The sequence below is a fragment of the Aquimarina sediminis genome (assembly GCF_002895435.1).
GTDB classification, from domain to species: domain Bacteria; phylum Bacteroidota; class Bacteroidia; order Flavobacteriales; family Flavobacteriaceae; genus Aquimarina; species Aquimarina sediminis.
Map to the genome: position 1 here is coordinate 230,685 of NZ_POYJ01000005.1, position 104,547 is coordinate 335,231.

The 104,547-nt window shown below is 33.3% G+C and carries 77 protein-coding genes, 2 tRNA genes and 1 pseudogene; 59 read left to right on the forward strand and 21 right to left on the reverse strand.

Annotated features, from left to right (window positions below; translation table 11 throughout):
- Positions 1 to 141: 141 nt before the first annotated feature.
- The 4 genes from C1X07_RS13570 to C1X07_RS13585 all read left to right on the forward strand — a co-directional run bounded on the left by C1X07_RS13570 (position 142) and on the right by C1X07_RS13585 (position 6,366).
- Entirely contained in the window at positions 142 to 2,946 is a 2,805-nt protein-coding gene (locus C1X07_RS13570; RefSeq protein ID WP_103070568.1) for a bifunctional aconitate hydratase 2/2-methylisocitrate dehydratase, read from the forward strand.
- An 879-nt stretch (positions 2,947 to 3,825) separates the two neighbouring features.
- Complete coding sequence (locus C1X07_RS13575) at positions 3,826 to 5,247, forward strand: hypothetical protein (RefSeq protein WP_103070569.1); 1,422 nt, start codon at positions 3,826 to 3,828, stop codon at positions 5,245 to 5,247.
- A 52-nt stretch (positions 5,248 to 5,299) separates the two neighbouring features.
- Positions 5,300 to 5,878: a hypothetical protein gene (locus tag C1X07_RS13580; RefSeq protein WP_103070570.1), complete on the forward strand. Its 579-nt coding sequence runs from the start codon at positions 5,300 to 5,302 to the stop codon at positions 5,876 to 5,878.
- Positions 5,875 to 6,366, forward strand: a complete 492-nt coding sequence (locus C1X07_RS13585) for a hypothetical protein (protein ID WP_103070571.1) — start codon at positions 5,875 to 5,877, stop codon at positions 6,364 to 6,366. The genes C1X07_RS13580 and C1X07_RS13585 overlap by 4 nt, the downstream gene beginning before the upstream one ends.
- A gap of 92 nt (positions 6,367 to 6,458) precedes the next feature.
- Here C1X07_RS13585 and C1X07_RS13590 read toward each other — a convergent pair.
- Positions 6,459 to 6,543, reverse strand: a tRNA-Ser gene (locus C1X07_RS13590).
- A gap of 174 nt (positions 6,544 to 6,717) precedes the next feature.
- On the opposite strand from C1X07_RS13590, the gene C1X07_RS13595 reads away from it, so the two are divergent.
- Positions 6,718 to 7,776 (forward strand): M28 family metallopeptidase, encoded by a 1,059-nt coding sequence (locus C1X07_RS13595; RefSeq protein ID WP_103070572.1) that lies wholly within the window; start codon positions 6,718 to 6,720, stop codon positions 7,774 to 7,776.
- Between the two features lie 332 nt (positions 7,777 to 8,108).
- On the opposite strand, the gene C1X07_RS13600 is transcribed toward C1X07_RS13595, so the two are convergent.
- The 4 genes from C1X07_RS13600 to C1X07_RS13615 all read right to left on the reverse strand — a co-directional run bounded on the left by C1X07_RS13600 (position 8,109) and on the right by C1X07_RS13615 (position 12,483).
- Positions 8,109 to 8,185 (reverse strand) — tRNA-His (locus tag C1X07_RS13600).
- Positions 8,186 to 8,244: 59 nt separating this feature from the next.
- Positions 8,245 to 8,961 carry a bacillithiol biosynthesis deacetylase BshB1 gene (gene bshB1, locus C1X07_RS13605; protein WP_103070573.1) on the reverse strand — a complete coding sequence of 239 codons (717 nt, stop codon included), beginning with the start codon at positions 8,959 to 8,961 and terminating at the stop codon, positions 8,245 to 8,247.
- A gap of 3 nt (positions 8,962 to 8,964) precedes the next feature.
- On the reverse strand, positions 8,965 to 10,134 hold the full coding sequence (locus tag C1X07_RS13610) for a trans-sulfuration enzyme family protein (RefSeq protein WP_103070574.1): 1,170 nt from the start codon (positions 10,132 to 10,134) through the stop codon (positions 8,965 to 8,967).
- Between the two features lie 114 nt (positions 10,135 to 10,248).
- A complete protein-coding gene (locus tag C1X07_RS13615; RefSeq protein WP_103070575.1) occupies positions 10,249 to 12,483 on the reverse strand; it encodes a tetratricopeptide repeat-containing hybrid sensor histidine kinase/response regulator in 2,235 nt (744 codons plus the stop codon).
- A 275-nt stretch (positions 12,484 to 12,758) separates the two neighbouring features.
- Between C1X07_RS13615 and C1X07_RS13620 the strand changes: the two genes are divergently transcribed.
- The 9 genes from C1X07_RS13620 to ribB all read left to right on the forward strand — a co-directional run bounded on the left by C1X07_RS13620 (position 12,759) and on the right by ribB (position 20,993).
- Positions 12,759 to 13,397: a peroxiredoxin gene (locus C1X07_RS13620; RefSeq protein ID WP_103070576.1), complete on the forward strand. Its 639-nt coding sequence runs from the start codon at positions 12,759 to 12,761 to the stop codon at positions 13,395 to 13,397.
- 73 nt (positions 13,398 to 13,470) lie between these two features.
- Positions 13,471 to 13,785 carry a thioredoxin family protein gene (locus C1X07_RS13625; RefSeq protein WP_103070577.1) on the forward strand — a complete coding sequence of 105 codons (315 nt, stop codon included), beginning with the start codon at positions 13,471 to 13,473 and terminating at the stop codon, positions 13,783 to 13,785.
- Positions 13,766 to 14,023 carry a DUF6952 family protein gene (locus C1X07_RS13630; protein ID WP_024771126.1) on the forward strand — a complete coding sequence of 86 codons (258 nt, stop codon included), beginning with the start codon at positions 13,766 to 13,768 and terminating at the stop codon, positions 14,021 to 14,023. Before C1X07_RS13625 ends, C1X07_RS13630 begins: the two co-directional genes overlap by 20 nt.
- 112 nt (positions 14,024 to 14,135) lie before the next feature.
- Entirely contained in the window at positions 14,136 to 14,636 is a 501-nt protein-coding gene (gene tpx / locus C1X07_RS13635; protein WP_103070578.1) for a thiol peroxidase, read from the forward strand.
- Between the two features lie 6 nt (positions 14,637 to 14,642).
- Complete coding sequence (locus tag C1X07_RS13640; protein WP_103070579.1) at positions 14,643 to 15,011, forward strand: diacylglycerol kinase; 369 nt, start codon at positions 14,643 to 14,645, stop codon at positions 15,009 to 15,011.
- 67 nt (positions 15,012 to 15,078) lie between these two features.
- Positions 15,079 to 17,550 (forward strand): FtsK/SpoIIIE family DNA translocase, encoded by a 2,472-nt coding sequence (locus C1X07_RS13645; protein WP_103070580.1) that lies wholly within the window; start codon positions 15,079 to 15,081, stop codon positions 17,548 to 17,550.
- Positions 17,551 to 17,609: 59 nt separating this feature from the next.
- Positions 17,610 to 18,245: a LolA family protein gene (locus tag C1X07_RS13650; protein WP_103070581.1), complete on the forward strand. Its 636-nt coding sequence runs from the start codon at positions 17,610 to 17,612 to the stop codon at positions 18,243 to 18,245.
- A gap of 176 nt (positions 18,246 to 18,421) precedes the next feature.
- Positions 18,422 to 19,795, forward strand: a complete 1,374-nt coding sequence (locus C1X07_RS13655) for an LptF/LptG family permease (protein ID WP_241507258.1) — start codon at positions 18,422 to 18,424, stop codon at positions 19,793 to 19,795.
- A 46-nt stretch (positions 19,796 to 19,841) separates the two neighbouring features.
- Positions 19,842 to 20,993, forward strand: a complete 1,152-nt coding sequence (gene ribB / locus C1X07_RS13660) for a 3,4-dihydroxy-2-butanone-4-phosphate synthase (RefSeq protein ID WP_103070583.1) — start codon at positions 19,842 to 19,844, stop codon at positions 20,991 to 20,993.
- Positions 20,994 to 21,008: 15 nt separating this feature from the next.
- On the opposite strand, the gene C1X07_RS13665 is transcribed toward ribB, so the two are convergent.
- Positions 21,009 to 22,220 carry a DegT/DnrJ/EryC1/StrS family aminotransferase gene (locus C1X07_RS13665; RefSeq protein WP_103070584.1) on the reverse strand — a complete coding sequence of 404 codons (1,212 nt, stop codon included), beginning with the start codon at positions 22,218 to 22,220 and terminating at the stop codon, positions 21,009 to 21,011.
- 143 nt (positions 22,221 to 22,363) lie between these two features.
- Positions 22,364 to 22,993: an NAD(P)H-dependent oxidoreductase gene (locus C1X07_RS13670; protein WP_103070585.1), complete on the reverse strand. Its 630-nt coding sequence runs from the start codon at positions 22,991 to 22,993 to the stop codon at positions 22,364 to 22,366.
- Positions 22,994 to 23,079: 86 nt separating this feature from the next.
- Between C1X07_RS13670 and C1X07_RS13675 the strand changes: the two genes are divergently transcribed.
- Positions 23,080 to 23,472 carry an acyl-CoA thioesterase gene (locus tag C1X07_RS13675; RefSeq protein WP_103070586.1) on the forward strand — a complete coding sequence of 131 codons (393 nt, stop codon included), beginning with the start codon at positions 23,080 to 23,082 and terminating at the stop codon, positions 23,470 to 23,472.
- Between the two features lie 21 nt (positions 23,473 to 23,493).
- On the opposite strand, the gene C1X07_RS13680 is transcribed toward C1X07_RS13675, so the two are convergent.
- Complete coding sequence (locus C1X07_RS13680; RefSeq protein ID WP_103070587.1) at positions 23,494 to 23,964, reverse strand: Lrp/AsnC family transcriptional regulator; 471 nt, start codon at positions 23,962 to 23,964, stop codon at positions 23,494 to 23,496.
- A gap of 115 nt (positions 23,965 to 24,079) precedes the next feature.
- On the opposite strand from C1X07_RS13680, the gene C1X07_RS13685 reads away from it, so the two are divergent.
- From C1X07_RS13685 to C1X07_RS13700, 4 genes are read left to right on the forward strand one after another with little or no spacing between them, the layout of a single operon-like run.
- On the forward strand, positions 24,080 to 25,090 hold the full coding sequence (locus C1X07_RS13685; RefSeq protein WP_103070588.1) for a homoserine dehydrogenase: 1,011 nt from the start codon (positions 24,080 to 24,082) through the stop codon (positions 25,088 to 25,090).
- A gap of 3 nt (positions 25,091 to 25,093) precedes the next feature.
- Positions 25,094 to 26,536: an aldehyde dehydrogenase family protein gene (locus C1X07_RS13690; RefSeq protein ID WP_103070589.1), complete on the forward strand. Its 1,443-nt coding sequence runs from the start codon at positions 25,094 to 25,096 to the stop codon at positions 26,534 to 26,536.
- 13 nt (positions 26,537 to 26,549) lie between these two features.
- The gene (locus tag C1X07_RS13695) at positions 26,550 to 28,367 is read left to right on the forward strand and encodes an aminotransferase class I/II-fold pyridoxal phosphate-dependent enzyme (protein WP_206604241.1); all 1,818 of its coding nucleotides are present in this window, start codon (positions 26,550 to 26,552) and stop codon (positions 28,365 to 28,367) included.
- Positions 28,368 to 28,396: 29 nt separating this feature from the next.
- Positions 28,397 to 28,954, forward strand: coding sequence for an OsmC family protein (locus C1X07_RS13700; protein WP_103070590.1), 558 nt, complete (start codon positions 28,397 to 28,399; stop codon positions 28,952 to 28,954).
- Positions 28,955 to 29,312: 358 nt separating this feature from the next.
- Here the strand turns inward: C1X07_RS13700 and C1X07_RS13705 are convergent, their stop codons facing one another.
- Together C1X07_RS13705 and nhaC are read right to left on the reverse strand one after the other, a co-directional pair.
- Positions 29,313 to 30,560, reverse strand: coding sequence for a S8 family serine peptidase (locus C1X07_RS13705; protein ID WP_103070591.1), 1,248 nt, complete (start codon positions 30,558 to 30,560; stop codon positions 29,313 to 29,315).
- 299 nt (positions 30,561 to 30,859) lie between these two features.
- A complete protein-coding gene (gene nhaC, locus C1X07_RS13710; RefSeq protein ID WP_103070592.1) occupies positions 30,860 to 32,344 on the reverse strand; it encodes a Na+/H+ antiporter NhaC in 1,485 nt (494 codons plus the stop codon).
- Between the two features lie 673 nt (positions 32,345 to 33,017).
- On the opposite strand from nhaC, the gene C1X07_RS13715 reads away from it, so the two are divergent.
- Positions 33,018 to 33,650, forward strand: coding sequence for a CPBP family intramembrane glutamic endopeptidase (locus C1X07_RS13715; protein WP_103070593.1), 633 nt, complete (start codon positions 33,018 to 33,020; stop codon positions 33,648 to 33,650).
- On the opposite strand, the gene C1X07_RS13720 is transcribed toward C1X07_RS13715, so the two are convergent.
- From C1X07_RS13720 to C1X07_RS13730, 3 genes are read right to left on the reverse strand one after another with little or no spacing between them, the layout of a single operon-like run.
- On the reverse strand, positions 33,627 to 34,223 hold the full coding sequence (locus tag C1X07_RS13720; RefSeq protein WP_103070594.1) for a non-canonical purine NTP diphosphatase: 597 nt from the start codon (positions 34,221 to 34,223) through the stop codon (positions 33,627 to 33,629). The genes C1X07_RS13715 and C1X07_RS13720 overlap by 24 nt on opposite strands.
- 6 nt (positions 34,224 to 34,229) lie before the next feature.
- Positions 34,230 to 34,754 (reverse strand): KdsC family phosphatase, encoded by a 525-nt coding sequence (locus tag C1X07_RS13725; protein WP_103070595.1) that lies wholly within the window; start codon positions 34,752 to 34,754, stop codon positions 34,230 to 34,232.
- A complete protein-coding gene (locus tag C1X07_RS13730) occupies positions 34,738 to 35,502 on the reverse strand; it encodes a Rossmann-like and DUF2520 domain-containing protein (protein WP_103070596.1) in 765 nt (254 codons plus the stop codon). Before C1X07_RS13730 ends, C1X07_RS13725 begins: the two co-directional genes overlap by 17 nt.
- Before the next feature lie 236 nt (positions 35,503 to 35,738).
- Between C1X07_RS13730 and C1X07_RS13735 the strand changes: the two genes are divergently transcribed.
- The 10 genes from C1X07_RS13735 (at position 35,739) to C1X07_RS13780 (ending at position 45,576) form a co-directional block, all read left to right on the forward strand.
- On the forward strand, positions 35,739 to 37,067 hold the full coding sequence (locus C1X07_RS13735; RefSeq protein WP_206604242.1) for a hypothetical protein: 1,329 nt from the start codon (positions 35,739 to 35,741) through the stop codon (positions 37,065 to 37,067).
- Between the two features lie 147 nt (positions 37,068 to 37,214).
- On the forward strand, positions 37,215 to 40,391 hold the full coding sequence (ccsA, locus tag C1X07_RS13740) for a cytochrome c biogenesis protein CcsA (RefSeq protein WP_103070597.1): 3,177 nt from the start codon (positions 37,215 to 37,217) through the stop codon (positions 40,389 to 40,391).
- A gap of 255 nt (positions 40,392 to 40,646) precedes the next feature.
- Positions 40,647 to 41,354 carry an HAD family hydrolase gene (locus C1X07_RS13745; RefSeq protein WP_103070598.1) on the forward strand — a complete coding sequence of 236 codons (708 nt, stop codon included), beginning with the start codon at positions 40,647 to 40,649 and terminating at the stop codon, positions 41,352 to 41,354.
- 72 nt (positions 41,355 to 41,426) lie between these two features.
- On the forward strand, positions 41,427 to 41,990 hold the full coding sequence (locus C1X07_RS13750) for a Crp/Fnr family transcriptional regulator (protein ID WP_103070599.1): 564 nt from the start codon (positions 41,427 to 41,429) through the stop codon (positions 41,988 to 41,990).
- 121 nt (positions 41,991 to 42,111) lie between these two features.
- On the forward strand, positions 42,112 to 42,306 hold the full coding sequence (locus C1X07_RS13755) for a tautomerase family protein (protein ID WP_103070600.1): 195 nt from the start codon (positions 42,112 to 42,114) through the stop codon (positions 42,304 to 42,306).
- A gap of 5 nt (positions 42,307 to 42,311) precedes the next feature.
- A complete protein-coding gene (locus C1X07_RS13760; protein WP_103070601.1) occupies positions 42,312 to 43,055 on the forward strand; it encodes an SDR family NAD(P)-dependent oxidoreductase in 744 nt (247 codons plus the stop codon).
- 11 nt (positions 43,056 to 43,066) lie between these two features.
- A complete protein-coding gene (locus C1X07_RS13765; protein ID WP_103070602.1) occupies positions 43,067 to 43,435 on the forward strand; it encodes a nuclear transport factor 2 family protein in 369 nt (122 codons plus the stop codon).
- Positions 43,436 to 43,604: 169 nt separating this feature from the next.
- Positions 43,605 to 43,892 carry a DUF1330 domain-containing protein gene (locus C1X07_RS13770; protein WP_103070603.1) on the forward strand — a complete coding sequence of 96 codons (288 nt, stop codon included), beginning with the start codon at positions 43,605 to 43,607 and terminating at the stop codon, positions 43,890 to 43,892.
- Between the two features lie 36 nt (positions 43,893 to 43,928).
- On the forward strand, positions 43,929 to 44,525 hold the full coding sequence (locus C1X07_RS13775) for a hypothetical protein (RefSeq protein WP_103070604.1): 597 nt from the start codon (positions 43,929 to 43,931) through the stop codon (positions 44,523 to 44,525).
- 472 nt (positions 44,526 to 44,997) lie between these two features.
- Positions 44,998 to 45,576: a uracil-DNA glycosylase family protein gene (locus tag C1X07_RS13780; protein ID WP_103070605.1), complete on the forward strand. Its 579-nt coding sequence runs from the start codon at positions 44,998 to 45,000 to the stop codon at positions 45,574 to 45,576.
- Positions 45,577 to 45,585: 9 nt separating this feature from the next.
- Here the strand turns inward: C1X07_RS13780 and C1X07_RS13785 are convergent, their stop codons facing one another.
- The 5 genes from C1X07_RS13785 to C1X07_RS13805 form a co-directional block, all read right to left on the reverse strand.
- Positions 45,586 to 46,542, reverse strand: coding sequence for a DUF6630 family protein (locus C1X07_RS13785; protein ID WP_103070606.1), 957 nt, complete (start codon positions 46,540 to 46,542; stop codon positions 45,586 to 45,588).
- Between the two features lie 55 nt (positions 46,543 to 46,597).
- Positions 46,598 to 47,095, reverse strand: coding sequence for a YdeI/OmpD-associated family protein (locus C1X07_RS13790; RefSeq protein ID WP_103070607.1), 498 nt, complete (start codon positions 47,093 to 47,095; stop codon positions 46,598 to 46,600).
- A 253-nt stretch (positions 47,096 to 47,348) separates the two neighbouring features.
- Positions 47,349 to 48,179: an endonuclease/exonuclease/phosphatase family protein gene (locus tag C1X07_RS13795; RefSeq protein WP_241507259.1), complete on the reverse strand. Its 831-nt coding sequence runs from the start codon at positions 48,177 to 48,179 to the stop codon at positions 47,349 to 47,351.
- Between the two features lie 107 nt (positions 48,180 to 48,286).
- Complete coding sequence (locus tag C1X07_RS13800) at positions 48,287 to 48,994, reverse strand: LytR/AlgR family response regulator transcription factor (RefSeq protein WP_103070608.1); 708 nt, start codon at positions 48,992 to 48,994, stop codon at positions 48,287 to 48,289.
- Positions 48,994 to 50,073, reverse strand: coding sequence for a sensor histidine kinase (locus C1X07_RS13805; RefSeq protein ID WP_103070609.1), 1,080 nt, complete (start codon positions 50,071 to 50,073; stop codon positions 48,994 to 48,996). The genes C1X07_RS13800 and C1X07_RS13805 overlap by 1 nt, the downstream gene beginning before the upstream one ends.
- Positions 50,074 to 50,214: 141 nt before the next feature.
- On the opposite strand from C1X07_RS13805, the gene C1X07_RS13810 reads away from it, so the two are divergent.
- From C1X07_RS13810 to C1X07_RS13945, 28 genes are all read left to right on the forward strand, one after another.
- Positions 50,215 to 52,485 carry a GH92 family glycosyl hydrolase gene (locus C1X07_RS13810; protein ID WP_103070610.1) on the forward strand — a complete coding sequence of 757 codons (2,271 nt, stop codon included), beginning with the start codon at positions 50,215 to 50,217 and terminating at the stop codon, positions 52,483 to 52,485.
- Between the two features lie 16 nt (positions 52,486 to 52,501).
- Positions 52,502 to 54,322, forward strand: coding sequence for a sodium:solute symporter family protein (locus tag C1X07_RS13815; RefSeq protein ID WP_103070611.1), 1,821 nt, complete (start codon positions 52,502 to 52,504; stop codon positions 54,320 to 54,322).
- Positions 54,323 to 54,491: 169 nt separating this feature from the next.
- The gene (locus tag C1X07_RS13820; protein ID WP_103070612.1) at positions 54,492 to 56,588 is read left to right on the forward strand and encodes a discoidin domain-containing protein; all 2,097 of its coding nucleotides are present in this window, start codon (positions 54,492 to 54,494) and stop codon (positions 56,586 to 56,588) included.
- Positions 56,589 to 56,664: 76 nt separating this feature from the next.
- A complete protein-coding gene (locus tag C1X07_RS13825; RefSeq protein ID WP_103070613.1) occupies positions 56,665 to 57,633 on the forward strand; it encodes a glycoside hydrolase family 130 protein in 969 nt (322 codons plus the stop codon).
- A gap of 28 nt (positions 57,634 to 57,661) precedes the next feature.
- Positions 57,662 to 58,741, forward strand: coding sequence for a carbohydrate-binding family 9-like protein (locus C1X07_RS13830; protein ID WP_103070614.1), 1,080 nt, complete (start codon positions 57,662 to 57,664; stop codon positions 58,739 to 58,741).
- Entirely contained in the window at positions 58,713 to 59,867 is a 1,155-nt protein-coding gene (locus tag C1X07_RS13835; protein WP_241507260.1) for a hypothetical protein, read from the forward strand. Before C1X07_RS13830 ends, C1X07_RS13835 begins: the two co-directional genes overlap by 29 nt.
- A gap of 58 nt (positions 59,868 to 59,925) precedes the next feature.
- Complete coding sequence (locus C1X07_RS13840) at positions 59,926 to 62,184, forward strand: GH92 family glycosyl hydrolase (protein ID WP_103070615.1); 2,259 nt, start codon at positions 59,926 to 59,928, stop codon at positions 62,182 to 62,184.
- A 31-nt stretch (positions 62,185 to 62,215) separates the two neighbouring features.
- Positions 62,216 to 63,202, forward strand: a complete 987-nt coding sequence (locus tag C1X07_RS13845; protein ID WP_103070651.1) for an isoaspartyl peptidase/L-asparaginase family protein — start codon at positions 62,216 to 62,218, stop codon at positions 63,200 to 63,202.
- A 119-nt stretch (positions 63,203 to 63,321) separates the two neighbouring features.
- Positions 63,322 to 65,643: a beta-N-acetylhexosaminidase gene (locus tag C1X07_RS13850; protein WP_103070616.1), complete on the forward strand. Its 2,322-nt coding sequence runs from the start codon at positions 63,322 to 63,324 to the stop codon at positions 65,641 to 65,643.
- Positions 65,644 to 65,649: 6 nt separating this feature from the next.
- A complete protein-coding gene (locus C1X07_RS13855; protein ID WP_103070617.1) occupies positions 65,650 to 67,005 on the forward strand; it encodes an alpha-L-fucosidase in 1,356 nt (451 codons plus the stop codon).
- 50 nt (positions 67,006 to 67,055) lie between these two features.
- Positions 67,056 to 69,386, forward strand: a complete 2,331-nt coding sequence (locus C1X07_RS13860; RefSeq protein ID WP_103070652.1) for a GH92 family glycosyl hydrolase — start codon at positions 67,056 to 67,058, stop codon at positions 69,384 to 69,386.
- A 15-nt stretch (positions 69,387 to 69,401) separates the two neighbouring features.
- A complete protein-coding gene (locus C1X07_RS13865; protein WP_103070618.1) occupies positions 69,402 to 71,732 on the forward strand; it encodes a GH92 family glycosyl hydrolase in 2,331 nt (776 codons plus the stop codon).
- A 185-nt stretch (positions 71,733 to 71,917) separates the two neighbouring features.
- Entirely contained in the window at positions 71,918 to 74,149 is a 2,232-nt protein-coding gene (locus C1X07_RS13870; RefSeq protein WP_103070619.1) for a DUF4838 domain-containing protein, read from the forward strand.
- Between the two features lie 12 nt (positions 74,150 to 74,161).
- Entirely contained in the window at positions 74,162 to 75,646 is a 1,485-nt protein-coding gene (locus C1X07_RS13875) for an alpha-L-fucosidase (RefSeq protein ID WP_103070620.1), read from the forward strand.
- Positions 75,647 to 75,787: 141 nt separating this feature from the next.
- Positions 75,788 to 77,641, forward strand: a complete 1,854-nt coding sequence (locus C1X07_RS13880) for a sulfatase-like hydrolase/transferase (RefSeq protein WP_103070621.1) — start codon at positions 75,788 to 75,790, stop codon at positions 77,639 to 77,641.
- Positions 77,642 to 77,714: 73 nt separating this feature from the next.
- Positions 77,715 to 79,238, forward strand: coding sequence for a sulfatase family protein (locus C1X07_RS13885; RefSeq protein WP_262494916.1), 1,524 nt, complete (start codon positions 77,715 to 77,717; stop codon positions 79,236 to 79,238).
- A gap of 141 nt (positions 79,239 to 79,379) precedes the next feature.
- Positions 79,380 to 80,351 carry a type I phosphomannose isomerase catalytic subunit gene (locus C1X07_RS13890; RefSeq protein ID WP_103070623.1) on the forward strand — a complete coding sequence of 324 codons (972 nt, stop codon included), beginning with the start codon at positions 79,380 to 79,382 and terminating at the stop codon, positions 80,349 to 80,351.
- A 168-nt stretch (positions 80,352 to 80,519) separates the two neighbouring features.
- Entirely contained in the window at positions 80,520 to 83,645 is a 3,126-nt protein-coding gene (locus C1X07_RS13895) for a SusC/RagA family TonB-linked outer membrane protein (protein ID WP_103070624.1), read from the forward strand.
- A gap of 10 nt (positions 83,646 to 83,655) precedes the next feature.
- Positions 83,656 to 85,143 carry a SusD/RagB family nutrient-binding outer membrane lipoprotein gene (locus tag C1X07_RS13900; RefSeq protein WP_103070625.1) on the forward strand — a complete coding sequence of 496 codons (1,488 nt, stop codon included), beginning with the start codon at positions 83,656 to 83,658 and terminating at the stop codon, positions 85,141 to 85,143.
- Positions 85,144 to 85,243: 100 nt separating this feature from the next.
- On the forward strand, positions 85,244 to 88,600 hold the full coding sequence (locus C1X07_RS13905) for a VCBS repeat-containing protein (RefSeq protein WP_103070626.1): 3,357 nt from the start codon (positions 85,244 to 85,246) through the stop codon (positions 88,598 to 88,600).
- Positions 88,601 to 88,620: 20 nt separating this feature from the next.
- On the forward strand, positions 88,621 to 90,057 hold the full coding sequence (locus C1X07_RS13910; protein WP_103070627.1) for a sugar MFS transporter: 1,437 nt from the start codon (positions 88,621 to 88,623) through the stop codon (positions 90,055 to 90,057).
- Positions 90,058 to 90,068: 11 nt separating this feature from the next.
- Positions 90,069 to 90,968, forward strand: a complete 900-nt coding sequence (locus C1X07_RS13915) for an ROK family protein (protein WP_103070628.1) — start codon at positions 90,069 to 90,071, stop codon at positions 90,966 to 90,968.
- Between the two features lie 292 nt (positions 90,969 to 91,260).
- Entirely contained in the window at positions 91,261 to 93,207 is a 1,947-nt protein-coding gene (gene nagB / locus C1X07_RS13920; protein ID WP_103070629.1) for a glucosamine-6-phosphate deaminase, read from the forward strand.
- 142 nt (positions 93,208 to 93,349) lie between these two features.
- Complete coding sequence (locus C1X07_RS13925; protein ID WP_103070653.1) at positions 93,350 to 95,377, forward strand: glycoside hydrolase family 97 protein; 2,028 nt, start codon at positions 93,350 to 93,352, stop codon at positions 95,375 to 95,377.
- A gap of 12 nt (positions 95,378 to 95,389) precedes the next feature.
- Complete coding sequence (locus C1X07_RS13930; protein ID WP_103070630.1) at positions 95,390 to 97,429, forward strand: glycoside hydrolase family 65 protein; 2,040 nt, start codon at positions 95,390 to 95,392, stop codon at positions 97,427 to 97,429.
- 374 nt (positions 97,430 to 97,803) lie between these two features.
- Positions 97,804 to 98,022, forward strand: coding sequence for a hypothetical protein (locus C1X07_RS13935; protein ID WP_103070631.1), 219 nt, complete (start codon positions 97,804 to 97,806; stop codon positions 98,020 to 98,022).
- Between the two features lie 210 nt (positions 98,023 to 98,232).
- The gene (locus tag C1X07_RS13940) at positions 98,233 to 99,339 is read left to right on the forward strand and encodes a WG repeat-containing protein (RefSeq protein WP_103070632.1); all 1,107 of its coding nucleotides are present in this window, start codon (positions 98,233 to 98,235) and stop codon (positions 99,337 to 99,339) included.
- Positions 99,340 to 100,279: 940 nt separating this feature from the next.
- Entirely contained in the window at positions 100,280 to 101,959 is a 1,680-nt protein-coding gene (locus tag C1X07_RS13945; RefSeq protein ID WP_103070633.1) for a histidine kinase dimerization/phospho-acceptor domain-containing protein, read from the forward strand.
- Positions 101,960 to 102,139: 180 nt separating this feature from the next.
- On the opposite strand, the gene C1X07_RS13950 is transcribed toward C1X07_RS13945, so the two are convergent.
- Positions 102,140 to 102,733: a hypothetical protein gene (locus tag C1X07_RS13950; RefSeq protein WP_103070634.1), complete on the reverse strand. Its 594-nt coding sequence runs from the start codon at positions 102,731 to 102,733 to the stop codon at positions 102,140 to 102,142.
- A 183-nt stretch (positions 102,734 to 102,916) separates the two neighbouring features.
- Here C1X07_RS13950 and C1X07_RS13955 point away from each other — a divergent pair, with 183 nt between their 5' ends.
- Entirely contained in the window at positions 102,917 to 103,783 is an 867-nt protein-coding gene (locus C1X07_RS13955; protein WP_103070635.1) for a winged helix-turn-helix domain-containing protein, read from the forward strand.
- Positions 103,784 to 103,826: 43 nt separating this feature from the next.
- Here C1X07_RS13955 and C1X07_RS13960 read toward each other — a convergent pair whose 3' ends face one another.
- Together C1X07_RS13960 and C1X07_RS25510 are read right to left on the reverse strand one after the other, a co-directional pair.
- Positions 103,827 to 104,351, reverse strand: coding sequence for a GNAT family N-acetyltransferase (locus tag C1X07_RS13960; RefSeq protein ID WP_103070636.1), 525 nt, complete (start codon positions 104,349 to 104,351; stop codon positions 103,827 to 103,829).
- Between the two features lie 91 nt (positions 104,352 to 104,442).
- Positions 104,443 to 104,547, reverse strand: a pseudogene (locus C1X07_RS25510) (IS982 family transposase); the annotation flags it as partial.

Genomic DNA, 104,547 nt, shown 5'->3' on the forward strand with positions numbered 1-104,547 from the left:
CTTTAATTAAGTTAGAATAGGAGATACTGCTATAAATTAAGAGAATTGTTTATTTTTGTTTTCTAGAGGGAACCTAGAAGGCTCTCTTTTGTTTTTTAAGAGAATTAAGAAATCTCCCTTTTACGTTAAAGAAAAAAATTTATGAGTAGATATAGTGAATACATTAAAGAAATTGAAGAAAGAAAAGGTGAAGGACTTCATCCAAAACCTATTGACGGTTCAGAATTGTTAAGCGAGATCATTGAGCAAATCAAAGACGTGGATAATAAAGATCGATCAGATTCTATTCATTTTTTCATTTATAATGTATTACCTGGAACTACAAGTGCTGCTGGTGTAAAAGCTAAATTTTTAAAAGAAATTATTCTTGGCAAAGCTATAGTAGAAGAAATATCTCCTTCATTTGCTTTTGAACAATTGTCACATATGAAAGGAGGTCCTTCTATTGATGTGCTTCTTGATCTTGCACTGGGCGATGATAAAGCCATTGCTAAAGATGCTGCCAAGGTTTTGAAAACACAAGTTTTCCTGTATGAAGCAGATATGGAACGTTTGGAAGTAGCTTATAAAAAAGGCAGTGAAATTGCCAAAGATATTATTGAAAGTTATGCCAAAGCAGAATTTTTTACTAAACTACCAGAGGTAGATGAAGAAATTAAAGTAGTTACTTTTATTGCTGGTGTAGGTGATGTTTCTACTGATTTGCTTTCGCCTGGTAGTGATGCTCACTCCAGATCTGATCGTGAGCTACACGGTAAATGTTTGTTTGAACATAATGAAGATCGACAAAAAGAGCTCTTAGCTTTACAAAAAGAACATCCTGATAAGACAGTTATGTTAATTGCAGAGAAAGGAACGATGGGAGTAGGTTCCTCGAGGATGTCGGGTGTAAATAATGTAGCACTTTGGGTCGGTAAACAGGCAAGTCCGTATATACCTTTTATTAATATAGCTCCAGTGGTTGCAGGTACCAATGGTATATCACCAATTTTTCTTACTACCGTTGGGGTGACAGGAGGTATTGGTTTAGACCTCAAAAACTGGGTGAAGAAATATGATGCTGATGGTAATCTTATAGTAGATGAAGAAGGAGAAGCTGTTCTTGAAGAAGCATACTCGGTCGAAACGGGTACAGTATTCACTATCAATACCAAAACAAAGAAGCTTTATAATGGTGATAAAGAATTGATTAATATTTCTTCTGCACTTACTCCTCAGAAAATGGAGTTTATGAGGGCTGGAGGATCTTATGCTATAGTATTTGGTAAAAAACTTCAGACATTTGCCGCAAAAACTCTAAATATAGATACTCCGCCAGTATTTGCGCCATCTAAAGAAGTTTCTCATGAGGGGCAAGGGCTTACAGCAGTGGAGAAAATATTTAATAAAAATGCGGTTGGAACTTCAGGAGCTACCTTACATGCAGGTTCCTATGTGCGGGTTGAGGTAAATATCGTAGGTTCTCAGGATACTACAGGACTTATGACTTCTCAAGAATTAGAAATGATGGCGGCTACTGTGATTTCACCTATAGTAGACGGTGGCTATCAGTCGGGTTGTCACACAGCCTCGGTATGGGATTATAAATCTCAGCAAAACATACCAAAGCTGATGAAGTTTATGAATGACTTTGGGCTTATTACTGCTCGTCATCCTGAACATAAATATCATCCAATGACCGATGTAATACATAAGGTACTTAATGATATTACTATTGATGATTGGGCTATTATTATCGGAGGTGATTCTCATACAAGAATGTCCAAAGGTGTTGCTTTTGGAGCAGATTCGGGAACAGTGGCACTAGCATTAGCTACAGGTGAAGCATCTATGCCTATTCCAGAATCAGTAAAAGTGACTTTTAAAGGAGAAATGAAAGATTATATGGATTTTCGTGATGTTGTCCATGCTACACAATCTCAGATGCTTAAGGAGTTTGGTGGAGAAAATGTATTCCAAGGTAGAATTATTGAAGTTCATATTGGAACACTACCTTCTGATCAAGCTTTTACTTTCACAGACTGGACAGCAGAAATGAAAGCAAAAGCTTCTATCTGTATTTCTCAAGATGATACCTTAATAGAATCTCTTGAGATAGCAAAAGGTAGAATTCAGATTATGATTGATAAAGGGATGGACAACGAGAAGCAGGTGCTTCAAGGATTAATTGATAAAGCCAATAAAAGAATCGATCAGATTAGATCTGGAGAAAAACCTGCATTAACACCAGATGATAATGCCGAATATTATGCAGAATTTGTAGTTGACTTGGATATCATTGATGAGCCTATGATCGCTGATCCTGATGTGCATAATGAAGATGTATCCAAGCGATATACTCATGATACTATTAGAGAGCTTACTTACTATGAAGGTAAGAAAAAGGTAGATTTGGGATTTGTTGGTTCTTGTATGGTTCATAAGGGTGACATCAAAATAGTGTCTAAGATGCTTAAGAACCTAGAAGAAAAATATGGCAAGGTTGAGTTTGGAGCTCCCTTGGTAGTGACAGCTCCTACCTATAATATTATTGATGAACTCAAGGAAGAAGGGGATTGGGAAATGCTTCAGAAGTATTCTGGTTTTGAGTTTGATGATTCGGCTCCTAAAGATACTGCTCGTACAGAATATGACAACATTCTGTATTTAGAGAGACCTGGGTGTAACCTATGTATGGGTAACCAAGAAAAGGCTGAAAAGGGAGATACTGTAATGGCAACTTCTACACGTCTATTTCAAGGTCGTGTTGTGGCAGATACTGATCGTAAGAAAGGGGAGTCGTTATTAGCTTCTACACCAGTTGTGGTTCTGTCTGCAGTTCTAGGAAGAACACCTACAATTGAAGAGTATAGAGTAGCGGTGAAAGGCATCAAATTAACTCAATTTGCTCCTCCGCTAAAGAAATTAACTTCTAACCAAGCGTCATCACATAAAATTTCCTATTAGTTTTTTGTCAGTTGATTGGGTGTGAGTTATGAATTAGAATTATTAGGTTTCAGTTGTTTGTTAGAATTTGAGTACTAAAATACAACAGTTATCTATCTAAACAAGGTTAATCTCAATAGTCTAATTGAAGAAATTGAGATTATGTAGTTAGAAAAGAATGACTGAAACCGATTGCTCTAAGAGATATCATTTTTATAGCTTTTTCATAATCAGAATCATCTTTTGTGTAAATCTTTAAGTGATTGTTTTTGATGTGATTATAGGTATTCCTTGTGCGATGATAAGTATTTTTGAAGGTCATAATATTGGCATGCAAAATCTCGATACAGTATTCTGTATAGAGATTTTGAGTTTCATTTCTGCAAAGAGCATATTGAGAAACAATACATCTATCTAATTAGGAATAATACAGAGTAAAACACGTTTGCTTTTTTTTTTTTTTTTTGATTCATTCAAGGTGATGGTTTCAAGCACTTTGAATTCATAAGGAGTGAACATTAACTCTGATAGACTTTTTATGTTTTTCACTAAACCTATTACTATTATTGTGCTAACTTTTTTGTAGGGGAATTAAGAGCATTTAGATGGCTATACTGATGTGTTATTCACTTTGTTTTTTATGTCAATTTAATCTAATAGCGGTGAAATTTAGTTAATTCTTTGTAAATTAGTTAATTGTGTTGTTTTTATTGGTGCAATAGCGTGAAATATTTTTGTGTCCACATTTCATTTAACTTTATTAAAGAACGATCTGGTTATCAAGAGAAGCGTGTATTTTTTAAGAATGAGGAGTATAGCTTATAAGGTAAACGAATATGATTGTTTATGGATATTAAGCAAAGAGTTTGATGAAAATTTAACAAGCTAAACCAAAAAAACATGAAAAAAGTTAAAAGTTTGATGGGTATGATAATATTGGCTTTACTGATAATCACATCCTGCAAAAAATCTAAAAAGCAAGAGGTAATCCAAGAACAGAAGGTTGAAACCTATGCAGAAAAACAAACCAATGATCCGTGTTTAGCAGGTTCTGTCTGGTTTACGATTGATTCTACAACCGGAAAGAGAAAGACACCTGCACCAAAAGAAGATAGTACCAGTGTTTTTGGGAATAATAGTACTGTGTCCAATTGCGATTTTCATCAATGGTCTTGGCAAAAATTTCTTTGGCTGACTAATGATGTGGATGGGCGACCTTTATTTATGGAAAATTTGATCCAGGTGGATAATCAAACTGTACCTGTATCTAGTAAAGATAAAAAAATAGTGCTTTCTTCGTCAGATATTCGTCAAGCTACAAACGATATCCTTAGAACAAATAAAGCATTTAGTACAAATGATACTAGTTATGATGTTTATTATTCGATTCATGTTGATAGCACTTTGTATAAAAGTATTCATAAGTACGCTCCAATGGATGAAAGTGAATATGCGGACGTAACATTCCCAATAGGAGCTTTAGAATTAAAAGTTGCATGGGTTGATGTAAGTGCGATTGCAGATACTAGTTCATACTTTGTGACAGACGCTATTGTCGAAGAAAAGGACACCCAAATTGCCTTGTTAGGAATGCATGTTGTAGGTATTGTGTATAATCATCCAGAATTTATTTGGGCTACTTTCGAACATGATGATTTGGCTCCTTATTACGATTGGAAGGCTACTACAACATCAGATATACCGGTTACTTCAAAAACAAACAAATTATTATTTGATAAAGATGCAACAGGTACTATTTTAAACCTTGCAAGTACTGGAGATGTTCATGAAGACCCAAATGCTTTTGCTGTTAATCGATATGGAGTTCCACGTCAAGCAGGAGATGTTTTTATAGAAACTAGTCAAGAAGAACCAGAGAATTATGAGAACATTGATTCTATTAATATTGATGTTCAATCTAAGCTAACAGATATATGGAAAAATTATTTTTATAATGGCTCTATTTGGGTTGATACCGAAGGTTACAGTTATCCAGTAGAACAAGCACAGTTATTAGTAAAATTAGGAAGTACATTGCACGATGTATCTCCTGGGAAATTGGTGAAAGGTTCAACCGGAGCATACAATATTACTATGGAAACGTATGAACAATTAGGGTTTAAGCCACCTGAAGCAATTCTTGATCAGAATGTAGCCAATATAGGGAATTGTTTCCTTTGCCATTCAGCCGGGAAATCAACATTAAGTATTAGCCATATTTTTAACGGAGCTGTTACCAAGGCAAAACAAGGATTTACTCCTAAACAGACAAAACAAAAGCATCTTGATGAAATACAGGTATTCATAAAAAACATGAAATAAGATAAGGCGGTGTTTGAGGTTTTTATTTTGAAAATATACTTATATAAACAATATGTGGTATATAAAGAATATCAAAAGAGATAAGAGGATAATTATTGGAGTAATCAGTGTGATGATTCTGTGTTCGTGTGTTTTTACAAAGAACGGGCTTTTTTCGAGATACAAGAAAAGAAACATTAATCTGACTTCAATTTCTGGTCAAGTTAAAATTGGATATGAAACTGAAAAAGCGATAATCTATTTTGGTAAACAAGATGTTATTTCTTTTACAGAAAGATTACTCATGAATAAAAAATTAGATCCTAGGTTTGATAGGGATATAATTAACGATTTGAAGAATAACCTTGACACTTTAAGAAAAGTAAAAAATGATTTTATAGTTCAACATTGGATGAGTAAACAAAGGGTTTTTAACTTACATGACTATGATTTTGCTGGGTTTATAGATCAATGGGTGTTCAAAGACTTAATTTTAAAGGGCAATTCAGAGGTGATAAATAAAACTTCTAATGAAACCGAGGAAAAGGTTTTTTATCATTACATACGGGACAAACTAGGAAATGAAGAGTGTTATTATTCCTTCAAGAGTGGAGTAGAGTTTCATACACAAGTAATTGCGCTAGGAGAATGAGAAATTACATTCATATTAGAGCTATTACCCGAAATCATACGCCCATAAAACTATTTAATAATCAGATTACTAACTGCAAAATATTCAGAATTTTGTTTCTGGTATTATCATTTAGTATCTCACCTGAAATATTCAGTCAAACTAAATCATTCAATATTCTTAGAGGGATTATCAAAGAAAATGGACATTTGGCAGTAGGAATCTCTATGAATATAGCGGGAACATTAATCCAAACTACATCACAAATAAATGGGGACTTTCAAATCAAAAAAGAAATAGACAAAGATTTGGAATTAATAATAAATCCCTGTTGTACTGACTTCTGCCCATCAAGAATAAAGGTAGAGAAAAATGTGTTTTTTATAGAAATTAATTGTGTGTGCAAAACCTCTCGCCGACACCGTAAATCAAAAGTTATTGTAATAAAGCTATATAAGGACAAAGAAAAAATCAAACAGCGTAAATATAGATATACAGTTTGTAAATAAGAAAAGTTAGTATCAACAAGTTGTTATAGTGCAATTTTTATTCCCTTAAAAAAGAAAACCTCTTGAAGAATCAAGAGGTTTCAAAAATAAAGCGGAGAAAGAGGGATTCGAACCCCCGGAGGTGTGACCCTCAACAGTTTTCAAGACTGCCGCATTCGACCACTCTGCCATTTCTCCAGTGTTTAGTCTCATCAGGTATTCCCTGAATGCGGGTGCAAATATAAAACCTTTTTTCAATCTAAAAAGAAAAAAATGAAAAATATTTTAGACTTATTTTCTTTAGAAAGGTTTTCCTGTAATCATATGGGATGAATTGAGTATATTGTGCATCCTTAAAAATTGTATAATTTCATGAAAAATACCTTACTACTCGTTAGTTCATTTATTATTTGTTGTTGTGGGACTTCACAAAATTCTACAACAAATCAGCCTAAATTAGATTCAAAAGCCAGTGAGAAAACAGAATCTGTTGCCGTTACTTATGCAGAGAGCATCACAGCCCAAGAGTTAAAAGATTATCTATATACTTTTGCAGGAGATGATTTTGAGGGGCGTGATACTGGAGAACCTGGTCAAAAGAAAGCCGCAGAGTATTTAAAAAAACAATACAAAAGAATGGGGATTCCTTCTCCCTTGGGAGAGGATGATTATTATCAGGAAATACCAGAAAGTTATTTTAGAGGAGGGATTAAGTCATCAGAAAACGTATTAGCTTATATTGAAGGTACAGAGAAACCAGATGAAATTGTTGTGATTTCTGCACATTATGACCATGTTGGAGTGGATAATAAAGGAAATGTTTATAACGGTGCCGATGATGATGGTTCGGGTACAGTAAGTATGCTAGAGATTGCCGAGGCATTTACAAAAGCAAAGAAAGATGGAGTAGGTCCTAAAAGGTCTATCTTGTTTTTACATGTTACGGGCGAAGAAAAAGGCTTGTATGGATCTAGATTTTATACAGAGAATCCCGTTTTTCCGCTAGAGAATACAGTAACAGACCTAAATATCGATATGATAGGAAGAATTGATAAAAACCATCAAGAAGAGGATAAAAGTAACTATGTATATTTGATAGGAGCAGATAGGTTAAGTACAGAATTGCATGATATTAGTGAAAAGGTGAATGCAAAGCATACCAAATTGGATTTGGATTATACCTATAACGAAAAGAATGATCCAAACCGATTTTATTTTAGAAGTGACCATTACAATTTTGCTAAGCATAATATTCCGATTATATTTTATTTTAATGGGGTGCATGAAGATTATCATAAACCAACAGATACACCTGATAAGATTGAATATGAATTGATGGCTAAAAGAGCACAATTGGTGTTCTATACAGCTTGGGAAGTTGCTAATAAATTAGAAAGGCTTGTTGTTGATGGTGTTAAAGAAGGAGAGTAACTCTTTTGTAACTGTGTCGGTTTATCTAAATTAGACTAAATTTTTTAATAACTTATATTAAGTCCATAAAGCTAGTTTTATGGACTTTTTTTTAATACATGGATAATAGGATTTAGCGAGTTTTTTTTGGGTGTTAGAAAGCTTTAAAAAGGTATATAGCTGGTTTACTTTAGATCAAGACTTAATCTTTATAGGTGACTTTGCGAAACATTTTTAAAATAGCCGCTTAAAGCATTTTATATACAAGTTGAATTCATAATATATTTACTTTTTAAGAGTGGGACACGTATAAAAACAAAAAAGCCCTTATTTCTAAGGGCTTTTTAGAATTTTGGGGTGGAAGACGGGATTCGAACCCGCGACCCTTGGTACCACAAACCAATGCTCTAACCAGCTGAGCTACAACCACCATTTTAATTCGGGTGCAAAAATAAGGCATTTATACCTTTCTACAAACTTTTTTTTCAATTAAATTAAATTAAAAATGGAATCGACTGCTACATAGCGTTCTACAGTAAAGCCTTCGGCATAGGGTACACCAATTATTCTACCTAAATCTGCAGCACGATACTTTATGCTATCCGAAAAATTTTTACTAGAGATAGGGGTAGAAGGTTCTGTACTATTGGCATCATAGAACTGTGAAGCATATGCCATTACACTTTCCATCTTTTTATCAATATGGGAGCTGATATCTACTACAAAATCAGGTTCTATATTTACCCATTGAATATAGTGATAGACATGCTTAGGTCTCCATGGTTCCTGAATCTCTCCATCAACATAGGTTTCAATTTTTCTTAAGCCTGATAGAAAACAGGAATCACTAGCTAGTTTACTACCTTTGCCATGGTCTATATGTCGATCGGTAATCGCATTACAGAGCACTACTTCAGGTCTGTACTTTCTTAATACTTTAATGATCTCTAATTGATGTTCTTGATCATTTATAAAAAAGCCATCTTTAAAGCCAAGATTTTCTCTAATCGAAATACCCAAAATGTCTGCAGCTTTTTTTGCTTCCTGGTCTCTAATCTCTGGAGTTCCTCTAGTTCCAAGTTCTCCTCGGGTAAGGTCAAGGATTCCTACTTTTTTTCCGTTACTTATTTCTTTAGCGATGGTGCCAGAGCAACTTAATTCTATATCATCTGGATGAGCTCCTACAGCTAGAATGTCTAACTTCATATATTAATGTTCTAATTCTGGAATTTTGATTTTTTCTATGGCTTGAAGAATATCTTGCATAAGATCTTCTTTCTCTTCTATACCCACACTAAATCGTATTAAACTGTCTTTTATACCTTGTAATTCTCGTTCTTCTGGTGTAAGTAAGGCGTGAGATGTTAACGAAGGAGTAAGCATTGTACTTTCTACTCCGGCAAGACTCATAGAGTTTTTTATTAATTGTAATTCTTTCTGAAATTTACTCGCATCCAATCCTTCTCTAAGTTCAAAGGATAGCATACCGCCATAACCTTTCATTTGTTCTTTTGCTAGTTCATGATCAGGATGAGATTTTAGACCGGGGTAGTATACGGTAGAAATATCCTCATGTTTTTCTAGCCACTTGGCAAGTTTTCTGGCATTCTTATTTTGTTGTTTTACTCTAATTCCGAGAGTTTTAATACTTCTTTCGAGCATCCATACTGTAAAATCGCTTAAACTACCTCCTAGGTTCTTGGCTACCTGAAAAATTTGATCAATATTTTTTTCGGAAGCGATTACTGCTCCAGCAAGAATGTCACTATGTCCTCCAAGATATTTGGTGGCAGAGTGCAAAACAATGTCTATTCCTAGAGATATAGGGTTTTGATTTACAGGAGAAGCAAAAGTATTATCTATCATAGTAGTAATACCTTTTTCTTTTGCTAGTGCAGCAACGGCTCTAATATCTGTGATTGTGAGTAGTGGATTTGATGGAGTTTCTATATAGATTACTTTGGTATTGGGTTTAATCTTTTGTTCAAAACTTTCTTTGGTAGGAGAATCTACAAAAGAATATTCTATACCGTGTTTATCAAACTCTTCATTAACCAAATTGATTGTTCCTCCATAAAGTAAGCGCTGTAGAATAATATGATCTCCTTTTTGTAAAAAAGAGAACAAAGTAGTGCTTATGGCTGCCATACCACTGCCAAAAATCAAGGAAGCTTCTCCTTTTTCGAGCTTTGCAATCTTTTTGCTTAATGCTTCTTGATTTGGGGTATTAAAGTATCTGGGGTAGCGTTTTATATCCACACCTTCAAAAGCATAAGAAGTAGCCATGTATATTGGTGATATCGCTCCTTTAAACTGTTCATCTTTTATTTCACCAAGATGAGTACAGATGGTATTAAAACCCATGTTTTTTGTATCCATAATAAATGTGGGTAAATCTTAAAGTTTAGCCTCTAAATTAAGATATTCCAGATAAACCAAATAAGATTTAACAATTAAATAAAAGGATAGAATAGATTTTTTTTACTAAACGATCTAGATCATTTTTACTTTTGAGATATTTCTCATAATCGTTTGGAAGAATTGTTGCGTGTCATAAGGTTTGATTATAACATCATTCATACCTACGGATAGAGCTTGGTTTCTTATTTCCCCTTCTTCAACAGCTGTTAAGGCTATAATTGGGATACTAGGGTTAAAAGTTCTGATTACTTTAGTCGCTTCAAGACCATTCATTTCAGGCATATTGATATCCATTAATACTAAATCAAACTTTTCGTTTTTGATCATTTCTATGGCATCCATACCGTTATTCGCTATGCTACAAGTATATCCCTTTTTCTTAAGAATATTTTGAGTAACGATTTGATTTATTTTATTATCGTCGACAATAAGAACATTAAAATTGCTCGTGCCAATACTTACATTTTCTCCGGTTTTTAACGAAATCTCCCGTTCTTTAATTGCTTTTTCGTAAGAAAGATCAAAATAAAACTCTGAGCCTTTATTTTCTTTACTTCGAATATAAATTTCACTATCATGTAAATGAATCAACTTTTTAACAATTGCTAATCCAAGACCAGTACCTTCATACTCTTGATTTTCATTTTTTACCTGCGCAAAATTATCAAAGATAATCTGTTGCTTGCTTTTGGGGATTCCTATACCATCATCTCTTACAATAAAGCGTAAGACATAGCTGTCGTCTTTGGTGTCAATGCATTGAACGTTAACCCAGATGTTTCCGTCCTTGGTGAACTTGAGTGCATTACCAATTAGATTTATTAATATTTGTGAAAGCCTTACCGAGTCACCTAGTAAGGTAGTATTTATCTTTTTATCGATATTTATATGAACAGAATTATTGTTGCTTTTCTGTTTGGTATGAAGAGAATTAACAATTCCTTCTATTAGCGTCTTTATATCAAAAGATACTTTTTCTAATTTAACTTCGTTCGTTTCTATTTTGCTTAATTGTAGTACATCATTAATTAATGCCAATAGGTAATCCCCAGAAAACTTTAAAGACTCTAAGTATTCATTCGTTTTCTTTTTATCAGGATCTTCCATTAATAATGATGTAAGTCCTATTACTCCATACAATGGAGTTCTAAGTTCGTGACTTACAGTTGAAATAAATTGAGATTTTAATGTAGATACCTGTTCCGCAGTTTCCTTAGCACTAATCAATTCTTTGTTTTTGTCAATTAAATCATTGTTAAGCCTCTTCTTTTGGATATTATTTTTATACGAGCTAATTAAGAAGGCCAAAGAAATAAGTATTAAGATAACGCCTAGAATGATACTAATTCTCCATTTTAGAACTTCAGATTCACTTTCCTTTTTTTCTGATTCAGCCTTTTTTGCTCTCTTTTCTAAAATATCAACTTCGTATTTAATATTTTCACGACGTAATTCTTTTAATTTCTTATAGTCTTTAGCTTTTAAAATATTTTGAAATTGTCTTTTCTGATAATTATATGCTTTTTGAAAATCATCTTGCTTGCGGTATAGTTCAGACTTGGTTTCATATGAAGACGCTAATTCTTCGTAATATGTAGAAATAAGCTCATCATTGTTTTCTTTGTTTTTTGTTTCACCAAGTGCATACGATATTGCTTTATCTGTATATTCTTCGGCTTTTTCAAATCTACGAACACTTAGGAAATACTTTCCTAAAAGCCCATTTAATTTAGTTTTGACAAGGTTTGAAGATTTTTCATGAATTAGTTTTCTTGCAGGTGCCAAATATTCATAAGAACTATCAAAATCATTTCTAGAAATATAGTATTGCCCCAGATTTAATAAAGGTCTTATCATTCTGGAAGTGTCCTTAAGCTTTATAGCATACTCATAGGATTTTTTGTAATACCCAACACCTTTTTTTCGAGTTAGATTGTGTTTAGTATAAACTCGGGCAAGGTTATTATAGAGGTCTGTTTCTAAAACCTTACTATTCGAACTTTGGGCATATACCAAAGCTCTTCTATAATTACTTCTCGCTTTGTTGTCATCTTCACTAGTTTCGTAGTTTTTTGCTATAATATTATAGATGTAACCGAGACTTTTGTCATCGTTGTTATACTGCGCATTTTGAAGCGCTGCTTTGGCTATTTCTAATGATTGCTCGTACTTGTATTCTTCCTGTAACTTTTCAGCTTTTTCAATGTAACTTTGAATACTGTCTGAAATTAAAGAAGATTGAGATTGTACAACTTGAGTAAAACCTATTAAAAATAAGATGATTATATGTTGAATATAGTTTTTCAACGCTCAATATTTCTTGAATGTTTTCATGGACGAAAATACAAAAATAGATTAAACACATTGCAATTCACCGTAAAAAAAGTGCTATTTATCCATAATTTTTGTAGGTAATAAGGTGTTTTTGTAGGAATTTGTTGATTTTATAAGAAAAGAGGCAATGATTAGAAAAAACTATTTAGATATAAATAATTAAAATTATGTAGCAGTAATTGTTCTCGAAGTAGGCGTATATTTGTGCTCGAAATAATTAATCAATTATAAATTTTAAAAATTAAAATATGGCTTTTGTAGGCAAAAAATTTCCAAATCTAGATGTTGATGCAATGAACGATATGGGTGATACTTTTAAACTAAATGTTTTAGAAGAAGCCAAAAATAAAAACAAAAAAGTATTACTTTTTTGGTATCCTAAAGACTTTACTTTTGTTTGTCCAACAGAGTTACACGCTTTTCAAGAAGCATTAGGGGAATTCGAAAAAAGAAATACTATTGTAATTGGCGCTTCTTGTGATACTGCAGAGGTTCATTTTGCATGGTTAAATACTTCTAAAGATAATGGGGGAATTGAAGGAGTAACTTACCCAATTCTTGCCGATTCTAATCGTAATCTTTCTAGTACTTTAGGAATTCTTGATATTGTTAATGAAACATTTAATGAAGAAACTGGAGTAGTAACGGTAGAAGGAGATAATGTAACATATAGAGCAACATACCTTATCGATGAAGAAGGTACTGTTTTTCATGAAGGTATAAACCATATGCCGGTAGGTAGAAATGTAGCAGAGTTTTTGAGATTGATCGATGCTTATGCTCACGTACAGAAAAATGGAGAAGTATGCCCAGCAAATTGGGAAGAAGGAAAAGAAGCTATGAATGCCGATAGAGAAGGAGTAGCTTCTTATTTAGCAGCACACTAATAAATAGTTTTAATGAAATTTCTCCAGAGTAATTTCTTTGGAGAAATTTTATCATAATTTTAATTTAGATATTATGTTACAAGAATTGGCAGAAGATAATCTTTCAGGTCTTATACAAGACAATGATACTGTGGTAGTTCAATATTCTGCTTCCTGGTGTGGAAACTGTAGAATTATGAAGCCAAAGTTCAAAAAACTAGCCTCACAAAATGATAATACAGTATTTGTAATTGTAGATGCAGAAAAATATCCAGAATCAAGAAAACTGGCTACGGTAGATAACCTGCCTACGTTTGCTACTTTTAAAAGCGGGTCTTTTGTGAATCAGGTTCAAACTAATAAATTTGATGTACTTAAAGAGTTAGTAGATGAAGTTACCAGTAATTAAACACCTTACAGGTTTTATAGAAGAAAATGATGAAGACTTTATTGTCGAAACCATCGAAACTTTAGAGGCTTTAACAGAGGTGCCATCATTAAAAGATGAAGAATTAGATGTTATAGGAGAGCTAATTTCTAATATGTATGGGGCTTTAGAGGTCGATAAAATGATTAAAGAGGGTACTCCAAAAAAAGAAGCTTTAAACAGTTTTATGAAAAGAGTACTAGGGTCAATAGATACTTGAAAATAAAAAAACCTTCTAAAAACAAAGAAGGTTTTTTTATTTTCAAAATCTTTATGAGAATTATAATATAATCTTATTAATTTTAGAGCACAAAAAATAACAATCATTTATTATGGCTTCAATAACATTAAAAGGAAACGAAATTCATACTAACGGGAGTTTACCAGAAGTAGGACAAAATGCTCCGGATTTTGAATTGGTAAACACCGATTTATCTACAACAAAATTATCGGATTACAAAGGGACAAGAGTTGTGTTAAATGTTTTTCCTTCTGTAGATACAGGAATCTGTGCTGCTTCAGTAAGAGCATTTAATAAGGAAGCGAGCAGTTTATCTAACACCAAAGTTTTATGTATCTCTCATGATCTACCATTTGCCCAAGACCGTTTTTGTGGAGCAGAAGGATTAGAAAATGTAGTTAATCATTCTGATTTTAGAACAGGAGATTTCGGTAAAGATTATGGATTAGAGATTGTAGATGGACCACTACAAGGGTTGCATTCTAGAGCTGTCATTGTTCTTGATGAGGAAGGAACAATAATGTATACCGAACAAGTTCCGGAAATTGTACAAGAACCAGATTATTCTGCAGCACTTAAAACATTATCCTAAAATATAATGGGTAGCGCATCAAAATTTTTTATTGGCAGGCTACGAGGTTGCGGCTATGCTTTTAAAGGGGCTTTGTTATTGATAAAAACAGAGCCCAGTATACAAGTACAACTTGGAATTGCTATTCTAATGACAATTCTAGGCTTCTATTTTAATATTACTACGGTTGAATGGATTTTGCAGATTTTTGCTATTGGGTTGGTAATGAGTATAGAAGGCTTGAATACAACAATAGAAGCAATAGCAGATTTTATACATCCTGATTTTCATAATAAAATTGGTGTGATAAAAGATATAGCGGCGGGAGCAGTATTTATAGCTGCGATTACTGCTATAATTATAGGGTTACTTATTTATATACCTTATTTCTTTTAGAAAATTTTTTAGCCATTTTTACGTTCCAATATAGATATTTGTATTTTTGCGATAAGACACCCAAAAAATGGCCAAAAAAAAGGTAAGTACAAAAAGGAAAACAACAGCAAAACCTAAAACATCATTAAAAGAAAAATTTACACTGTCAAGACAACAAAAAGTTGTTTTTGGTTGTTTTTTATTCTTTTTGGGTATAGGGCTGTTTTTTGCTTTTATCTCATTTTTCTTCAACTGGAAAATTGATCAAAGTGAAGTATCTCAGTTTTATAATAGAACATCATCTCCAAAAAACTGGTTGAGTAAATTTGGTGCGACAGTAAGCCATTTCTTTATTTTTAAAGGATTTGGAATATCAGCCCTGTTTATTCCTGTATTAACATCTTTAACAGGTGTATACATGTTTTTTGATTTAAACAAAAAAAGATTAGTGGGGTTTTGGTTTTGGGGAATATTAGTGATGCTGTGGGTATGTGTTGTTTTAGGATTTGTAGAAAAAGAAGGTGGATTGCTAGCAGGTGTAGTTGGATATGAAATCAATGATTTTTTAAGAGATTATATAGGCTTTATAGGTACCGTTTTGGTTCTTGCTTTCTTTGCAATTGTTTATATAGTGGTACGTTTAAGGTATACTCCAGAGAAAATATCTGATTCTTTTAAAAGTACTAACAATGTTAAAGTAAAGGAGAATAAAGTTACCTCAGAGACCAATAGGAGTCCTGCAATGTCAGACTCTATATTTGATAGCTCTGAGTCTTCTGTCAAAGAAAATATAAAAGTAAACACCACAGGTATTAATAAACCAGAAGAGAAAAAAGATATTCTTAAAAAAGATAATACTATAGGTGAGATTACATTAACTCCTACCATCAATGATGGGTATAATGAAGCAAAAAATGAGAAAATAGACACTTCAGAAAAAATAGTTATAAAATCCGAAGATGATCCCGAGGATATTGCAATGGAGGTTGAGGCAACTGTTGAAGAAGAAGAAGTCGAAAATTTAAGCGCCAAACTTGTAAAAGATTTTGGAGAATTTGATCCTAAACTAGAATTAGGTAATTATAAATTTCCGGCAATTAGCCTTCTAAAAGATTATACCGCTCAGACAAAAGGAATTACTATTGATCAAGGGGAATTAGAAGAAAATAAAAATCGTATTGTAGAGACTCTCAAGAACTATAAAATTGAAATCGCTCAAATAAAAGCTACGGTAGGTCCTACGGTTACACTCTACGAAATCGTTCCCGAAGCAGGAATACGTATTTCAAAGATTAAAAACCTAGAAGATGATATTGCGTTGTCATTGGCGGCCTTGGGGATTCGTATTATTGCCCCTATACCAGGAAAAGGAACAATAGGGATAGAAGTGCCTAATAAGAATGCAACAATTGTTTCTATGAGATCTGCGATTGCATCGTCTAAATTTCAGAATGCAGAGATGGAGCTACCTTTATCGCTAGGTAAAACTATTTCTAACGAAACTTTTGTAGTTGATCTTGCAAAAATGCCGCACCTTCTTATGGCGGGAGCTACTGGTCAAGGAAAATCGGTTGGACTTAATGCTATATTAACTTCTTTGTTGTATAAGAAACATCCCGCAGAAGTAAAATTTGTTCTGGTGGATCCCAAAAAAGTTGAGCTTACTCTATTTAATAAAATCGAACGACATTATTTGGCTAAATTACCAGATACAGAAGAAGCGATAATTACAGATAATACGAAGGTAATAAATACCTTAAATTCTTTGTGTATTGAGATGGATACTCGTTATGATCTACTTAAGCTTGCGATGGTCAGAAATATAAAAGAGTATAATGCAAAATTTAAGGCTAGAAAGCTAAATCCAGAGAATGGACATAAGTTCTTACCGTATATAGTTTTAGTGGTTGATGAGTTTGCGGATCTTATTATGACCGCTGGTAAAGAGGTAGAAACACCCATTGCAAGATTAGCGCAATTAGCTCGTGCTATTGGGATACATTTAATTATAGCCACACAAAGACCATCTGTAAATGTAATTACGGGTATGATCAAAGCTAATTTCCCCGCCAGGATCGCATTTAGAGTAACCTCTAAAATAGATTCTCGTACGATTTTGGATTCTGGGGGAGCAGATCAATTAATAGGTAGAGGAGATATGTTGTATACTCAAGGAAACGATGTGGTAAGGATACAATGTGCTTTTGTTGATACTCCCGAAGTCGAAAGAATCACAGAATATATTGGTGGTCAAAAAGCATATCCAGATGCACATTTATTGCCAGAATATATCGGCGAAGAAAGTGGCACAAGTCTTGATATAGATAAAAAAGATAGAGATAAGCTTTTTGCAGAAGCTGCAGAAGTAATTGTAACGGCACAGCAAGGATCAGCATCTTTATTGCAAAGAAAATTGAAACTAGGATATAATCGGGCTGGTAGATTAATAGATCAGTTAGAAGCAGCAGGAGTTGTAGGTCCTTTTGAAGGTAGTAAAGCAAGACAGGTTTTGGTACCTGATTTAGTTTCACTCAAGCAACTATTAGATAGTGAGTTGTAAACTGTCTTATGATAATGATAATTAATAAATTAAGTAATTAAAGAAGAAATAATATTAAGATGATAAAAAGAATAATACTTCTACTATTTGTACTATGTGTAACTACTATACAGGCGCAAAGTGCAAAAGGGCTTTTGGATGAAGTTTCTACAAAGGTTAAAAACTATAATAACATTGCAATAAGCTTTAAGTACGCTATTAATAATCCAGCAGAGAGTGTTTCTCAGGAAACCAGAGGAGATGTAACATTAAAAGGAAATAAATATGTCCTTAATTTAATGGGTACAGAACGAATGTATGATGGTAAAAAATTACACGTCATTATCCCTGAAGATGAGGAAATTAATATTTCTACTCAAAATGAAGGTGATGATGAAGGAATTACTCCTTCAAAAATGCTAACTTTTTATGAAGAAGGGTACTCCTATAAAATGGATATTGTTCAGAATGTAAAAGGAAGGAAAATTCAATATGTGAAATTGACTCCAATTGATTCTAAAAGTGATTTGAAAGAAATATTACTTGGTATTGATAAGCAAACAAAACATATTTACAAACTGATTCAGAAACAGAATAATGGTACTAATATTACTATTACAGTGAATAGTTTTAAGACAAACCAACCGCTTTCTGAAACCTTGTTTGTATTTGACAAGTCAAAATATGAAAATTACTACATCAATCGTCTAGATTGATTATAAAAGTTAAAATATTTCAAAATTTGAATAAAGAACGTGTGTAATTTTACACTCGTTCTTTAGTTTTTAATTAATACTTTTGATTACTAGAAAATAGACAACGTGTGAAGATTCTTGATAGATATATATTAACAACTTTTGTAAAAACATTTTTTCCGCTTTTTATAATAATAATGTTTATCCTTTTATTACAAACAATCTGGTTATTTATTTCAGAATTAGCAGGGAAGGATCTAGATTTTTCAGTAATCCTAAAGTTTCTAACTTTTGCAACGCCCAGGTTAATACCTATGGTTTTGCCTTTAACGATTTTGCTAACTTCAATAATGATTTTTGGAAACTTTGCCGAAAACTATGAATTTGCAGCTATGAAATCTTCCGGAATATCATTGCAAAGAGCAATGAGAACTCTTGCGGTTTTTATTTTTTTCGTAGGTATCGGAGCATTTTTATTTTCAAATACAGTGATTCCATCATCAGAAAAACGCTTTATTAATCTTCGCAAAAATATAGTTAAGGTAAAACCAGCTATGGTTATTACTCCAAATCAGTTTAACGATCTGGGAGATATAAATATCAAAGTAGCTGAAAAGTACGGAGATAATGATGAGTTTCTTAGGGATATTATCATTCACAAAAAGGGAGCTAGACCTGGTAATTTCACTGTTATTAAAGCTATTGACGGGAAATTAGAGGGGAATGTTAATTCTGATTTGGTTACCTTAATTCTCAATGACGGTAATTATTATGATGAAATCCAACAGAAATCTCCTAAAAAAAGAAAAAAACTACCCTTTGCCAAAACACATTTTGAGAAATATGTTCTTAATATAGATTTATCATCTTTGGATAATGTAGATATGGATGCCCAACAGTATAGCAGAGGATATAATATGCTTAATGTTAACGGACTCAAGGATGAGATAGATACATTGTCTAATCAAGTTAATGATGATATGAAAAACATGAGGTTTGAGATAGATAGAAGAATAGGGTTTGAAGGGTTAAATAAAAATATAAAGATAGATACTATCCAGAAAATAGGTAAGGACTCTTTGGTGGTTACCGAGTACTTTGATTTGGCAAAAAAAGTACAAATTTATCAAATCGCCTCTTCTAATGTAGATGCGGTAATAAGAAAACTAACGACAACAGAAAAAAATCTAACCTTTAAGAAAAGAGCTCTTAATAAGTATGAGATGTCGTTACATGATAAGTACGCTTTAGGAATCTCCTGTATTTTATTATTTTTTGTTGGAGCACCGTTAGGAGCAATCATACGCAAAGGTGGCTTAGGTTTACCAATAGTTATCGGCGTAGTATTGTTTTTGACATATCATTTTATAGGTATTTTTGCGAAAAATGGGGCAGAAGAAGGAGGGATTCCTCCATTTGTCGGATCATGGCTTTCTACAGCTATCATATTCCCATTGAGTATATTTTTAACCTATAGAGCAACTACAGACCAAGGGATCTTTAATTTGGATTCATTTATTCAACCTTTGAAGAAATTATTTGTAAAACGATCTTCTAAATCTAAAAAATAGATTTCTTTTTAAATATCTTTGCCAGTAACAATTTAAGCGTATAATTATGTCACAAATTACCCAATCTAAAAATAAAATCAAACTGAATACCATTCAGGAAGCCATTGAAGATATTCGGCAAGGAAAGGTAATTATTGTGGTGGATGATGAAGATCGTGAAAACGAAGGAGATTTTATTGCGGCTGCAGAGAAGGTAACTCCAGAAATGATTAATTTTATGGCTACTCATGGTCGAGGATTAATTTGCGCGCCGCTTACAATTGATCGTTGTGAGGAGCTAAACTTGGATATGATGGTTCAAAACAATACAGTTTTGCATGAAACCCAGTTTACCGTTTCTGTAGATTTAATTGGTCACGGGTGTACGACAGGAATATCTGTTCATGATAGAGCCAAAACTATAAAGGCTTTGGTTCAGGAAGATACCAAACCTCATGATTTAGGACGACCAGGACATATTTTTCCGCTTAGAGCAAAAAATGGAGGAGTGTTAAGACGAACTGGGCATACAGAGGCTGCTGTTGACCTAGCAAGGCTTGCAGGATTAAAACCAGCTGGTATTTTGGTGGAGATATTAAATGAAGATGGTACAATGGCACGTTTACCTCAATTAGTAGAGGTAGCAAAGAAATTTGATCTTAAGTTGATTTCAATAGAAGATTTGGTAGCTTATCGTATGCAACACGATTCTCTAATCGAGAAAAAAGAAGATTTTGATATTGCTACCCGTTTTGGAAATTATAGGCTTAGAGCATATAAACAAACTACAAATAATCAGATCCATATTGCCTTGACTTTAGGTACCTGGAACGAAAATGAGCCCGTACTAACCAGAATTAACTCCACATTATTTAACAATGATATTTTAGGTACTTTGACTAATAATGCGGATAAGCGTTTGGATGCTATGTTTAAACGTATTAATACAGAAGGTAAAGGAGCCATAATCTTTGTTAATCAAGAGAGCCAATCTCTTAATCTTTTGGGGCGTTTGAGTGCGTTAAAAGAGATCCAAAAAGGAAAAGAAGTTGTAAAAGCACCTAAGATTATCATGGACACCAAGGATTTTGGTATTGGTGCCCAGATTTTGCATGATATTAATATCCATAAATTACGACTAGTTTCTAACTCAGAGCAACAAAAACGTGTTGGAATGATCGGATACGGGCTAGAAATTGTCGAATATGTTAGATATTAATAATCAATAGCTTTTTTATAGCACACTTTTACTTTTTGTTAAGACACTTTTGATTGCTTCAACCATTTTTGAAGCTCTTTCAGTTACCTCTTCTTCAGTCCAATTAAGTTTGATTAGACAAGAGATAGTACGACCCATCCATACATCACTAGGATCAAAAGATCTATTGTTTTGTTGGAGACCTGTTTGTATTTCTTGTGAAAGTTTACTTAAGGATTTCTGTGCTATCAGATGATCCCATTTTTTGTAATAATGCCAATTGTTATCATACCAATAAAAGCAAGCATCTACACCATGGGCTCCCAAAGCCTTATGCGTATTTCGGGCTAAATCCTCAGTAGGCAAGAATATAGATAAGAAAGCATAACTTTCTATTCCTGTATCTGGTACTTTTCTAAAAGTAACTTCAGGAATATTAGACAAAGCATTGCGAAGAATAGAGTAATTTTTTTCTTGAATTGCTAGTACATCATCTAGTTTTCTTAACTGCGCAATTCCAACTGCAGCATGTAGCTCTGATAATCTATAATTATATCCTAAAAAAGGATGTGTTTCTGCTCCACGATCTGACCCAATATGGTCATGCCCGTGATCTTGGTATTTGTGAGCACGATCAGCATAGATCTCAGAATTAGTAATTATTCCTCCACCTTCACCACAAGTAACAGTCTTTACATAATCAAAAGAAAAACAGCCAAGGTCACCATAGCTTCCTAGTGGTTTTCCTGCATAGGTAGCTCCAATAGCCTGGCAAGCATCCTCTAATAAAACAAGATTATGTGTATCACAGATGTTTTTTAATGCACTTAGGTCAGCCATTGATCCACACATATGTACAGGCATAACTGCTTTTGTTTTGTCCGTAATACATTCTTTAACAGCTCTGGGATCTAAAGTAAGAGTGTCATCGATATCACATAAAATCGGAATAGCACCAACAGATAATATAGCTTCAAAACTAGCTACAAAAGTAAATGTAGGCATAATTACTTCATCTCCAGATCCAATGCCAGCAGAGGCTAAAGCAACTGTTAAGGCAGCTGTACCGCTAGATACCACTTGTGCATACTTGGATTGCATTCTATCTGCCAAATCTCTCTCTAATTCTAATGCTTTGTGATGACCTTTTCTCATAGGATCAAATCCATAACGCATTAAAACTCCATTGTCCAAAACATCTTGAACTTCTTTTTGTTCTTCGGCTCCAAATAACTCAAATCCTGGCATAACTATAGTGTTAGGTTAGTAATCTTCTTAGGCAAAAATACCGAAAAGAGTTCTGACTTTATAACCGATGATTTAGAATTTTTAAGAATATTTTGATGCTCGGTAGGCTTCACAGAGCTTACTATGTTTTATTAGTTTAAAATTTAGATTGTTATAATGGTATCAGAAATAGAACGTCTTACCTTTTTGAACTCAGAAAACATATCGTCATTAGCTCTGTAACCAACAGGAAGTACCAAAATTGATTTTAATCCTAAATCACTAAGCTTAAGGATTTCATCATATTTTTCAGGAATAAATCCTTCCATAGGACAAGCGTCTATTTCTTCAATTGCACAGACAGTCAGTAGATTACCCATAGCTAAATATGCTTGTTTGGCAGCCCAGTTGGATACTTCTTCAGATGATTTATTGGAGAAAGAATTGACAAGTTGTTCTTTAAAAGGATTCAATATTTCTTCGGGAGTATTTCTTGTGGTTTTTATATTATCAAAGTGTTTTTCAATATAATCTTCTCCTATTGTCATTTCAGTACAGAAGACCAAGACATGGGAGGCATCTGCAACTTGTTGTTGATTCCAGGAATGTTGGGTAAGTTCATTTTGTAATTTTTTGTCTTTTATGACAATTAGCTTTAGAGGTTGCAAACCATAGGAAGTTGCCGTAAGATTAAATGCTTCTGTGAGTGTATTTATTTTTTCTTTCGGAAGTATTTTTTCAGAGTCAAACTTTTTAGTGGCATATCGCCAACGTAAACTTTCTATAATATCCATTGATTTCTTTTATTTGTGACAAAGATAATACGATAACATTTACCTTTGACAGGTAAAAAGATAAGAAAAAACTATACTACGATTGTATGAATACTATAGAGGAATTAATTAAAAAATCAGAAACCAAGATATTTAAGGCTGTATTTCCAAATACAACAAATCATTATGGCACCTTGTTTGGAGGAACTGCCCTGCAACTTATGGATGAAGTTTCCTTTATATGCGCAACCCGTTTTAGTAGAAAAAAAGTAGTAACGATTTCTACGGATAAAATTGATTTTGGGAAACCTATACCCGAGGGTACAATAATTGAACTTATAGCAAAAGTTACTGAGGTCGGAAGAACTAGTTGTATTGTAAAAGTAGATATCTATAAGGAAGATATGTATTGCGATGATCGAGAAATTGCAGTCTCAGGGCATTTTAAATTTGTAGCGATTGATAATGATAAAAATCCAATTCCTATAGTTGACCAATAGTACTTTTTGGGCTAACTGTTTTTAACTTCCAGATTCAAAAATAGAAAGATTGCATACGCATTCATCATAAAAAATCATAGCCGTTTCTATATGGTCTATGTAACTAAAGTTTGCTAATTTATCAAGAATAAAAGATCTAAGATCATCAGAATCTTTTACTCCAATGTGAATCATAAAGTCAGTATCTCCTGCCATATGATAAAACTTAATAACTCCCTTAAGGGTTCGTATTCTTTTGATAAAAGAATTTATAATTTCTCTTTCATGTTTTTTTAAACGTACAGCTACTATTACTTGTACATTGATTCCTAGTTTTTTTAAATTAAGATCAGCATTAAAAGCTTTAAAAAACCCTTCTCTAGTTAATCTTTTTAATCGTTCATGACAAGTAGAGGGGGCAATATCTAGCTCTGCAGCTACCTCTTTATTTGAAAGCCGAGCATTATTTTGTAATAAGTTCAAAATCTGAATATCCTTCTGGTCTAACTTCATATTTACTATCTATTTAGAATTTATTTCGTTTTTACTAAAATTTAATATGAATATAATTCATATAATTTGTGAATATAGTGAATTTTGTTCGTGAACTATAAAATTAAATTCAAAAATGAATATAGGTATAATAGGGCTAGGTACCGTAAGTAGAGGTTTTTTGGAAATTCTGGAACAAAAAACTGATTGGATTACTCAAAAATTTGGAAGTGATATCAAGGTCGTAGCTGTCAAAGATATTGCAAGAGGAAACATATATAATCCCCAGGGGATAAATATTAGTGAACTTTTAGATAAACTAAATAATGGGGAAAAGATAAGTGATACTTCATTAAATGAAGGAGACACTCTTTCTGAAATAGATAGTATAGACCTTATTGTAGAGGCAACATATAGTGATTATGTAACAGGAGATCCTGCATATACTTTTGTCAAAGATGCTCTTACAAAGCGTAAACATGTGGTTACTACAAATAAAGGACCGGTTGCATTGCATTATACAGAGCTAAATAAGTTAGCAAATGATAATCAGGTGATGCTACGATATGAAGGCACTGTATTAAGTGGTACTCCTACATTTTCATTAATTGAAGAATGCCTTGCCGGAGATGATATCGTAAGTATACGAGGAATTCTTAATGGTACAAGTAATTATATACTATCAAAAATGTCTCAGGGAGACTCTTTTGAAAACGCGTTAGGAGTTGCTCAGGAAAAAGGATATGCAGAAGCAGACCCTACTAATGATGTTAAGGGATATGATGCAAGAGGAAAAGTAGCTATACTGTCTCATAAAGTTTTTGGTGTTGATCTGGGATTAGATAACATACCTACTGAAGGTATAGATACTATTTCTAAAGAACAGCTTGATACTGCAAAAAAAGAAGGGAAAAATATTCGCCTTGTAGGTAGCTTAACAAAAACTGGAAAAGCTATAGAAGCAAGAGTACGGCCAGAAGCTTTGGATAACAAAGATGCACTATCAAATATTGGAGGTGTTACTAATGCAATAGAAGTCTCTACGGCATATTTAGGAAAACTTATGGTTACAGGACCAGGAGCTGGTAAGCTTGAAACTGGTTACTCTGTATTCTCAGATGTATTGTATATAATTAAAAATAGTTGAGGTATGATAAGCACTTTAGATAAGATTGATACCATGAAAATGTTGATTGGAGAAAATTGGGTAGAAAGCTCAACAAAATTATCGGTATTAAATCCATATTCAGGAAAAGAGGTGTATGCCGTTTCTTGTGCTGATGCAGATCATGTACAGAAGGCTTTAAAATCAGCAGAGTTAGGAAAAGAGATTTCAAGAAATCTATCACCTTATGATAGAAGTGAAATTATTGCCAGAGTAGTCGTTTTCTTAAAAGAAAGGAAAGAAGAATTTACTCAAATTATAGTAAACGAAGGAGTTAAAACCAAAGTTGAAGCTGCCAAAGAAGTAGACAGATGTATCAATACATTAACTCTTTGTAGTGAAGAGGCTAAAAGACTTATGGGAGAAACTGTGCCTTTTAGCGCATTTGCCGGAGCCGCTTCGAGAACAGGATATTATGTACACGACCCAATAGGTATTATTACTGCAATTATACCGTTTAATGATCCTCTTAATTTGGTGGCTCATAAATTAGGACCTGCAATAGCCTCGGGTAATGCAGTTATACTTAAACCGTCAGACTTCACTCCAATTTCTGCAATAAAACTAGGTGAGTTGTTTCTAGAGGCGGGTTTACCTTATCATATTCTAAATATCATAACCGGACCGGTAAGTAATTTTGGAAATGCATTAATTACAGACTCGCGTGTTAACATGGTAAGTTTTACAGGGGGGACAAAATCCGGAGAGGCAATCATAAAAGCTGCTGGAATTAAAAAGGTAGTAATGGAACTTGGTTCGAGCTCTCCGGTAATAGTCATGGATGATGTTGATATAGATACCGTTGCAGAAAACTGCATAGGAGGTATGATATGGGCAGCAGGTCAAAACTGTGTAGGTGTAAAACGTATGTATGTTCATGATGCGATCTATGATAGGTTCAAAGAAAAAGTAGTTACTCTTGCTAAATCAGTACAACTAGGAGATCCTGGTGATGCTACAACAGATATGGGACCTATTATTACTCAAGAGGCAATTAATGTTATAAAGAACTCTATTTCTGATTTAAAAAAATCTGGTTACCAGGTTTTATGTGGAGGAAAACAGGTAGGTAACGCTTTTGAAGCAACACTCATAGAAGGGAGCCATGACCACCCATTAAATGGCAAACAAGAAATCTTTGGACCTGTAGCAACAATTTCCAGGATTAGCTCATTAGAAGAAGGTATTAAAGCGAGTAATGATTCTCCTTACGGATTACATGCAGGAATTTTTACAAATTCGATTGAAGCAGCATTCAAGGCAGTTAACCAATTGCAGTGTGGTGGAGTTATGGTTAATGATTCTTCTGATTACCGAATTGATATGATGCCTTTTGGAGGAATTAAACAAAGTGGTATTGGGCGGGAGGGCGTAAAATCTGCTATGCGGGAAATGACCACAACTAAAATTGCATGTTTTAATCTTTAAATAAATAATAGATATGAATAGTATTGAAAACGTAGAGACATTATCGGATGAAGCCATAACAAAAAATGGAAACATGGATATGGCTAAGGTGTTATCACCTAGGAGAAAATCTACAGCAAGCACAACTATAGAAGAATTGGCGATCGAGCAGTTAGAACATTTTCAAATAGATGTTGATAGCGCCTATGGAGAAGCCCTGAAAGGTGCCGCTATGGATATTTACCATGCACAATCAGATATTTCTAAATTACAGGAAATAACCAATAATACAATTGCAAAATTAGATCAGGGAGAAAAAGTAGCGTACTTTAATGCTAAACGTTTTTTATCCTTTCAGATAGCAAAAGTATTAGAAACATTACAAAACCCGCTAAGTAAAACTTATCAGTCTTTAGGGCAATCAGACGAATCTTTACAAGCCAAAGGACCTCACCCTTTGTTTAATAATATTGCAGCCTTGTTTTCTGCAACTCCAGTAATCGCACGTACTTCTACATACGATTACTCTTGTACAGAATGGGTTGATGATGCTTTTAATGGCAAGGAATCAATACACCATATATACTCTAGATTGTTGAACCCTACCTCTATGGCCCTGGCTACTCATATGGTGCATATAGAAGCAGGTAAATATGCAGATGAGTATACTGCATGGAATTTTAATAGCGGTATGGCGGCTGTGGATGCGTTATTAAGTAATGTATTAAACCATGGAGATGTTCTTATACTTTCTAGAAATATCTACGGAGGAGTTTATCAGTTAATCGAAGATTATTTTGCTAAAAAGAATAAGTTTGCGATTAATGTGGTTTGGTTTGATGGATATGCTATTGAAGATTTTAAGCCAGTATTAGAAAAAGCAAAAGAGGATTATAAGGATATTCTTTCTTCTGGTAACAAATTGCATGTCTATATGGAATCCCCTTGTAACCCACACGGTTATATGCTGGATGTACCCGCTATTTGTAAAGTTTCTAAGCAAAATGGAGCAACAGTAATGTTGGATGGTACTGTGTCTACACCATTTTTAATAAAGCCTTTACAACATGAAGATGAAGAATGTAGACCAGATTTCTTATTTCATAGCTATACCAAAGATATTACCGGATCAGGTAATGCAATAGCAGGAGGTGTTATCGGTAAAAATAATCTAATGTTCTTGCCAAAAGGAGACGAGGTAGATGGGATAAAATGGGATGAAACTTTATTCTGGAACGTATACTACATTAAAGGTGCTTTCTTAGATTCTGATACTGCATTCGAGGTGTTGTCGGGTATGAAAACATTAAGCATGAGAATGGTTCAAAAATGTGTAAACACTTTGGTGCTCGCTAAGTTTTTCGACTCTAACCCAGGTATTACAGTACACTGTAACGCACTAGAAAACAATCATAATCATGGTATTATGAAGAAAATTAGTAAGTATCAATTAGCTTCGCCTTTATTCACTATTGATTTTGAAAAAGCAAAAGTATCGGATAAGTCATTTAAAATGTTCTTTGATACGTTAGCCCCTGCATTTGGTCTTCAGGTAAGTTTAGGGCAGATTAATACTACACTTTTGTGCCCCGCATTTACATCTCATTCTGAGTTAGGTAAGGATGCACTTCTAGAAGCAGGTATCCATAAAACAACAATGAGAGTATCAGTAGGTAATGAAAATCCAAAAGAATTAATACAACACTTTATGCAATCTGTAAAACTAATGATAGATCCTGAAAAACCAGGATTCTCTAGTTCTTTCTTATCCCGAAGCGAAGTAGATAAATTATATGCAGATACATATATGGAAGTACAGCAACAATTAGTAGATCACGGATACTTAAATTAAATACATTAACAATTAAAACTTTAAAAATTATGATTAACGGAATTAATTTAGAGGCTTTAGGGAAGTATAAAAATTCAGTTGAACAGAATCCTAAGAATGGAATGTATTCTGGAGGTATTAAAGCGACCTGGTTAGGAGGAACAAAAGTTGGGGTTGAAACCAATGCATTACAACTTGGAGATGAAAAGATACCTCATAGCTTTTCTTTTATTATTGATGAGCCAGAACAACTATTAGGAGCGCATTCTTCTCCAACACCCCAGGACTATTTGTTGGGTGGACTTTCGGGCTGTATGATGGTAACTTTTGTAGCTATGGCTTCAATAAAAGGAATCGAATTAGAACGAGTTTCTTTAGAGATAAAATCAACTTTAGATTTACAAGGGTTTTTGGGGATAAATGAAACTTCTCCTGTAGGATACGATGCAATAGAATATTGTTTTACTGTTGAAGGGAATGGTACAGAACAGGATTTTGAAGAAATTGCGGATCAGGTTATCCAATTTTCACCAAATTATGCTACTGTATCAAAAAAAGTAAAAATGATTTCTAGCCTGGTAGTTAACCCTACAATGGTAAAAAATTAGTTAGTTTAGTTTGGATTTACCCGTTTTTGGTGGCAAATAAGGAAGGGCTGTATGAAATTTTCATGCAGCCTTTTAATATGGAAACCTAAGTACTTGATAAAAAATCTATTGTGCTATTAATGAGTAGATTCTGTTCTTCGACGAAGTGATAAATCGGCTCACCTCTATATCATATAAATTTTTGTTGTGTACAAAATATAGAATAGTAAATTGAAAAGATAAATTTATCATATGCTGTAAGTAATGAAGAGAAAAGGCTGTTTAAAACTTTAAACAGCCTTTTACAGAATACACAAACAAACAAGTTTGCTTATTTACAATTAACTAATTTCTCAAATAAAAATGTCACTAGAGTTTTTTATTTTTTTGCAACTCCTATTGGAGCAGAATATCCTCCTTTACTAACAGTACCATCAGTAAAAATCTTACCAGTTCCATTAACAAGTAATATACCTGCCAAATGAGGAGAAGCCATTGAAGTACCAGATTTTTGGGCAAATTCATTACCACCTATACCACAAGACCAGATCCCTGTTCCCGGAGCCCATGCATGTACATTATCTCCATAGCTAGAACCACCTGCAGCAGTATCTGTATTGGTCATGTTTCCAACTACCCAACATCCTTTGATATATGCTCTTTGTGGTGAGTAATATTGTACATCATCATTATTATTACCTGCAGCCATGGCTCCAAATGTTGTTTTTGCTAAGTTTCTGAAAGCAGTTTCGTAAGCCACACTAATTGTTCTATTACTAAACCCTATGCTATAGTTCCATACATCACCATAACTAGCATTATTAGCAACATAATTGATTCCTGCAATGATTTGTGCTTGTGTTCCTGATCCACCATCACTTAATACTTTTACTGCTACAATTGTAGCTCCTGGGGCAACTCCAACAACACCATCTCCATTGTGCATCGCACCAATAGTTCCTGCCACATGAGTACCATGACCATTTCTGTCTCCCCAATTGTTATCTACAAAAGTAGTGCTACGATTATAATCGATGTTAAGATCAGGATGAGCATATACACCACTATCCAGAACCCATGCCGTTTTTCCGGTAGAGTAGGTGTATCCTCCAACTCTTACAACCCCCCAGTCTACATAATCTCCTCCGGTTTCATAATAACCAGTGGTAGCCGCAGCTTTATTAGAGTCGTTTCCTGTTGTAACGGTAGGCATTACTCCTTGCTCTACAGTAACGTCTAACTTCTCAATGTAATTTGGTTCTACAGCAAGAATGTTAGGATCTTTTTTAAGTAGCTCTACTTCTTTTGTAGAAATACCATCAACGTTAAATCCCTGTATCGCAGTTTCGTAAACAAATTTCATTTTATCCGAAGAAATTTTGTATTTGGATAAAATACCAGATGCTTTTTGGGTTACTTTTTGTTTGTTCTTTTTTAACTTTTCATCCTCTTTAAAAACAATAATATAGCTATTAGGAACGGCTTGTGCAGCACTAATATCTGTAGAAGGAATTTCTGTTGATAGTTCTTCAGAAACTTTTTCTTTAGAACAAGAATTTAAAAAAGTTGCCATTCCAAGAATGATTAGAACCATTTTAATACGAATAGTTTTTTGAATTGTTTTCATAATATTAAGTTTATGTTAAGATTTCAAAAATCTATAAAGACATATGTTTAACAAATCGTATTCTTAGTTTTTTTGTTAAAAACTGAAAACTATTCTATAAAAGAGGGTTTTTTGATGCGATATTCGAATTTTATTAGGTCTAAATGAGCTAAGGTTATGATGTGTAATGTGTTGTTTACTAAGTTTTTATTGTTTTCTATTTCGAATTTATTCTGAGTGAACATGCTTTATGAAACATATGGAAATAAAAAAAACACATTGAGAACAATGTGCTTTTTTTATATGTTGTTTGATAGTTGTTAGCTTTTGGCTAACTGTTTTATTTTTATTCTGAAAGCAGCAAAAAGTAACGTCATAAACGGGCTTAACCAGTTGAAAACAGCAAAAAAGAAATAATCAGCAACAGGCACGCCTAGTACACCACTTTGATATGCGCCACAGGTGTTCCATGGCACTAAAACAGAGGTTACTGTTCCAGAATCTTCAAGCGTACGACTTAGGTTTTCTGGTGCCAGCCCTTTGTCTTTAAAAGCTTTGGCATACATTCTTCCTGGTACCACAATAGCTAGATACTGATCTGAAGCCGTTACATTTAATGCAAGACAGCTTATAACTGTACTGGCAAAAAGCCCAAAAACAGAATCAAACAAATTCAATAAAGCACTACTTATTCTCGATAAAGCACCTATGGCATCCATAACACCGCCAAAAACCATTGCACATACAATTAGCCAGATTGTTTTAAGCATTCCAGACATACCTCCAGCAGAGAATAAATCATTAAGTTCTGTACTTGTAGTTTCTACTGCGGTATCAACCGTCATAGCTTTCATAACTCCTATATATGCAGAATTAAAATTAAGTTCTTTACTTCCTGCAATTTGCATTAGAATTTCAGGTTGCGCAATAATAGCAGCAATCGCACCAAATAAGGTTCCTGCTAATAAAGCAATTAGAGGAGGAGTCTTTTTTACAATTAGCCCAATGACCAGTACAGGAACGATAAACAGCCAAGGAGAGATGTTAAAAGCACTATCAATGGCATTTAATTGTTCGCTAATCTCTGGTGTTCCCGATGTATCAATCGAGAAACCTACTATAATAAAAAATATTAGCGTAACTGTTATCGTTGGTACAGTGGTGTAAGTCATATATTTAATATGATCAAACAAATCACCACCAGCCATCGCAGGAGCAAGATTTGTGGTATCCGATAAAGGAGACATTTTATCCCCAAAATATGCACCTGATATTACTGCACCAGCGGTCATTCCTAATGAAATCCCAAGAGTGTCACCAATTCCTATCAGTGCAATACCTACTGTAGCCGAAGTAGTCCACGAACTACCTGTAGCGATTGATATAATTGCACAGATAATTACACATGCAGCTAAGAATATCGTAGGATTAAGAATCTGTAAACCATAATATATCATTGTTGGGATAATACCGCTAACCAACCATGTTCCTGCAAGAGAACCTACCATTAACAATATAAGCAGGGCTCCAGTAGTAGATTTTACGTTTTTAGCTACTTCTTCCATCATTCGTTTGTATGATACTTTATTAAAAAAGCCAACAATAGCGGCAACCGCAGCGCCTAGAAGTAAAATAAATTGATTACTACCGCTTAATGCGTCATCACCAAAAGCATACGTAACGTTATAAAACAACATCCCAACCAGAACCAAAATAGGTATCAGTGCTTCCCAAATGTTTAATTCTTTATTTTCAATAATTTCTTCTTTTTGGGGGGTAGTAGGTGTGATGTTTTGACTTTGCATATGCTGAATTCGAAATTTAATGGATGTAATGTTACGATATTAATAAAAATTATGCAATGTCTCGATTGAGTTTAATTGTTTTTAGGAAAAAATTGAAGAGGTAGAGGTTAAAACCGTATACTGGTTACGCTTTTAATCGTATTTATTTGCATTTAGTCGATAATTTGTTTTTTCTTTTTTGTTAATGTTATCATAATTTCTGCAAAAGGTCATACTTTCGAAGTGTCAAGCAAAGTAAGAGAAAAATTGTAATTGTTAATACAACTTTTTTTGTCCCATTTGAAAATAATTACCCCGAAATTACCCCTATTTATCAACCTAATTACATTCATAAGCCTCAAACCCCAGAGGCTTTTTGATTTTTTTAAAATGTAAAAGAATCACTTAATGCACTTTATCGATTATTTTGGTTTTTAATCGATATTTATGTTTTTTTGGTATCTTATTTTTGTAATATTTTTGGAAGAACTATATACTTTTATAGTATAGAAATAAAATAATATAAATACTAAAAATATTGATTAGCCCCTTGAATTAAATTAGCGTTTTACCCAGAATTTATTTCGCCCTAAACTTGATAAGCCTCACTCCCTAGAGGCTTTTTTTGTGTTAAGAAAGTTTTTAATAACATTTATTTCATTTTTTATACAGAAATTAGTCAAAAACTATTTTGATGCAGACTAATTTGTATAAAGGTTTTGAATTATTCTTACTTTTTATTGTACTTCCGGTAAGTTTCTTATTGGATTCTCATTTTCTTTTTAAAGTTGTACCCACTGCTATAGGTTTCATATATATATTAGTTTTTTTAAAACGAAAAGGTCTTTTAAAGCTTAGACTTCCTAATAAAGAACATTGGAGTCCTTTTTGGAGGGAGATCGTAATAAAACTTGCCATTATAATGATGATAACTGGATTATATGTCTTCTTGATTGCTCCAGATAAGTTGTTTTTGGTTATGCTAAAAAGACCAGAATTATGGGGTATCATACTTTTGGTATATACATTTTTATCAGTTTGGCCACAGGAGATTATTTATAGAGCCTTCTTTTTTGAACGATACAAAGGGTTAGTGTCCAATAAGTGGTTGTTTATTTTTATTAATGCAATACTATTTTCTTTAGCACATCTTTTTTTGGGTAGCTTTTTGGTACAGTTGTTAACTTTTGTAGGAGGTTTATTATTTGCCTATACCTATCAAAAGACAAAGTCAACCATTTTAGTTTCAATAGAGCATGCCATTTATGGCAACTGGTTGTTTACAGTTGGAATGGGAGAGATGTTAGCTTTTCCTGGGGTTGAATGATTCGTTAGAAAAATCTTCAATTAATTGTTGTATAGCTTTTCCACGATGACCTATCTTGTTTTTTTCTGATAAAGGAAGCTCTGCAAATGTTTCGGTATACCCACTGGGTAAAAAAATGGGATCATATCCAAAACCTCCTTCGCCTCTTTTTTTTGTGGTAATCTTACCAGAACATATTCCTGTAAATGTTTTTAACTCATCGTCCAAAATTAAAGCAATAACAGTTTTAAATTGTGCATTGCGATTTTCTTTATCCTTTAGCTCCATTAACAACTTCTCCATGTTAGCATTGGCATTTTTTTCTTTTCCTGCATATCTGGCAGAATATACACCAGGAGCGTTGTCCAAGGCTTCAACTTCAAGACCAGTGTCATCAGCAAAACAATCATATCCATAATGATCTTTGATATATCTAGCTTTTTGTTCGGCATTGCCTTCAATGGAAGGAGAGGTTTCGGGAATATCTTCGGTACATCCGATATCAGCAAGAGATATCAATTGGATATGTTGTGGCATCAAAGCCTGAACTTCTTTTAACTTGTTCGGATTGTTGGTAGCAAATACTAGTTTCATTAATTATTATGCTTTTGCATCAAAATTTGAGATCCATTTTCCTTGAACTTTTAGAACCTGTTCTATAACATCTCTTACACATCCTTTACCACCTTTCTTAAACGATACATATTTAGAGACTTCTTTGATTTCGGCTACAGCATCCTGAGGGCAGGTAGGTAGCCCAATCATTTCCATTACTGGCAAATCAGGTATATCATCCCCCATATATAAAACATTCTCAGTTTTTAAATTACGTGCATTAAGGTATTCATTTAATTGCTCTGTTTTATGATGTGCCCCAAGATATATGTCGGTTATTCCTAATCCTTTTAGTCGTTGACGAACCCCTTCATTTTTACCACCAGAGATAATACATACATTATAGCCTTGATCAACCGCAGCTTTGAGTGCATAACCATCCTTAATATTCATTGTTCTCAATAATTGACCATCTGTATTTATAATAACGGTTCCATCAGTTAATACACCGTCGACATCAAAAATAAAAGTGGTGATGTGGTGTAGGTATTCTTTATAACTTTTTTCCATATTTAGATTGTATTGCTTTGGTAAGGGTTAGGTAAATTTCTTGTTGCAAAGGATTCGTTACTATTTTCGAATGCCTTTTTATGGTTTCACTGTCATTACGTATTGCCGGACCTGTTTGCGCAAGATCAGGGTTTATTTTAGTGGCTTTTTCAGCCGTTTCTAGAATCAAAGGATGTAAAATCTCAAAAGGAATCTTATGCTCTTTACAGATATCATTTCCTACAGAAAATAGATAGTTCGTAAAATTATTTACAAATACAGCCGAAACATGTAGTATATTTCGTTGTTCTGATGATATATCGTATGTTTTTTCCGAAAGTGTAGATGCTAGGTTTTTTAAAATTTTTAAATCTGATGTATTTACTGCTTCCAAACAAAAAGGAACTTTGCTAAAGTCTACACTTTTGTCTTTACTAAACGTTTGTAAAGGATAAAACACCCCTTTTCGGTGAGCATTATCGATAGTGTCCATAGGAACACTTCCAGACGTATGAACGACTAGTCTATTCCTAAAAGGTAATAAAGCAGAAACTTCACTAATAGCGTCATCGCTTACTGCCAGAATATAAATATCAGCTTCTTTAATAGAACTCAGATCTTTTATAATGGTATTCTCTTTTTGATCAGAGGACAACTGCAAGCCTTTACGATTATAGCACTGAACTACTTCTGCCGATTTATTGTTACAAAAGGCAGTATATAAATGTTTGGCTACATTTCCGGCGCCAAGAATTACAATTTTGATCATTTGGCAAAAATAAGGAAGTTCCCTTAAATAGTAGAATAATACATTTTTTTTGTTGACCCTCATTGAGTACAAAAACATAAATGAGAATAAAGAACATAAATGAGTAAAGTTTAAAAAAACATAAAATCTTGTAACCTTTTTTTGATGTTTTTATCTAAAGCTTATTAATGCTTTGATATGAATTAATATCCAAGAGATTGATTTTAATTTTTTTTAAAACCACAAAAAATAATGTTATGAAACTAAGAAAAGCACAATTTATTCTTGTATTAGCTTGTTTGAGTTTGCTCTTTACACAATGTAAAGATGATGATTTGATACCCATACCGACAGAGTTAATTATACCTCCTGCAATCGAACTAGATCTGGATCCCGATCTGGTTAATCAAGGAAAAGACGTTTTTAGACACGATACTTTTGGGAGTGAGGCACAATGGACAGATTTGCTAGAACTTGATATGGCTATTCTCGGAGAAGTAAATGGTGGGTTTGGACCAGGTTTATCCCCTTCAACAGCCTTAACTATTGGACTAAAAGTGGATGCAGAGGTGTTACCACAAGCTGTTGTTGATGGAATTTCTGACGGTAGCATTGATCTGGATGATCCTATGACAACAGTCGCGCTATTAAATTTGGATGCGGTAGTAGGAGTAAAAGGAAGTTTTGATGAGGATGAAAACTTAAAATCTGTTGGAATTACGTGTGCATTATGCCATTCTACTGTAGATAATTCTTTTACCTCAGGAATCGGAAGCAGAAAAGATGGTTGGGCAAATACAGATATCAACGTAGGAGCTATTTTGGGATTTGTTAAAAATACACCACTAGCAGATATTTTAGGAGTTGATGTAGAAACTTTTAATAGTGTTGTTAATGCATGGGGACCAGGAAGATTTGCACCAACTTTACTTATGGATGGAAAAGTAACAAAACCAAATGGAGAGCTGGCAACTTTGGTCATACCACCAGCCTATGGATTACAAGGAATAACTCATGAAACCTATACAGGTTGGGGAGAAGTATCCTATTGGAACAGGTTTATAGGTGTTCTGGTTATGGGGGGACAAGGAAATTTCTCAGATGAACGATTAAACGATCCAGAAAAATTTCCTCTAGCAGTAGAAAGAGGTCTTTTTAATGTTAGTGCCCCTGTAGATATGGTAGATTCAAAACTAGAAAGCTTGAAAGAATACCAACTGTCATTATTGGCGCCAGTTCCGGATTCGGATAGTTATGACAAAAATTCGGCAATCAGAGGTAAAATACTATTCGATGGCAAGGCAAATTGTGTTTCATGTCACTCAGGTGCAGCATTTGCAGATAATGTACTTCATACACCCGAGGAGATAGGAATTGATGACTTCGAAGCCAATAGATCACCGACAGAAATGTATAGAACTCCACCATTAAGAGGAGCATTTGTAAAAACTGAAGCAAATGGTTTTTTTCATGATGGGCGATTTGCGACACTCCATGATGTTGTAATCCATTATAATGATCATTTTGGGCTAAAACTTACTAGTGCAGAACAAGATGATTTGGTAGAATACTTGAAAGCATTATGATGATCAAAGAACTTTTTTATTAAAAAAATCAACGAGGGTCATCTAATATCCTTATACTTCTGTTAAAACCTTTAAATCAGTGGGAGATCATGATACATTATCTTGCTAAAAACATTAAATTTGCCGAGCAAAAAAAGAAAGGTTACTATGCAGGATAAGCTAGCGAGTATTTTGTTCTCCACACGGTTAATGGCAGTTTTATTTATTGTTTTTGCGTTCGCTATGGGAATAGGAACGTTTATAGAAGATGCCCATGGCACTACAGCTGCCAGAATATGGGTCTATAACACGTGGTGGTTCGAGACTATAATGGTGTTTTTTGTCATAAATTTTTGCGGAAACATTGTACGATATAGACTCTATAAAAAAGAAAAGTGGGCTACATTATTGCTTCATTTGTCTTTTATTCTGATAATAGTTGGGGCTTTTCTAACCCGTTATATTAGTTATGAAGGGGTTATGCCAATACGAGAAGGAGAGACTACGGCAAAATTTCTTTCTGAAAAAACATATCTCACAGTTTTCTTAGATGGTGAAATAAATGGAGAGCCTCGCCGCCGTATTATCTCTGAACCATTAGAGTTGGCCGAAGTAACAGGTAATGATTTTACAATTGATACTGATTATAACAAGCAACCCGTTAGTATTACATATAAAAACTATATCCAAGGTGCAAAAATGGGATTGGTTGAGACAGTAGATGGAGAGAATTATTTAAAAATTGTAGAGGCTGGAGATGGTAACCGTCATGATCATTTTCTTAAAGAAGGTGAAGTTTCTAATATCCATAATATATTAATTGCTTTTAATGTACCCACTAAAGGAGCAATAAACATTACTTATAAAAATGATGATTATTTTATAGAGTCTCCTTTCGAAGGCTCATTTATGAGAATGGCTGATCAAATGCAAGGTTTGGTTTTTAAAGATAGTCTTCAGCCATTAATGCTTAGATCATTGTACCAAACTGCGGGAATGCAATTTGTAATTCCTGAGCCTGTTGTAAAAGGGAAATATGATGTAGTTCCGATAGAAGTTAAGGATAAAGGGCAAGAAGATGCTTTAATTATTGATGTCGCAACGAATGGAGAAAGCAAAGAAGTTAAATTATTAGGAGGAAAAGGTCGTATTAACGATATGACTAAAATCTCTTTAGGAGATTTGGATATGTATTTTAGTTATGGATCCAAACAAATGGAACTTCCTTTTGCACTAAAACTTAATGATTTTATTGCAGAAAAGTTCCCTGGTACCCAGAATGTCTATAAGTCTTTTAAGAGTAAAGTAGATATTGTAGAGGATAATACCTCTCGCCCGTATGATATATATATGAATCATGTTTTGGACCATAGGGGATATCGGTTTTTTCAGGCATCTTTTGACCCAGATGAAAAAGGAACTGTATTATCAGTAAACCATGATCGATGGGGTACTTTGCTTACATATACAGGATATATATTATTATATATTGGATTAATGTTAATTCTGTTTACCAAAGGATCACGTTTTAAAGAAATAGAAGATAAATTAAGTAAGGTAAAGAAAAAGAAAAGTGCACTAACAGTATTTTTGGCGTTGTTTATCTCTACTTTTTCTTTTGCACAAGATCAACCTTCTGGTCATTCAGAACATTTACTGACATTACCGGGAAAAGCGCAATTAGATTCTGTTATTCAGGCAAATGTTGTCCCTAAAGAGCATGCTGCTAATTTTGGAAGTATAGTCATTCAAGATGAGCGAGGACGAATGAAACCTGTTAATACATTTTCTTCTGAATTATTACGTAAGCTTAGTAAAAAAGAAACGTATGAAGGGTTAAATGCTGATCAGGTATTTGTGTCTATGGTAGAAAATCCATTTATATGGTATAGTGTACCTATTATCGAGATTCAGAGAGAGAATGATAGTATACGTAAAATATTGGGAGTCCCAAAAACAGAAAGAAGAGTATCCCTGATAGATCTTGTAGAAGCCGACGGAACATATAAACTGGCACCATACTTAGAAAAAGCCAGTAGTACTAACACCCCTAGTAGTTTTGAAAAAGATTTTCTTAAAACGCATGAAAAATTCTATTTGCTCAATCAAGCTTTGGGAGGTGGGATCTTAAGAGTTTTTCCTGTTCCTGGAGATGAAGGAAACAAATGGGTTTCGGTTCCAGAATTAAATGAGCATAAGTTTAGTGGTATGGATTCTGTGTATACAAGACAGATTATTCCGATTTATCGCCAATCATTACAAGAAGCAAGAAAAACAGGAGATTATAGTAAGCCAAATCAATACATAGAAAGCATTAGAAGCTTTCAGAAAAAATTTGGAAGCGAAGTATTGCCGACTGATAAAAAAATAAAAGCCGAGATAGCACTTAATAAGTATGATATCTTTAGAACATTATATAGATACTATGGACTTATAGGGCTTTTGATGATGGTTTTTGTAATTGCCAGAATTTTTAAGGAATCTAGAGTTATCAGAGGGCTTATTAATGGAGCGATAGGGCTTGTTATTGTATTATTTATATTACATACAGCAGGATTAATTATTAGATGGTATGTTTCTGGGCATGCACCGTGGAGTGATGCATACGAGTCTATGATTTATGTAGCATGGATGACTCTGGCAATAGGTTTAGCTTTTGGTAAGAGAAGTAATCTTACTATTGCGGCAACCACATTTGTTGCCGCTATTATTTTATTTTTTGCACATCAAAACTGGACAGATCCGGCAATTGCCAACCTGCAACCGGTATTGGACTCGTATTGGGTATTGATTCATGTTTCTATTATTGTTGGTAGTTATGGACCATTTTTTGTGGGAGCTATTTTAGGAATCCTCGCACTTCTGTTAATGATTTTGACCAACAGTTCTAATAAGAAACGAATGGATCTCAACATTAAAGAAATTACGATAATTAATGAAATGTCATTGACTATTGGGTTGGTAATGCTTACCATAGGTAACTTCTTAGGAGGAATGTGGGCAAATGAAAGCTGGGGACGATATTGGGGATGGGATCCTAAAGAAACCTGGGCCTTGATCAGCATAATGGTATACGCCTTTGTAATTCATATGAGATTAGTTCCGGGATTAAGAGGGAGATGGTTTTTTAATCTGATGTCTATTTTTGCAGTACTCTCGATTATGATGACCTATTTTGGAGTGAATTTTTACTTAAAAGGATTGCATTCTTATGCCAGTGGAGACAGAGCGGTTACCCCTGTAGAAGCGTACTACTTTATAGTTTTCTGGGCGATTTTAGGAGGATTATCCTATTGGAGGTATCAAGTACACTATAAGAAAAAAGGAGTGGCTAAAACGAAATAGAGGTTATGGGGATGCTTTCTTTGCTGCTTTTGCGATCGTAGTGTTTATGGCTAGTTTACTCATTTAGGAAAATTTTCTAATGTTCTCTAGAGGATTTTAGAAGATTAGACTTGTGTATTCTTATAATATATATGTTTAATCCAAGAGGTAATATGTTTCTAGAACCTTGAATGAATTATTAAAGTAAGATACAACAAACCTATCAGGTATTATGACTTACATAGTAATAGAAAAGGGAGACCAAAACCAATTGTTATGAATATAGATGCAATTCTCTGGGATTATGATGGTACCTTAGTTAATTCAGTCCCCAAAAATATAAACATTACTAAGCAAATTCTTTCAAAAGTAGCTCCAAGATTAACAGGAGACAATTTGCCGGAGTATCTAAAAATGGAAGAATCATATCACATAGCAAATCATAAAGCTAGAAATTGGCAGGACTTGTATATAAATTATTATGGAATGTCTGAAACCGAAATGCTCGAAGCCGGAGCAATGTGGTCAACATATCAACTTCAAGACAAAACCCCAGTCAAGCTGTTTTCCGAAATTAAACAAACGGTAAATCAAATAGATGTACCCCAAGGAATTTGTTCTCAAAATTCTTCTGAAAACATTAGTCGTGTTTTAGAACAAAATAGTATCATTCATAAATTTCAATCTGTTGTGGGCTATGATGACATTCCTGATAATGCCCAAAAACCAATTCCATTTGGAGGAATAAAATGTTTGGAACAATTGTTTAGAAACGCAGAAGGAAAAACTATTTTTTATATTGGAGACCATGAAGGAGACGTAGAATTTGCAAGAAATATAGAGAAAGAATTATATCGAAAAAGCAGAGTAATTGCAATAACTGCAAAATATAGTGGAGCAGAGCCAAAACTCTGGAGTTATAAGCCAGACTATGAGATCGAATGTCCTGCTGACTTACTCAAAATAATAAGAAAATACAGCTAATCTATCGTTTTTTATTTACTAAATTAGTCACAGACCAAACATAAGAAACAATGCTTTTATAAACAGTTTAAGGTGAAGCACCCGTTAAGACAACATATTGAAGAAATAATTGAGCTAACCGATAAAGAATTCGATTTTGTATTAAGTTATTTCAAGTCAATTAAGAAGCGCAAACACCAATATGTATTACAAGAAGGAGAAATCGCCGATAAAGAATATTGGGTGATAAAAGGTTGTTTAAAAAGCTATTTTTTTGATGAAAAGGGTAAAGAACATATCCTTCAATTTGCAATGGAAAACTGGTGGATTACCGATTATGAATCTTTTGTGAAACAGACCAAATCCAAAACTTTTATCGATTGCATTGAGGATAGTGAACTACTCTACATATCTTTTGAAGATAGAGATAAACTTACTGCTACCATGCATAAAATGGAACGTTTTTGGGCTAAAAAAAGTAAAATTGGACGGATTGCACTTCAAAACAGAATTTTATCATTACTCAAAAACTCTACCAAAGAACAATATAATTTACTTCTAGACCAGTATCCAAAATTGTTTCAACGAGTACCTAAAAAAATGATTGCTGCCTACTTGGGTGTTTCCAGAGAAACACTTAGTAGGTTAAACTCGTAACCATATTTCTATACCTATTACTTAATTGTGATCTAGATCACTTCAAAAAGGTGATATACCTCCTGTGTAAATCGCTCTTCTCGAGGCAACTTTGTGATATCATAAATTTAATAAAAAAGTTATGCCATACATTAACATTAAAGTTACTGATGAACAAGTAACACAAGATCAAAAAAGACAATTAATTGAAGGAGCCACCCTACTAGTCGTCGATGTTTTAAACAAAGATCCGAGAACTACTCACATAGTGATTGACGAAGTACCAATTCATAATTGGGGAGTAAATGGGAAACAATATTTAGGAACTAAAAAATAAGAAAAATGAAAAACAAAACCGTAATTGTTACAGGGGCCTCTACAGGAATAGGCAAAGAGATTACCAAACATTTTATCGCGCAGGGTAGTAATGTAGTAATGAACTCCTCAAATGAAAAGAACTTAAAAAAAGCTTATAAAGAATTAGGATCCCCTTCGAATGTAGTCTACTTAGTCGGTGATATTAGCAAACAAAAAACAGGGCAAGAGCTGGTTTCTATAGCTCTCAAAAAATTTGACACTGTAGATGTTTTAATCAATAATGCTGGTGTATTTTCTCCAAAACCCTTTTTGGACGTTGAAGAAAAAGATCTAGACTTATATTGGAATGTTAACCTAAAAGGAACATATTTCATATCTCAAGCAGTTATTCCCGAAATGATAAAGCAACAAAGTGGCTCTATAATAAATATAGGGACTGTTTTGGTAGATCATGCCATAGGTGGGTTTCCGGCAACCGCGCCACTAACCAGTAAAGGAGCAATTCATACATTAACGAGACAATTAGCCACAGAATTTGGGAAAAACAATATCAAAGTGAATACCATTGCTCCAGGAATAATAAGAAGCCCATTACAAGAAAAAATCGGAATCAAGGATGCTGATAGTTTAGCAGGATTGCATTTACTAAATAGAATTGGAGAAGCCAAAGAAATTGCTGAAGCAGCATATTACTTAGCAACTTCAGATTTTGTAACAGGAGAAACTATTAATGTTGCTGGTGGACATACCGTAGGGCATACAATTTAAAAAAACAGAATATGTACAAAGAAGATATAGAAGAAATCCAAAATTTGATTACCAATTATTTTGAAGGTATTTTTCTGGGACAAGTAGATAAACTGGGATCATGTTTTCATGAAAATGTATATATCTATGGAGATATCAAAGGTGTAGGTTATATAAAAAGTATAAAAGATTATCTTGAAGGAGTTGGTAATAGAAAAAGCCCCAATGATCTAAAAGAATACTTTAAAATGAAAATTATTGGAATCGATATCATGGGTAAAATAGCAATGACAAAATTGCATGTCCCCATGCTTGGGTACAATTATTATGACTATTTATCATTAACCAAAATTAATGATGATTGGAAAATCGTAAATAAGATATTTACTCATGTAGTCTAAATAGTAGTTTTACAATAAAATAGCGACCGAGAAATGAAATCTTTGTCGCTATTTTATTGTAATTAAGTGTTTTGGAGAAGATGGGGCTCTTGCAAAGTTACAAAACCACCTATTATAAGTATTTTTGTGTTACCTGTAATTTATGAAAATAACATAAAAAGAGATTTCTATGGGAATTATAAATATTTCAACCGCAATAGTTAAAGATGAAACCTTGTTTCGGGAATATATAAATAAAGCAGCTCAATTAATGAAAGAACAAGAAGTCGAAGTTGTCTGTAGAGGAAAATATGTCGAAACAATGAGAGGCTCTAATCTAGAAAAACATATTGTGGCGGTTTTTAGATACAAAGACAAAAAAGCTTTAGAATATTTTTATAATTGCGAATCATACAAAAAAATAATATCGCTCAGAGATAAAGCTTGTGAAATGACGATACAGATTTACTCCGAATGATAGTCTCAATTAGGAAACCTACTAAATATAACATATGTGAATTATAACAATAGTTTCAAAACAAATTATAATAAAATAACCAAGATATTGGAATCAGAGGGGGTAAACCCAAGGATTGAACCACAATCTCTCGAAGACGATTCAAGTTGTATTTTAAAATGGAATATAGATACAGATGAACATTTTATATATCAGGAAGATATCGCGATCAATAACAAAGATATTGCATGGTTTCAGTCTAGTGAGAATGATAAACATTTACTAAGAGTAATTAGTAAAGAAAATAAATTTGAATGGATACCCAAAACCTATAATCCTGTTTTTGGTTGCCTTTGCCTATTAATTGAATGGTATGAAAATCATTTGATCTTTATATATCAAGAAAAACATGGTATATATGTTTGCTCAATAAGGGATACAAAGGTTAATGATTTTTATATCCATGGAGGAGAACTAGAAAGAAAAGGAAACAGACTAGCCTATGAAACCTACCAAAATAAGCTCGAAAATCATGTAAGATTAATAGAATTACCTTCTTTAAAAGAACTAAGCCCCATTAGTAAAGAAGAAGCAAAAAAACTCGGTTTAACCCCTCAAAGTACGAATCGACCTAATGGGTTTTTAAAAGCATAAGTACATTAAGAAAAGAAAACAATACGTTTTATCTAAGGTAAAATAGATGAAATAGTAGTATGTAAATTCAATTTAGAAATGATGTTGTCAAAAAAGACCCTCTGTTGCGTCAAAAAGACGTTCCATTTGGTGAAAAAGACGAAGTTTTGAACGTTTTGAGTTAAAACTTTAGCCTTTAGAGCTAAAAATTCGACTCCTTTTCTTAAAATTTTAACACATAAACCTAAAACTTTAACCAACTACGCTAAACACTTCGTCAAAAAGACAGGTGAGAACGTCTTTTTGACGTTCAGGAAGGTCTTTTGAGTTGAATAGATCATAGGGTTGATTCATCACTTAATCCGTAAGGCTAAAAATTTAACAAAAAAACATAACTGTAATTTTATGTTAAGATTCCCGACTTTGAGTATACTAATCAAATTATTACTATGTTTAAGCAATTTACACCAGAAATAAATAAGGTATACTAATTATGCAAAAACTACTGTCCTTGATTTCGAGATGTACAGAATGTACGGCACAATTAGAATTAGGTCCAAGACCGGTTGTTTCTGCACATGTACAAAGTAAAATAGTAATTATAGGGCAAGCTCCTGGGAGTGTTGTACATAAATCTGGGATTCCGTGGGGTGACAAAAGTGGGCAAAACTTAAGAGCTTGGATGGGAATTGATGATAACACATTTTATAATCCACAAAAAATTGCATTGATACCCATGGGGTTTTGCTATCCGGGAAAAGGAAAATCAGGAGATCTGCCACCAACCAAACAATGTGCTCCTTTGTGGCATCAAAAATTATTAGGTAAAATAGATCACTTAGAGCTTGTTTTACTTATAGGTAAATATGCTCAGGAATACTATTTGGGTGATCGATTAAAAAGAACCTTAACAGATACGGTAAAAAACTATAAAGAATATCTACCAGATTATTTTGTATTACCCCATCCGTCACCAAGAAATAACATATGGCAGGCAAAAAATGAATGGTATAAAAAAGAGGTGTTGCCTCAATTAAAAACACGGGTGCAATCTATATTAAAGAATACTTAAAACATAGTATCATAAACTTCGCCATGTTTCAAATCCAACACAGCTTAAGTTCTGTTTGATTTCTTTGCTGTTTTCAATTTTGTTAATAATAAACTGGTAGTCATCACCATCAGTTTCTAAACCATTTAATTCTAAATGATATTTTTTTAGAATAATATTAAAGTGCTCAAAAACACCTTTTTCATAAATAGGAGTTTCGTTATTGAATTTTCCAAGAGAGATTGGATCATCAATCCCAAAATTTTGTTTTAAGATTTTTTGAAGCTCCCAGGTAAACTCTTCTACTACATCTTTCCAATCTCTATAGATAAACAATTCTAGTTCTTTTTGATAGCAATAGTCTAAAATAAGGTTTCTTACCTCGTATTGATCGTTCCCAATTTTTTGAGAAACAATATGTTTTTGTAGAATTTGTCGTTGTTTTTCTGACCACCCGCATAGCTCAGTTATTCTATCGTATGCTTTTAATATTTTTGTATCTGTTGGTTTTAAAACTTTAGGTTTAATTTTTGATGACTTCTTTTTGATCTTAGAAGCCATTTCATTAATTGTTACCATAGAATTGTTAATTTTTATAATAACATCTATATCGGTAACCTTTTTTGATATCCCGATAGTATCTTTAAAAGTTACGCCATTACCTCCTTTTATTTTTCGCAATTCAATTTTTCCTTCTATATACGCTATAAAAAAATATTCTTTTGGATAGGCAAGAGAAAAATCATCACCAAAAATTATCGCTTTTGGTAAGTATATTTCGCTATTTTTATGAGTGTACCAAAAATCACCATCCCAAACTAATGCTTTTTCAAAAGTATTTAGTTCATTTTGTAAGTTGTATGTGAAGTGAGTATTTTTTGGTGGAGCGGTTTTGGTCATGATATTTTCAAAAACTGCAGGGGTAATCGCATTACTATGAATAGGATTACCAATCAGTTTCTTTTTTTTATAATATACTCTTGCCATTTATTTTATTTACATAGTTATTGCTGTCAAACCCTATAGATATGTATTTTTAATCCTATTCTTTTTCTTTGTCATAAAATTTCAATTTCTTCTGTAGTCTATCCATCATTTTTATGATACGGTTTGTTTTAGTTTCATCAGTTTTAGCCTTGTAGATCCAGTCTAGATATGCTTTTTGTTCTCCTTCGGTAAAGGATGAAAAAGTTCTATACACTTTTTTTGGTTCGTTTTTAAAACATGCTAATATCTCCTCCGGAATTTTGAGTAAAGAATCATCAGGATAAAGAATAATATGCACGTAATCCCCTTCTTTTTTGTTGATTTTTTTCCGAATTTCAGATTTAATAGGTAAGAATAACTTACCATTACCCATCGGCATGAGTTTATATTGTCTTAGTTTATAATCATCTACAGAACCTTTTACTTTTACCCAACCAAAAGGGGTGCTTTTATTTTGAATAATTTCGGGTATAGCCGCATAGATCCAACCTCCCTTGCCAGGGAATTTTTGTAATAAATATTCTGAGTTGACTAAAGGTTCTTCTTTTTCCATTTTTAAGAAATAAATACTTGTACCAATTACTTGAAATTTACTGCAAAAGAGGGTTTTATTAAGCTAAATTCAAAGTGTAAATGACTTTGTGTTTATGCTACTTACTTCACTACTAAATTAGGTATAATATGATATTGTTTTAGCAACATTTTGAATTGTTTAAGAATATATGGTTAGTAGATAGAAGGATAACTTCTTTGGGTAGTAGCTGTTTAATTATTCTTTAGTCCTGATGTATACACTTTCATTTGCCCTAATCATTTTCTATTTCTATCATGATCGGTAGGTGATCCGACAGGTATAGGTTGTTTTTTCTTTTATCATTGATATTTCGGTATTTAATAACCGTAATATTTTTGGTAAAAATATAGTCAATTCTTTTTTTTGGGATGACATTGGAGTTAAACTGATTAAAAGTTCCTATTGGACCATACGGAGGAGATTTGGATGTTTCGAAAGCATCAGATAACTCAGTTTTTAAAAGTGTAATAGGTGTATCTGTTGGTATGCTATTGAGGTCTCCCATTACAATTACAGTCTTGTTTTGTAACTTTTTTTTAGCAATCAAATCTAATATCAATTTAGAAGATTCTGCTCTGGCAAGATCTCCCATGTGGTCATAATGAGCATTAAAAATATGTAAAGTATCTTTTGCCTTTTTATTCATAAATGCTCCATATGTAACAATTCGTTCCATAGAGGCGTCCCAGCCAACAGACACAGTATTTGGCGTTTTAGATAACCAATAGGTATTACTTTTTACTAATTTATGTTTTGTAGTGTCATAGTAAATTGCAGTGTATTCCCCTTTTATGTTTCCATCATCTCTTCCTACTCCTATATATTTGTATTGGAGTAATTCTTGGTCTAGATAGTTAACCTGATTATTGAGTCCTTCTTGGATACCAAAAAAATCGGGAAGGTAATACTGTAGCATATCTTTGATGTCAGTTTTTCTGCTTTCCCACCCATTTTCTTTGTCTTCGGGATTGTCGTACCTAATATTCAACGACATTACTGATATTTGCCCATTACTATTTAGATTGGTTGCTATTGCAAATAATATTGTGATAAGATATTTCATTTTTTTCTGTAATTGAGTGATGAGGCTTTGTGGTCTACCTAATTTATAACATTAAAAGACCGTTTATTAAGGTAGAAATACTATTTTGAGTAAAAAGAAATACCTGTTTACTCTTTAAAAATGGCACTTCTTACTTCACTAAGATAACTTCTCCCAATCGGATATCTAATGTTTGCAATCTCTATGCTATTTCCTTCAATAGATTCTATTTTGTCAATGGATATGGTATAAGATCTATGGATTCGAATAAATTTATCAGAAGGTAAATCGTCAGTAAAGTTACTAAGTGTTTGGTGTACAATATGATTATTTGTTAAAGTATTTACTTTGATATAATCTCCTAGACTTTCTACAGATAGTATTTCATCTAAGTATATTTTTTGCATCTTTTTTTTATCTATTTTCAAAAAGATATATGGTCTCTTGTTAGGGGTTATATAATTATCTTTTTCTTGATAACCTTTTATTCTAAATGCCTTGTTTACTGCTGTTATAAACCGTTGAAAAGGGATGGGTTTAACTAAGTAATCTACTACTTCTAACTCGTAGCTCTCTACCGCAAATTCTTCATGAGCAGTTGTAATTATGGTAAGGGGTTTTTGGTGTATACTTTTTAATAAGTTTAGACCATCCAAAAGGGGCATGTTTATATCTAGAAAAAGGAGGTCGATTTCATTATTTCTTAAATATTCAAGGCTCTCGGTAGCATCATTAAATGAAGCCATAAGAGTTAATCCTTTTGTTTGATTCACATAATTTTTTATCACTTTAATAGCCAAAGGCTCATCATCAATTATAACGCATTTTAAATCCATCACACTTTAATTTTTAAATCAACAACATATTGATCATTATTTTCATTTATCGTTAAGTAGTACTCATCAGGTTTATAACCTAATTCAAGTCTTTTTTTGACATTTCCGATGCCAATGCCACCAGAAAAAGAGGGTATTTTGTTTTTATTGTTTTTTGCAGGGATAGGGTTGGTGATTTGAAAATTAAGAAAATCATCAATGATGATAAAAGATATATTAATCTCAATTTCTCCAGTATTTTTATTAGCGCCATGCTTAAAAGCATTTTCTATAAACGAAAGCAATAACATTGGGGCAATTTCTTTTCCTTGTATCTCTCCAGAGATGTTCACATTAATTAGCAGAGAATCTCCATATCTAATCCTTTCTAAGTCCAAATAATTTTGAAGACACATAATTTCTTTACTAAGACATTGCCTTTTTTGATTAGTTTCGTGCAATAAATACCTCATTAATTCGGATAACTTTAAAATTGTCTTTGGAGTTTTATCCGATTTTTCTACAGCAAGAGAGTAGATGTTATTTAGGGTATTAAAGAAGAAATGAGGAGACATCTGAGTTCTTAAAAAACGTAATTCTGTTTCTAGTTGTAACTTTTCTACATCAATTAATTTTTTATGTTCTCTTAGCCTGTCTAAGGTCACTTTAATAGCAGAAACAAAAGAGACTACATAGAGTTCTCCTAGCATCATTTCTATAGTATAATTTAAGGTTAATTCATTGGTCACTTCAGGACCTTCTGGCCAAACATTATGATCAACTAAAAAATAGGTGAAGTAAAATTTGGCTAAGACCATAGTAAATAAAGAGGTGAATAGTAATAGTATATATATCAGGTACTTGCGTTTGTCTACAAACTTCGGCATCAAGTAATATATATTAAAATAACTTAGTGTCATATGTATGATGAACCCCAGAAATGTAGTTTTTAAAGAGTATGCATAATCATTAAAGTAACTACCCCATTTAAAAGTGGTAAAAAGGAAGTATACTAACCAAAAAATGACATGGTGTTTTGCCGTAATACTATAATTGTTACCAGGGGTTACATTTAGAATGTTTTTAATCTTCCGTAGCATAATTCTTCAGTATTTTTTGACGTTCAACGGAGTTGCTTTGTTATTGATCTAAAATTATTCTTTTAGCAATATGTTTTGTAAATATTTATGATATTATTTGCTTTTCCCGTAGAGCAATGATAAAAAAATAAATATAAATAGATGAAAATACTTCATAATATTAAATTATTCTTAATAGTAATATCAATCACTTTTTCGTGTAAAAAAGAACACAAAAATATAATAGATGAAGAAGTAGAAAAAAGTGATGTTTCTGGATTTGTCGATCCTTTTATTGGTACTGGAGGTCATGGTCATACATACCCTGGAGCAACAGTTCCGTTTGGGATGGTGCAAGTAAGTCCGGATAATGGAATTTCAGAATGGGATTGGTGTTCGGGATATCACTATTCAGATTCTTTAACCATAGGTTTTAGCCATTTGCATCTTAGTGGTACAGGAATTGGAGACCTTAACGATATTAGACTAATGCCGATTAATAAGAAAGTAGATTTATCTACTTCTTTTAAAACAAGAGATGAAATACCTTTTAAATCCAGATATTCTCACAATAGAGAGAAAGCCGTACCAGGGTACTATAATGTTTTTTTAGAAGATTTTGATATTAATGTAGAACTTACTTCTGCTATAAGAACAGCTTTTCATCGATACGAATATAAAGAAGGAGATACCCAATCTGTAGTACTGGATTTGGGATATGCCATCAATTGGGATAAAACATTAGAATCTCAAATACATATCGAGGATAAATATACCGTTTCCGGATATAGAAATAGTACTGGATGGGCAAAAAATCAAAAAGTGTTCTTTGTAATAGAATTTTCTAAAGCAATCAATGATTATGACCTATATAAAGATGCCACTGAAGCGGAAAGTACAAACTCTGTAAAAGGAGTAAAGTCATCAGTTCAGTTATTTTTTAATCAAGGAAATAAAAACCAACTAGAGGTCAAGGTAGGAATATCTTCTGTAAGTATTGAGAATGCAAAAAATAACATTTCAGAATACAAAAACAAGTTCGAATTTGATACTACTGTAGAGACTGCCAATTCATTATGGGAAAACTCACTTTCAAAAATTGCAGTAGAAACTAAAAATGATTCTTTAAAAACGATTTTTTATACAGCATTGTATCATGCTCAAGTGGCACCAGTAACGTATAGTGATCTGGATGGCACATTTAGAAAAGAAAACGATAGTATCGTCTATGCAAAAGGATATACCGCATACTCTACACTATCCCTTTGGGATACCTTTAGAGCAGAGCACCCATTACTCATACTTTTAGAACCGGATAAAGTCTCAGATATTATAAATTCTATGATGGCTTATTATAAGACTAAAGAGATTTTGCCAGTATGGACTTTATATGCCAATGAGACTAATACTATGACAGGATATCACTCTGTCTCTGTTATTGCCGAAGCGTACCTAAAAGGAATTAGAGGTTTTGATGCTGAAAAAGCATACGAAGCAATGAAAAATACGATGATGCAAAACGAAAGAGGGCTAGAACTATATAAAGAATATGGATATATACCCTATGACCAATTAGATGAGTCTGTAACAATAACATTAGAGTATGCTTATAATGATTGGTGTGTGGCACAAATGGCAAAAGCATTAGGAAAACATGATGATTATGATTATTTCTTAAAGCGTTCTTCAGGGTATTCACACCTGTTTGATCCCAAAACAGGTTTTATGAGAGGAAAATCTCGGGATGGAAAAGAATGGCACGAGCCTTTTGATCCCAAATTTTCTGCACATAGAGTACATGCTGATTATACCGAAGGTAATGCATGGCAACATAGTTGGTTTGTTCCACATGATGTAGAAGGATTGATAAAACTCTATGGAGATGAATCTAAGTTTATTTCAAAACTAGAACAACTTTTTACAGAAGATTCTAAGATTATAGGGGATAATATTTCTGTTGATATAACGGGACTTGTAGGGCAATATGCACATGGAAATGAACCTAGCCATCATATAGCGTATATGTTTAATAAGGCTAATGCACCCTGGAGAACCCAATATTGGGTAAATACAATATTAAAAACACAATACAACACTTCACCAAATGGGTTAAGTGGTAATGAAGATTGTGGTCAAATGTCTGCTTGGTATATTTTTAGTTCGTTAGGAATTTACCCTATGAATCCAGCATCTGGAGAATATCAGATTGGAAGTCCGATTTTTGAAAAGTCAACTATTAAATTTTCAGAGAATACAACCTTTGTTATAGAAGCGGAAAATGTTTCAGATAAGAATATATACATCCAATCAGCTACGCTGAATGGAAAAGAATTTAATAGACCATATATTACCCATCAGGAATTGGTACAAGGAGGAACATTGCATTTTGTAATGGGAGATACACCAAATAAAAACTGGGGAGTAAAGGAATAACAAACTCAAATTATACATGAATTTAGCTACCATAGACATAGTAATAATACTATGTTATATAATTATTACACTTCTTTTTGGATTTTATGTTTCGAAGAAAGCATCAAAAGATATGGAGTCTTATTTTTTAGGAGGAAATGAAATTCCTTGGTATTACCTTGGATTGTCTAATGCCTCTGGTATGTTTGATGTCTCAGGTACGATGTGGAGTGTTACTATTCTTTTTGTTTATGGTATGAAAAGCGCCTGGCTTCCTTGGTTATGGCCTGTATGGAATCAAATTTTTATTATGATTTTTTTAGCCGCATGGTTACGACGATCTAATGTAATAACAGGGGCACAGTGGATAACCTATAGGTTTGGATCTGCTTTAGGAGCTAAATTATCTCATATCATAGTTACCATTTTTGCCGTGATAAGCACTCTAGGCTTCATAGCTTATTTCTTTGAAGGTATCGGTAAATTTGCAACTATATTTTTTCCGTGGGATTTATCTATTGATTTTGGGTTATTGGCAATGACTTCAGAGCAATCCTATGCGTTAATTATAATTGGTATAACAACATTATATACCTTAAAAGGAGGAATGTATAGTGTAGTAGGAACTGAAGTGGTTCAGTTTGTTATTATGACTATTTCTTGTTTGGTCATAGGTTATATTGCTTTTACATCTGTTACAGCAGAACAAATAGCTGGAGCCACCCCAGAAAATTGGAATAATCTATTCTTTGGGATGGAATTAGATCTGGATTGGACGGGGTATATAGATAGTGTAAATGAAAAAATAGAGGAAGATGGGTTTTCTCTGTTCGGATTTCTGTTTATGATGATGATTTTTAAAGGGATCTTTGCTAGTCTTGCTGGTCCAGTACCGAGCTACGATATGCAACGTGTTTTATCCACAAAAAATGAAGTCGAAGCATCAAAAATGAGTGCTTTTACTATTATGGTTCTTTTTATACCCAGGTATTTGATGATTACTGGATTTGCAGTATTAGGGCTAGTGTATTTGGGACCAGAATTGCAAGAGGCAGGAATAGGGGTAGATTTTGAAACAATATTACCAGTAGCTATTCAACGATTTGTACCAATAGGTTTTAAAGGTTTGCTATTAGCAGGCTTGTTAGCCGCATTTATGGGGACATTTGCTGCTTTTATAAATGCCGCTCCAGCATATATAGTCAATGATATTTATAAAAAATATATTAATCCCAAAGCATCTGATAAAACATACATTAAATACAGTTACTTATCATCTGTTGTTATTGTACTTGTAGGAGTGCTGGGTGGGTTTTTTGCATCTTCGATTAATGAGCTTACGATATGGTTAACAGCTGCGTTGTATGGAGGTTATGCCGCTGCAAATGTATTAAAGTGGGTATGGTGGAGATTTAATTCTTATGGATATTTTGGAGGAATGTTAGCTGGGCTTATTGCGGCAACAATAATACCCGGGTTTTTTCCTAATACGACAGCGATTTACCTGTTTCCAATAATTTTATTGATATCCTTTATTGGTTGCTTTTTAGGAGTAATACTTGGGAAACAAGATGATATAGAAGTACTAAAGAACTTTTATAAAACTACGACACCTTGGGGGTGGTGGAAACCAGTAGTAAAAGAAATACAAAAAGAAGATCCAGATTTTGAACCTAATAAAAATTTCTGGAAAGATATGTTTAATTGTGCTATAGGGGTTGCTTGGCAAATGAGCTTTGTCTTAGTTCCCATGTATTTAATTATAAAAGAATATTATAGCATGGCTTTGGCGATATTATTGATGATCATTACTTCAGTAATATTAAAAAAAACATGGTATAACAAACTAGGAAAATAATAATTGTAAAATTGAGATTGCGAATATAAAAGAGTGCAGTACTATTTTAAAAGATAGTTTTTTTGAATGGATATAGTATGTAAGAATTGTCGTTTAATTCTGAAATAGATATTAATAGTACTGCATTATCATTTTTATAAATGAATTTAAATAACTTAACTTTTATATTATGAAAACACACACTACTATTTTTAAATTGGCATTACTGGTGCTATTGATAACAATCTGTACTCAGGTCGCAGGTCAAGAATCGGCAATCTACGCTGGAGGACCTGTTTATATGCAAAGAAATTATGCAATTGATGAATTACGTAACTCTGGATTTACGACTGTTATTATATGGACTATTCATATCGAATCTAACGGCAATTTAGGCTTTAATGGAGAGTTTCCATTGGTTAAAAATGGAGTTTATGTAGGGAATGCTCATTATCCAAATTTTCCAAATGATGTGACGCAACTAAAAGTAGCGCCTACATCGATAAATAGAGTAGAGTTCGGTCTCAGTGGCTATGGGTCAGGAACTTTTGATGCTGTTAGAAATTTTTATAATTCAGAAGGGTTTGGGCCAGGTACTACCTTATTTAAAAACTTTCAAGCGTTAAAAAATGCCATCCCAGGTATTGATGCTTTTAATAATGATGATGAAGGCACTTACCATACTGAATCAGCTGTTGCATTTACAAAAATGCTGGCAGGATTTGGATTTAAAAATGCAATTGTTCCGTATACTAGAAGTAGTTTTTGGAGTGCCTTAGTCAGCCAGGTAAATGCGGCGTACCCAGGAAATTTGGACAGGACATATCTACAGGTTTATGCTGGAGGAAGCGGTAATAATCCGTGTTCAACTTCTTGGGATTTTGGTATTCCTGTATATCCAGGAATGTGGGGAGGACCTGGTCACTCCAGTGTTTCAGCAGTAGAAAATAAAATGAATACTTGGGAAAGTAACTGTAATATCTCTGGGGGATTTATGTGGCTTTATGACGCATTTGATAATAGCCCGTATGTAGCGGCGTATGCCACTGCAATTAATAATGCTTTTTCGTCTGGAGGAGGTTCATCAAATGATCATACTGATCCAGTAGGATCAGCTATAGTAACAGCTAGGGCGCAGATTCATAACGGTGAAGCTAAGGATATGGCGATCGATAACAATACTACTACTAAGTGGTTGGACAATGGAGGGACACCCAGTATATCAAACCCAAGCTGGATTATGATTCAGTTACCAGAAGAAGCACTTGCGAATAAACTTACTATTGTAAGTGCTAATGATGCTGAAGATAGAGACCCTCAAAATTTTAACATCCAAGGATCGAACGATGGTTCGTCATGGATTACTTTAGGAAGTTGGACAGGTCAAAATTGGTCAAACAGATTTCAAAAAAGAGAATTTACACTTACAAATTCTACACCTTATAAATATTATAGAATAAACACTACAAAAAATAGAGGAAACGTTGGTATGACTCAGTTAGCAGAAATTGAGTTGATCGGACCATCAAATAATGAAGTTGATTATACTGACCCAGTAGGTACAGGAACAGTGACAGCAAGAACCCAGATTAGCAATAATGAAAACAAAAATATGGCTTTTGATAACCTATATACTAGCGGTATACAGAATTCTAATTGGAGCAAATGGTTGGATAATGGAGGAGTTCCTAGTACTTCAAACCCAAGTTGGATAAGAATTCAGTTTCCAACAGCAAAAGTTGTAAATAAACTAGCTATAGTAAGTGCTAATGATGTCGACGGTAGAGATCCTCAAAATTTTAATATTCAAGGATCAAACAATGGAACTTCTTGGAATACTTTAGGAAGTTGGACAGGTCAGAATTGGTCAAGTAGATTTCAAAAAAGAGAATTTATATTTACCAATACCACATCTTATACATATTATAGAATAAACACAACAAAAAATAGATCAAACCTTAGTATGACTCAGTTAGCAGAAATCATGTTGATTGGTCCTGGTTCCAATAAAACTTCTACAATTAATTTTGAAAAGAAAGATGTAGAAAGTGTAGCTATTTACCCGAATCCTTTTACCGATTATGTAAAAATTGATTTATCTGTGGGGCATACTTTTAGTTCTGCAAAGATCTACACTGTTTTAGGACAATTAATTATAGATAGAAAGATAACTCCTCAAGATCATTCTATAGAGCTTAACTCTTTAAAACGTAATGATAGAGGTATGTTTTTGGTTGTTTTGGAAGGTGAAAATAAAAGAAGAACATTTAAGATATATAAGAAATAGTTAAAATTAGGCTGCCTGAATATTATTCTCAGGCAGCCGATACTATAAATTACCCTAAAATAAATTATAAAAGAATATGAAAAAAGAAATACCATGGCAAGAAAGACCTAAAGGCAGTACAGATGTCATGTGGAGGTATTCAGAAAACCCGATAATAAAAAGAGATGCAATTCCTTCTTCTAATAGTATTTTTAATAGTGCTGTTATACCTTATAAAGATGGTTATGCTGGGGTTTTTAGATGTGATAATAAGGCTATTCAAATGAATATTTTTGCCGGTTTTAGTGATGATGGAATTAATTGGAGTATCAATCACGACCCTATAATAATGCAGGAGGGAAATACTGAGATGATAGCTTCTGATTATAAATATGATCCTCGAGTTACTTTTATAGAAGATAGATATTGGATTACATGGTGTAATGGTTATCATGGTCCAACAATTGGTATTGCGTATACTTATGATTTTAAAGAGTTTTTTCAATGCGAAAATGCCTTCTTACCATTTAACAGAAATGGTGTTTTGTTCCCCGAAAAGATTAATGGTAAATATGCAATGTTAAGCAGACCAAGTGATAATGGTCATACTCCGTTTGGAGATATTTTTATTAGCTATAGTCCAGATATGAAATATTGGGGAGAACATCGAAGCGTTATGAAGGCTACTCCTTTTGAAGATAGTGCATGGCAATGTACTAAAATTGGAGCAGGATCAGTACCTGTGTTAACAGAAGAGGGATGGCTTATGTTTTACCATGGAGTAATCCATACCTGTAATGGTTTTAGATATGCTCTTGGAGCTGCAATTTTGGACAAAAAATCACCAGATATCGTAAAGTACAGAACAAAACCTTATCTATTAACTCCATCAGTAGTCTACGAACTGGTAGGTGATGTGCCCAATGTTATTTTTCCTTGTGCTACATTGCAGGATATCAAAGAAGATAAAATAGCAGTATACTATGGTGCTGCAGATACAGTAGTTGCTTTGGCTTTTGGTAGAATAAGTGAAATTATCGCATTTACAAAAGAAAATACTTTATAACAAAATTATGCTCGTTTTTAATTACTTAATGAAGAGAAATATTCACCTAAATTACTTTTTAGTTATGTTTTTTATGTGCTTTGGGATTTATGCCCAAAATACAGCAGAAAAAATGCCAAGAACATATGTTGCGCATTACACAAATGAGACGATGCAAATTGATGGAAAAGGATTAGAAGATTCGTGGGAGAAAGCGATACCTACAGATCTTTTTATAGATATCGAAGGAACAAAAAAACCAAAATACAATACTACTGTAAAAATGCTATGGGATAAGGAGTTTGTCTATTTTTTGGCAAAAATGGACGAGCCACACATCTGGGGTAATTTAAAACGGAGAGATACAGTAATATTTTATAATAATGATTTCGAAATTTTCATAGATCCAGATAATGATACTCATAACTATTATGAGTTTGAGATCAATGCTCTAAATACACTTTGGGACTTATTCATTACAAAACCGTATAGAGAAAACACACCTGTATTAAATGACTGGGATGCCAATGGTATTAAATCAGCAATACATATTAAAGGAACATTAAATGATCCTAGAGATACAGATGATTGCTGGTTTGTAGAAGTAGCGATACCATTTAAAGTGTTTAGAAAATCATATGGAGAAAACAATGTGCCTGAAAACAAATTCTGGAGAGTTAACTTCTCAAGAGTGAATTGGGATTTTCAGCTAGAGAACAATACATATAGCAGAAAAAAAGATAGTAAAGGCAAGTTTTTACCCGAATATAATTGGGTTTGGTCACCTACTGGGGTTATAAACATACATCAACCCGAAGATTGGGGCTATGTATATTTTTCGTCTAATGAAGTAGGAAGCAAAGAATCATTTACAATCCCAAAAGATGAAAAAGTAAAAAGACTTTTGTATCAATTGTATAGAAAACAAAAGCAGTACTTTAAAAAGAATAGACGTTGGGCTTCAACTAGTAATGAATTGTCAAAAGAACCCTTAAAAATTGAAGATCAAACTGTAATCCTGACTCTGGAAAATCATCAAACCGGTTGGAATATCGCAATACAAAGCCCTTTTACAAAACAGTTATTCATAATAAAAGAAGATGGAAAAATTATTCAAAAAGCAAAGTAATAGAGTAACGATAAGTATCATATCGTTATGCGGTCTTTTGATGCTTATAAATTGTAAGTCTGTTGAAGAAGAAAAGGATGTAGAATCAAGCGTAGAAAAAAATATAGAGATCGTCGAAGAAAAAGAAGAGTCTTCGTTTAAGTATTGGACATGGATAACTGCTGATACTACAAAATCAGACGAAGCATATAAAAATGAATTCCAAAAATATAAAACAAATGGAATTGATGCAGTACTAATCAATACAGAAACAGATCCAATAGTTTTAAAAAGATTAACAAAGCTAGCAACTCAAGAAAAGCTAGAAGTTCATGCATGGATAATGACAATGAACAGACCAGGGGATACTGAAGCGCTAAAACACCCAGAGTGGTATGCAGTAAGTAGAGAAGGAAAATCTTGCCATGATACTAGACCATATGTAGATTATTATCAATGGTTATGTCCAACAAGAAAAGAGTCTAGAGAACATATTTTGGAACTGGTAGAAGGCTTAGCCAAGGTAGAAGGAGTTACAAGTGTACATTTAGATTATATTCGTTATTCAGATGTGTTTCTACCCATAGGATTGTTACCAAAATATAATTTGGTACAGGAAGAAGAATTGCCCGAGTTTGATTTTTGTTACTGTGATGTTTGTATCGATACTTTCCAAAAAGAGCATCATAAAAATCCAAAGGATGCCAAGTATATAGCTATTGATATAGAGTGGAAACAATTTAGACTTAATCAAGTGAAAAAAATAGTAGATGATGCATATCAGATAGCTCACAAATATGATAAAAAGTTGACTGCAGCTGTGTTTCCGTATCCAGAGATGGCAGACCATATGGTACGGCAACGCTGGGATAAATGGAATATTGATGAGGTGTTACCTATGATATATCACAATTTTTATAACGAAGAAGTAGATTGGATCGGATATGCAACAAAACAAGGAATAAAAGACCTCGAAGGTAAACAAACCAAACTACATACAGGAATATATGTACCACCAATGACAGCAGAAGATGTTTCATTGGCTATTCAATTAGCAAAAGAAAATGGAGCCTCAGGAATCTCATTTTTTGATGGAGCTGCAATAACCGAAGAACAATATAAAGCAATAAAAGAATCTAAAAACTGACCTTATTTTTAATACCCTTTTAGAGGCTCTAAGTTCTCTAGGGTTTTAGTTGAGTTAAATGAAAAGAATATATTATTTACATATCATTAGCATCACATTGCTTTGGTCTTGTCATAAGGAGTCAAAGAAAATTAGTATTCAGCAAGAACGGTTTACCCCTTATGTAAATACGTTTATAGGTACCGATGGACCAGGAAATACATATCCTGGTGCTACACTTCCGTTTGGAATGGTACAATTAAGCCCCGATATAGGGATTCCGGGTTGGGATAGAATAGCAGGGTATTATTATAAGGATTCTATAATAAGTGGTTTCTCTCATACCCACCTTACAGGAACAGGAGCAGGAGATTTATATGATATCTTGGTAATGCCTACCAATAGTAAGTTTTCAGAGAAAATAAAGGAGAATAACTATAAACCATTCTCCAGATATAATCATGATAACGAATCCGCTACACCAGGATATTATACAGTCGATTTACTTGATTATGGTATAAAAGCGGAGCTTACCACTACAAACCGAGTAGGAATTCATCGTTATACATTTCCAAAAGATACAGCTACTATAATACATGTAGATCTGGGTTATGCCTTAAATTGGGATAAACCCACAGATACCTTTATAGAGAAAGTAAATGACTCTACCTTACAAGGGTACCGTATGTCATCTGGGTGGGCAAAAGATCAACGAATCTATTTTGTGATGCAATTTTCAAACCCTTTTTTGGGATATTCTGCTTTTAATAAGAGTGAACCAACTGCTCTTCCTGTGCAAGGAACAGATACTAAAATTGCCCTAAAATACAATACGGAAGAAGGAGAACAGATAGTTATAAAAACAGGGATTTCTACCGCTAGTTATAAAGGAGCTTTGGCTTCTATTACTACAGAAACTGACGGTTTTGAATTTGATAAATACAAGAACATAGCAGATGGGCAATGGGAAAAAGAACTACAAAAAATCAAAATAGAAACCTCAGATAAAAATAAGAGAAGTGTTTTTTATACTATGCTATATCAATCTATGCTGGCACCAACATTGTTAAGTGATCCTAATGGAGATTATAAGGGAGCAAATGATACCATTGTAACTGCAAAGGGATTTGATAGATATGATACTTTTTCCTTGTGGGATACATTTAGAGCTGCACATCCATTATATACGATCATACAGCAGGAACGTATACCAGATATGATACAATCTTTATTAGCACATTATAAAGAAACCGGAATATTACCAGTTTGGTCCTTGCAAGGTAATGAAACCAATATGATGATAGGTTACCATGCTGTTCCAGTTATTGTAGATGCATATTTTAAAGGTTTTTCCTTTGATACAGAACTTGCATACCAGGCATGCAAAGAAAGTGCTATGGTCAATGATAGGCAGATTGATAGATATAAAAAGATGGGATATGTACCTATAGATGATCACCACGAAAACTGGTCTGTTTCTAAAACCTTGGAATATGCCTATGATGATTGGTGTATCGCAATGTTTGCTAATAAATTGGGGAAAAAAGAAGACTATGAGTATTTTATGAATCGCTCTCAAAACTGGAAAAAATTATATAATGATAAAAGATCATGGATTCAACCAAAAGATAGTCTAGGTAATTTTGTAGAACCCTTTATTCCAAAAGAATACACTCCATACTTTTGTGAAAGTAATGCCTGGCAGTATTACTGGTTTGTACCTCAGGATATAGAAGGATTGATTGAAAAAACAGGAGGTAAAGAACGTTTTACGCAAAAATTAGATTCTATGTTCTCTTATTATCCAGAAGAAGGAGATAAATTACCAATATTCAGTACTGGAATGATAGGGCAGTATGCACACGGTAACGAACCGAGCCATCATGTAGCATATTTATACAATTATGTTCATCAACCATCAAAAACACAAGAATTAACACGTAGAATTTTAGAAGGGCAATATAAAAATGAGCCTAATGGTCATTGTGGTAATGAAGATTGTGGTCAAATGTCTTCCTGGTATCTTTTTAGTGCTATGGGATTATATCCGGTTAATCCGGCACAAGGGGTATATCATATAACCACTCCTTTGTTCGAAAATATCGAAATACAGTTACCAAAAAATAAAACCTTTAGAATTATAGCTAAAGAGCTTTCTGAAGAAAACAAATATGTAAAAACGATATCTCTAAATGGAAAACTCTTAAACAGAATGTTTATCACTCATAAAGAAATTATTGATGGAGGTATTCTTGAATTTGAAATGAGTAATACCTCCAGTGATTCATTTTTTAAAGAAGCCTTATTACCACAATTAAACACAATATATCATGATTAAAAATAAGACGAACCTATTATTAGCATTCGTAATGCTGCTTTTTTTCAGCTTTGGCTGCGTTACAAAGGAAAAACCAAAAGGAGAAGTAATTGAAGAAAGTAATCATGAAAAAAAAGAAGTAGAAGTAACAAAACCTATTGTCATTTCAACATGGAATCATGGTATGCCTGCAAATGAAGAGGCGTGGAAAATTTTGAGCAAAGGAGGTACTGCACTGGATGCTGTAGAACAAGGAGTAAGAACAGCCGAAGCAAATCCAGATGTTCAAAGTGTTGGATTAGGTGGGTTTCCTGATAGAGAAGGGAATGTGACGTTGGATGCATGCATTATGGATCATAATAGTAATTGTGGAGCGGTTTCTTTTTTACAACATATCAAGCACCCTATTTCAGTAGCTAGAAAAGTAATGGAAGAAACTCCTCATGTAATGCTTACAGGGTCAGGAGCATTGCAATTCGCTTTAGAACAAGGTTATAAGAAGGAAGAATTACTTACACCAAAATCAAAGAAAGCGTATGAAGAATGGTTGCAGAAATCAGATTATAAGCCAGTAATAAATATAGAAAACCACGATACCATAAGTATTTTGGCTTTGGACGAAGATGGAAATATATCAGGAGCTTGTACTACGAGCGGTGCCGCTTGGAAAATGCATGGTAGAGTTGGGGATTCCCCGATTATAGGAGCAGGTTTATTTCTTGATAATGAAGTAGGAGCAGCCGCGGCAACAGGTTTAGGCGAAGCCGTAATACGTACTGCTGGTAGCGCCATGGTAGTAGAATTAATGAGACAAGGTAAATCTCCCGCAGAGGCCTGCAAAGAAATAGTGGAGAGAATCTATAAAGTACATAAAAACCATAAAGACCTAGAATACCTTCAGGTTGGGTTTATTGCTATTAACAAACAAGGAGAATATGGTGGGTATAGCCTGCGTTCAGGGTTTAATTATGCGATAAATGATAATAAAAACGGAAACAGAATGGAAGATGCAAAATTTATAATGTCTTGGGAGAATTAGTATAGTAAGGTATAGGATCAAGGGCGGAGGCGGTATCTCCTCTATGATCTTGAGGTTTCAGACACTTTTTTGAATTAAACAATCTAATCCAACCAGATTATAATAAAAAACACCACACAATGATAAGAAAGACTATTTTTTATTTGATGATCCTGCTAAGTATGGGATGTAAAACAACCGAAGAGAAAGTATATTCAGAAGAGGATATCAGTATAATTCCGAAACCTGAAATGGTAAAGTGTAATCCTGGGGTTTTTGTGTTTAATAAGAATACTAAATTTAGTATTTCAGAGGATGTACAAAAAGAAGCAGCTCAGGTTTTAATAAACAAGTTTAGGACAGTAGCGGGTTGGGATTTATCTATTGTAAAAGAAAACCCAAAGGACAATTATGTTGCTTTTGTAATGAATAAAGATTTGAAACGAGAAGCATACGAGCTTGTAGTAACCAAAGATAAAGTTACAATTACGGCAAGTGATATGGGCGGTTTTCTATACGGAATACAATCTGTAAGACAATTACTTCCAACGGCAATAGAAAGTCAGAAATTGGTAGAAAATATAACTTGGGAGATTCCGAATGTAGAGATTAGCGATAGTCCTCGTTTCCAATGGAGAGGGTTGATGTTAGATATTTCACGTCATTTTTTTGGTAAGGAGTATATCAAAGAAGTGATTGATGGCTTAGCAATGCATAAAATGAATGTTTTGCATCTGCATTTAGTAGACGATCAGGGATGGCGTATCGAAATAAAGAAGTATCCAAAACTTACAGAGATAGGTGGATGGAGAGTAGATCAGGAAAATTTACATTGGAATGCCAGGTTACCCGTAAAATCTGAGGATAAAGGAACTTATGGTGGTTTTTTGACTCAAGAAGAATTAAAGGAAATAGTTAAATATGCGCAGTCTAGAAATGTAGAAGTTATACCAGAAATAGAAATGCCTGCACACGTATCTAGTGCTATTGCAGCTTACCCACATTTATCATGTTTTGAAAAGCCAATAGGAGTACCATCAGGGGGAGTGTGGCCCATAACAGATATTTATTGTGCAGGAAAAGAAAGCACTTTTACTTTTTTAGAAGATGTATTAGTTGAGGTCATAAAAATATTTCCTTCAAAATATATTCATATAGGGGGAGATGAAGCCACAAAAACAAACTGGGAGAAATGCCCATATTGTCAAAAAAGAATAAAAGATGAAAATTTAGAAAATGTAGAAGAGTTACAAAGCTACTTTGTGAAACGAATGGAGAAATTCATAAACTCACATGGCAAGAAATTAGTTGGCTGGGATGAAATATTAGAAGGAGGGTTAGCTCCTGATGCTACCGTGATGAGTTGGAGAGGAGTAAAAGGAGGATTAGAAGCAGCAGCACAAGGACATGATGTGGTAATGACACCTGGTACGCATTGTTACTTTGATCATTATCAAGGACCGCAAAACGAAGAACCATTGGCAATAGGAGGGTACACACCACTGAGCAAAGTATATCAATTTGATCCTGTGGTTGATACGATGACAGAAGAAGAAGCTGGTCATGTACTTGGAGGACAAGCAAATCTATGGTCAGAATATATCCCTACACAAAAGCAGTCACAATATATGATCTACCCCAGATTAGCAGCACTCTCAGAAACAGTATGGAGTACAAAAGAATCTAGAAATTGGGATGATTTTTCATCACGTATTGTAACGATGTTCAAGAGGTATGATTATCAAGGAATCAACTATGCAAGAAGCTCATATTTAATTACTCCAAAAACCAATACAGATATACAACAAAAAACCGTTACGCTTTCCTTGCAAAATGAATATTCTAATGCAGATATCCGATATGTATTAGATAACGAAAAGTTAGAGGAAAATGCGCTTAATTATAAGAATCCAATTGTTCTGACAAAGACAACTTCAGTTACAGCTTCCTTATTTAAAAATGATACCCCCGTAGGAAAAGTATTTACAGATACAATTACGTTTCATAAAGGGGTAGCTCATAAAGTAGAGTATGGTATACCCTATAGTGATAAATATACAGGGACAGGAGAATCTACATTGGTAAACACCTTAAGAGGGTCAAAAAACTTTCATGATGGGCAGTGGCAAGCATGGTTGAAGAAAGATATGGAGGTAATTGTAGATCTGAATAGCGAAGAAACTGTAAAGCAAGTAATAGTTGGGGCATTAGAACATCAAGGACCAGGGATATATTTTCCGGTTAATGTAGAAGTATTTACATCAGTAGAAGGGAAAGAATATAAAAAAGTTGGAGAAGTAAGTAGAGCATACGCACCAAACTCTGATGCAAAGTTGAAAGATTTTAAAATTAGTTTTGAGGAACAAACAGCAAGGTATATCAAGGTAAAAGCAATTAACCTAAAAGAAACTCCAAAAGGAGGGGATGTATGGATGTTTGTAGATGAAATCCTAATCAATTAATACATTATGAAGTATTTATCACTAATTATCGGTTTTGTATTTACTCTTTGTATTAGCCATCAGGCAAAAGGGCAAGAAAAAGAGTCAATAAATGATAATCGCTTAGAATGGTTTGAAAACGCGAAGCTAGGAATATTTATTCATTGGGGGTATTATGGGGTAAATGGAATATCAGAATCCTGGTCCATGTATCATAAAAAGATTTCTTATGAAGATTATATGAAACAGGGAAAAGGATTTACAGCAAAGAATTACGATCCTGTAAAATGGGCAAGGCTATTCAAAAAAATAGGAGCAAGATACGCTGTTATGACGACCAAACATCATGATGGTGTTTCCCTTTGGGATACTCGTTTTAGTACTCTTAATGTTACAGAAAAAACACCTGCAAAGAAAAATTTGGTAGCTCCTTATGTTGATGCATTGAGAGAAGAAGGACTAAAAGTTGGATTGTATTACTCTTTATGTGATTGGTCACATCCAGATTATGATGTAGTGTTTCCCCGACCAGATACCAGAAAAGACTATCCGCAAAGAGGTCAAGAGAATTTAACCAAATGGGAGAGATTTGTTCGGTTTTACAAGGGACAATTAAAAGAATTAAGTGACCAATATCAACCCGATTTGTATTGGTTTGATGGAGATTGGGAAAAATCCAGTGAAGAATGGCGGGCAGAATCTCTAAAAGATTCATTGCTATCCTGGAATCCCAAAACCATTGTGAATTCACGTTTAAAAACACATGGAGATTATAGTACTCCAGAGCAAGGCGTACCGGTAGTAAGACCAGAAGGACCATGGGAGTTTTGTATGACCATGAATGATAATTGGGGGTATTTTCCAACAGATACTAACTATAAACCGTCTTCTCAAATCATAAGAACTTTTGTAGAGGTTATAGCTTCTGGAGGAAATCTATTACTCGATATTGGAATGAAACCCGATGGAACCATTCCAAAAGAACAAGAAGAACGTTTGGAAACTTTAGGAACCTGGATTAATAAGCATAACAAGGTTGTTTTTGATACTGAGGCAGGGCTTCCCTATGGACATTTTTATGGACCGACATTACTAAGTAAAGACAAAACCAAACTATACTTATGCATATTCGATACTCCCAAAAATTATATTTCTCTGAAAGGAATTCAGAATAAAATAAAATCAATCAAAGTAGTAGGCAAAAATCAGGATTTGAGTTTTGTAAGAAATGGTGGAGCTTCATGGAACAATATCCCTGGAATAGTGCGAATCGAAACATTAGAAAAGGAAAACTTAGATGCATACGTAACTGTACTTGAAGTTACTCTGGAAGGAGAATTGAAACTGTATAGAGGACATGGAAATGCAGTAGAGTTAAATTAAGGTTTTAAATTCTAAATAAAGAAATGTTGAGCAATAATAAAAAAGCGAAGATGAAGAGTAAATTGGTAGTATGTAGTATACTTACAATACTATTATCCTGTACACAGACCGAGGAAAAAGTAGAAAATCAAGAAAGTACTACAACGACTAATGTGGTTGATTATGTAAACCCCTTAATGGGTACAGATTCTTCATTTAGTTTGTCTAATGGTAATACATACCCGGCGATTGCAACACCATGGGGGATGAATTTTTGGACTCCTATGACTTCAAAAATGGGAGATGGATGGACTTATAAATATGATGAGAATACTATTAGAGGTATAAAACAAACACACCAACCAAGTCCTTGGATAAATGATTATGCCGCTTTCTCTTTAATGGCAGTTACAGGAGATCTTAAATATAAAGAAGATGAACGAGCTTCTTGGTTTTCGCATAAAGCAGAAACTGTAAAACCCTATCACTACAAAGTATATCTGGCAGATTATGATGTTACAGCAGAGGTTGCACCTACCGAACGCGCAGCACATTTTAAATTTACATTTCCAGAAAAAGAAAAATCCTATATTCTATTAGACGCTTTTTTTAAAGGTTCTATGGTAAAAATTATTCCCGAGGAAAGAAAAATTATTGGGTACTGTAGAAATAATAGCGGTGGAGTTCCTGATAATTTTCATAATTACTTTGTAGCAGAATTTGATAAGGATTTTGAAGTAAACCATACCTGGGGTGATGAATGGAAACTAGTAGAAAACTCTAGAGAAAACCAAGGAGAACATGTAGGAGCTGTGATTGGTTTTAGAACGAAAAGAGGAGAAACTGTAAACGTAAAGGTTGCTTCTTCGTTTATAAGCCCAGAGCAAGCGCAAGTGAACTTGGATAGAGAAATCGGTGAGGATACTTTTGACCAAACGAAGAGTAAGGCTAAGAATGCATGGGAAAAAGAATTAGGTAGAATACAAATCGAAGATGATAATCTGGATCATATTAAAACATTTTATTCCTGTTTGTATAGAGTATTACTTTTTCCAAGAAAATTTCATGAGTATACCAAAGAAAATGAAGTAGTGCATTATAGCCCGTATAATGGTAAAGTATTACCAGGATATATGTTTACTGATAATGGATTTTGGGATACGTTCAGAGCCGTTTTTCCTTTCTTTAATATGATGTATCCAGAGTTAAATGGACAGATTATGCAAGGATTGGCAAATACATATAAAGAATCAGGGTGGTTACCCGAGTGGGCTAGTCCAGGACATCGTGATTGTATGATTGGCTCTAATTCTGCACCGATTATTGTTGATGCTTTTATGAAAGGAGTACCTAATATGGATACAGAAACCTTGTTTGAAGCTATATTAAAAAACGCAAATACTTCTCAAGGTAGACCATTAGATAATGGTAAAGAAATTCATTCTGTAGGGAGAGAAGGAGTAGAGTATTACAATAAGCTAGGGTATGTGCCATATGATGTAAGAATTAATGAAAATGCTGCAAGAACATTAGAATATGCATATGCAGATTTTACCATTGCCCAAATGGCAAATAAGCTAGGTAAAAATGATATTGCGAAGACTTTTTATAAAAGATCTGAGAATTATAAAAACTTATTTGATCCAACAACCAAATTAATGAGAGGGAAGAATGAGGATGGTAATTTTCAATCTCCTTTTAACCCTCTTAAATGGGGAGATGCTTTTACAGAAGGTAATAGCTTGCATTATACCTGGTCTGTTTTTCATGATATAGATGGATTAATACAGTTAATGGGAGGAAAATCAGAGTTTGAAAAACAATTAGACGAAGTGTTTACAATGCCACCAGATTTTGATGCCTCTTATTATGGATTTACAATCCATGAAATCAGAGAAATGCAAATTGTAAATATGGGGAATTATGCACATGGTAATCAACCCATTCAGCATATGATCTATCTATATAATTATGCTAATGCCTCGTATAAAGCTCAGAAGAAAGTAAGAGAAGTGTTAACCAAGTTATATGCGGCAACCCCGGATGGGTATTGCGGAGATGAAGATAATGGACAAACTTCTGCTTGGTATGTATTTAGTGCACTTGGTTTTTATCCCGTTACACCCGGAGTAAATCAATATGTGATTGGAAGTCCTTTGTTTAAGAAAGCGACCATAACGCTAGAGAACAATAATAAGTTCGTGATTAAGGCATCTGATAACTCTAAAGATAATGTATATGTGCAATCTTCTATTTTAAATGGAAAAGTTTATGATAATAGTTACTTGGATTTTGAAATGATACAAGAAGGAGGAGAGCTACAGTTTACTATGGGGAGTTCTCCAAATAAAAGTTGGGCAAATAAAGAAGAGTCAATCCCATATTCTTTGAGTAAGAATTAGAAAAGTAGTAGAACAATGATTTTGAATTTTTTTAAAAGGAATTATGTATACCAGTTAGTATTACTGATTTTGTTGACTTTTTTTTCTTGTACCGAAGAAAAGAAGAAAGAAAGTACAGCGACATTAGAAAAAAAACAAGTATCAAAAGTGGAGTCGATCAAAGACTATACGCAATATGTAAACCCATTTATAGGAACATCTAATTTTGGCACGACCAATCCGGGACCAATTGCTGTTAGGGGGATGGTAAACGTATCTCCATTTAATGTTTCGGGAAGTCAAAATCTACCTCTAGAAAAAGATAGTCGTTGGTTTTCAACACCATATGTTCACGAAAATACATTTTTAACAGGGTTTAGTCATGTAAATTTAAGTGGAGTAGGATGCCCTGATCTAGGAGTTATTATGGCAATGCCTACAAGTGGTGCTTTAGAAACAAATCATAATTCATATGGTTCTACTTATATCGATGAAATTTCAGAAGTAGGGTATTATTCATGTTTATTAGATAAGTACAATATTAAAGTAGAAACTACGGCAACTACAAGAGTTGGGGTCAGTAAGTATTCTTTTCCCAAGGGAAAATCCAATATCCTTTTAAATTTAGGATTAGGACTTACCAATGAACAGGGGGCAATGATAAAAGTGGTATCCTCTACAGAGATTGAAGGAGTTAGGACTGTTGGATCATTTTGTTACTACAAACCAGAGGAAGCATACCCAGTTTATTTTGTAGCACAATTTTCAAAACCAGCTGATACATTTGGGATCTGGAAAAAATCTGCAAAGAATAATGGGATTGAAGGGCAATGGATGCAATCCTATAATGGCAAAGTGCAAATAAAAGAAGGGTATAAAAAAGAAGTTGTTGGAGATAGTATTGGCGGGTATATGACCTATTATTTTGAAGAGCCAACTCAGGTAGAAATGAAAATAGGAGTGTCCTATGTAAGTATAGAAAATGCACGTGAAAACTTAGAAAAAGAGGCAGTACAAATAGAATTTGATCATATTAGGCAGAAGACTAAAGAAGAATGGAATGATTATTTGTCAAAAATAGAAGTTGAAGGAGGTAAAAAAGAAGATAAAATTAAATTTTATACAGCATTGTATCATACACTAATTCATCCAAATACGCTAAACGATGTAAATGGAGAGTATCCCAAAATGAAAACAAGAGAGACTTTAAAAACAGAAGGAACCAGGTATACTGTATTTTCTCTCTGGGATACCTATCGAAATTTACACCAATTAATGAGTTTGGTATATCCAAAACAGCAATCAGATATGGTAAAGAGTATGTTGCAAATCTACGATGAATCAGGATGGTTGCCCAAGTGGGAGTTAAACGCAACAGAGACTACTACTATGGTAGGTGATCCGGCAGGAATAATTATTACGGATACCTATCGTAAAGGGATTAAAGATTTTGATGTAGAAAAAGCTTATGAGGCAATGCTTAAAAGTGCAGATCAATTAGTTGATAATCCATTACGTCCCGGAATCAAAGATTATATGGAGAAAGGATATCTCACAACAAAAACTACAAGTAGTGGTTCTGTATCCACTACGCAAGAGTATAATATTACAGACTTTGCAATAGCACAGTTAGCCAATGAACTAAACAAGGAAGATGATTATCATCGTTTTTCAAAACGGTCTTTGTCGTATAGGAAACTTTTTGACAAGGAGTTTAATTTATTACGTCCCAAAAATGATGATGGTAGCTGGTTAACACCATATAACCCTAATACAGGCGCAAATTTTGTAAAAAATATTGGGTTTATAGAGGGAAATGCATGGCAATATACCTTTATGGTTTCTCATGATGTAGTAGGATTAAAAAACCTTATGGGGGGTGATAAAAACTTTTTAAATCAGTTGCAGAAAGTATTTGATACTAAGCAATATGATATGGCAAATGAACCGGATATTGCATATCCATTTTTGTTTAATTATATAAAAGGAGAGGAGTGGAGAACACAAAAGACAGTTAACACCTTATTAGAAGAATACTATAAAAATGCTCCCGATGGGCTACCAGGAAATGATGATACAGGAACTATGTCTGCATGGGCTATATTCTCTATGATAGGGATATACCCAGTAACACCATCTGTTCCAGAATATACTTTTTGCACTCCTAAATTTGATAAAATAACAATCCATCTAGATCCAGAATATTATAACGGCAACACATTAGAAATAGTATCTAATGTTTCGGATGAGAACAAATACATTGATCAGGTTTTAATTGATGGGAAACCATTTGATAAATACTTCGTTTCACATGATGACCTTATCAGCGCAAAGGAGATTAAGTACATTCTAAAACGTGATAAATAGAATGTATATCGAGTAATAAATGAAAACTTGAAAAATTGATAACGTAAACCAAAAATCTAAAAAAAAAACTTACCCTTAAATCTTTTCTGAACTTATACATCATCCTAATAATCCCAAGGATTTTTAGTAGAGACTTTATGCTCTTTGCTATAGTTACCTATTAACTAATCATAATAATTAAACAAATGAAAAACCTTATCATAATAGTTGTCATATTGGTCTGCATCGTTTTTCAATCATGTGAAACCCATAATATCCAATTGGTTGTTGATGGTGTTACTGATTATGCTATTGTTGTGCCTGATGATGACGAAGAAAAGCTGGAAGCAACCGCAATAGTATTGCAAAAATATATAGATGAAATGTCTGGAGTCGAAATTCCTTTGGTAAAAGGTGCTAAGATCAAAGATGCTAAATATAAAATTTATCTCGAGTTGTTAAAAGATAAAAAGGGGAAAGAACAGAAAATAGTTATAAAAACAGAAGGTAAAAATATTCACATCAAAGGAAGCTCTCAAAAAGCTATTCAAAACGCGGTATATGAGTTTCTTGAAAAATATTTAGAATATCGTTGGTATGCCCCGGGAGTAGAAAAAAATCAACCACTAAAATTAACTGATATACCACCAATCGATTATGTTTATATTCCTAAAATAGCCACAAGAACGGTACATTCCAGATTATTTTATAATAATAATAGCTATGCCGATCAACAAAAAGTAACATACCAGGCTTTTCCTAACTATGTTCCAAAAGCAAGAGTGCATACTTTTCATAAATTCATGCCTGAAGAAGTTTTTTATGATGATAACCCCGAATATTATGCATTAAGGGGAGACAAGCGATTACCAACACAACTTTGTTTAACGAATGAGAAAGTTTTAGGAATAGTAAAAGATTCTGTTTCAAGCTTATTTAAAAGATATCCAGAGGCTTCTGTTATTTCTGTAAGTCAGAATGATAATCAGCAATACTGCCAATGTGATAATTGTAATAAAATAGATATAGAAGAAGATAGCCAGTCGGGAACTATGATTCGTTTTGTAAACAAAATAGCACAAGCTTTCCCGGATAAAACTATTTCTACTTTGGCCTATCAATACACTCGAAAACCCTGTAAAACCCAGCCAATAGATAATGTGCTTATTACATTGTGCTCAATAGAATGTGATAGAAGTAGTTCTATAGAAAAAAAATGTGTTGACTTTTCTGATGATCTCAAGGGGTGGGGAAAACTAACAAGTAATATAAGGATATGGGATTATACCACTCAGTTTACAAATTTTTTAGCCCCATTTCCTAATTTGCATACCTTACAACCTAATATTCAATTATTCAGAGATAATAATGCTAGATGGGTTTTTGAGCAGCATAGTAATAATCCTAGTGAACTTTTTGAGCTAAGATCGTACGTCACCGCCAAACTTTTGTGGAACCCCGATCTTGATTTTAATGAGTTATTAATAGATTTTACCAATGGATATTACGAAGAAGCTGGAACATATATCAAAGAATATATAGATTATATTCATAATGAAATCAAAAAAGATGATGATTTTTTTCTATTCCTATACGGTGATCCTTCAGAAGCTTTTGATTCGTACTTGCATCCAGATTTATTGAGTAAATATACCCAACTTTTTAATGAAGCAGAAAAGGCAGTTGCCGATAAACCTGATATTATAAATCGAGTAAAAATGGCTAGGTTAGGAGTAGATTATGCTGTTTTGGAAGCGTGTAGGAAAAATATCACTAAACAATACAATCTTATGACCCAAGATGATTCGGGGCATGAAGTTTCAAACCCATTCGTATCTTCTTTGCTTGATAGTTTTATTAAAACATGCGCCAAAAATGATATTACTTTAATGAATGAAATGGGGTTCAAGATAAGTGATTATTACACTAACTATTTGTCCGCTTTGGAAACAGCAAAAAAGCCTAATAAAGCAAAAGGTAAAGATGTTAGAACAATCACTTTACCCAAGAAATATGCAAATGAAGATCCCATGATACTTACGGATGGAGCTTTAGGAGGAAGTAGTTTTTATGCTAATTGGTTGGGGTACGAGGGTAATGATATGGAAGTTATAGTTGATTTAGAAGAATCCGTAGAGATACATACGCTCTCTACTGCATTTCTACAAGTCACCAATCATGTTGTTTTTTTCCCCTCATCGGTAGAATACTATGGTTCACGAGACAACATTAATTTTATAAAATTAGGAATAGTCGATAATTCATTTCCACTAGCAAAGACGAGTAAAATAAATGATATCCAGCAGTATGATTTAAAATTTGATTCTCAAAAGGTTAGGTATTTAAAAGTTAAAGCTAAAAATACAGAGACCCCTTATTGGCATCATGCAGCTGGGTTACCATCATGGCTTTTTGCCGATGAGATTATTGTTAATTAATTAGATATAAGTATGAAAAATGTAAATTCAAATTTTTGTATAGTTTGGATAGCGTTGATTTTTGTTCAGAATATCATGGCACAAGCTGTATATGAAGAAGAACGCTATGTTCCCGAAACGGATCCCTTAGTATTAGAAAAACTAAAGGAATGGCAGGGGCTCAAATTTGGTCTGTTAATGCATTGGGGAACATATAGTCAATGGGGAATAGTAGAGTCTTGGTCACTTTCTCCAGAAGAATATGATTGGTGCGAAAGAAAGAAAGGATCTAACCCAAAAGATTATTTTACTTATAAAAAAGAATATGAAGGTTTAAAAAAAACATTTAACCCTGTAAAATTTGATCCTGAAAAATGGGCAAAAGCAGCCAAAAATGCAGGTATAAAGTATGTGGTCTTTACCACCAAACACCATGATGGTTTTTCTATGTTTGATTCTAAATATACTAATTATAAAATTACAGATCCGGAATGCCCTTTTTCTTCAAACCCCAAAGCCAACATTACAAAAGAAATTTTTAAAGCTTTTAGAGCTCAGGATTTATGGACAGGAGCCTATTTCTCTAAACCTGATTGGAACCATCAGAATTATTGGGATCCTTACTTTCCACCAAAAGATAGGAATGTAAACTATGAACCCGAAGCTTATCCAGAAAAATGGAGTAAGTATATCGGTTTTACGCATAATCAGATATTAGAACTACTTACAGACTATGGCAACGTTGATATTTTGTGGCTAGATGGAGGTTGGGTAGCTAAAACCCCAAAATCTCAAATTACTAGTTGGTATGACAAGCAGTTAAACTCTAATAGTAATGGATACTTAAAACATAGAATGATCAATCAGGATATAAAAATGGATAAACTGGTCGCTAAAGCCAGAGAGAAACAACCTGGACTAATAGTAGTTGACCGAGCCGTTCACGGAAAGAACCAAAATTATCTGACTCCAGAGAATAGGATTCCCGAAAAACCATTGCCTTACCCCTGGGAATCTTGTATAATAGCTGGCGGTGGCTGGTCATATTCTTTTAATGCAAAGTATATGTCCGGGCGTAAAGCGATACATACCTTGGTTGATATTGTAGCAAAAGGAGGGAACTTATTATTAAACATAGCACCTAGTCCCGAAGGTGAATGGGATGAAGAAGCATATAGATTATTAAAAGAAATAGGTAACTGGATGGATATTAACAATGAAGCTATTTATGGTACTACATCAATGGCTCCTTATAAGTTTGATAACATCTGTATAACATCAAAACCTGATGGTACTTTATATCTTATCTATATGATACAAGAAGGACAAAAGGATTTACCATCAGAAATCTCCTTTCCTAAATCAATTGTTTCTAATAAGGTAAAAGTAGAGTTACTAGGGTTTGATTCTACTCTAAAATGGTCAAAAACAGAAACTGAGGTAAAAATTAAAATTCCTAATGAAACCAAAAATAAGCTTTTAAATACAGTAGCTTTTGTCATAAAAATTAGTGAATGATACCAATTGTTTGATGCTATTTCAATATGTACAACATACAAAAGCTAGGTTTTTTACCTTTTTTAAAATGTTATTGATCGAAAAAAATCTCAAAAAAAATATAGTATGATCATATTTGGTTAGTATAAACACTAGAAATACATGAAAATTGTTTTCACCACACGAATACATAAAAAACTGATTAATATTTGTGTGTTATTAATTAGTCTGCAATGTGTTGCGCAAATTAATTCTAAACCAAATGTTATCATTATTTATACAGATGATCAAGGATCTGTTGATTTAGGTTGTTATGGAGCGTCAGATATTTATAGCCCGAATATAGATCAATTAGCTAAAGAAGGAACAAGGTTTACTCAGGCCTATGTAGCAGCTCCTGTTTGCGCACCATCTAGGGCTGCATTACTCACCGGAAAATACCCTCAGAATGCCGGAGTACATAATAATACATCACATATTCCTGGTTCTCATGGAATGCCAAAAGAACAATATACAATTGCCGAATTTTTTAAAGATCACGGGTATAAAACCGGACATATTGGAAAATGGCATTTAGGCATGAGTGAAGAAACTTCACCTAATGCTCAGGGTTTTGATTATTCTTTTGGACATTTGAGGGGGTGTATTGATAATTATTCACATTATTTCTTTTGGGCAGGACCTAATGTTCATGACCTTTATGAGAATGGAAAAGAAATATTTTACCCTGGGCAATATTTCCCTGATTTAGCATCAGATAAGGCAATACAGTATGTAGAAGAACATAAAGAAACTCCATTTTTTATGTTCTATGCTATAAACATGCCTCATTATCCATATCAACCTACCAATAAATGGAGAGATTATTATAAAGATGTAGAAAAACCCAGAGGTGATTATGCAGCATTTATTTCTACAATTGATGAGAGAATTGGCTTTTTGATTGATAAATTAGAAGTATTAGGTATTAGAGATAATACAATTATAATATATCAATCAGACAATGGGTATTCTACAGAAACTCGTGCTTTTAATGGAGGAGGTAGCTCTGGTTCATATAGAGGAGCAAAAAGTAGTTTGTTTGAAGGAGGAATAAGGCTTCCAACCATTATTAGTTGGAGGAACAATTTACCTCATGATATTGTAAATGAGGAGTTTTTCGTTAATATAGACTGGTTTCCCACCATTTCAAATCTTTGTGGTTTTGATAATTCACCAGAAAATGTTGATGGTTTAGATATGTCCAAAATGATCATAAATCCAAGTATGACATCTCCAAGAACAAAAGCTTTTTGGAAGTATGGTAATCAATGGGCTGTTAGAAAAGGAGGTTGGAAACTAATGGGGTATCCCAAAGATACTTCGCATAAAAAAGAATTAGACCCAGAAAAGGATGTTATATTTCTTTCTAATCTAGGTGAGGATACATCAGAAATGAAAAATTTGATCCGTAAATATCCACATATTACAGAAGAGTTAAAAGAAGAATATTTGTCTTGGGAACATGGGCATGAATCTGATATGCCAAAGAAATCCATAATACTACATCATTTGGGTAAGCATAGAAAGATTAAGGCTGTAAAAAATCTCCATGATAAGTACAATAACATTGAAGTACTACTTGACGGAAAACGAGGATATAACGATTTTAGTTCAGGGCAGTGGATAGGGCAAAATGGAAAAGATTTAGAATTTGTGATAGATCTCAATTCAATACAATCAATATCCAAGATTTCTCTAGGTTATCTACATAATCCATCTAATTGGATTTATAGTCCCAAACAGTTTGAAGTTAGCTTCTCTAATACTGGGGAATTATATAATAACTTAATAGTATCAAATTCATTTACAGGAATAAGCAATAAATATAATTTGATTGATAAACTATCAATTAAGACAAAACAACAGGCAAGGTTTATAAAAATAAATATAAAAGGTATTCCTAAAATTCAAAAAAACAATGAAGGAGAAGGAAATCAAGGTTGGATTTTTATTGATGAGATAATAATAGATTGAATTTTTTATACCTCTTATTATGTATAATCACATGAGAAAACGTGTCTACAGGTCAAATATTCTTCTTTTAATTATGTTGATTTTTTTAGGATGCAAAATAAAAGAAAAACATAAAGTTAAAAAGCCAAATATTCTTTTCATAATGTCTGATGATCATACGTCTCAGGCATGGGGTATTTACGGGGGTATATTGAAAGACTATGTTCAAAACCAGAATATTAAACGATTAGCAAATGAAGGTATTACCTTGAATAATGCTTTTTGTACAAATTCAATCTGCGTACCAAGTAGAGCCAGTATTTTGACAGGTCAATACAGTAATAAAAATGGAGTATATACACTCAACGACGCTCTAGATTCTGATAGCCTAAATATTGCTAAGGTGTTAAATAAAAACGGATATCAGACTGCTATTATAGGAAAATGGCATTTAAAAAAAGAACCTTCAGGTTTTGATCATTATAATATTTTGCATGATCAAGGGCGTTATTGGGATCCAATTTTAAAAACACCAAAAAACTTCCATAAACCTTCAGCAGAGTGGGATGTACACAAAGGGTTCTCTACAGATGTTATTACACATTTATCATTAGAATGGTTGAATCGAAGAAGTAAAGAGAAACCATTTATGCTTATGACTCATTTTAAAGCAACTCATGAGCCCTTTGATTTTCCGGAAAGATTTAAGGATTTGTATACAGATATAGACCTTCCTGAACCAGCTTCTCTATTTGATTTTTCACCAGAAACTACCGGAAGAAGTTTTATTGGACAAAAACTAGAAAACCTGAGTTGGCGCTATGAACAAGCGTCTAATGCACCGGACAAATGGTGGTGTAAATATCCGGAATTGCCTTTTTATACTAAGAATATGGATAGTATTGCCGCTCGTAAAGCAACGTATCAGAAATTGGTTAAAGATTTTTTGAGATCTGGAGCTGCAATCGATGATAATATTGGCAAAATTTTAGATTATTTAGAAGCTTCAGGGTTAGCCGACAATACCATAGTGATTTATACAGCAGATCAAGGTTATTTCTTGGGAGAACATGGTTTTTTCGATAAACGATTAATATATGAAGAATCATTGCGGATGCCATTTATTATAAGATATCCTAAAGAAATCCCATCAGGAAAACGTATAGATGACATTATTCTAAACATAGATTTTCCCGCTCTATTTGCAGATTATGCAGGTATAAAAGTACCAGGATCTATACAAGGGAAGAGTTTTCGTAAAAACCTTATGGGTAAAACACCAGAAAATTGGAGAACATCTGCTTATTATAGATATTGGACAAATGATACTATTAGACCAGGACATTTTGGAATAAGAAACAAAAAATACAAATTGGTATTGTTTTATGGGCAATCTCTTGATATGACAGGCTCTTCAAAAGAATCTACGGCACCATCATGGGAGTTTTATGATTTAGAAAAAGACCCTCATGAAAACAATAACGCATACAATGATAACTCTTATTCTAAAATCATTAAAAAAATGAAAATAGAGCTTATCAAACTTCGAAAAGAATATGAAGATACAGATGCTCAATATACTATTCTTCAAGATATTTTTGAAAATCATTGGAACTAACTTAGAGAAGTGCTTTAAAATTTATAGCCAATATTTTATGTGAAAATATTAGCTCAATATTTTGTTTATCAGTGATTTGTTGTGGTTTCTTAGGAGAGGTAGTAAACCAATAACCCTTTAATAGTAGTAAAAATTAAATTTATGTTGTATCCTTTAAAATTTTACCCAATTCTCAAAGAAAAGATTTGGGGAGGAAGTAAGTTAAAAACTATTCTGAATAAACCTTTAGAGAAAGAAAAGATCGGCGAAAGCTGGGAAATATCAACAGTAGGTACAGAGGTTTCTGTAGTGTCTAATGGAGAGTTTGCTGGAAGAAGATTAGATGACATTATAAGAGAATGTAAAGCTGAACTCTTAGGAAAAAAAGTATATCAGGAATTTGGCGATCAATTCCCCTTGTTAATCAAATTTATTGATGCCCAGGAAGATTTATCCGTTCAATTACATCCTAATGATGAATTAGCAAAAAAACGCCATAATTCTTACGGAAAGACAGAAATGTGGTACGTAGTACAAGCGGCTCAAGACTCCAAGCTAATTGTAGGTTTTAATAAGGATACTACAAGAGAGGAGTATGAAAGATTTTTGAATAATAGAAAAATTACAGAATTACTCAATTTTGATAGTATTTTAGAAGGAGATAGTTACTTCATAAAAGCAGGTACAATCCATGCTATAGGGAAAGGAGCATTGATAGCAGAAATTCAGCAAACTTCTGATATAACCTATAGAGTTTACGATTGGGATCGAAAAGATGATAATGGAATTCAAAGAGAATTACATACCGAATTAGCTTTAGAAGCCCTTGATTTTAACAAGAGCAATTCATCCAAATTGATTTATGATGACACAGTGAATAGCACGAATGAAGTAGTTTCTTCAATTTATTTTACTACTAGTTCAATTGAAATAGATGGTCGTTTTGAAAGAGATTATAAAGACTTGGATTCATTCAAGATTTTAATGTGTGTAAAAGGGAGTGGTACGATATATACAAAAGACAATTCTACTTCGATTGAGGTTGGAGAAACATTATTAATTCCTGCAAAAATTAAACACATATTGATAGAGAGTAATGCTCAAAAAATGAAGTTGTTAGAAGTCTATATTTAACAGCTATTAGAAAAAAAGCTCACAATTAATTTTATACTTATATATAAATCAATTGGATGTTATTTAACCTTTTTGAGTTGTCATTGATCGAAAATTTTACCTAAAAATTAACATTAGAGTAACATTTGTATTGTCGATATAGAAATAAATTAACTAAAAGTAGGTAGTATGATTAATAAATTACTGATTTTTTTAATGTTTGTGTTGTTTGTGTCAAGCAATGTGGCATTTGCACAAAATAAAAAAACCGTTTCAGGTACTGTAACAGGGGAAGATGGGATACCTCTGGTAGGAGTGAACGTCATCGAAAAAGGAACATCTAATGGTACATCAACAGATTTTGATGGAAACTATAATGTTGTCGTTTCAAATTCATCTAGTGTTTTAGTCTTTTCCTCTCTTGGATTTGAAGAAAAGGAAATAGTTGTAAATGAAAAAACAAATATAGATGTTGTATTAATTGGAAGTGACGAGCTATTGGGAGAAGTAGTAGTAACAGCTTTAGGTATAAAGAAGACTACAAAAGCACTGGGGTATTCTTTGACAGAAGTTGGAGGAGATGAATTGTCCACCATTAAATTACCCAATGCAGTCAATTCATTACAAGGTAAAATTGCAGGTGTTAATGTAACACAAAACTCTACAGGAGCGGCAGGTTCTAGTAGGGTTATTATTCGTGGGTCAAGTACACTTACCGGGGATAATCAACCTTTGTATGTTATAGATGGTATACCTATTAGTAACGTAAATAATGGATCTGCAGGATTATGGGGAGGATCCGATGGAGGTGATGGAATTTCTAGTATTAATCCAGATGATATAGAGTCTGTAAGTGTATTAAAAGGAGGGGCGGCTTCCGCATTATACGGTTCTAGAGCCGCAGGTGGAGTTATTATTGTAACAACAAAATCGGGTAAAGAACAAAAAGGTTTTGGTGTAGAAGTAAGTAGCTCTGTAACATTTGATCAGGTAGACACATCGTTACAAGATTTTCAAACCGAATATGGTCAAGGACGACGTGGTGCAAAACCGGTAAATCAGGAAGAAGCTCTGGATGTAGGATTGTCATCATGGGGAGAAAGACTAGATGGATCTAGTGTAATACAATGGGATGGAGTATCGAGACCATATTCATATGTAGGAAATAATCAAGAGCATTTTTATAGAACAGGAACGACATTTATCAACTCGGTAGCCTTAACTAATGGAGGAGAAGATTTTAATTATAGATTTTCAGCGTCTGATTTAACCAACGAAGATATTACACCAAATTCAGGATTAAATAGAAAAACATTTTCATTAAATTCTGGAGCAGTAATGGCAGATAAATTAACTACTCAGGTTAATGTAAAGTATATTTTGGAAGAAGTAAATAATAGGCCTCGTTTATCTGATGCGCCTGGAAATGGAAATTTTACAGTAGCCAATCTAGCACCAAATGTAGATGTTAGATTTATGAATCCAGGAGCAAATGATGATTTGACAGAGCGACAATATTCCTCTAACTCGTTTTCTCAAAACCCATATTTTGCTGCTTATAATTTTAGAAACGAAGACACAAAAAACAGAGTTATAGCATCAACATCTTTACGATATGATGTTTTTGATTGGTTATATGTTTCCGGTAGAGCAGGGATAGATCACTATACTATTAGAAGAACTGCAGTAGAACCTTTTGGTACGGCATATAAACCATTGGGAGGTATAGAAGAGAGAGAGATTAGATATAGCCAGATTGATGCAGATTTGATCCTGGGGGTAGAGAAAGATATCACAGATAAATTCGCAACCAATGTTTTTATCGGAGCAAATGGAAATAGTGTTTCTCAAGAAACAAAAATACTTAGAGGAAACGATTTTATCGTACCAGGATTAGAGCAATTTGGAAACACAGTTAACCAATCTGCCGAAAATAATTTTTCTGGTAATGGAAATGGAAAAAGAAAAATAGGATCCTTATATGGTTCAGTAGAATTTTCTTATGATGATTTTGCTTATCTAACATTTACAGGAAGAAATGACTGGTTCTCTACCTTATCTTTTCCTGGGAAAAATACTTCAAATAATGATTTCTACCCATCTGTAAATGCAAGTTTGATTTTATCACAAATGTTTGAATTGCCAGAAGCAATTGATTTTCTAAAACTAAGAGGAGGATATTCTGAAGTTGCTGGGGGAGCACAAGATCCTTATCAATTAGCATTAACCTATCAGATTTTTGGTCAAGGGCATTTGGGACAACCTTTAGGAAGTATAAATGGAGATCGAGTGCCAAATGCTAATTTGGTAGCATTTAGTAAAAGCGAATCTGAAATTGGTATTGATGCAAGATTCTTTAATAGTAGATTATCTTTTGATGTGGCTTATTATTCAAATGAGACAACCAATGATATTGTTCCTGTAGGTACTTCAGTATTTTCTGGATACAATACAGCCTTAGCAAATATTGGAATAGTAGAGAATAAAGGAATTGAATTTTTGATTTCCGGAACTCCTGTTAAAACCGAAAACTTTAGCTGGACTACTAGTGTTAATGGAGCTCATAATACAGGAAAAGTAGTAGCAACTAATGAAGAAGGAGGAGAGATAAGTTTGGGAGAACCTAGATCCAGAAATGTAGAAATCAAGCAAATTGTGGGAGAACCTTATGGAGTCATTTTTGGAGTACCTTACGTAAGAGATGATAACGGAAATATAGTATATGAAATTGATGGAGATGGTGTACCATTAGCACAAAGAGGAGAACGTAAAATTTTGGGAGAAGGAGTACCTCCGTTAACCCTAGGATTTACAAATACCATAACATATAAAAATGTTACCCTAAACTTTTTGATTGATGGTAAGTTTGGAGGGCAGATTTTTTCAGGTACTAATACAGTAACTTATGGAAATGGATTACATAAAGGAACTTTAGCAGGTAGAGAAAATGGACTTACTGTTACAGGGGTTAATGCAGAAACTGGAGAGCAGTTTACTACAACTGTAGCTCCTGAAGATTTGCAAACCTATTATGGCAGAATTAGTGGAATAGCAGAAGAGTTTGTTGAAGATTCTGATTATATTAAATTTAGACAGCTAAGTTTAGGGTATACTTTCCCTAATAGTATATTAGATAAAACCTTCTTGGATAGCGCTTCAATTTCTTTAATAGCTTCTAATCTGTTTTACCTTATGAGAACGGTGGATAATATTGATCCAGAAAGTGCTTACAATGTAGGTAATGCCCAAGGGCTTGAATATTTTGGACTTCCTTCTACAAGAAGTTATGGGTTAAATGTGAACTTAAAGTTTTAAAAAAAGAATTATGAAAAAATCAATTTATATAATATTCTTGGCAATACTATTCGTTGCCTGTGATGAAGGCTTTGAAGAGTTAAATGTAGACCCTACCAAGCCAACTCAAGTAAGTGTGGTAAACAAATTATCTGCGGTACAATTATATACTTCAGGAGAAAGATATGAGAACTGGAGAGCTAATCTAATTTATTGTTCTACAATGATGCAACATATGGCATCTACTGCTGGATATTGGACTGGGGATAAATATACCTTAAATGAAGGATTTGCTTCTTCTATGATTGACAGAATCTATGGAAATGCGGTTAAAACGTTAGAAGATATGTTAATCCAATTAGAAGAAGAGGGACATCCAGAAGAAATGAAAGCAATTACAAGAATACAAAGAGTTTTTGTATTTCATAGATTGACAGATTTGCATGGAGATGTTCCTTATAGCGAAGCAGGTAAAGCATTTTTGGAGGGTATTCTTACTCCAAAATATGATTCCCAAAGTGAAATTTATGCAGATATGCTAAAAGAGTTAGAAGAATCTGCAGCTGCTTTGGGGTCTGGAACCTCAGATTTTGGAGATGGAGATTTAATGTTTAAAGGTGATCAGGCAAAATGGAAACGATTTGCAAACTCTATGATGTTAAGACTAGGTTTACGTTTAATAAAAGTTGATCCAACAGCTTCACAACAATGGGTAACCAAAGCAATTGCTGGAGGTGTAATGGAGTCTAATGATGATATTGCATATATTCAGCATACAGCAGGACCAGAAGGTATTAATAAAAATGGGGTTGGAGAAGTGTTCACGGCAGATGGTAATCCACGTCTAAGTAAAACTTTTGTAGATTTTTTAGCAGGAGATCCTAGATTGCCGATCCTTGGAGCACGTAGAAGTGATGGTAGTACAGATCCGGTAGATCAAAAAGGATTACCAAATGGCTTAGACAGTTCTTTACTACTTGATTTAACAGGAGAAGAGGATACAGATGCGTATACCGAACCCAATAGAAGTATTATAACAGGAGAAGATGCTCCTATGTTTTTCCAGACCTACGCAGAAGTAGAGTTTATGCTAGCTGAAGCGGCACACAGATGGGGATTAGCAGGTGGCGATCCAGAATCACATTATAATGCAGGAGTGCGTGCAGCTATGAAAATGTTAGAATTGTATGGAGAAGCAGGCGCAATAGCAGATGCCGATATTGATCAATATCTAGTTGATAATCCTTTTGATGGAGCTAATGCACTAGAGCAAATAAATACTCAATATTGGGCAGCAACATTCCTAAACGAATATGAAGCATATGCCAATTGGAGAAGAACAGGATTTCCTGTGTTAGTTCCTGTTAATTATCCAGGTAATGTTACTAACGGGACTATACCAAGAAGATTAACTTATGCTACCAGCGAACAAAGCAATAATACAGAAAATTATAACGCAGCCATCTCAAACCAAGGGCCAGACCTATTAACCACAAGAGTTTGGTGGGATAAAGAATAGTTCATAAATTTTAAGTTTTTTTGAATCCTTTTATTAGCCGAATAAATAAAGGAGAAATTAATTTCTCCTTTATTTTTTTGATAAATACACTTTTAATGAAATGAAGATTACTAATCCATATCTGTATTGTATACCTGTTGTTATTCTAGTATTGTTTTTTTTTAATAAAAATGAAGAAGAAATAGATACTGTAGTGCAGAAAAGATTTTCGATACTGGATTCTTCTTATAGTGGGGTAACTTTTTCAAATACAATAAAAGATACTAAAGAAAGGAATATATTAAAATATGCCAATTTTTATGGAGGAGCAGGAGTTGGAGTAGGAGATTTTAATAATGATGGTCTGCAAGATATATACTTTGCCGGTAATATAGTACCAGACAAAGTATATTTTAATCAAGGAAAACTTGTTTTTAAAGATGTTACCAAAGAAGTAGGAATAAAAAATGATGGAGGATGGTCTACAGGAGTAACTGTTGCAGATGTAAATAATGATGGATATGTAGATGTGTATGTTAGCAGAGAACTATATGACGATAAACCAGATTGGAGATCTAATCTATTATACATTAATAAAGGAGATGGAACCTTTATAGAGTCCGCTGCAGAATACGGTGTTGCAGATTCACAAAGAACAAGACATGCTACTTTTTTTGATTATGATAAAGATGGGTTTTTGGATTTGTTTTTATTAACCCAGCCTCCTAATCCTGGAAGTTATTCGGATTACTTTGGAACCAAATTACTTCAACCCGAATATCATGTTAAATTGTTTAGAAATACAGGAAAAGAATCTTTTGTAGAAGTAACAAAACAGGCAGGGCTATTACATACCGGATTTCCTAATGCAGTATCCGCAAGTGATATTAATAATGATGGCTGGACCGATCTTTATGTTGCAAATGACTTTTATGCACCAGACTTTGTTTTTATAAATAATAAAGACGGCACTTTTATTAATCAGGCTGATTCTGCATTAAACCATATGTCCTATTATAGTATGGGAGTAGATATCGCTGATATTAATAATGATGGCTTACTAGATGTTTTTGTAGTAGATATGGTTGCTGAAGATAATTTCCGATCTAAGTCAAATATGAGCGGGATGAACCCTAAAGCTTTTCAAAGAGTCGTAGATAATGGAGGACACTATCAATATATGTACAATACTGTCCAACTCAATAATGGAAATTCAACTTTTAGCGATATTGCTCAATTAACAAATATGGCAGCTACCGACTGGAGTTGGTCTAATCTTATTGCTGATTTTGATAATGATGGGTTAAAAGATGTATATATCACCAATGGTTTATTACGTGATATTCGTAATACAGATGCTGATAAGAAAGTTGGAGAATATGTTATTGAAACAGCAAATAATTGGATAAGTAAAAATCCACATGCAGGAGAAATTAGTATCTGGGAGATATTAGATTTGGATAAAACCTTAGCACTGTTACCATCTCAACCCTTACAAAATTATGCCTATAAAAATTACGGAAACCTAAAGTTCAAAAAAGCAATGAATGAATGGGGGCTGGATCAAAAGTCCTTTTCTAACGGAGCCGCTTATGCTGATTTTGACAACGATGGTGATTTGGATATTGTGGTAAATAATATTAATGAAGAAGCATTTATATATCGTAATAATTCTGAAATTTTATCTAAATCTAATTTTCTCAGAATCAAATTATCTGATAAAAAAGGGAGACCTGTTTTTGGTACCAGAGTACAATTGTATTGTAAAGATGGTGTGCAAACGCAAGAAACCACCAATGTTAGAGGGATTTATTCGACCAGTGAACCTTTGGTACATTTTGGACTTGGTAATTTAAAAAAAGTGGATAGCTTAATTATTACTTGGCCTAATGGGACACAATTGGTGAAAAAAGATATAGCAGCCAATAAACTATTACAGTTAGAAATGGTTAGTGGTTCTGCATTAGCGGATAATAGAAAACCTGATGTTGTTACAAAAGACCTTCTTTTTAAGGAAATTACGACATCATTTGGTATCAATTATAAGCATATAGAAAATGTATTTGATGACTACAAAAAACAAGTGTTGTTACCTCATAAATTATCTCAATTCGGACCAGCTTTAGCAATAGGAGATATTAATAATGATGAATTAGAAGATGTCTTTATAGGTGGAGCGACAGGGTTTGATGCAGTACTATATATTCAAAATAACGAAGGAAGTTTTTCAAAAAGCAATAAAGCTCTGTGGGTAAAAGAAAATGCATATGAGGATGTAGATGCAATATTTGTAGATATAAATGGAGATTCGTACCTAGATTTGTACGTAGTAAGTGGAGGTAATGAATATCCAATAAACGATCCTCATTATATAGATAGATTATATCTTAATGATGGTAAAGGCAATTTTTCAAAAGGTGCTATACTTAACGTAAACCGCCAAAGTGGATCAAAGGCTATTGTAGAAGATTATGATAATGATGGTGATTATGACGTCTTTGTTGGTGGAAGAGTGGTACCACACCAATATCCCATGCCCGCAAGTAGTATGCTTTTAAAGAATGAAAATGGACAACTGGTAAATGTTACCGATATGATTGCTCCAGAATTTAAGGATATTGGAATGGTGACCGATGCAGTGTGGACAGATTATGATAATGATGCAGATATTGATCTTATACTAGTAGGAGAATGGATGCCAATAACTCTGTTCAAAAATGAACAAGGGAAATTGTATAAAGAAACTAATGAAAGCCTTGAAAAATCAGCAGGTTGGTGGTTTAGTCTAGAAAAAGGAGATTTTGATAATGATGGAGATATTGATTTTATAGCCGGTAACATTGGTCTGAATTATAAATATAAAACATCAGAAGAAACTCCTTTTGATGTGTATTATCATGATTTTGATTCCAATGGAAGCCAAGATATTGTTTTGGGGTATTATGATAAGAATAAACATTACCCGGTAAGAGGGTTTTCATGTTCCGCAGAGCAAATTCCATTGCTTAAGAAGCAAATTAATAATTATGATTTATTTGCTTCTCTAGAGATCAATCAGGTATATGGCGAAAAAAAATTAGGAAATGCCTTGCATTATAAGGCAGAAACTTTCGCCTCTTCTTATATAGAAAATAAAGGAAATGGTGTATTTAAGATCTCACCTTTACCTTATCAGGCACAGCTCTCCAGTATTAATGACATTGTAGTTAATGATTTTAATAATGATGGTAATCAGGATGCATTAATGGCCGGAAATTTATTTGTATCAGAAATTGAGACACCAAGAAATGATGCAGGGATAGGGCTTTTGATGTTAGGAGACGGTAAAGGTAATTTTTCACCTACGCTAGGGAAAGAAAGTGGGTTTTTTGCAAATAAAGATGCCAAAAAGATTAAGATACTTAACAGCAAAAAAGGGAAAAAGGTATTGGTTGCAAATAATGATAGTGAACTTCAATCCTTTATTCTAAAAAAATAATTTAAAAACATATATATAACATGCCAGATATATCTAATTCTTTGCCTGTAAATTCAGAAGGGCAGAATAACTATAAAAGACCTTTTTTTGCAATTATTTTCTTGTTCTTCTTATGGGGGTTTATCACTGTTATGAACGATGTATTAATCCCACATTTAAAAGCAGTTTTTGAACTTAGCTATTTTCAGGCTGCCTTAATACAGTTTGCATTTTTCGGAGCTTTTTTTATTATCTCACTGATCTATTTTATAACCTCGGTTAGTGTTGGTGATCCTATTTCTAAAATAGGGTATAAAAATGGGATTATTATCGGACTTATTTTGTGTGGTCTTGGTTGCTACCTTTTTTATCCGGCAGCAAACTATCAACGATATGGGGTTTTCTTAGGAGCTTTATTTGTACTCGCTTCAGGGGTGACAATATTACAAATTACGGCAAATCCCTATGCTGCTATTCTTGGAAAACCAGAAACAGCATCTAGTAGACTCAATCTTGCTCAGGGATTTAACTCTTTTGGTACTACATTAGCACCTATTATTGGTGCAATACTATTATATAAGGTATTCTCTAATGGAGAAATCACTGTAGATTCTTTAAAAATGCCTTATATAATTTATGGAAGCTTGTTTTTACTATTAGCCGTTGTTATAAAGTTTGTCAAATTACCATCCTTTGTTAATAATGAAAAAATAGAAAAAGGATTAGGGGTATTAAAGTTTAGGCATGTCGTTCTTGGGATGTTTGCCATATTCTTTTATGTCGGTGGAGAAGTTTCAATCGGTAGTTTTTTAATAAACTTTTTTGGTTTAGAAACTATTATGGGAATGGAAGAAGCGGAAGCAGGAATATTTTTATCCTATTATTGGGGAGGTGCTATGATTGGAAGATTTTTGGGTTCAGTATCTATGAGTGCTATGACCAATAAGATGAAAAAACACCTTCTAATGGCTATCTTATCGATACTGTTCTTTTTTGTTCTCTATTTTATTACAGGAATAAAAGTTGAAGAGGGAGAGTTTTCACTACAATTATTATCATTTTCCAAAATATGGTTGTTTGTGGTCTTTTTAATCATTAATTATTTGTTCTTTTTGATAGGAGGAACAAAACCTTCAAAAGTGTTAACCTTGTTTGTAGGAATAATTATAGTGCTATTGTTGATTATGATTTTGGGCAATGGTGAGGTAGCTTTTTGGAGTGCTATTGCTATTGGGGCGTTCAATTCAATTCTATGGTCAAACATATTTACTCTTGCAATAAAGGATTTAGGAAAATATACTAGCCAAGCATCATCATTGTTGGTGATGATGATAGTTGGGGGAGCAATCATACCCTTGTTACAAGGAGCAGTAGCTGATATCATAGGTATTAAATTATCTTTTTTTATACCGTTACTATGTTATGGGTATTTGATCTTTTATGGTTTAGTAGGGTACAGGATTAAAAATACACTTTAAAAATATTAAAAATGGTTCTAGGAGTAGATATTGGAGGAAGTCATATCTCAGTAGCTATTATAGATGAAAAAGTACCCGAAAAAGTACAGAATATCTATACAATGAAAATAAGTCATAAAGCTAGTTTAGATTTGATAATAGATAGTTGGATAGGAGTTATGGAGCTGGCTATTGATAATTTAGGAAATAAAAGATTGAATGGAATAGGTATAGCTATTCCTGGTCCTTTTGATTATGAAAAGGGAATTTTTCCTGACAAAGGAGAAGGTAAATTTGAAATGTTAAACAATCTTAGTCTTAAAGATTGTATTGTGAAAAAGCTAAACTTACAACCTTCGGTTTCAGTGCGATTTTATAATGACGCTGCTTGTTTCGGAATAGGAGAAACCTGGGTAGGTGAGTTAGTATCGTATCACAAAACTATAGCAATAACATTAGGAACAGGGTTAGGAGCAACTTTTTTGCGTGATGGTGTTCCCGTGGTAGAAGGAAAAGGAGTCCCTTTGCATGGTGAATTGTACCATTTACCATTTGGAGATGATATTGCAGATAAGAGTTTTTCTACCATGTGGTTTCAAAAACGCTATAAAGAGCTTACTAATAGTGAAATAAAAGGAGTGAAAGAACTAATAGGCGGTACAAATGATACTGTAATAATAACACAAATTTTTAAAGAGTTTTCAGAAAATTTGGCAACTTTTCTTTCTCCTTGGTTGCGTGATTTTGAAGCAGAAGCTATTGTTATTGGTGGTAATATAAGTAATGCCTGGGCATTTTTTATAGAAGGGTTATCTCTAACACTTAATAAGCTAGGTATAACAATTCCAATATATAAAAGTACGCTTAAAGAAAACTCTGCATTATTAGGAGCTGCTAGACTAATTGATAATGATTTTTTTAGTAAACTTTAATTTAGTTATCTACAGATTTTATTGATGAAGAAATGATAAAATACAAAAGTGGTACGATAGAAGGTGATATTAGAGATAAAAATAGTATTTTGGAAGGATAAATAATTCATTGAAATACAGGTGATTTGTAAAAGCAATATCATAAAAAAAATAACAAGAAATTTAAAAGTTTAATGCACACAGATTTTATTACATAAACTTAAAGTTCTAGTAACAAACAGTCAGCTATATTTACTACTGATTAGTGTGTTTATATTTTTGTTTTGAAATCTGATTTATAGTACAAATTATTATGGTTACCAAAATTCAGTTAAATGATTCTGAAGATATTAGTTATAAAGAAGCTGGAATTTATGAAAACACTAAGTTTGAAAAAATCCACAATGTAATCTTCAAAAACTCAGATTATGCATCTGTTATAATTGCTCGGGAAATAGCTACTCTTATCAGAGAAAAACAAGCTAAAGACCAGAATTGTGTTTTGGGACTGGCTACAGGTTCTTCACCAATTAAAGTTTATGCAGAATTAGTAAGACTTCATAAAGAAGAAAACCTAAGTTTTGCCAATGTAGTTGTGTTTAATTTGGATGAGTATTATCCCATGGATAAAACTAATGTGCAAAGCTACCATTATTTTATGCATGAACATTTACTTGATCATGTAGATATATTACCAGAAAATATCCATATTCCTGATGGAACTATTTCATCAGAAGAACTTTATCAATATTTTATAGATTACGAGTTAAAAATAAACGCAGCGGGAGGGCTTGATTTTCAACTTTTAGGAATTGGAAGAACAGGTCATATTGGATTTAATGAGCCAGGGTCACATCCTAATTCTGGAACACGAATTATCACATTGAATTATTTGACGAGATCAGATGCCGCTCAAGCCTTTTTTGGAATAGCAAATGTGCCTAAGAGGGCTATAACGATGGGGGTAGGAACCATAAAGAAAGCTAGACGTATAGTCATAATGGCTTTGGGACATAAAAAAGCTGAAATCGTAAAAAAGACTATAGAAGGTAATATAACATCCGATATTCCTGCTTCATATTTACAAGAACATAAGAATACCACTTTTGTATTGGATCAGGAGGCTGCAGGAGAACTAACAAGAATTAAAACACCCTGGTTAGTAGAGTCATGTATATGGAGTGAAAAGACAAAAAGTAAGTCAATTGCCTGGCTAAGCCAAAAATTACAAAAACCTATACTTAAACTTACGGATAAGGATTATAATGATAACGGAATGTCTGGATTGTTGGCAGAAAAGGGTTCTGCCTATGATCTAAATATAAGTATGTTTAATAAACTACAGTCTACAATTACTGGATGGCCAGGAGGTAAACCAAATGCTGATGATGCCAACCGCCCAGAGCGTAATACACCTCATAAAAAAAGAGTTTTGATTCTTAGTCCGCATCCCGATGATGATGTAATATCTATGGGAGGTACTTTTCTTCGTTTGATTGAGCAGGGGCACGAAGTACACGTAGCGTATCAAACTTCTGGGAATATAGCTGTATCTGATGCCGAAGCTATTAAATATGCAGAGGTTGTTAAAAATATGATGCTAAGAAATGCGGGTTGTATTGATATTGATAAAATTATTAGCGATCTTAAAAAGAAAAAAGAGAATACAGCAATTGATTCTATTGATGTAAGGGCTTTAAAAGGATTAATCAGAAGAGTAGAGTCATTAGGAGCAACACGCTCTTTAGGGTTGCCTGATACTAATGTGAATTTTCTGGATTTACCTTTTTATGAAACAGGAACTGCAAAAAAGAAACCATATGGTAAACAAGATGTTGCTATCCTGACAAAATTAATAAGAGAGATAAAACCACATCAGATATATGCTGCAGGGGATCTGGCAGATCCTCATGGTACGCACAAAGTTTGTCTGGATATTTTGTTTCATGTAATAGAAGATATTATGAAAGAGGAGTTTATGATAGATTGTTGGGTGTGGCTATATCGAGGAGCATGGCATGAATGGGATATACATGATATAGAAATGGCAGTCCCGCTAAGTCCTGATGAGGTAGAAAAAAAGAGAAAAGCGATATTTTTTCATCAATCACAAAAGGATAACGTTATGTTTCAAGGAGATGATGCAAGAGAATTTTGGGTGAGAGCAGAAGAACGCAATAAAGATACTGCAATAAAATACCATCAATTAGGGTTAACGGATTATGCGGGTATAGAGGCTTTTAAAAGATATTACTTCTAAGTATTTAGATTAAAATCACATTCTGTGATTACTTTTTATAGAATAATTTTGTTGTTCTACAGGTTGACTTATGTATAAAAGTAAGGCTAATTGTCTCTTTGGAAATAAATCTTTAATTAATTACTCAAACAATATTTCAGGTATGAAAATTCCATTTCTAATTTTAATTGGATTACTATTAACTTCTTGCTCAAAAAAAGAAGTTAGTTCTTTGATGATTAATTCACCCGATAAAAAAATTCAAGTTCATTTTGATATAACCAATACCAAACCTGTCTATAGTGTTACTTTTGAAGGGAAAAAGATAATTAACGGATCTAAACTTGGATTAGAGTTTAAGCACCAGGAACCATTAACAGGAAATTTTGAAGTAACAGAAGTTGTTAGAAACACCGTAGACAAAAAATGGGAACAAGTTTGGGGGGAGAAAAAAGAAGTAAGAAATCATTATAATGAAGCCTTAATTAGATTAAAAGAGAAAAGTGGCAACAAAAGAAAATTGAATATAGTATTTAGAGTGTTTGATGATGGGTTAGGTTTTTCGTATGAAATCCCAAAACAAGATACTTTAGATAGTCTTTATATTACAAATGAGGTTACCGAATTTGGATTGTCAGATAATTATACGACCTGGTTTATTCCAGCAAATTATGAGTCTTATGAAGCTCTTTATCAGAATAAACTTGCCAGCGAAGTAGAATCTGCTAATACCCCAATTACTTTTGAATCTGCAGATAAAAGTGTTTTTGTGAGTATCCACGAAGCTAACTTAACAGATTATGCCGGTATGACATTAAAAAAACAACCGGGCTCTGATTTAAATTTTGAAGCAGATTTGGTCCCATGGCCCGACGGTGTTAAAGTAAAGACAAAAACACCGATGAGCACACCTTGGAGAACAATTCAAATAAGCAACTCTGCAGAAAAACTGATTGAATCAACATTGATTTTAAATTTAAATGAGCCCAATAAACTCAAAGATGTGTCATGGGTTAAGCCATGCAAATACATTGGTGTGTGGTGGGGAATGCATTTGGGGGTTCACACATGGACTCTAGGAGAACAACATGGAGCCACAACAAAAAGAATGAAGGAATATATTGATTTTGCTTCAGAGAATAATATTGATGCTGTCCTAGCCGAAGGGTGGAGTACGGGATGGGAAAAATGGGGAAAACCAAAAGCCTTTGATTTTGTAACCCCATATGAAGATTTTGATTTAAAAGAAATTGTAGCACATGCCAAGAAAAAGGATGTGAAAATTATGGGACATCATGAAACAGGAGGTGATGCTCAGTATTATGACCAACAGATTAAAGAGGCATTCGAACTTTATAAGTCGATGGGAATTAATTATTTGAAAACAGGTTATGCCGGACCTATACAACCCTCAAAACAATATCATCATGGGCAATATATGGTTAATCATTATCGTAAAGTAGTCGAAACAGCGGCTAGATATAGACTTAATGTTAATGCTCATGAACCCATAAAACCAACAGGAATCAGAAGAACCTATCCTAATATGATGAGTAGAGAGGGAGCTAGAGGTATGGAGTGGAATGGTTGGAGCGAAGGTAATCCTCCAGAACATCATACTATATTGCCTTTTACAAGAATCCTAGCAGGACCTTTGGATTATACTCCAGGAATTTTTGATCTACTGTATAAAAATGCAGGTAAAAGAGTAAAATGGAATAATCTGGATAAGGGGAATAGTGGAATTAATACTACCTTGTCAAAACAACTTGCTTTGTATGTGGTATTCTATAGCCCTTTACAAATGGCATCTGACTTGATAAAAAATTATAAAGATCAACCAGCCTTTCAATTTATAAGAGATGTACCTGTAGATTGGGAAAATACAAAAGTCCTAAATGCCCAAATTGGTGATTATGTAACTATAGTTCGGAAAGATATTAATAGTGATGATTGGTATTTGGGAGCAATCACAGATGAAAATGAACGCGAACTGAATGTAAAACTTGATTTTTTGGATCATAAAAAAGAATTTATTGCAGAGAGATATAAGGATACAAAAGATAGCCATTGGAAAAATAATCCTTATCCCTTACAAATACTAAAGCAAAAAGTAAGCTATAATGATACCTTGAGTATTAAATTAGCTGCAGGAGGAGGGCAAGCTATCCGGTTTAAAGCAGTACAATAAAATAAAGGAAAGATGAAAAATGTATTGTTTGTAGTTTTACTAATACTCTTTACTTCTGTTACGGGACAGCAACTGGATGGCTGGAATATTTCAGCTACAAATTCAATAAACTATACTGGTATAGCGATTTCTAATGGGCGTATCGGAATTTTGCCTTCAAAAATTCCTTTTAAAATAGATCATATTATTTTAAATAATGTATTTGAGAAAGAGTCTGCTCTAGGAGTTAGTCGAATTTTGAAAGGAATTAATTTTGCCAATATTTCAGTAGAAATTAATGGAGAGAAAATTGAAGAAGCAAGCGTTAGTAATTGGAAACAAACTCTAAACATGAAAGAAGCTAGTTTTACTACGTCTTTTGATTTTAGAGATATTGCTACAATTACACATACTATTTATGCCCTTCGCAATGTACCTTATTCTGGATATATTGATGTCAATGTTGTCGGGAAAAAGAAGTGCGACCTAAAAATAACAGGGATAATCAAGACTCCATCCGTATATCAAAACCCAATAAGTACTTATAGAGTTATAAGAGATCTGGACACTTCGATACCTATTCTTCAGACAGTAGCTCAAAGTGAATTTGGGAGACATACAGTAGGAGCAACTGCAAGTTTTATTTTCCATGAAGATACTTCTTCCGAAGAAAATCGACAATATCCCAAATTAGTTCATAATAAAATTTCAGAGTATGACAATCGACTGTCTTTTGAGAAAACGCTACAAAAAGGAACTTCCTTTAGTTTTACATGGACAGGGGCAGAATGTTCTACCCAGGATTTTTCTGACCCAATATCAGAATCAGAGAGGTTTGTGATTTTTAATGCACTGACACCCAAATCTATATTGTTAGGAAAACATAAAGAGCTATGGGGCAAACTATGGGAAGGAGATATAATTATTGAAGGAGATGTACAGTCACAACAGGATGTACGTTTGGCTTTGTATCATTTATACGCTTTTGGGAGAGGAGATTCAAATTTGAGTATACCTCCAATGGGGTTATCCTCTCAGGGGTATAATGGACATATCTTTTGGGATGCCGAGTTATGGATGTTTCCCCCTTTATTAGCTTTAAATCAGGATATAGCCAAGTCTCTTCTGAATTATAGATCTGATAGAATAGAAATAGCGAAACGAAAAGCTGCTAATTTTGGCTATAAAGGTGCTATGTTTCCATGGGAAAGTGATGATACAGGAGAGGAGTCTACTCCACCCAGGGCTTTGACAGGCGTTTTTGAACATCATATAACTGCCGATGTTGCTATTGCTTTTTGGAATTATTATGCCGTAACAAAAGATAAAGAATGGTTGATAAAAAGAGGGTATCCATTATTAAAAGAAGTTGCCGATTATTGGGTGAGTCGTGCTACCCAAAATCTGGATGGAACATTCTCGATAAAAAATGTAATTGGTGCTAATGAATTTGCACATAATGTAAATGATAATGCATTTACAAATGGATCTGCAATTACTGCGCTAAAATATGCAATACTGGCAGCAGAAGAAATTGGCTTTGGGATAAAGGAAGATTGGAAACAAGTAGGAGACAATATCTTAATTCATAAAACCAAAAATGGGATTACTATGGAACATAGTACGTATGATGGAGAAATGATAAAACAAGCCGATGTTAATTTACTTGCATATCCTTTGAACATAATTACAGATAAAAAAACAATATTGAAGGATTTAAAATACTATGAACCTAAATTGATAAAAGAAGGTCCAGCAATGGGTAAATCTGTATTTGCAATTATTTATGCTCGTCTGGGAGATGTCGATAATGCATTTCGTCTGTTTAGGAACAGTTATGAACCAAACAAAAGACCACCTTTTGGAGCTTTGTCAGAATCTGCAACAAGTAATAATCCTTATTTTGCAACTGGTGCAGGAGGGATGCTTCAAGTCGTTTTATTTGGTTTTGGAGGATTGTATTTCGATAGAACAGGAATAACCCAAAAAAAATCAATTCTTCCAGATCATTGGAAATCTTTGACAATTAAAGGAGTAGGTCCAGACAAAAAAACATATGTTGTTAAAAAATGAATCAAATTAAAGGCAACGATTCATGAATATAAGGCATTTATAAAATAAGCAATTAAAAAACGATGTTTCTTAATATAAATTGGTGAGGAATCTCTTTTTGAAGGCGTATAAAAATTTTAAGACTTAATATTATTTGGAGGAATAACTATGCGCTACGGGAAACCATAAGAATATGGAGAAATCCTGTTGTAATTTTGAGTATGATACTAAAATGGCTTACTCAGTTATTTCATAAACAAAAATCCGAGCAGAAAAATATTTGCACTTGCGATTCTAAGAAACTTCTTTATTTTAATAGTAAGTATTGCCTTAATTGTGGGAGAAAAGTTTAAAAAAGATTAGATTTACTTAGGGAAAAATTAAATAGTGTTTATATGAATCTTGGTTTTAAGGAATCAATTGATATACGTATTTTGAATAAAATACTGGAAATAAAGAGGGTGCATTCAAAAGGATATGTTACTATTAGTGTAGAAAATAAAATAAACCGGGATTTTAAGACAAGTCTTAGAAGAGAGGGGATTCAAATTAAAGAAAATAAACTAGAACTTATTTCAAGTAGACTGATTCAGTATAAGTTTGAATGGGATTGAGAGAAGATCTTATCTTTCGAGAATATATTTTTCAATTACTTCAATTACTTCAATTATAGAGATATTTGCATTTGTCATACTCAAATAAATTATACAGTGAAACTATTGTTTCTTCTTCTTTTATTGGATAGATAAAAACCTACAGTGTTAATCGTTTAACTTTTTGCCTGTTGCATGTTTTTATCTATAAATTAATCATAATTATAAGATATGAATTCAAAAATTGAGAATAAACCAAAAGAATTAAGTATTGTAATGGCAGCGGTTTGTACTGGTCAAAAATGGGGGTTTATAGATAGAAGCGGTAACGAAATAATCTCTTCTCGTTTTGAGTGTGCAGATTCCTTTTCTGAAGGTTATGCCGCTGTCTGTATTAATGATAAGTGGGGGTTTATTAATGAGAAAGGAGTATTGGCTATACCAGCAAAATATGATAAAGTAAAGCAGGCTTTTACAGAAGGTTTTGCTTTGGTAATTTTAAAAGAAGATTTTATTTTTATTGATGGTGATGGGAAAGAGATTTTATTATCAAAATATGATGATGTCTTAGGTTTTTCTCATGGTTTGGCTCCTGTTTGTTTTAAAAAAAAATGGGGTTTTGTTGATGTAAAAGGGAGAGAAGTAATTTCTTTAATTTATGATAAGACTTACGGTTTTTCCGAAGGTCTTTGTAGGGTTGAGAAAAACAAAAGATATGGCTATATCGATGTTCAAGGTAATGAAGTTATTGCGATCAAATATTTTTATGCATTTCATTTTTCTGAAGGTTTAGCAGGAGTAACATCAAAAAATGGTTTTGGGTATATTAATAAAAAAGGAGATGAGGTTATTGTTAGTCAATATCAATGGGGTACAGATTTTTCAGAGGGCTTTGCTGCTGTTGAAAAAAATGATCTTTGGGGGGTTATAGATTATAAAGGGAATGAAATTACTTCTTTTAAATATAACGAGCAAAAATCTATATTTTACTATCGCTTTGATCCTCCATATAATTTTTCTGCAGGTTTTATGGCGGTAAGCTTTGAAGGCTGGTATGGTTTTATTAACACAAAGGGAGAAGAAGTAATACCATTTGATTACGTAAATACCTTAGGTTTTTTTGAAAATATGGCTATGGTGAGTGATAAGAGAGGAAGCGGTTTTGTTAACACAAAAGGAGAAGAAATAATTCCGTTACAATATGAAGATGCCCAAAATTTTAGTAACAAACTGGCAGCTGTTAAACTAAATGGAAAATGGGGGTTTATTGATAAAGAAAATAATATAGCAATCCCTTTTTGTTATCAAATGACTAAACCATTTCGAAAGACATATTAGAATTTATTCAAGGCTTTTAAAAAAAACATACCAACCTCATTCATTTATAAAAGTAAATACATAAAGAATTTTATACCGTGTCTGAAATAGTTAAACTAGATATTTTTTAACCTTAGACTTAAGAAAAGGCTTTTTATAGCTATGTTATTAATATATAAAATTCACTTCCTGAGGAAACCCGTAACACTGATAGTCAGTTAGTTAGTATATTTACATGAGTTTGATTTAGTTAATTGTTATTTAAGTGATTTCGATTATAAAACCCTCTAGAGTCCTAAACTAGAGGGTTTTATTTTATGAAGTACAATAAAGGATATCTACAAGCCTGAAACCAACTCCACTCACTATTTTTTCATTGGTTATATTTTTGTATCTTTTATAGGTTATAAAATTGGGAACGCAAATATTTTCTTTTGAAACGTTCTTTATCGATAACCCCTTGATTTTCGATTACATTTTAAAAAATTATTTGATAACGATGATATCGTATACCACGGATATCTACTAAGAAATTATTATTTAGGTGAAAATTTGGGGAGTTGTAAAAGGTATATTCTGTATATATGGTACTCTATTATTAGAATGCGTAACTGTTTAATTTGTTATGAGTTACAGGTTGATTGTTCTATTGTAAAAACAATACTACAAAAAATAGGATGATCATATCAGACTATGTATAGCAAGCATTACAAGAAAGAAGTAGTATAATAAATGATTTTTTTTAACTAAATTTAACAGAGATACAAGCCTTAATGATGAGAAATAATTAGTGAATAGGCAACATCTAAATAGTAATTGGTTACAAAAAACGGCTGAATACAAATATTTTGCAAACTCAAAAATGATGCTTTTAATAATGTATTAGGAGTTTTGTATAGGCTTTGTGAAATGATTTACCTCAACTGTTTAGAATTCTTCAATATTAAAAGAAGTAGTTATTATGAAAATTCAAGAATCTTTCATTGAAAAAACTTTACAATTTCTCACACAAAAAAAACATAGTAGTGATGGTGATATATTTCTTAAGGAAATAGCAGGATTTTTGGGTGATTTATTTCAGGTTAGTTATGTTTTTATTGATGAATACTCTTACGAAAATCCAAAAATAGCAAAAACGAAGGCTCTCTATTCAATACAAGAAGGTACTCTTCCTGATATAGAATATGAACTTGAATTTACCCCTTGTCAAAATATTATAGATAATATTGAATTATGTGTCTACCCAAAAGATATTCAATCTCTATTTCCTCAGGATGAGATGTTACAGGATCTAAATATTCATAGTTATATTGGAATACCTGTTTTAGATTCGTTAACCAATACTATAGGGTTGATTGCAATAGCAAATTGTAAACCACTTGATCTGGGATTAATTAAAACAATAGAGATGGTTCTACAAACAACCGCGATAAAAGTTTCTCAGTTGTTAGAAAGAAGTTTGCATAAAAGAAAATTAGAAAAACAAATAGAAGATCTAAAAATTGCTAATTCCAAGGCAGAAGAAAGTAACCGATTAAAATCAGCTTTTTTGGCTAATATGAGTCATGAAATAAGAACACCTATGAATGGTATTATTGGTTTTTCTGAACTTTTAAAAAAACCTAAATTATCTACTAATGATCAAAAAAAATATCTAGACATTATCGAAAAAAGCGGAAAGCGAATGCTAGGCATAATTAATGATATTATAGATATTTCTAAAATTGAATCTGGACAAATGGTAGTGTCTAAATCCCCAGTAAATATTGATAATTTGCTGCGGTATGTACATACATTTTCGAAGCCATTGACAGAAGAAAAGAGTCTTAAACTTCAATTGAGTAAATTGCATAAAAAGCATAAGCTAGTTGTATATACTGATAAAGAGAAGGTTTATGCGATATTAACTAATCTAATTAATAATGCAATAAAATATAGTGATAGCGGTACAATTGAGTACGGTTATACAATCAAAAATGGTTTTGTAGAGTTCTTTATAAAAGATGAAGGAATGGGGATTTCCAGTAAAAACCGTGAAATTATTTTTAAGCGTTTTGTAAGAGAAAACGATGCAGACAAAAAAGCTATCCAAGGAACTGGTCTGGGGTTATCAATAACAAAAGCTTATGTAGAAATGCTTGGAGGTAAAATATGGATTGATAGTAAAGAAAACAAGGGCACATCAGTATATTTTACAATTCCCAATGATGAAAGTGTTGCACATATAAAAGAAGATGGTAAGAAGAAGCAAAACGAAAGTGCCAAAGGTGAGATAGGTAAAAAAGCAAAATTTCTAATTGCAGAAGATGATAAGATTTCTGAAATGTTGATATCTCACATTATTAGAGATTATAGTAGTGATATTATAATTGCTAAAGATGGTAAGGAAGCTATTGATGCTTGCAAAGAACACTCAGATATAGATATTGTATTAATGGACGTTAGAATGCCTGAAATTGATGGATATGAGGCAGCTGGTGAAATACGAAAATTCAATAAAGACTTAATTTTGATTGCCCAAACTGCTAATGCTCTAAATAATGATAAAGAAAAACTACTTGATATTGGTTTCAATGAATATATTCCTAAACCGATTGATGGAAAGAAGTTGATTAAGACCATAAAAAAGTACATGAATTAGTTGGGTCTACCTGTCCTAATTGGTTTTATTTCTTTCAATTAAGGTTCTTTGGTTTTTGTCGGCGTATTTGCTGTATTTATTGTAAAGTGAGTGTTATTAATTGTTTTTTCCTTGGCTCATTTCATTTTTATTAGGAATCCGTTTCTGTAAGTATAATAATGTTATTCTCTGTTTTATGATTTAAGAATGCATACATGATATATGTGAAAAGACCCCGAAGCATACTGAAGTTTGTAGTTTTTTGATGGATAGAACTCCGGACTGTTGAGAAATAACAAATTTTACATTTTCCATTGTATAATTTGGCTCAACAATAAACCTTAATAAACCGGCTATTTCAAAATCATCATGCGAATTGATCGTTAGTTTCTGAGTGTAAACACTACTACGTTTTACTAAGTTTGGCTGTTTCCCTTCTAAGGAATATGGTTGTTCTGACGGCATAGGTAATTCTAAATTCGAGCCTTTTGAGCTTAGGTTTTTGGTTTTATCAATTGAGATAGTAAGATTATTTACAAATTTACCATTGGAATGAGGAGACTCTAAAAAATCTTTATCATAAATGTCTATTGAAATAATTAGATTATATTGATTGTTATTTGTAGAATCAATATCAAGTTTTATTTGATAAGGAGGGTTAATTTCAGGAAATGTAACTGTAGGTTGTAATACCTCAGAGTGATGGGCAGTTACTTTGGTTATATTGTGTTGTTTATTGTTTTTTGTACAACTAGCACTTAGTAGTATCACAAAAATTATTGTTAAATTTTTCATTTTCAATTGATTTAATTGTTAAGGATAGCATAGTCATTTTTTGCTGATACAAAATGGTTTTCTGTTATACTATGTTCATCTTCCCGTAAAATTAAATCTACTTACTGTTAATAGTGTCAAAAAAATGTCAAAGAAGTGTCAACTAGTGTGAAATCTGATAAAATTATTTGTTATTTGTAGTGTATGCAAAACATAAGCACTAGTTTATTCGGAGCTTTAATAGGCGTTACTTTTCTATTCTTTGGTTGTTCGGAGTCCGAAAGACAAAAAGAAGAGTTTACAGAAATAGTTAAAATTGCTTTACGCGATGCCGGAAATCAATTATTATTGGCTAATAAGGACAGCACTTCTTTGGTCTTACCAGTAGTTCTATTAGAAAACTCAAAATATCAGCTTTCTTTTGAGAACGAGTTTTCATTTGATCCTGCTGATCTGGTTTCTATAATAAAAGAAAGTTTTCAAAAAGCCGGATTGCCAAAACAGTACAGTGTAGAAGTACTGCAGTGTTTTGATAGAGAAGTACCATTTAGCTATTTGATTAGAAATAACACGCATAAAGATATTATTCCTTGCAGAGGCAGGATTTTGAAAGATGGGTGTTATAGTATTGAAGTACACTTTAATCATAGAACTTCTTCTAGCAGTTTTAATTGGCAAAATATGGTTTTTGTATCGCTTGCTCTTGTGGTTATCTTTCTTTTACTTTTTCTATATAAACAAAAACAATCTAAAGAGAATAAGGCGCTCAAAGAAGATTACATCCGTATTGGTAGTTTTCAGTTTTATCCAGAACAACATAAATTGATTAAACAATTTGTAGAAATAAACCTCTCAAAAAAAGAATGCGAACTGTTAGAGATTTTTGTGGCACGTCCTAATCAAACCATCAAGCGAGATGAGTTGGTTAAAAAAGTATGGGAAGACAATGGTGTAATTGTGGGTAGAAGCCTAGATACATATATATCAAAACTTCGTAAGAAGTTAAAGGATGATGATACGATTAGATTTATAAATGTTCATGGAGTAGGATATAAGCTAGAAATAAAATAGTGAAGTAGTTTACGATCTAAAATCCAATTTTTCGGTAATTGGATTAATCTTTAAAGAGAATTGGATGATAAAGTTCTACGAACTCTTCAACATCTTTTAAAGAAAGTAGTGTTGGGTAAGATATTAGTAATAACTGTATGGGAAGTTGATCGGTCACAGAAGGAGGCACTTCATAATAGTGCGAGTTAAGTTTAAATCCTATTCTCTCATAAAAATTTATTCTACGTTGATTGATAGTAGAGTTTGGTAATTCGACTTCTAATACAATTGGTTTGTCAGTACGACCTATAAACTCTTCAAGGATTAATTTTCCAAACCCTTTATTTCTTTGTTGTATAGATGTAGCGAAATGATCGATATATCTATACGAATCAAAATCCCACCATAAGAGAAAACCTACTAATTGCTTTTCATCTATGATGATGTCAAAATGATAGTTTGGATTCTTCATTACGTGAGCTTGAGCGTCTATTAGTCTGCGTTCTTCAATAGGAAAAGATTCCTCATAAATTCTCCATGCATTTTCGAAATATTTATCCGAAATACTTTTAAGTCTAATTCGCCTCATTTTGGGTATTGCTTTCTTGGTGGGGATTATATATTTCTCGCAAAACTAAATGAATTTTGGTCAACTTAAAACCTGAATTCGATCTAAGTATTTAGCAGAATAGTGCTAATTGGTTTGATTTGATAGTTTCAAATTTGATTTCTGGTTTCTTTTCTTGAAAAGAATAAGCAATAAGACTAGCTACAAGATTAGTAAT

Bases quoted from the DNA above. Each gene is read 5' to 3' on its own strand.
- C1X07_RS13570 (WP_103070568.1), top strand. From the start codon at position 142: ATGAGTAGATATAGTGAATACATTAAAGAAATTGAAGAAAGAAAAGGT.
- C1X07_RS13575 (WP_103070569.1), top strand. From the start codon at position 3,826: ATGAAAAAAGTTAAAAGTTTGATGGGTATGATAATATTGGCTTTACTG.
- C1X07_RS13580 (WP_103070570.1), top strand. From the start codon at position 5,300: ATGTGGTATATAAAGAATATCAAAAGAGATAAGAGGATAATTATTGGA.
- C1X07_RS13585 (WP_103070571.1), top strand. From the start codon at position 5,875: ATGAGAAATTACATTCATATTAGAGCTATTACCCGAAATCATACGCCC.
- C1X07_RS13595 (WP_103070572.1), top strand. From the start codon at position 6,718: ATGAAAAATACCTTACTACTCGTTAGTTCATTTATTATTTGTTGTTGT.
- bshB1 (WP_103070573.1), bottom strand. From the start codon at position 8,961: ATGAAGTTAGACATTCTAGCTGTAGGAGCTCATCCAGATGATATAGAA.
- C1X07_RS13610 (WP_103070574.1), bottom strand. From the start codon at position 10,134: ATGGATACAAAAAACATGGGTTTTAATACCATCTGTACTCATCTTGGT.
- C1X07_RS13620 (WP_103070576.1), top strand. From the start codon at position 12,759: ATGGCTTTTGTAGGCAAAAAATTTCCAAATCTAGATGTTGATGCAATG.
- C1X07_RS13625 (WP_103070577.1), top strand. From the start codon at position 13,471: ATGTTACAAGAATTGGCAGAAGATAATCTTTCAGGTCTTATACAAGAC.
- C1X07_RS13630 (WP_024771126.1), top strand. From the start codon at position 13,766: ATGAAGTTACCAGTAATTAAACACCTTACAGGTTTTATAGAAGAAAAT.
- tpx (WP_103070578.1), top strand. From the start codon at position 14,136: ATGGCTTCAATAACATTAAAAGGAAACGAAATTCATACTAACGGGAGT.
- C1X07_RS13640 (WP_103070579.1), top strand. From the start codon at position 14,643: ATGGGTAGCGCATCAAAATTTTTTATTGGCAGGCTACGAGGTTGCGGC.
- C1X07_RS13645 (WP_103070580.1), top strand. From the start codon at position 15,079: ATGGCCAAAAAAAAGGTAAGTACAAAAAGGAAAACAACAGCAAAACCT.
- C1X07_RS13650 (WP_103070581.1), top strand. From the start codon at position 17,610: ATGATAAAAAGAATAATACTTCTACTATTTGTACTATGTGTAACTACT.
- C1X07_RS13655 (WP_241507258.1), top strand. From the start codon at position 18,422: ATGTTTATCCTTTTATTACAAACAATCTGGTTATTTATTTCAGAATTA.
- ribB (WP_103070583.1), top strand. From the start codon at position 19,842: ATGTCACAAATTACCCAATCTAAAAATAAAATCAAACTGAATACCATT.
- C1X07_RS13665 (WP_103070584.1), bottom strand. From the start codon at position 22,220: ATGCCAGGATTTGAGTTATTTGGAGCCGAAGAACAAAAAGAAGTTCAA.
- C1X07_RS13670 (WP_103070585.1), bottom strand. From the start codon at position 22,993: ATGGATATTATAGAAAGTTTACGTTGGCGATATGCCACTAAAAAGTTT.
- C1X07_RS13675 (WP_103070586.1), top strand. From the start codon at position 23,080: ATGAATACTATAGAGGAATTAATTAAAAAATCAGAAACCAAGATATTT.
- C1X07_RS13680 (WP_103070587.1), bottom strand. From the start codon at position 23,964: ATGAAGTTAGACCAGAAGGATATTCAGATTTTGAACTTATTACAAAAT.
- C1X07_RS13685 (WP_103070588.1), top strand. From the start codon at position 24,080: ATGAATATAGGTATAATAGGGCTAGGTACCGTAAGTAGAGGTTTTTTG.
- C1X07_RS13690 (WP_103070589.1), top strand. From the start codon at position 25,094: ATGATAAGCACTTTAGATAAGATTGATACCATGAAAATGTTGATTGGA.
- C1X07_RS13695 (WP_206604241.1), top strand. From the start codon at position 26,550: ATGAATAGTATTGAAAACGTAGAGACATTATCGGATGAAGCCATAACA.
- C1X07_RS13700 (WP_103070590.1), top strand. From the start codon at position 28,397: ATGATTAACGGAATTAATTTAGAGGCTTTAGGGAAGTATAAAAATTCA.
- C1X07_RS13705 (WP_103070591.1), bottom strand. From the start codon at position 30,560: ATGAAAACAATTCAAAAAACTATTCGTATTAAAATGGTTCTAATCATT.
- nhaC (WP_103070592.1), bottom strand. From the start codon at position 32,344: ATGCAAAGTCAAAACATCACACCTACTACCCCCCAAAAAGAAGAAATT.
- C1X07_RS13715 (WP_103070593.1), top strand. From the start codon at position 33,018: ATGCAGACTAATTTGTATAAAGGTTTTGAATTATTCTTACTTTTTATT.
- C1X07_RS13720 (WP_103070594.1), bottom strand. From the start codon at position 34,223: ATGAAACTAGTATTTGCTACCAACAATCCGAACAAGTTAAAAGAAGTT.
- C1X07_RS13725 (WP_103070595.1), bottom strand. From the start codon at position 34,754: ATGGAAAAAAGTTATAAAGAATACCTACACCACATCACCACTTTTATT.
- C1X07_RS13730 (WP_103070596.1), bottom strand. From the start codon at position 35,502: ATGATCAAAATTGTAATTCTTGGCGCCGGAAATGTAGCCAAACATTTA.
- C1X07_RS13735 (WP_206604242.1), top strand. From the start codon at position 35,739: ATGAAACTAAGAAAAGCACAATTTATTCTTGTATTAGCTTGTTTGAGT.
- ccsA (WP_103070597.1), top strand. From the start codon at position 37,215: ATGCAGGATAAGCTAGCGAGTATTTTGTTCTCCACACGGTTAATGGCA.
- C1X07_RS13745 (WP_103070598.1), top strand. From the start codon at position 40,647: ATGAATATAGATGCAATTCTCTGGGATTATGATGGTACCTTAGTTAAT.
- C1X07_RS13755 (WP_103070600.1), top strand. From the start codon at position 42,112: ATGCCATACATTAACATTAAAGTTACTGATGAACAAGTAACACAAGAT.
- C1X07_RS13760 (WP_103070601.1), top strand. From the start codon at position 42,312: ATGAAAAACAAAACCGTAATTGTTACAGGGGCCTCTACAGGAATAGGC.
- C1X07_RS13765 (WP_103070602.1), top strand. From the start codon at position 43,067: ATGTACAAAGAAGATATAGAAGAAATCCAAAATTTGATTACCAATTAT.
- C1X07_RS13770 (WP_103070603.1), top strand. From the start codon at position 43,605: ATGGGAATTATAAATATTTCAACCGCAATAGTTAAAGATGAAACCTTG.
- C1X07_RS13780 (WP_103070605.1), top strand. From the start codon at position 44,998: ATGCAAAAACTACTGTCCTTGATTTCGAGATGTACAGAATGTACGGCA.
- C1X07_RS13785 (WP_103070606.1), bottom strand. From the start codon at position 46,542: ATGGCAAGAGTATATTATAAAAAAAAGAAACTGATTGGTAATCCTATT.
- C1X07_RS13790 (WP_103070607.1), bottom strand. From the start codon at position 47,095: ATGGAAAAAGAAGAACCTTTAGTCAACTCAGAATATTTATTACAAAAA.
- C1X07_RS13795 (WP_241507259.1), bottom strand. From the start codon at position 48,179: ATGAAATATCTTATCACAATATTATTTGCAATAGCAACCAATCTAAAT.
- C1X07_RS13800 (WP_103070608.1), bottom strand. From the start codon at position 48,994: ATGGATTTAAAATGCGTTATAATTGATGATGAGCCTTTGGCTATTAAA.
- C1X07_RS13805 (WP_103070609.1), bottom strand. From the start codon at position 50,073: ATGCTACGGAAGATTAAAAACATTCTAAATGTAACCCCTGGTAACAAT.
- C1X07_RS13810 (WP_103070610.1), top strand. From the start codon at position 50,215: ATGAAAATACTTCATAATATTAAATTATTCTTAATAGTAATATCAATC.
- C1X07_RS13815 (WP_103070611.1), top strand. From the start codon at position 52,502: ATGAATTTAGCTACCATAGACATAGTAATAATACTATGTTATATAATT.
- C1X07_RS13820 (WP_103070612.1), top strand. From the start codon at position 54,492: ATGAAAACACACACTACTATTTTTAAATTGGCATTACTGGTGCTATTG.
- C1X07_RS13825 (WP_103070613.1), top strand. From the start codon at position 56,665: ATGAAAAAAGAAATACCATGGCAAGAAAGACCTAAAGGCAGTACAGAT.
- C1X07_RS13830 (WP_103070614.1), top strand. From the start codon at position 57,662: ATGAAGAGAAATATTCACCTAAATTACTTTTTAGTTATGTTTTTTATG.
- C1X07_RS13835 (WP_241507260.1), top strand. From the start codon at position 58,713: ATGGAAAAATTATTCAAAAAGCAAAGTAATAGAGTAACGATAAGTATC.
- C1X07_RS13840 (WP_103070615.1), top strand. From the start codon at position 59,926: ATGAAAAGAATATATTATTTACATATCATTAGCATCACATTGCTTTGG.
- C1X07_RS13845 (WP_103070651.1), top strand. From the start codon at position 62,216: ATGCTGCTTTTTTTCAGCTTTGGCTGCGTTACAAAGGAAAAACCAAAA.
- C1X07_RS13850 (WP_103070616.1), top strand. From the start codon at position 63,322: ATGATAAGAAAGACTATTTTTTATTTGATGATCCTGCTAAGTATGGGA.
- C1X07_RS13855 (WP_103070617.1), top strand. From the start codon at position 65,650: ATGAAGTATTTATCACTAATTATCGGTTTTGTATTTACTCTTTGTATT.
- C1X07_RS13860 (WP_103070652.1), top strand. From the start codon at position 67,056: ATGAAGAGTAAATTGGTAGTATGTAGTATACTTACAATACTATTATCC.
- C1X07_RS13865 (WP_103070618.1), top strand. From the start codon at position 69,402: ATGATTTTGAATTTTTTTAAAAGGAATTATGTATACCAGTTAGTATTA.
- C1X07_RS13870 (WP_103070619.1), top strand. From the start codon at position 71,918: ATGAAAAACCTTATCATAATAGTTGTCATATTGGTCTGCATCGTTTTT.
- C1X07_RS13875 (WP_103070620.1), top strand. From the start codon at position 74,162: ATGAAAAATGTAAATTCAAATTTTTGTATAGTTTGGATAGCGTTGATT.
- C1X07_RS13880 (WP_103070621.1), top strand. From the start codon at position 75,788: ATGAAAATTGTTTTCACCACACGAATACATAAAAAACTGATTAATATT.
- C1X07_RS13885 (WP_262494916.1), top strand. From the start codon at position 77,715: ATGTTGATTTTTTTAGGATGCAAAATAAAAGAAAAACATAAAGTTAAA.
- C1X07_RS13890 (WP_103070623.1), top strand. From the start codon at position 79,380: ATGTTGTATCCTTTAAAATTTTACCCAATTCTCAAAGAAAAGATTTGG.
- C1X07_RS13895 (WP_103070624.1), top strand. From the start codon at position 80,520: ATGATTAATAAATTACTGATTTTTTTAATGTTTGTGTTGTTTGTGTCA.
- C1X07_RS13900 (WP_103070625.1), top strand. From the start codon at position 83,656: ATGAAAAAATCAATTTATATAATATTCTTGGCAATACTATTCGTTGCC.
- C1X07_RS13905 (WP_103070626.1), top strand. From the start codon at position 85,244: ATGAAGATTACTAATCCATATCTGTATTGTATACCTGTTGTTATTCTA.
- C1X07_RS13910 (WP_103070627.1), top strand. From the start codon at position 88,621: ATGCCAGATATATCTAATTCTTTGCCTGTAAATTCAGAAGGGCAGAAT.
- C1X07_RS13915 (WP_103070628.1), top strand. From the start codon at position 90,069: ATGGTTCTAGGAGTAGATATTGGAGGAAGTCATATCTCAGTAGCTATT.
- nagB (WP_103070629.1), top strand. From the start codon at position 91,261: ATGGTTACCAAAATTCAGTTAAATGATTCTGAAGATATTAGTTATAAA.
- C1X07_RS13925 (WP_103070653.1), top strand. From the start codon at position 93,350: ATGAAAATTCCATTTCTAATTTTAATTGGATTACTATTAACTTCTTGC.
- C1X07_RS13930 (WP_103070630.1), top strand. From the start codon at position 95,390: ATGAAAAATGTATTGTTTGTAGTTTTACTAATACTCTTTACTTCTGTT.
- C1X07_RS13935 (WP_103070631.1), top strand. From the start codon at position 97,804: ATGAATCTTGGTTTTAAGGAATCAATTGATATACGTATTTTGAATAAA.
- C1X07_RS13940 (WP_103070632.1), top strand. From the start codon at position 98,233: ATGAATTCAAAAATTGAGAATAAACCAAAAGAATTAAGTATTGTAATG.
- C1X07_RS13945 (WP_103070633.1), top strand. From the start codon at position 100,280: ATGAAAATTCAAGAATCTTTCATTGAAAAAACTTTACAATTTCTCACA.
- C1X07_RS13950 (WP_103070634.1), bottom strand. From the start codon at position 102,733: ATGAAAAATTTAACAATAATTTTTGTGATACTACTAAGTGCTAGTTGT.
- C1X07_RS13955 (WP_103070635.1), top strand. From the start codon at position 102,917: ATGCAAAACATAAGCACTAGTTTATTCGGAGCTTTAATAGGCGTTACT.
- C1X07_RS13960 (WP_103070636.1), bottom strand. From the start codon at position 104,351: ATGAGGCGAATTAGACTTAAAAGTATTTCGGATAAATATTTCGAAAAT.